Source organism: Klebsiella sp. MBT K-1, assembly GCF_002556465.1.
Taxonomy (GTDB): Bacteria; Pseudomonadota; Gammaproteobacteria; order Enterobacterales; family Enterobacteriaceae; genus Klebsiella; species Klebsiella grimontii.
Map to the genome: position 1 here is coordinate 205,471 of NZ_PDEL01000003.1, position 115,343 is coordinate 320,813.

The 115,343-nt window shown below is 57.2% G+C and carries 99 protein-coding genes, 1 tRNA gene and 1 pseudogene (1 of these 101 running past the window's edge); 51 read left to right on the forward strand and 50 right to left on the reverse strand.

Annotated features, from left to right (window positions below):
* Positions 1 to 136 precede the first annotated feature (136 nt).
* From CMQ96_RS05620 to CMQ96_RS05705, 16 genes and pseudogenes are all read right to left on the reverse strand, one after another.
* On the reverse strand, positions 137 to 1,135 hold the full coding sequence (locus CMQ96_RS05620) for a glycosyl hydrolase family 8 (protein WP_098066189.1): 999 nt from the start codon (positions 1,133 to 1,135) through the stop codon (positions 137 to 139).
* A gap of 11 nt (positions 1,136 to 1,146) precedes the next feature.
* The gene (gene bcsD / locus CMQ96_RS05625) at positions 1,147 to 1,623 is read right to left on the reverse strand and encodes a cellulose biosynthesis protein BcsD (protein ID WP_024359766.1); all 477 of its coding nucleotides are present in this window, start codon (positions 1,621 to 1,623) and stop codon (positions 1,147 to 1,149) included.
* Positions 1,623 to 5,675: a cellulose biosynthesis protein BcsC gene (locus tag CMQ96_RS05630; protein WP_098066192.1), complete on the reverse strand. Its 4,053-nt coding sequence runs from the start codon at positions 5,673 to 5,675 to the stop codon at positions 1,623 to 1,625. Before CMQ96_RS05630 ends, bcsD begins: the two co-directional genes overlap by 1 nt.
* Positions 5,672 to 8,074 (reverse strand): cellulose biosynthesis cyclic di-GMP-binding regulatory protein BcsB, encoded by a 2,403-nt coding sequence (gene bcsB / locus CMQ96_RS05635; RefSeq protein WP_098066195.1) that lies wholly within the window; start codon positions 8,072 to 8,074, stop codon positions 5,672 to 5,674. Before bcsB ends, CMQ96_RS05630 begins: the two co-directional genes overlap by 4 nt.
* On the reverse strand, positions 8,071 to 10,182 hold the full coding sequence (gene bcsA / locus CMQ96_RS05640; RefSeq protein WP_004132651.1) for a UDP-forming cellulose synthase catalytic subunit: 2,112 nt from the start codon (positions 10,180 to 10,182) through the stop codon (positions 8,071 to 8,073). The genes bcsB and bcsA overlap by 4 nt, the downstream gene beginning before the upstream one ends.
* A gap of 20 nt (positions 10,183 to 10,202) precedes the next feature.
* Positions 10,203 to 10,995, reverse strand: a pseudogene (gene bcsQ / locus CMQ96_RS05645) (cellulose biosynthesis protein BcsQ).
* A gap of 1 nt (position 10,996) precedes the next feature.
* Complete coding sequence (locus CMQ96_RS05650) at positions 10,997 to 11,554, reverse strand: cellulose biosynthesis protein BcsO (protein ID WP_098066198.1); 558 nt, start codon at positions 11,552 to 11,554, stop codon at positions 10,997 to 10,999.
* Between the two features lie 711 nt (positions 11,555 to 12,265).
* Positions 12,266 to 13,279: a dipeptide ABC transporter ATP-binding subunit DppF gene (gene dppF / locus CMQ96_RS05655; protein ID WP_024359761.1), complete on the reverse strand. Its 1,014-nt coding sequence runs from the start codon at positions 13,277 to 13,279 to the stop codon at positions 12,266 to 12,268.
* Entirely contained in the window at positions 13,276 to 14,259 is a 984-nt protein-coding gene (dppD, locus tag CMQ96_RS05660) for a dipeptide ABC transporter ATP-binding protein (protein WP_004126385.1), read from the reverse strand. Before dppD ends, dppF begins: the two co-directional genes overlap by 4 nt.
* A gap of 10 nt (positions 14,260 to 14,269) precedes the next feature.
* On the reverse strand, positions 14,270 to 15,172 hold the full coding sequence (gene dppC / locus CMQ96_RS05665; protein ID WP_004126388.1) for a dipeptide ABC transporter permease DppC: 903 nt from the start codon (positions 15,170 to 15,172) through the stop codon (positions 14,270 to 14,272).
* 9 nt (positions 15,173 to 15,181) lie between these two features.
* Positions 15,182 to 16,201: a dipeptide ABC transporter permease DppB gene (gene dppB, locus CMQ96_RS05670; protein ID WP_004126390.1), complete on the reverse strand. Its 1,020-nt coding sequence runs from the start codon at positions 16,199 to 16,201 to the stop codon at positions 15,182 to 15,184.
* Positions 16,202 to 16,308: 107 nt separating this feature from the next.
* Positions 16,309 to 17,916, reverse strand: a complete 1,608-nt coding sequence (dppA, locus tag CMQ96_RS05675) for a dipeptide ABC transporter periplasmic-binding protein DppA (RefSeq protein ID WP_024359760.1) — start codon at positions 17,914 to 17,916, stop codon at positions 16,309 to 16,311.
* Positions 17,917 to 18,806: 890 nt separating this feature from the next.
* Positions 18,807 to 18,883 (reverse strand) — tRNA-Pro (locus CMQ96_RS05685).
* An 89-nt stretch (positions 18,884 to 18,972) separates the two neighbouring features.
* Entirely contained in the window at positions 18,973 to 20,661 is a 1,689-nt protein-coding gene (eptB, locus tag CMQ96_RS05690) for a kdo(2)-lipid A phosphoethanolamine 7''-transferase (protein ID WP_004137822.1), read from the reverse strand.
* 241 nt (positions 20,662 to 20,902) lie between these two features.
* The gene (locus CMQ96_RS05695) at positions 20,903 to 22,105 is read right to left on the reverse strand and encodes an MFS transporter (RefSeq protein ID WP_004137821.1); all 1,203 of its coding nucleotides are present in this window, start codon (positions 22,103 to 22,105) and stop codon (positions 20,903 to 20,905) included.
* A 305-nt stretch (positions 22,106 to 22,410) separates the two neighbouring features.
* Positions 22,411 to 23,055, reverse strand: a complete 645-nt coding sequence (locus tag CMQ96_RS05705; protein ID WP_049089310.1) for a hypothetical protein — start codon at positions 23,053 to 23,055, stop codon at positions 22,411 to 22,413.
* A 159-nt stretch (positions 23,056 to 23,214) separates the two neighbouring features.
* Between CMQ96_RS05705 and tag the strand changes: the two genes are divergently transcribed.
* Both tag and CMQ96_RS05715 read left to right on the forward strand, forming a co-directional pair.
* The gene (gene tag, locus CMQ96_RS05710; protein ID WP_004137820.1) at positions 23,215 to 23,796 is read left to right on the forward strand and encodes a DNA-3-methyladenine glycosylase I; all 582 of its coding nucleotides are present in this window, start codon (positions 23,215 to 23,217) and stop codon (positions 23,794 to 23,796) included.
* On the forward strand, positions 23,774 to 24,220 hold the full coding sequence (locus CMQ96_RS05715) for an N-acetyltransferase (RefSeq protein ID WP_004137819.1): 447 nt from the start codon (positions 23,774 to 23,776) through the stop codon (positions 24,218 to 24,220). The genes tag and CMQ96_RS05715 overlap by 23 nt, the downstream gene beginning before the upstream one ends.
* On the opposite strand, the gene CMQ96_RS05720 is transcribed toward CMQ96_RS05715, so the two are convergent.
* The gene (locus CMQ96_RS05720) at positions 24,183 to 26,513 is read right to left on the reverse strand and encodes a molybdopterin guanine dinucleotide-containing S/N-oxide reductase (RefSeq protein ID WP_098066202.1); all 2,331 of its coding nucleotides are present in this window, start codon (positions 26,511 to 26,513) and stop codon (positions 24,183 to 24,185) included. The two genes, CMQ96_RS05715 and CMQ96_RS05720, sit on opposite strands and share 38 nt — an antisense overlap.
* Positions 26,514 to 26,680: 167 nt before the next feature.
* Here CMQ96_RS05720 and CMQ96_RS05725 point away from each other — a divergent pair, with 167 nt between their 5' ends.
* The 6 genes from CMQ96_RS05725 to ghrB all read left to right on the forward strand — a co-directional run bounded on the left by CMQ96_RS05725 (position 26,681) and on the right by ghrB (position 32,631).
* The gene (locus tag CMQ96_RS05725; protein WP_004126414.1) at positions 26,681 to 27,343 is read left to right on the forward strand and encodes an OmpA family lipoprotein; all 663 of its coding nucleotides are present in this window, start codon (positions 26,681 to 26,683) and stop codon (positions 27,341 to 27,343) included.
* Between the two features lie 93 nt (positions 27,344 to 27,436).
* Positions 27,437 to 28,453, forward strand: coding sequence for a LacI family DNA-binding transcriptional regulator (locus tag CMQ96_RS05730; protein WP_004137817.1), 1,017 nt, complete (start codon positions 27,437 to 27,439; stop codon positions 28,451 to 28,453).
* 108 nt (positions 28,454 to 28,561) lie between these two features.
* On the forward strand, positions 28,562 to 29,311 hold the full coding sequence (locus tag CMQ96_RS05735; protein WP_004137816.1) for a sugar phosphate isomerase/epimerase: 750 nt from the start codon (positions 28,562 to 28,564) through the stop codon (positions 29,309 to 29,311).
* 3 nt (positions 29,312 to 29,314) lie between these two features.
* Positions 29,315 to 30,253 (forward strand): sugar kinase, encoded by a 939-nt coding sequence (locus CMQ96_RS05740; RefSeq protein ID WP_098066205.1) that lies wholly within the window; start codon positions 29,315 to 29,317, stop codon positions 30,251 to 30,253.
* Positions 30,254 to 30,354: 101 nt separating this feature from the next.
* Positions 30,355 to 31,635, forward strand: coding sequence for an MFS transporter (locus CMQ96_RS05745; protein WP_098066208.1), 1,281 nt, complete (start codon positions 30,355 to 30,357; stop codon positions 31,633 to 31,635).
* A 24-nt stretch (positions 31,636 to 31,659) separates the two neighbouring features.
* Positions 31,660 to 32,631, forward strand: coding sequence for a glyoxylate/hydroxypyruvate reductase GhrB (ghrB, locus tag CMQ96_RS05750; RefSeq protein WP_004137815.1), 972 nt, complete (start codon positions 31,660 to 31,662; stop codon positions 32,629 to 32,631).
* A gap of 50 nt (positions 32,632 to 32,681) precedes the next feature.
* Here ghrB and CMQ96_RS05755 read toward each other — a convergent pair whose 3' ends face one another.
* Positions 32,682 to 33,392 carry a DUF3053 domain-containing protein gene (locus tag CMQ96_RS05755; protein WP_004126443.1) on the reverse strand — a complete coding sequence of 237 codons (711 nt, stop codon included), beginning with the start codon at positions 33,390 to 33,392 and terminating at the stop codon, positions 32,682 to 32,684.
* 441 nt (positions 33,393 to 33,833) lie between these two features.
* Between CMQ96_RS05755 and CMQ96_RS05760 the strand changes: the two genes are divergently transcribed.
* The 3 genes from CMQ96_RS05760 to cspA all read left to right on the forward strand — a co-directional run bounded on the left by CMQ96_RS05760 (position 33,834) and on the right by cspA (position 36,197).
* A complete protein-coding gene (locus CMQ96_RS05760) occupies positions 33,834 to 35,192 on the forward strand; it encodes an MFS transporter (RefSeq protein WP_049130421.1) in 1,359 nt (452 codons plus the stop codon).
* A gap of 236 nt (positions 35,193 to 35,428) precedes the next feature.
* Entirely contained in the window at positions 35,429 to 35,722 is a 294-nt protein-coding gene (locus CMQ96_RS05765) for an HTH-type transcriptional regulator (protein WP_004126445.1), read from the forward strand.
* A gap of 262 nt (positions 35,723 to 35,984) precedes the next feature.
* Positions 35,985 to 36,197: an RNA chaperone/antiterminator CspA gene (cspA, locus tag CMQ96_RS05770; RefSeq protein ID WP_004126446.1), complete on the forward strand. Its 213-nt coding sequence runs from the start codon at positions 35,985 to 35,987 to the stop codon at positions 36,195 to 36,197.
* A gap of 98 nt (positions 36,198 to 36,295) precedes the next feature.
* On the opposite strand, the gene CMQ96_RS05775 is transcribed toward cspA, so the two are convergent.
* The 5 genes from CMQ96_RS05775 to CMQ96_RS05795 form a co-directional block, all read right to left on the reverse strand.
* Complete coding sequence (locus tag CMQ96_RS05775) at positions 36,296 to 37,915, reverse strand: ATP-binding cassette domain-containing protein (RefSeq protein ID WP_098066211.1); 1,620 nt, start codon at positions 37,913 to 37,915, stop codon at positions 36,296 to 36,298.
* Positions 37,916 to 38,216: 301 nt separating this feature from the next.
* A complete protein-coding gene (hokA, locus tag CMQ96_RS05780; RefSeq protein WP_004137811.1) occupies positions 38,217 to 38,369 on the reverse strand; it encodes a type I toxin-antitoxin system toxin HokA in 153 nt (50 codons plus the stop codon).
* 328 nt (positions 38,370 to 38,697) lie between these two features.
* Complete coding sequence (glyS, locus tag CMQ96_RS05785; protein WP_098066214.1) at positions 38,698 to 40,767, reverse strand: glycine--tRNA ligase subunit beta; 2,070 nt, start codon at positions 40,765 to 40,767, stop codon at positions 38,698 to 38,700.
* A 9-nt stretch (positions 40,768 to 40,776) separates the two neighbouring features.
* The gene (gene glyQ / locus CMQ96_RS05790) at positions 40,777 to 41,688 is read right to left on the reverse strand and encodes a glycine--tRNA ligase subunit alpha (RefSeq protein ID WP_004126458.1); all 912 of its coding nucleotides are present in this window, start codon (positions 41,686 to 41,688) and stop codon (positions 40,777 to 40,779) included.
* 127 nt (positions 41,689 to 41,815) lie between these two features.
* Positions 41,816 to 42,121, reverse strand: coding sequence for a YsaB family lipoprotein (locus CMQ96_RS05795; protein ID WP_004137809.1), 306 nt, complete (start codon positions 42,119 to 42,121; stop codon positions 41,816 to 41,818).
* Between the two features lie 180 nt (positions 42,122 to 42,301).
* Between CMQ96_RS05795 and CMQ96_RS05800 the strand changes: the two genes are divergently transcribed.
* The gene (locus CMQ96_RS05800; RefSeq protein WP_049130418.1) at positions 42,302 to 43,297 is read left to right on the forward strand and encodes an acyltransferase; all 996 of its coding nucleotides are present in this window, start codon (positions 42,302 to 42,304) and stop codon (positions 43,295 to 43,297) included.
* Here the strand turns inward: CMQ96_RS05800 and yiaB are convergent.
* From yiaB to xylA, 3 genes are all read right to left on the reverse strand, one after another.
* Positions 43,294 to 43,674: an inner membrane protein YiaB gene (yiaB, locus tag CMQ96_RS05805; RefSeq protein WP_082237894.1), complete on the reverse strand. Its 381-nt coding sequence runs from the start codon at positions 43,672 to 43,674 to the stop codon at positions 43,294 to 43,296. The genes CMQ96_RS05800 and yiaB overlap by 4 nt on opposite strands.
* Positions 43,675 to 43,842: 168 nt before the next feature.
* Complete coding sequence (xylB, locus tag CMQ96_RS05810) at positions 43,843 to 45,297, reverse strand: xylulokinase (protein ID WP_082237895.1); 1,455 nt, start codon at positions 45,295 to 45,297, stop codon at positions 43,843 to 43,845.
* A gap of 75 nt (positions 45,298 to 45,372) precedes the next feature.
* Positions 45,373 to 46,695, reverse strand: a complete 1,323-nt coding sequence (gene xylA / locus CMQ96_RS05815) for a xylose isomerase (RefSeq protein ID WP_004137805.1) — start codon at positions 46,693 to 46,695, stop codon at positions 45,373 to 45,375.
* A 374-nt stretch (positions 46,696 to 47,069) separates the two neighbouring features.
* On the opposite strand from xylA, the gene xylF reads away from it, so the two are divergent.
* The 4 genes from xylF to xylR all read left to right on the forward strand — a co-directional run bounded on the left by xylF (position 47,070) and on the right by xylR (position 52,128).
* Positions 47,070 to 48,062 (forward strand): D-xylose ABC transporter substrate-binding protein, encoded by a 993-nt coding sequence (xylF, locus tag CMQ96_RS05820; RefSeq protein WP_098066217.1) that lies wholly within the window; start codon positions 47,070 to 47,072, stop codon positions 48,060 to 48,062.
* 64 nt (positions 48,063 to 48,126) lie between these two features.
* Positions 48,127 to 49,668, forward strand: a complete 1,542-nt coding sequence (locus CMQ96_RS05825) for a xylose ABC transporter ATP-binding protein (protein WP_049086993.1) — start codon at positions 48,127 to 48,129, stop codon at positions 49,666 to 49,668.
* On the forward strand, positions 49,646 to 50,827 hold the full coding sequence (xylH, locus tag CMQ96_RS05830) for a xylose ABC transporter permease XylH (RefSeq protein WP_004137802.1): 1,182 nt from the start codon (positions 49,646 to 49,648) through the stop codon (positions 50,825 to 50,827). The genes CMQ96_RS05825 and xylH overlap by 23 nt, the downstream gene beginning before the upstream one ends.
* A gap of 122 nt (positions 50,828 to 50,949) precedes the next feature.
* Positions 50,950 to 52,128 (forward strand): D-xylose utilization transcriptional activator XylR, encoded by a 1,179-nt coding sequence (xylR, locus tag CMQ96_RS05835; protein WP_004126484.1) that lies wholly within the window; start codon positions 50,950 to 50,952, stop codon positions 52,126 to 52,128.
* A gap of 60 nt (positions 52,129 to 52,188) precedes the next feature.
* On the opposite strand, the gene CMQ96_RS05840 is transcribed toward xylR, so the two are convergent.
* Positions 52,189 to 53,016 (reverse strand): protein bax, encoded by an 828-nt coding sequence (locus CMQ96_RS05840; RefSeq protein ID WP_071530269.1) that lies wholly within the window; start codon positions 53,014 to 53,016, stop codon positions 52,189 to 52,191.
* A gap of 315 nt (positions 53,017 to 53,331) precedes the next feature.
* Here CMQ96_RS05840 and CMQ96_RS05850 point away from each other — a divergent pair, with 315 nt between their 5' ends.
* Positions 53,332 to 55,365, forward strand: a complete 2,034-nt coding sequence (locus CMQ96_RS05850; RefSeq protein WP_098066220.1) for an alpha-amylase — start codon at positions 53,332 to 53,334, stop codon at positions 55,363 to 55,365.
* A gap of 173 nt (positions 55,366 to 55,538) precedes the next feature.
* Positions 55,539 to 56,798 carry a valine--pyruvate transaminase gene (gene avtA, locus CMQ96_RS05855; protein ID WP_004137799.1) on the forward strand — a complete coding sequence of 420 codons (1,260 nt, stop codon included), beginning with the start codon at positions 55,539 to 55,541 and terminating at the stop codon, positions 56,796 to 56,798.
* A gap of 101 nt (positions 56,799 to 56,899) precedes the next feature.
* Here avtA and CMQ96_RS05860 read toward each other — a convergent pair whose 3' ends face one another.
* Positions 56,900 to 57,388, reverse strand: a complete 489-nt coding sequence (locus tag CMQ96_RS05860) for a 4Fe-4S binding protein (protein WP_024359746.1) — start codon at positions 57,386 to 57,388, stop codon at positions 56,900 to 56,902.
* A gap of 118 nt (positions 57,389 to 57,506) precedes the next feature.
* Complete coding sequence (yiaJ, locus tag CMQ96_RS05865; protein ID WP_128804969.1) at positions 57,507 to 58,340, reverse strand: IclR family transcriptional regulator YiaJ; 834 nt, start codon at positions 58,338 to 58,340, stop codon at positions 57,507 to 57,509.
* 202 nt (positions 58,341 to 58,542) lie between these two features.
* Here yiaJ and yiaK point away from each other — a divergent pair, with 202 nt between their 5' ends.
* From yiaK to araD, 8 genes are all read left to right on the forward strand, one after another.
* The gene (gene yiaK, locus CMQ96_RS05870; RefSeq protein WP_049099782.1) at positions 58,543 to 59,541 is read left to right on the forward strand and encodes a 3-dehydro-L-gulonate 2-dehydrogenase; all 999 of its coding nucleotides are present in this window, start codon (positions 58,543 to 58,545) and stop codon (positions 59,539 to 59,541) included.
* An 11-nt stretch (positions 59,542 to 59,552) separates the two neighbouring features.
* Positions 59,553 to 60,017 carry a YhcH/YjgK/YiaL family protein gene (locus CMQ96_RS05875; protein ID WP_024359744.1) on the forward strand — a complete coding sequence of 155 codons (465 nt, stop codon included), beginning with the start codon at positions 59,553 to 59,555 and terminating at the stop codon, positions 60,015 to 60,017.
* Between the two features lie 13 nt (positions 60,018 to 60,030).
* Positions 60,031 to 60,960, forward strand: a complete 930-nt coding sequence (locus tag CMQ96_RS05880) for a DUF4862 family protein (RefSeq protein ID WP_064343316.1) — start codon at positions 60,031 to 60,033, stop codon at positions 60,958 to 60,960.
* 51 nt (positions 60,961 to 61,011) lie between these two features.
* Positions 61,012 to 62,331, forward strand: coding sequence for an MFS transporter (locus CMQ96_RS05885; protein WP_004137789.1), 1,320 nt, complete (start codon positions 61,012 to 61,014; stop codon positions 62,329 to 62,331).
* Positions 62,332 to 62,408: 77 nt separating this feature from the next.
* Entirely contained in the window at positions 62,409 to 63,914 is a 1,506-nt protein-coding gene (locus tag CMQ96_RS05890) for an FGGY-family carbohydrate kinase (protein ID WP_049099781.1), read from the forward strand.
* Positions 63,911 to 64,573, forward strand: coding sequence for a 3-keto-L-gulonate-6-phosphate decarboxylase UlaD (gene ulaD, locus CMQ96_RS05895; protein WP_024359741.1), 663 nt, complete (start codon positions 63,911 to 63,913; stop codon positions 64,571 to 64,573). The genes CMQ96_RS05890 and ulaD overlap by 4 nt, the downstream gene beginning before the upstream one ends.
* Positions 64,566 to 65,426, forward strand: coding sequence for an L-ribulose-5-phosphate 3-epimerase (locus tag CMQ96_RS05900; protein ID WP_024359740.1), 861 nt, complete (start codon positions 64,566 to 64,568; stop codon positions 65,424 to 65,426). Before ulaD ends, CMQ96_RS05900 begins: the two co-directional genes overlap by 8 nt.
* Complete coding sequence (araD, locus tag CMQ96_RS05905; RefSeq protein ID WP_004137783.1) at positions 65,420 to 66,118, forward strand: L-ribulose-5-phosphate 4-epimerase; 699 nt, start codon at positions 65,420 to 65,422, stop codon at positions 66,116 to 66,118. Before CMQ96_RS05900 ends, araD begins: the two co-directional genes overlap by 7 nt.
* Positions 66,119 to 66,224: 106 nt before the next feature.
* Here araD and CMQ96_RS05910 read toward each other — a convergent pair whose 3' ends face one another.
* Complete coding sequence (locus CMQ96_RS05910) at positions 66,225 to 67,028, reverse strand: AraC family transcriptional regulator (protein WP_024359739.1); 804 nt, start codon at positions 67,026 to 67,028, stop codon at positions 66,225 to 66,227.
* A 254-nt stretch (positions 67,029 to 67,282) separates the two neighbouring features.
* Between CMQ96_RS05910 and CMQ96_RS05915 the strand changes: the two genes are divergently transcribed.
* A complete protein-coding gene (locus CMQ96_RS05915; protein WP_049099778.1) occupies positions 67,283 to 68,683 on the forward strand; it encodes an MFS transporter in 1,401 nt (466 codons plus the stop codon).
* 10 nt (positions 68,684 to 68,693) lie between these two features.
* Positions 68,694 to 70,655 carry a glycoside hydrolase family 127 protein gene (locus CMQ96_RS05920; protein ID WP_098066223.1) on the forward strand — a complete coding sequence of 654 codons (1,962 nt, stop codon included), beginning with the start codon at positions 68,694 to 68,696 and terminating at the stop codon, positions 70,653 to 70,655.
* 107 nt (positions 70,656 to 70,762) lie between these two features.
* Here CMQ96_RS05920 and selB read toward each other — a convergent pair whose 3' ends face one another.
* From selB to CMQ96_RS05945, 5 genes are all read right to left on the reverse strand, one after another.
* On the reverse strand, positions 70,763 to 72,604 hold the full coding sequence (gene selB, locus CMQ96_RS05925; RefSeq protein ID WP_024359736.1) for a selenocysteine-specific translation elongation factor: 1,842 nt from the start codon (positions 72,602 to 72,604) through the stop codon (positions 70,763 to 70,765).
* Complete coding sequence (gene selA / locus CMQ96_RS05930; protein WP_024359735.1) at positions 72,601 to 73,989, reverse strand: L-seryl-tRNA(Sec) selenium transferase; 1,389 nt, start codon at positions 73,987 to 73,989, stop codon at positions 72,601 to 72,603. Before selA ends, selB begins: the two co-directional genes overlap by 4 nt.
* 95 nt (positions 73,990 to 74,084) lie before the next feature.
* Positions 74,085 to 74,693, reverse strand: coding sequence for a glutathione S-transferase (locus CMQ96_RS05935; protein WP_024359734.1), 609 nt, complete (start codon positions 74,691 to 74,693; stop codon positions 74,085 to 74,087).
* Between the two features lie 91 nt (positions 74,694 to 74,784).
* Positions 74,785 to 75,921, reverse strand: coding sequence for an HlyD family secretion protein (locus CMQ96_RS05940; RefSeq protein WP_024359733.1), 1,137 nt, complete (start codon positions 75,919 to 75,921; stop codon positions 74,785 to 74,787).
* 3 nt (positions 75,922 to 75,924) lie between these two features.
* Positions 75,925 to 76,296: a DUF3302 domain-containing protein gene (locus CMQ96_RS05945; protein ID WP_004137769.1), complete on the reverse strand. Its 372-nt coding sequence runs from the start codon at positions 76,294 to 76,296 to the stop codon at positions 75,925 to 75,927.
* Positions 76,297 to 76,831: 535 nt separating this feature from the next.
* Between CMQ96_RS05945 and CMQ96_RS05950 the strand changes: the two genes are divergently transcribed.
* The 3 genes from CMQ96_RS05950 (at position 76,832) to mtlR (ending at position 80,612) form a co-directional block, all read left to right on the forward strand.
* Positions 76,832 to 78,742 (forward strand): PTS mannitol transporter subunit IICBA, encoded by a 1,911-nt coding sequence (locus CMQ96_RS05950; RefSeq protein ID WP_098066226.1) that lies wholly within the window; start codon positions 76,832 to 76,834, stop codon positions 78,740 to 78,742.
* Positions 78,743 to 78,870: 128 nt separating this feature from the next.
* Positions 78,871 to 80,019, forward strand: coding sequence for a mannitol-1-phosphate 5-dehydrogenase (mtlD, locus tag CMQ96_RS05955; RefSeq protein WP_049086982.1), 1,149 nt, complete (start codon positions 78,871 to 78,873; stop codon positions 80,017 to 80,019).
* On the forward strand, positions 80,016 to 80,612 hold the full coding sequence (gene mtlR, locus CMQ96_RS05960; protein ID WP_004137764.1) for a mannitol operon repressor MtlR: 597 nt from the start codon (positions 80,016 to 80,018) through the stop codon (positions 80,610 to 80,612). Before mtlD ends, mtlR begins: the two co-directional genes overlap by 4 nt.
* On the opposite strand, the gene CMQ96_RS05965 is transcribed toward mtlR, so the two are convergent.
* Positions 80,601 to 80,825: a hypothetical protein gene (locus tag CMQ96_RS05965; protein WP_004126554.1), complete on the reverse strand. Its 225-nt coding sequence runs from the start codon at positions 80,823 to 80,825 to the stop codon at positions 80,601 to 80,603. The genes mtlR and CMQ96_RS05965 overlap by 12 nt on opposite strands.
* 274 nt (positions 80,826 to 81,099) lie before the next feature.
* Between CMQ96_RS05965 and CMQ96_RS05970 the strand changes: the two genes are divergently transcribed.
* The 5 genes from CMQ96_RS05970 (at position 81,100) to trmL (ending at position 85,986) form a co-directional block, all read left to right on the forward strand.
* Positions 81,100 to 81,462, forward strand: a complete 363-nt coding sequence (locus CMQ96_RS05970; protein ID WP_004137762.1) for a YibL family ribosome-associated protein — start codon at positions 81,100 to 81,102, stop codon at positions 81,460 to 81,462.
* A 346-nt stretch (positions 81,463 to 81,808) separates the two neighbouring features.
* Positions 81,809 to 83,464, forward strand: coding sequence for an L-lactate permease (lldP, locus tag CMQ96_RS05975; protein WP_024359730.1), 1,656 nt, complete (start codon positions 81,809 to 81,811; stop codon positions 83,462 to 83,464).
* Positions 83,461 to 84,234: a transcriptional regulator LldR gene (gene lldR / locus CMQ96_RS05980; protein WP_004137755.1), complete on the forward strand. Its 774-nt coding sequence runs from the start codon at positions 83,461 to 83,463 to the stop codon at positions 84,232 to 84,234. The genes lldP and lldR overlap by 4 nt, the downstream gene beginning before the upstream one ends.
* Positions 84,234 to 85,463, forward strand: coding sequence for an FMN-dependent L-lactate dehydrogenase LldD (gene lldD, locus CMQ96_RS05985; protein WP_024359729.1), 1,230 nt, complete (start codon positions 84,234 to 84,236; stop codon positions 85,461 to 85,463). The genes lldR and lldD overlap by 1 nt, the downstream gene beginning before the upstream one ends.
* A 49-nt stretch (positions 85,464 to 85,512) precedes the next feature.
* Positions 85,513 to 85,986, forward strand: coding sequence for a tRNA (uridine(34)/cytosine(34)/5-carboxymethylaminomethyluridine(34)-2'-O)-methyltransferase TrmL (trmL, locus tag CMQ96_RS05990; protein ID WP_004137752.1), 474 nt, complete (start codon positions 85,513 to 85,515; stop codon positions 85,984 to 85,986).
* A gap of 105 nt (positions 85,987 to 86,091) precedes the next feature.
* Here the strand turns inward: trmL and cysE are convergent, their stop codons facing one another.
* The 5 genes from cysE to CMQ96_RS06015 all read right to left on the reverse strand — a co-directional run bounded on the left by cysE (position 86,092) and on the right by CMQ96_RS06015 (position 89,331).
* Complete coding sequence (gene cysE, locus CMQ96_RS05995; protein ID WP_004106845.1) at positions 86,092 to 86,913, reverse strand: serine O-acetyltransferase; 822 nt, start codon at positions 86,911 to 86,913, stop codon at positions 86,092 to 86,094.
* An 80-nt stretch (positions 86,914 to 86,993) separates the two neighbouring features.
* Positions 86,994 to 88,010, reverse strand: a complete 1,017-nt coding sequence (gene gpsA / locus CMQ96_RS06000) for an NAD(P)H-dependent glycerol-3-phosphate dehydrogenase (RefSeq protein WP_024359728.1) — start codon at positions 88,008 to 88,010, stop codon at positions 86,994 to 86,996.
* The gene (gene secB, locus CMQ96_RS06005; protein WP_004106849.1) at positions 88,010 to 88,477 is read right to left on the reverse strand and encodes a protein-export chaperone SecB; all 468 of its coding nucleotides are present in this window, start codon (positions 88,475 to 88,477) and stop codon (positions 88,010 to 88,012) included. Before secB ends, gpsA begins: the two co-directional genes overlap by 1 nt.
* A gap of 59 nt (positions 88,478 to 88,536) precedes the next feature.
* The gene (gene grxC, locus CMQ96_RS06010) at positions 88,537 to 88,788 is read right to left on the reverse strand and encodes a glutaredoxin 3 (protein WP_004106850.1); all 252 of its coding nucleotides are present in this window, start codon (positions 88,786 to 88,788) and stop codon (positions 88,537 to 88,539) included.
* A 111-nt stretch (positions 88,789 to 88,899) separates the two neighbouring features.
* Positions 88,900 to 89,331: a rhodanese-like domain-containing protein gene (locus CMQ96_RS06015; RefSeq protein WP_004126582.1), complete on the reverse strand. Its 432-nt coding sequence runs from the start codon at positions 89,329 to 89,331 to the stop codon at positions 88,900 to 88,902.
* Between the two features lie 245 nt (positions 89,332 to 89,576).
* On the opposite strand from CMQ96_RS06015, the gene gpmM reads away from it, so the two are divergent.
* Genes gpmM through CMQ96_RS06030 form a run of 3 tightly spaced genes read left to right on the forward strand, consistent with a single transcriptional unit; the run spans position 89,577 to position 93,338 of the window.
* Complete coding sequence (gene gpmM, locus CMQ96_RS06020; RefSeq protein WP_024359727.1) at positions 89,577 to 91,121, forward strand: 2,3-bisphosphoglycerate-independent phosphoglycerate mutase; 1,545 nt, start codon at positions 89,577 to 89,579, stop codon at positions 91,119 to 91,121.
* Positions 91,122 to 91,130: 9 nt separating this feature from the next.
* Positions 91,131 to 92,402 (forward strand): murein hydrolase activator EnvC, encoded by a 1,272-nt coding sequence (gene envC / locus CMQ96_RS06025; RefSeq protein ID WP_049086978.1) that lies wholly within the window; start codon positions 91,131 to 91,133, stop codon positions 92,400 to 92,402.
* Positions 92,403 to 92,405: 3 nt separating this feature from the next.
* On the forward strand, positions 92,406 to 93,338 hold the full coding sequence (locus CMQ96_RS06030) for a divergent polysaccharide deacetylase family protein (protein ID WP_049086971.1): 933 nt from the start codon (positions 92,406 to 92,408) through the stop codon (positions 93,336 to 93,338).
* Here CMQ96_RS06030 and CMQ96_RS06035 read toward each other — a convergent pair.
* The 3 genes from CMQ96_RS06035 to kbl form a co-directional block, all read right to left on the reverse strand.
* Positions 93,335 to 94,132 carry a glycosyltransferase family 2 protein gene (locus tag CMQ96_RS06035; protein WP_004137741.1) on the reverse strand — a complete coding sequence of 266 codons (798 nt, stop codon included), beginning with the start codon at positions 94,130 to 94,132 and terminating at the stop codon, positions 93,335 to 93,337. The two genes, CMQ96_RS06030 and CMQ96_RS06035, sit on opposite strands and share 4 nt — an antisense overlap.
* Positions 94,133 to 94,292: 160 nt before the next feature.
* Positions 94,293 to 95,318, reverse strand: coding sequence for an L-threonine 3-dehydrogenase (gene tdh / locus CMQ96_RS06040; protein ID WP_004126597.1), 1,026 nt, complete (start codon positions 95,316 to 95,318; stop codon positions 94,293 to 94,295).
* Positions 95,319 to 95,327: 9 nt separating this feature from the next.
* The gene (gene kbl / locus CMQ96_RS06045; protein WP_098066229.1) at positions 95,328 to 96,521 is read right to left on the reverse strand and encodes a glycine C-acetyltransferase; all 1,194 of its coding nucleotides are present in this window, start codon (positions 96,519 to 96,521) and stop codon (positions 95,328 to 95,330) included.
* Between the two features lie 214 nt (positions 96,522 to 96,735).
* Here kbl and rfaD point away from each other — a divergent pair, with 214 nt between their 5' ends.
* From rfaD to CMQ96_RS06070, 5 genes are read left to right on the forward strand one after another with little or no spacing between them, the layout of a single operon-like run.
* Entirely contained in the window at positions 96,736 to 97,668 is a 933-nt protein-coding gene (gene rfaD, locus CMQ96_RS06050) for an ADP-glyceromanno-heptose 6-epimerase (RefSeq protein ID WP_024359722.1), read from the forward strand.
* 9 nt (positions 97,669 to 97,677) lie between these two features.
* Positions 97,678 to 98,736 (forward strand): ADP-heptose--LPS heptosyltransferase RfaF, encoded by a 1,059-nt coding sequence (rfaF, locus tag CMQ96_RS06055; protein ID WP_004137738.1) that lies wholly within the window; start codon positions 97,678 to 97,680, stop codon positions 98,734 to 98,736.
* A gap of 3 nt (positions 98,737 to 98,739) precedes the next feature.
* Complete coding sequence (gene rfaC, locus CMQ96_RS06060) at positions 98,740 to 99,711, forward strand: lipopolysaccharide heptosyltransferase RfaC (protein WP_049086967.1); 972 nt, start codon at positions 98,740 to 98,742, stop codon at positions 99,709 to 99,711.
* Positions 99,711 to 100,619 carry a hypothetical protein gene (locus tag CMQ96_RS06065; RefSeq protein ID WP_004137736.1) on the forward strand — a complete coding sequence of 303 codons (909 nt, stop codon included), beginning with the start codon at positions 99,711 to 99,713 and terminating at the stop codon, positions 100,617 to 100,619. The genes rfaC and CMQ96_RS06065 overlap by 1 nt, the downstream gene beginning before the upstream one ends.
* The gene (locus CMQ96_RS06070) at positions 100,597 to 101,763 is read left to right on the forward strand and encodes an O-antigen ligase (protein ID WP_049086966.1); all 1,167 of its coding nucleotides are present in this window, start codon (positions 100,597 to 100,599) and stop codon (positions 101,761 to 101,763) included. Before CMQ96_RS06065 ends, CMQ96_RS06070 begins: the two co-directional genes overlap by 23 nt.
* A gap of 32 nt (positions 101,764 to 101,795) precedes the next feature.
* On the opposite strand, the gene CMQ96_RS06075 is transcribed toward CMQ96_RS06070, so the two are convergent.
* Complete coding sequence (locus tag CMQ96_RS06075) at positions 101,796 to 102,878, reverse strand: glycosyltransferase family 9 protein (protein ID WP_098066231.1); 1,083 nt, start codon at positions 102,876 to 102,878, stop codon at positions 101,796 to 101,798.
* Positions 102,879 to 102,899: 21 nt separating this feature from the next.
* The gene (locus CMQ96_RS06080; RefSeq protein WP_004137733.1) at positions 102,900 to 103,862 is read right to left on the reverse strand and encodes a polysaccharide deacetylase family protein; all 963 of its coding nucleotides are present in this window, start codon (positions 103,860 to 103,862) and stop codon (positions 102,900 to 102,902) included.
* A gap of 111 nt (positions 103,863 to 103,973) precedes the next feature.
* Between CMQ96_RS06080 and rfaQ the strand changes: the two genes are divergently transcribed.
* The 7 genes from rfaQ to coaD all read left to right on the forward strand — a co-directional run bounded on the left by rfaQ (position 103,974) and on the right by coaD (position 110,906).
* The gene (gene rfaQ, locus CMQ96_RS06085) at positions 103,974 to 105,050 is read left to right on the forward strand and encodes a putative lipopolysaccharide heptosyltransferase III (RefSeq protein ID WP_004137731.1); all 1,077 of its coding nucleotides are present in this window, start codon (positions 103,974 to 103,976) and stop codon (positions 105,048 to 105,050) included.
* Positions 105,047 to 106,174 (forward strand): glycosyltransferase family 4 protein, encoded by a 1,128-nt coding sequence (locus CMQ96_RS06090; RefSeq protein ID WP_004137728.1) that lies wholly within the window; start codon positions 105,047 to 105,049, stop codon positions 106,172 to 106,174. Before rfaQ ends, CMQ96_RS06090 begins: the two co-directional genes overlap by 4 nt.
* A 2-nt stretch (positions 106,175 to 106,176) precedes the next feature.
* Positions 106,177 to 107,271, forward strand: a complete 1,095-nt coding sequence (locus CMQ96_RS06095) for a glycosyltransferase (protein WP_004137727.1) — start codon at positions 106,177 to 106,179, stop codon at positions 107,269 to 107,271.
* 29 nt (positions 107,272 to 107,300) lie between these two features.
* The gene (locus CMQ96_RS06100; RefSeq protein WP_004137725.1) at positions 107,301 to 108,290 is read left to right on the forward strand and encodes a glycosyltransferase; all 990 of its coding nucleotides are present in this window, start codon (positions 107,301 to 107,303) and stop codon (positions 108,288 to 108,290) included.
* Between the two features lie 92 nt (positions 108,291 to 108,382).
* Positions 108,383 to 109,657 carry a lipid IV(A) 3-deoxy-D-manno-octulosonic acid transferase gene (waaA, locus tag CMQ96_RS06105; protein WP_024359715.1) on the forward strand — a complete coding sequence of 425 codons (1,275 nt, stop codon included), beginning with the start codon at positions 108,383 to 108,385 and terminating at the stop codon, positions 109,655 to 109,657.
* Positions 109,657 to 110,433 carry a glycosyltransferase family 2 protein gene (locus tag CMQ96_RS06110; protein WP_004137723.1) on the forward strand — a complete coding sequence of 259 codons (777 nt, stop codon included), beginning with the start codon at positions 109,657 to 109,659 and terminating at the stop codon, positions 110,431 to 110,433. The genes waaA and CMQ96_RS06110 overlap by 1 nt, the downstream gene beginning before the upstream one ends.
* Positions 110,430 to 110,906: a pantetheine-phosphate adenylyltransferase gene (gene coaD / locus CMQ96_RS06115; protein WP_004106901.1), complete on the forward strand. Its 477-nt coding sequence runs from the start codon at positions 110,430 to 110,432 to the stop codon at positions 110,904 to 110,906. The genes CMQ96_RS06110 and coaD overlap by 4 nt, the downstream gene beginning before the upstream one ends.
* 100 nt (positions 110,907 to 111,006) lie before the next feature.
* Here coaD and mutM read toward each other — a convergent pair whose 3' ends face one another.
* The 4 genes from mutM to CMQ96_RS06130 form a co-directional block, all read right to left on the reverse strand.
* A complete protein-coding gene (gene mutM / locus CMQ96_RS06120) occupies positions 111,007 to 111,816 on the reverse strand; it encodes a bifunctional DNA-formamidopyrimidine glycosylase/DNA-(apurinic or apyrimidinic site) lyase (RefSeq protein ID WP_004137720.1) in 810 nt (269 codons plus the stop codon).
* Positions 111,817 to 111,879: 63 nt separating this feature from the next.
* Positions 111,880 to 112,986: an energy transducer TonB gene (locus tag CMQ96_RS28830; protein ID WP_255256981.1), complete on the reverse strand. Its 1,107-nt coding sequence runs from the start codon at positions 112,984 to 112,986 to the stop codon at positions 111,880 to 111,882.
* Between the two features lie 3 nt (positions 112,987 to 112,989).
* Entirely contained in the window at positions 112,990 to 114,216 is a 1,227-nt protein-coding gene (locus CMQ96_RS28835; protein ID WP_255256982.1) for a M48 family metallopeptidase, read from the reverse strand.
* A protein-coding gene (locus tag CMQ96_RS06130) for a DNA-binding protein (protein ID WP_098066234.1) crosses the window boundary here: on the reverse strand, positions 114,217 to 115,343 show its 3' portion. Its footprint extends 247 nt past the window's final position; 1,127 of the gene's 1,374 nt are visible here — the last part of the coding sequence; its start codon lies off the right edge, out of view — the gene reads right to left on this strand; its stop codon occupies positions 114,217 to 114,219.

Genomic DNA, 115,343 nt, shown 5'->3' on the forward strand with positions numbered 1-115,343 from the left:
TCTCTCTATGCCGCCGGGGTTCAAGCCCCCGCAACATTGCGCCTCACCGGGCGAACCCGGCTTGCCGATGATTCTACGGCGCTCTTCCGATTTCAGCACCCGGCCCTGGCGCGTTATTCGAGGCGCCTTCCACAGTTTACGACTGGTCTTTATTTGCCAGCCATACCAGCAGCTTCAGGCTGGCGGAATAATAGTCGTCCTGGGCACTAATCTGCGGCTCGGCCTGCGCTTCGCCAAGGGTTAAATCGCGTACCGCCAGTAGCCCGCCGGTCATAAACCACGGCGCCACTTCATCGGTATTGACGTTGATCCACGCCGGCGTTTGCAGACGCGGATAGCGCTGGAACCAGTTTTTCCATGGCGTCAGCAGGCTGCTTTTCGGGTCGTTCCAGTAAACATACAGCGGAATACGGATCGCATCGAAGCTCATCCGCGTCGGCCACTCTTTTGCCGGCTCCATCCTGCCGTCCGCTCTTAAGGCGACCCAGTCGCTGGGAAGCTGAGATGTCCCCCACGCCATTTTCCCCAGCAGCGCCTGACCATCGCTTTGCAGCTTTCGCCAGGCGGTTAAATGCGTCCGCGCGGCGAAGGCCTGCCATGCCGGAAAGATAAAGTAGGAGGGATTAAGGTTCAGATGATCGTTGAGATAGAATCCCTTCGCGCCCGGAAGCATGACCTGACGGCCGGCGAAGGTGACCACCGTGGACTTCAGTAGCGAAGCGGTTATCGCATCCGACGCGCTGCCGTAGGATTTTTCATGCCACTGCTGCTGCGCGCGCAGCAGCGCCCAGGCAATCAGGGTATCGCCATCGGTGGCATCGTTTTTATCCGCCACCGGATTAGACGCCACCGGATTATAGCGCCAGTAAAATAGCCCGTTTTCTTTGTTACGCAGCGTTTTATCGGTCCACTGCCATAGCTTGTCAAAGGCGGGGCGATCGTTATTGGCCACCGCTAATAGCATGGCAAAACCTTGCCCTTCGGTATGAGAGACGTTGCCATTGCCGGTATCAATAATGCGCCCGTCCGGCATCATAAAACGCGATTTATAGCTTTCCCACGCCGTATCGGCCCACGCGTGGGGAAGCATCATCATCGTCGTCACCACGACTGTCGCTAAAGCACGCAAGGACATAAATTCACCCTTCAGGGATGGAAGTAAAGAAACTGAACGTCAGAGACCGAAAACAGCCGCTCGCGCTGTAAAACCACATGCGCCGCGCCGCCCTGTCCCTGTAGCCAGCGGGAATAAAGCCCCTCGAGTATGGCACAAAACGCATTACACCAGCGTACGCGGCGCGCTTCATCGCGGCTCACCGGCAGCGCCTGATGGCGTAACCGCAGGCCATCATCGCTCACCTCAACGCTCACCAGTCCCCACTGAAAGCGGCTGAGCTGCGCATTAATATGGGCTTCCAGCTCACCGATCGTCTCCGACTCCGGCAGCGGATGCTCATCGGCCAGCGCCTCGCCCATTTGCCGCAGAAAGGGCTGACTCTCCAGTTCGCCCGCGTTGTTGACCATGCCATCAACCATAATCAACAGCAGATCGAACCACCCGGCAGGCGTTTGCTGCTGCTGAAACCAGGCCGTCACCAGCGCATTATTATTGTCCGTCATGATCAGCGATCTCCCAGCATGTAGCGGATATAAAGGCCGGCGGTGCTCTCGTTATAATCGCCAAAGGTGTCATAGCCCACCTGGCCGCCGAGCGTCATCTGTTTATTCACTTTGTAATCCGCACCGGCGCGCAGCGTATAGCCGATGCCGCTCTTCGACGTGGCTGAATAGTACGCCTCTTTGGCAAAACCGTTGCTCACAGCGGTCTCGAGCGTCTGCTGCCACTCGGCGTTGGTCGGGAAATAGGCGCTCTTATCCTGACTGTACGATTGATACCCCACCGAACCGCCAAGCTTCATCGTCCAGTTATCATATTTCTCCGTCAGGCTGACCGGCAGCGACACGCTAACGTAGTTCTGCGGGCTGAAGTAACCCCCTTGCCCGTAGGTGAAGTAGCTGAGGTTTTTCGAGTAATCCATGTAGCTCATACTCAACCCGGTCTGCAGCTGACGATACTCATCGTGGTATGGCCGCAGATAAACCCCGGCGTTGGCGTTAATGCTGGTGTTGCTGGCGACGTTTTGTCCCAGGTAGCTATAGCCCCCGCCGCCGACGTAGAAACCGGCGTCGCCGTCGTCATAGCTTAGCTGCAGGGTACCGCCGTTTTTAGTCACCTGTCCCCAGGTCTTGCCGGAGTAGGAATCCTTCAGCCCCACCCAGGAGAGCAGGCTATCGGTCAGCGAACGACGCTCGCCGATAAAAATCAGCGACAGGTAGTTGGTCAGCTTCGGCGACCACTTCACGCCGCCCACCACGGTATTCAGATCCTGACCCAGCGGCGTGCTGCCGATATCGACGCGATAATCGTCGCCGCTCAGCGCCAGCGCCAGCTCCACGCCGTTGGCTTTCTGCGAATCGGTTGAGCCGCTGGCCTGATCAACGTTAGGTTTCAGATTTGAAGAAGCCAGATAGCTGGCGACCTGCCCGGGTTCATATTTTCCCAGCTTCGCCAGATTCTCCATGCCGCTGCTGGTGGTGGCGTTAAAGTCTGAAGCATTCAGCGTGCCGAGACCGCTCAATGTCTCCGCCCCCGGATTGTTGGCAAAGTACGTCGTGCGCTCGGTAGGGGTCATCGCCGCAATTGCCGCCTGCTCGCTGGTGGCGGTGGAGATCATATTGGAGACCGCGTTTGATAGCGGATTCGCGCCATAGCGCCGCCAGGCGTCGCCGGTTGCCGTCCCTGCGTTCAACGTAATTGGCGTCACGGTAAAGTCGAAACGCGAATCACCGAACGGCGAGGAGGACCAGGTCAGGGGGGTTTTAATTTCGGTCAGCTTGCTGGTGCCGGATTCGCCATCGCGGCCGCGAACCTCCATACCCCCCTGCAGCCAGGTGCCGGTTTTTTCCTGTAAGGTCTCCATCATGGTGTCCACCTGGCGCAGCATTCGGGTCTGGGCGGTTTCGACCGGCAGATCGGTGCGCTGGATCCCCGGCAGCGTGCTGCCATCGCCCGTCGATACCTGAGAAACCTGCCACGGCATATATTGCCCGTAGGTGGAAGCGGTACGCGTCGCCGCCGGCGTACGCGAGACGCCGACAAACGGATTATCCGCCGCCAGCACGCCGCCCACGGTCGGCGTTTGCGTGCCATTGCTGCTCTGTAACCCCAGCAGCCTTCCGCGAGCGCTGCGCAGATAGGTCATCGCCTGCTGATGATGCCCCTGCGATTCGGCAACGCGCGCCAGCAGCAGCAAACGGTCCGGCGAATTATCCGGCCGCAGCCCGCCTGCCAGCTGCGCCGCCCGGTCGTTATCGCCCGCCGACAGCGCGACATCAATAGCTCCGCTGCGCGCGTCCTGGGTCGGCGTATCGCGGGTCATCAGGTAGTCATAGACGACCCCGGCCTCTTTATTCATTTTGCCGCTCTGATAGAGACGCGCCATGGCGAACATCAGGTCGGTATTTTGCGGGTCGCTTTGCATCGCGCCCATCAGCTTGTCATACGCCGCCGCGTAGTTGCCCTGCTCGCGCAGGTGGTCCGCTTCGTTAATCACATAGCCGTTGCGGATACTGGCCAGCTGCGTCGGCGTACTGCTCGCCTGCAGCTGCGGGTTGGTGAGCAGCCTCTGCGCTTCGTTAGTCAGGCCTGCCTGGTTAAGCACCGTCACCTGGTCTGCGTAATCCCCGGCATTGCCCGAGATACCGCCGTTAATACTGTTGCGCACCAGCGATACCGCGGTGGTCACATCGCCGCTCTGGGCCAGCAGGCGCGCCAGTTTACCCACATCCGCCGGGGCTTTTGGCGGCGTCGCGGCCATCGCCCTTAGCGTATTGGAAGCCGCGACGGTATTCCCCTGCGCCAGATAGCCCTGCGCCGTCGCCAGCTGCAGGTTGTAGTTCACCCGCTGATGTAAATCGCGCATCTGGCTGGTCTGGCTGGCGGGAGGAATTCTCGCCAGCAGCGTTTGCGCCTGCTGCCAGCCGCCGTTCTCGCTGGCGAAAAGGGCCGCGGCGTATAAGGAGTTACTGCTGGCGCCGGGACGATACGCGGCGCCCATGATCGCGTTCGCCTCGCCGTCGTTACCGGACTTTTGCAGCAGTCGGGCCAGATCGAGGCGCATCCACGCATCGTCCGGATAACGAGAAACGCCCTGGCGCAGCGTGGCGATTGCCCCGGTCACGTTTCCGCCGCTGGCCTGCTCCTGCGCCTGCCGACGCAGCGAGTCTCCGGGCGTCCCGGTGACCACGCGCGGCTGCAGTTTTTGCTGCAGGCTTTCCGGCAGCGTTCGCAGCATCGCCTGGGCTTCCGCGGTTTTATTCTGTTCACGCAAAACGTAATAGAGATTCTCCCGGGCGGGGCCATTTTGCGGCTGGTCGTTAAGCAGCGCCCGCAGCGTTTGTTCGGCCTGGGGCAGATCTTTGTTGTGCCGCAGAACGTCGGCGCGGAACAGTTTCGCCGCCGAGCCCTGGGCTCCGCTCTGCTGCGCCAGCGGCGCGGAGAGCGCCAGCGCTTGGCTAATATTGCCTTGCTTCCAGGCCTGCTGCGCCTGCGCGAGCTGGCCGTAAAACAGCGCATCGGCCGCCTGCTGGCGCCGGGTTTCAGAACTCTCGCCGCCGAGATCCGCCGCCCGGCTCAAATATTGAGAGGCCGCCTGAAAATCGCCGCTGCGCTGGGCGATATAGCCCATCCCGGCAAGCGCGTCAGCGTCCTGCGGATTGGTTTGCAGGACCTGTTCAAACTGCTGCTTCGCCGCGGCGGTATTGCCGCTGTTCAGGTCAGAGTAGCCCTGACCGCGCGCCTGGCCGCTGCGCCGTTCACGGAAGTAGTTTTGCACTTCGCTATCCTGCGGGTGGCGCTGCATCCAGGTATCGTAAAACGGTTCATCCCCCGGCTGCGGCCCCATCCACAGCAGCGCCTGGCGCAGCCCGGCATCGGCCTCTTTGCTGCCGCTGGCCATCGGCTCCAGCATAGCGATCCCTTCCCGCCGGGTCTCTTCGCGCCAGGTCAGCGCCTTACCCAGGGCTACGCGCGGCCCGTTCTCTTGCGGATGCTGAGCGACGTACTGACGCAGTTCGCTCACCGCCTGCGAATAGAGCGACTTGTCGCTGGCCATCGTCATGTAGTATTCCGCCGCCAGACCGGAAGGCGGAACGTTACCGTTAAACATACTCCGCCAGGTCGCCAGCGCGGCGGGCACGTTGCCGCTGCGCGCCTGCTGTCTTGCCAGGTTTAGCTGTCCCTGGGGGACCTGGGCCATTTTTTTGGCGCTATCCAGATCCTGCAAGCCGGGACTGTTGGGCGCCGCTTTCTCCAGCCGCGCCCGCCACTGGGCCGCGGCCTGCAGGTTGCCCCCCTGCTGCGCCCACAGCGCCATCAGGTACAGCGCCTGAGCGTTATTGGCATCCACCGATAACACTTTTTGCAGCGATTCCATCGCCAGCTCATCGTGGGATTTTTCATGCCAGTAGTTGGCCTGGGCAAACAGCGCCTGTAGCGCCGCATCGTTACCCGCCGCCTGCGCCTCGCCAAACGCGCCCAGCGTCAGCGCGCCGGACAGGCACAGCGTGGAAAATTGACGGGCCGCCTTATTATTCATTCTGCTGACTCTTTTCATTGGCTCTCTCCCGACTCCAGGCGCTTACGGGCATGACGTTTAAACATGGCGGTCAGCGCCAGTCCCAGAATCGATGTGGCGATTAACCCCAGCACCGCCAGCAGTCCGGAGTGCTGGTTGGCGTACCACACCGCCATCATGTACCACGGCATCTGGCCGCTGGGGAACGGCGTACTGACCTGGAAACTACGCACGCCGTTATCGCTGGTAATCACCGCCGTATCGCCGCGAATACCGGCATTGATGCGCGGTGAATTAAGGTCGTCTTCGAGTTTCGCCAGCTGATCGTCGCTGCTGGCCATCGCCACCACCACCACTCGCTGCGGATTCCACGGCGAGCGATAGCTGATAAACCCTCGCCAGGCGCTGCTGGAGGAGAAATAGCGATCGGCATCCACGCCGTCGGAGGCCCAGTCGCCGCTCAGCCGGCGCTGAATTTTCGCCCATAGCGCCGGTTCACGCACGCTCAGTATGTTTTCGACCGGATTATAGGGAGAGTCGGCCAGCAGGCGCTGGTTAAACGCTTTTTGGTCAAGCGCGCTCACCGCCAGCACATCGCGATCGCGCAGGAAAGGCGAATTGGCGGCGTCGTCAGGAACGCCCAGCATCACGCGGTTATTGGCCAGCGCTTTGCCGGTCGAGTTCCCCGAGCGGGCGGCCAGATTCAGCATCATCGCGACCTGGGTTTCCGAAGGCCGCTCCGGCAGCAGCAGCGTGGTTTGCGAGTAATCCGCTAGCCGGGAGAACGGGAACGACGCGCCGACAAAGTAGGAGAGATTCGGCAACAGCGAGAAGTGCCGCGTGCCGCTCAAATCGATCCACGAGTCGTCGGTAATGCGGCTCTTGATCGTGCTGTTCAGCAGCACTGAACAGGGAGCGCTATCCTTCGGCACCAGATTAAAATAGAGCGACAGCTGGTTATCGCCGTAAATCAGATACGGCGCCAGCGGGATCGTAAAACGCTCCTGACGCGCATCGCCGCCCAGGTGACGCCAGAGCTTCTCCAGCGGCCCCTGTTTGTTCATCGGCAGGTTGTTGAGGAAGGTGTTGTTGAGCGTCACGCTAAGCAGCGACTTGTCCTCGTTAATCCAGCTCTCCGACGGGAAACGATAGCCAATCTGCAACGGAATGGTTTCGCCATCCCACAGATAGAGATCCGGCGCGGCGCGGAAGGCGACGCGCAGCGGCTCATGCCACACGCCGCTGACGGTCATACTTTGATCCTGGCGGATCAGCTCGCTGATTTTTACCGGCCGATCGGTGGCGATCCAGCGCGGGGCGTCGTACGGCTTGCCGACGGGAATCGACTGCGGATCAACCTCCATACTGGCCGTCTGCAGGGCGAAATCACCGCGGGTCAGGCGCCAGGCGGCCATCCGCAGCGCGGCGTCATTCTGCCCGACGATCAGCAGCAGCTTATAGGCCGGGTTGCCGGGATTCTCAACGATCCGCAGCAGCGGCTTGTCGGTTTGCGGCAGCGTCAGGCCGCCCACCCGATCGCCGGGGTGGCCGATGATAATGCCGTGCTTCTCGGGCAGGCGATCGCGCAGCGCGTCAAAGGCGATACCGCGATAATCGGCCTGAATACCCAGCCACGACGACACCAGCGCCGCAGCGCTAAAGATGTCCGCCGTCGATTTCTCCGGATAAGCGATAGCGATATCCGCCGGCGTCATCTGCATACTGTCGAAAAATGGCCGCGGGAAGTGGCTTAAATCGTTGCTGATATTGAGCTGCTGGCTCTCCCAGCTAAAGTGCGAGGCGGGCAAAATAGTCACCCGCGAGGTGTCGTGAATATCGAGCCGGCACTGCATCGCATCGCCGTCGTTAATCTTAAAGCTCAGGTTGTTGCTGGAGACCATCAGCGCCGCCGGAATATCCAGCTGATAGTGCGAGATCTCCTCGCCGTCCGCGCCCAGCGGCAGCGTGCCGAGCGGCTGGCCGTTGAGCATTAACTGCAGCGTGGCGTTGCGGGCCGCCATCTCCGGCGAGACCTTAACCTCCAGCATCAGCTGGGCGTGGGTCACCACCTGATCGGAGGGCAGCGTAAAGCTGGCGCCGCCCTGGTTTTGTCCGCCGCTAAGGATGATGCCGTCCGGCATACCCATCTGCGTCAGGTTCAGATTACCGCCGACAATCGGCGTTAGCGGTACCGTATCAGGAATGCCGGCTGCGACCGGCGGCGGCATCGCGGGTAGCGAAGCTGGCTGATCGACGTTTGCCGGCGCGGGCTCCGTCGCGGCGGGCGAATTCGCCTCGGCCGCCGATGCGCCGTCGGCTTCCGCCCCGGATAGCGGAAAGTTAAGCTGCGGCAATGCGTCAGCGGGCGTTTCCTCGCTATGCAGCGTCGGCGCAGAGAGCATCCCGGCCAGCAGCGCAAGCGTCGTTAAGCGTTTCATAAGCTACCATCCTCCTGCGCGGGATTGGCCGCAGGCGGCTGGCGACGCTGGCTGCGGCGCGTTTTCCACGTCAGCCAGAACAGTTCAAACACGCAGCGCAAAATGGTGGCAAAAGAGCGGAACGGGTTATCCTGCGGACGCGGCGGGTTAATCCACGCATCGGCGCGAGCCAGCACCACGCGCACCAGTTCGCGGCGGCGGGAAAGCTGAATATTTTCATCAAATTGCAGGCGGATAAAGCGCTCGTCGGCGGTGATCTGGCGTACCGGAATCGAGATCGCCCCGGACTGGAGGATCAGCTCAATCTCTTCAATTTCATCCTGCAGGTGACGGTTATCCGGCGCGCTAACGCGACAGCCGCCCATTGACAGGTCCGCGGTGTGGCTGCGGGAGACAATGCCGCTGGCGTAGTGGATAAGCACCGGGATATCGACGTCAATACGAATCGTTTTTCGCACCTGACGGGTTTCGCGCGCCACCGCAATCGCGGCCAGCAGGAAGATCAGGCTGTAAATCCCCCAACCGACGTTCAGCGCGATAACGTTCGGGTCTGAGCCAAAGTAGTCATGGCCGATGGCGCGGACAATACCGAATATCACGCCCAGGCCCAGCAGACAGGCAACGACCAGGTGCGGCCTGACGACGGTAAAGTCGAAGTAGCCCACGTCCAGCAGGCCGCCTTTATCGGTCACGTTGAATTTCCCGCGTTTGGGGAAAATCATCGTCACCAGCGTCGGCAGCACCAGGTGGAACGCCAGCACGATATCGTAGATTTCCCCCCAGAAGCTGTAGCGATAGCGACCGTTCATGCGCGAGCCGACATAGATCGCGAGGAACAGATGCGGCAGCGCGTAAGAGACGATCAGGCTGGCCGAGGAGTAGATAATATTGAGGTTAAATAGCAGGTAGGCCAGCGGCGCGGTGACAAAGACCACGCGCGGCAGGGCGAACTGGTAGTACAGCATGGCGCTGAGGTAGCACAGGCGCTGCTGAAAGGTCAGCCCGCGGCCCAGCAGCGGGTTATCCAGACGGAAAATTTGCGTCATCCCGCGCGCCCAGCGGGTACGCTGAATCACGTGCACCACCAGGCGTTCGGTAGCTAAACCCGCCGCCAGAGGGATATCGAGGAATGCCGACTTCCAGCCCAGACGCTGGAACTTCAGCGCGGTATGGGCATCTTCGGTCACGGTCTCAACCGCAAAGCCGCCGATCTGCTCCAGCGCGGCGCGGCGAATGACGGCGCAGGAGCCGCAGAAGAAGGTCGCGTTCCAGTTGTCGTTCCCCTGCTGAATCGGGCCATAAAACAGCATCCCTTCGTTAGGAATATTGCGGCCAACGGAGAGGTTGCGCTCAAAGGGATCCGGCGAGTAGAAATAATGCGGCGTCTGCACCAGCGCCAGCATCGGGTCGTTGAGGAATCCGCCCACCGTCGCCTGCAGGAAGACGCGGGTTGCCACGTGGTCGCAGTCAAACACGCAGATAAGCTCGCCGTGGGTCAGCGTCATCGCGTGGTTGAGGTTGCCCGCCTTGGCGTGTTTGTTGTCGTTACGGGTGATATACCCAACCCCAACGTCGGCGGCGAAGACCGCAAATTCATTGCGCTTCCCGTCATCCAGTAAATAGATTTTTAATTTATCTTTTGGGTAATCAATGCATTGCGCAGCGAGCACGGTATCACGCACCACTTCAAGCGGTTCGTTATAGCTGGGAATATAGATATCGACCGTCGGCCACTTGCTCATATCATCCGGCAGCGGGACGATTTCACGCTTTAGCGGCCAGACCGTTTGCAGGTAGTTAAGCAGCAGCATCACCCAGATATAGACTTCCGCCAGAAACAGCCCCATCCCCAGAATCGCTTCGATGGTGGAGTTAAAATGCAGGGTCTGCGTCAGACGGAAATACATATAACGGGTCGACATCAGCAGCGATGTCACCACCATGATGACGGAAACGCTGCGATTTTTACTGAATCCCATCAGGAAAAGAATACCGATGCTCAGCAGGCCAAAAATATACTGCTTTTGGCTGTCCATCGGGGTGATCACCACCAGCACGGCAATCGGCGAAAGCACCAGTACCAGCAACCAGAAAAGCGTCTTTTTCATTCAGCAGCCCTGCAATTAAATTAAAGCCCTGACCTGCGAGGCTGGCTATGCACCTTGCCGTCACCAATATTGATACCCAACAGCGCAGAAATTTTTTTGGCAATAATTTCAATATCAAAGGCGGCTGCGGAGGATGAATTAAAGTCAAGGATCGACTTCTGGGAAGCATTCGCTTCCACCACGCTTTCATCACGATGGATGATGCCCAGCAGACGATCGCCCAGCTTTTCTTCCATCAACGCCGTGACATCGCGACTCACCTGGCGACGGTTATCGCTCTGGTTAATCACAAAATAGTGTCCGTGTTTATGGTTGAGCTCACCCCCGGTCAACCGCTGATTGTCGACGTGCGACAGCACGGACATTGAAGCGGTATCCGCCAGCAGCGGTACCAGATGCAGGTCGGCAAGCGAAGTGAGCGCCTTCAGCGCGGGCGAAGGGCCCGGCGGCAGGTCGGCGATGGTAATCAGCCCCGGATAGTTGAGTAATGCCGCCAGGCCGCGCGTCAGGAAATGCTCGTCGTGGGTCAAACGTTCATCAAAGGACTGCCGCTGGGCTTCACTCACGTCGCCGTAGGGCAAGACGAAAATATTGCTGCCGGCGCTTAATACGCACTGGCTCCAGTCATGGAGCTCCAGCGCTTTCGCGACATAGCCGCGCTCATCGCTAAGCGGGACGCCAAAATGCAGGCGCAGGGCGTTCTGCACATCAAAATCGAGGGCCAGAACTTTGCTGCCAGCGCGGGCCAGCGCCCAGGCCAGATTTGCCGCCAGGGTCGTCTTTCCTACGCCGCCTTTCGGTGAACACACGCAGATCAACGGCATGTCGCGATCCTCTCCAGGAGTGATTTCAGTGACTGATCTTTATCTTTTGCTACCGGCTCTGCGGTTTTTGTCGCAAAGAGATGGGCAAACCCTTCCGCCGTCGGCGCTATCGCCGGACGAGGCCTGGCCGGAGGGACAGGTATCGGCTGAGCAGCAGGTCGAGAAACCGTCGCCAGGGAAGCGGGTTCAGCCGCGGGCGCGCTTTCCGGCGCCGCGGGCACTACGGCCATCCTGTCCGTCACGGGAACAGGCTGCGGCGCGGAAGGCGGGATACTCAACGCTGGCGCCGGCGCAGATGGCGCAGGGACGGTTTGAACGACAGCGCGCTCCACCTGATGAAACATATCGGCAGGAACCCGCTGCGGCACAGGTAGGGAGACCGATCCCCCCATTGCCAAAGAAGACTCTTCCTCTGCGGGAATAAGTTGATTGAGAATAACCCAATCCCCTTTTTCACCGGCGGCGGCTTCTGATGAGAGGTCCTTGAATTTTAGACTGTGTGTCCGCGTCTTTTCCTTGAAGCGCTGCAAATCATCATAATGGTTCATAGATAACCTCATGATTTAAATACATCATATTTAATCTGTTTTAATTGTCATTCTACGCCGCTAAAGCATAGTTTAATTTGTTGTTTTTTGGGCATTTACCCGGCGTTACGACCGTCACAATACGCTAACTTTAGTCGCGATTTGATTATTTGGATAAGTCAGGTTGGTGTAATTCCATAGGGATAGTGCGGCTACACTAACAGCTCTTTTTCAAAATGATAGCCCCATTTTTTGGGCGGCGACGCCGTCATTCCCCCCGCAGCCTGCCAGGCTATTCGCAGAGAGTAGTTTTTTATACTGCCTTAATTTTAAAAAACGGCGTAATACACGCCAGCCGACGGCTAAAGAGAATACATTTTAATATTTTTTAAGGCGTTTAGAAATCACTCCCCGCGCTTAATTAAAATAATAAATAATGTTCCGCCGTAAAATAAATAGCTCAGGATGTTATCTAAAAACCAGGAATATAAAGCGTTGACCGAACAACAAAGAACAGTTTTGTGAAACACTCTTGCCGCTTATGCGCAACCAGAAAAGTAATAATGATGATAAAATAAAATATATTCATGGAGTTAGCTTAAATTTCAGCGATAACATTTCCTCTGGCGTACGGCAGCGTCATTGTTCGTTGTAGATTGTTCCATCGGCGCTGAATAATGGCTAAAAAAAAGCCGATGCGCAGGCTTCGGCTTTGGTTATCAGCGGTCTCAATCAGCTCAGCGGCTTCTCGCCGTTTTGATCTTCATCGACGGCAAAACAGGCCACCAGCTGGCCGCCGTAATCCTTCAGCTGCGGCTGAAGCTGGGTGCATGGGCCAAAACGGCGACGACAGCGGGCGTTAAACGCGCAGCCCGGCGGCGGATTCAGGGGGCTCGGCAGCTCGCCGGTCAGCTTGATGCGCTCGCGGCGGTCATCCGGGTTCAGGCGCGGCGTAGCCGACAGCAGCGCCTGAGTGTACGGATGCTGCGGGTTGTTGAAGATTTGATCCTTCGACCCTTTTTCCACACAGCGGCCTAAGTACATCACCATCACCTCATCCGCGATGTGCTCCACGACCGACAGATCGTGGGAGATAAAGACGTAAGAAAGCCCCAGATCCTGCTGCAGATCCATCATCAGGTTCAGCACCTGCGCGCGCACCGAAACGTCCAGCGCGGAGACCGGTTCGTCGGCGATCACCACGTCCGGGTCAAGCATCAGACCGCGGGCGATGGCGATACGCTGACGCTGGCCGCCGGAGAACATATGCGGATAGCGGTCGTAGTGTTCCGTTTTCAGGCCCACTTTGGCCATCATCGCCAGCGCTTTCTCCCGGCGCTGCTCCTTACTTAAGCTGGTGTTGATCTGCAGCGGCTCTTCCAGAATCTGCCCCACCTTTTTACGCGGGTTCAGCGAACCGTAGGGGTTCTGGAACACAATCTGGATTTTCTGCCGGCGCAGCTTCTGCGCCTGCGGATCGTGCTTAAGCAGATCCTGTCCCTGATAATAGAGCTCGCCGCCGGTAGGAATTTCAATCATCGTCAGCAGACGGCCGAGCGTCGATTTACCGCAGCCGGACTCCCCGACAACTGCCAGCGTTTTACCGCGTTCAAGGGTAAACGAGACGCCGTCCAGCGCTTTGACCAGGCGTTCCGGCGCAAATAGCCCCTTCTTCACCGGATAGTATTTCTTCAGATCGGTGGCCAGCAACAGAGGCTGTTGCGTGGTGGCCTCATGCGTACTCATAGCCCTGGCCTCCCGGCATCATCAAGTGGGTAATGACATTTTGACTGACGACCGCCGTTAAGCAGGTTCAGTTCAGGTTCTTCACTGCGGCATTTGTCCGTTGCATACGGGCAGCGCGGGTTGAGCAGGCAGCCGCTCGGACGGTCATATTTACCCGGCACCACGCCCGGCAGCGAGGCGAGGCGAGCTTTATCCTGAGCGAACTCCGGCAGCGCGCGCAGCAGCGCCTGCGTATAGGGGTGGCGCGGGGCGCGGAAGATATCCTTCGCATCGCCGGTTTCCACTACCTGGCCGGCGTACATGACGATGATTTTGTGCGCCGCTTCGGCCACCAGCGCCAGATCGTGGGTAATCAGGATCAGCGCCATATTCTCTTTCTGCTGCAGCTCCAGAAGCAGCTCGATGATCTGCGCCTGAATGGTGACATCCAGCGCCGTCGTGGGTTCATCGGCAATGAGCAGCTTTGGCCGACAGGCAATCGCCATCGCGATCATCACGCGCTGGCTCATGCCGCCGGAAAGCTGGTGCGGATAGACATCGAGACGTGAAGCCGGGTCGGGGATCCCCACCAGCGTCAGCAGGTCAATCGCCCGCTGAATACGCGTTTTCTTATTACCGCCCTGATGGACCTTGATGGCTTCCATAATCTGGTAGCCGACGGTATAGCACGGATTCAGACTGGTCATCGGGTCCTGGAAGATCATCGCCACTTCCGCGCCCACCAGCTGGCGACGCTCTTTTTCGGAAATGCGCTTCAGGTCGCGACCGTTAAACTCCAGCTTTTCCGCCATCACCCGGCCGGGATAGTCAATCAGCCCCATAATCGCCAGCGAACTGACCGATTTGCCCGAGCCGGACTCGCCGACGATACCGACCACTTCGCCCTGGTTTACGCTGTAGCTTACGCGGTCTACGGCGCGGAACGGCGTCCCTTCGTCGCCGAAGTGCACCGAGAGTTTATCTACATTTAATAACGCCATCTCGAACCTCTTACTGCTTCAGTTTGGGATCGAGCGCGTCACGCAGACCGTCACCCATCAGGTTAAATGCCAGCACCGTCAGCAGGATAGCGACACCCGGAAAGGTGACGACCCACCAGGCGCTCTGCGCGAACTGCAACACGTCGGAGAGCATCGTGCCCCACTCCGGTGTCGGCGGCTGCGCACCCATGCCAAGGAAGCCAAGAGCGGCCATATCGAGAATGGCGTTAGAGAAGCCCAGCGACGCCTGAACAATCAGCGGCGCAAGGCAGTTGGGAAGAATGTTGATGAACATCTGACGCATCGCCCCCGCGCCCGCCACCCGAGAAGCGGTCACGTAGTCGCGGTTGACTTCCACCAGCACCGCGGCGCGGGTCAGACGCACGTAGTGCGGCAGGGCGACAAAGGTTAGCGCCAGCGAGGCGTTGACGATGGATGGGCCGAAGATGGCCACCAGCACCAGCGCCAGCAGCAGGCTCGGCAGGGCCAGCATAATATCGACAACGCGCATAATGACCGAGTCAACCACGCCGCCAAAATAGCCAGCAATCAGGCCGAGCACCACGCCGAGGATCAGCGACAGCACCACCACCAGACAGCCAACCAGCAGCGACAGGCGCGCGCCGTACATCAGGCGCGACAGGATATCGCGACCGACGTCATCGGTGCCGAGCAGGTGGGTTACGCTGCCGCCTTCCTGCCAGAACGGCGGGGCCAGCAGCGCATCGCGGAACTGATCCGCCGGGTTATAGGGCGCGATGAAGTTGGCGAAGACGGCGATGATAATCATCACCGCGACGTAGGCCAGCCCCACGACGGCGCCTTTGTTGCGTTTAAAATAGTGCCAGAACTCCTGCAAAGGGGTCATTGGCACCGGTGCGGCGACAACTTTATTTTCAGTAACTTGTGACATGATGGCCCCTTACTTCTTATGCCGGATACGCGGGTTCACCACGCCGTACAACAGGTCGACCAGCAGGTTGACGAGAATAATCATCGTCGCCACCAGCAGCACCCCGCCCTGCACCACCGGATAGTCGCGGCGCTGCAGCGCATCAATCAGCCAGCGGCCAAGGCCCGGCCAGGAGAAGATGGTTTCGGTCAGGATAGCCCCCGCCAGCAGCGTACCGACCTGCAGGCCGATAACCGTGACCACCGGCAGCATCGCGTTGCGTAAAGCATGAACGACGATCACCCGCATCCGCGTCAGGCCTTTCGCGCGCGCGGTACGGATATAATCCTCGCCCAGCACTTCCAGCATCGACGAACGGGTCATACGCACGATCACCGCCAGGGGAATCGTCCCCAGCACCACGGCGGGCAGGATCATATGCATCACCGCATCGATAAAGTCGCCCGGCTCGCCCCAAATCGCGGTATCAATCAGCATAAAGCCGGTGAGCGGCAGGGTATCGTCGAGGAATACGGTATCGCTGATGCGCCCGGAGACCGGCGTCAGGTTGAGCTGCACCGATACCAGCATAATCAGCATCATGCCCCACCAGAAGATAGGCATGGAGTAGCCGGTCAGCGCGAGGCCGACGGAGGTGTGGTCGAAGATAGAGCCGCGTTTGACCGCCGCCAGCACACCCACCGGGATCCCGACGATGATGGCAAAAATCATCGCGCAGACGCCCAGCTCCATGGTGGCCTTAAAGCGCGGCACGAACTCTTCCCAGACGGGAATACGGCTTTTCAGCGAGATGCCCAAATCACCGTGCATCACGCCCCAAATATAGTTGACGTACTGCTGCCACATTGGCTTATCGAGGCCCATTTCGGCCAGCAGCTGCGCGTGACGTTCAGGGGAAATACCACGTTCGCCCGCCATAATCATCACCGGGTCGCCGGGGATCATATGAACGAAGGCGAAAGTGAGAAGGGTAATACCGATAAATGTCGGGATGACAAGTCCCAAACGTCGGAGAATGAACTGCAACATAACCCGGATTCTCTCTGGAGACGGCCCGCCTGGTGACAGGACGTCTGTATTGCTCACAAATGTCAATTCCCTCTCCCCAAGGCGGGGAGAGGGGAAACACGCTGTTATTATTCGATAGAGACGTTATCGAAGTGGTGTTTACCTAATGGATCGACCACGTAGCCTTTGACCTCTTTACGCACCGGCTCATAGACGGTGGAGTGAGCGACGATCAGCGCCGGAGCCTGATCGTGCATCACGACCTGAGCCTGTTTGTACAGCTCAATGCGTTTGTTGTGGTCATCGGTGGCGCGAGCCGGCTGAATCAGATCTTCAAACGGCTTGTAGCACCAGCGGGAGTAGTTAGAACCGTCTTTTGCCGCCGCGCAGCTGAACAGGGTGGCGAAGAAGTTATCCGGATCCCCGTTGTCGCCGGTCCAGCCCATCATGACGGTCTGGTGTTCGCCCGCTTTCGCGCGCTTCAGGTATTCACCCCACTCGTAAGTGACGATCTTGGCCTGGACGCCAACTTTAGCCCAGTCAGCCTGAATCATCTCAGCCATACGGCGCGCGTTCGGGTTATACGGACGCTGTACCGGCATTGCCCACAGGTCGATGGTGAAGCCTTTTTCCAGACCGGCTTCTTTCAGCAGCGCTTTCGCTTTCTCTGGATCGTAAGTGTAATCTTTAATGTCGTCGTTATAGCCCCACATGGTCGGCGGGATCAGGTTCTTCGCGGCCTGGCCTGCGCCCTGGTAAACGGCTTTGATAATCGCTTCTTTGTTTACCGCGTAGGTCAGCGCCTGGCGAACTTTGACATCATCCAGCGGCTTCTTCTCGGTATTGAAAGAGAGGTAGCCCACGTTCAGGCCCGGCTGCTCCAGCAGAGTGATGTTCTTGTCTTGCTTCATGCGCGCGATGTCTGCCGGGTTCGGGTACGGCATAATCTGGCATTCGTTTTTCTGCAGCTTAGCGTAGCGCACGGAAGCATCAGGGGTGATGGAGAAGACCAGGCGATCGATTTTCGGCTTGGCGCCCCAGTAGCCCGGGAAGGCTTTATAGAGAATACGGGAGTCTTTCTGGTACTGCAGCAGCTGGAACGGGCCGGTACCGATTGGGTTGAGGTCCACTTTCTCCGGCGTACCGGCTTTCAGCATGTTGTCGGCATACTCTTTTGACAGAATAGAGGCGAAGTCCATGGCGAGATCGGCAAGGAACGGCGATTCCGGACGGGTCAGCACGAACTGGACGGTATTATCGTCCACTTTCTTCACTTCGCTAATCAGGTCAGGTAACCCCATGCCTTCAAAGTATTCATAGCTGCCGCCAGACACTTTATGGTACGGGTTGTTGGTATTTTTTTGTCTGTCGAAAGAGAAGACAACGTCATCGGCGTTCAGCGTGCGAGTCGGTTTAAAATCTTTATTATCCTGCCACTTCACGTCTTTACGCAGATGGAAGGTATAGGTTTTCCCGTCTTCGCTAACTTCCCATTTCTCAGCCAGGCCCGGAATCACTTCCGTGGTGCCGGTTTTGAATTCTACCAGGCGGTTATAAATCGGCACTGAGCTGGCGTCATAGGTGGTACCAGAGGTGAAGAGCTGCGGGTTAAAGCCTTCCGGCGAACCTTCTGAACAATAAACCAGGGTCTTCGCTTGTACGCTTGCTGCAACGGTCATGGCAACCAGGCTCAGACCAAGCTTCAGCATCCCTGATTTTTTCAAGGAAATACTCATTATTCTGCTCCAAATGTGATGTTGTTTGCATATATCCGCCAGACCTTTATTTATGTTTTACCCGGTCCGGTCGGTGGTGCCCGAAGGCATTGAGAGAGATGGGGATTCCTTTCGCAAAAACGACTGAGTTGCAGTACGGATTCTCCATGAAATGCCCCTCATGCCCTACAATCTGTCAACAGAATGGGGAAACGTCAATACAGCCAACCTGGTTTTACATCCGGGGTGAGAATCGGCAGGCAAAGATTAAAAAAAGTGCAAAGCGCTATTTCCAGCAGAGAAATTTATGCTAGCGGCCAGTACGCAGAATAAACGCCTTAATATTTTCCGGCAGCCAGTGATAAGCAATTATGCCAAATGGTAAAAATTTCTTGCGATGTGACCAATATGTGAGCGATAAATAGCGTGAACGTTAAAACGCACAGCGGAAAATGCTGAAGTTATCCATAAGCTTCGCGAAAAAAGATCGGAGTATATATAAAAAAATACAATGGAAGATGTCACAAAACAGGGAATTGGCGGCAGGAAAGGGTAATGGGCGAGTTTTCTGACACTCTTAGGTAGAGCGCATTTTCCCGGAGGCGGTGCTGGGCACCTCTCCGCGCGACCGGCCCGCAGACAGCGGTGAACCCGTAGCCCGGGCAAGGCGCGTCAGGCGCCGCCCCCGGGGAGCAGAGCGCAGAGCAGCTGAATTTCCCGGAGGCGGTGCTGGGCACCTCTCCGCGCGACCGGCCCACAGACAGCGGTGAACCCGTAGCCCGGGCAAGGTGCGTCAGGCGCCGCCCCCGGGAGCAGAGCGCAGAGCAGTTGAATTTCCCGGAGGCGGTGCTGGGCACCTGTACCGGCGACAGACGCAAAAAAGCCTGCTCGTTGAGCAGGCTTTTCGAATTTGGTCGGTGATAGAGGATTCGAACCTCCGACCCCTTCGTCCCGAACGAAGTGCGCTACCAGGCTGCGCCAATCACCGAATGCGGGCGCATCTTACTGCTGCGATACACACCCGTCAATGCCTTATTATGAAAAAGTCGCTCAAGCGGCGAGAAACTCGCCACTCTGCTACTCCTTCTTCGCCGCAGCGTCAGGAACGTGGCACCAGTTGTTATATTGGTTAATCCCGCCGTCCGGCGAGGTATAGCCAAGACAGCCCATAATGGTGTCATACAGCTCGACGTGACGACGCGGTACCTTCATTGCCGCCTGCTGTTTCAGGCGCGCAAAGGAGGCTGCGTGGTCAGGCGACTCCAGATACTTATCCGACATCCACACCAGCATCGGCACGCGGAACTGCTCCGGCGGCGCCATCTTGCGCGGCGTCCCGTGCAGGTGTTCGCGCTCGTTGATGGACTCGCCGTGGTCGGCTGCATAGAAAACAATCGCCTTCTTATCCCGCAGCTGATCCAGCACGCTGACGATAAAGTGATCGACGTAGGTCACGCTGTTGTCGTACGAGTTAATCAGCTCAGCCTTCGAGCATTTATTATCGACGCCAACGCACTCCGGCTTCCATTGGGCAAAGCTGCGCGGATAGCGCTGGGTATAGTTAAAGTGCGACCCTTTGGTATGCAGAATAATCAGGTGCTTACCACTGGGATTCTTCGCCAGCCCGCGCTTCATTTCATCTACCAGCAGCATGTCGTCAACGCTCTTGCCGCGGTTACTCGGCTCAGCGCCAATCTGTTCGCGATAGGCGATGTTGTTCGCCATCGTGTTGCTGTAGAACCACATCTCGCTCTGCATGGCGTACAGGTTGCCGCTAAAGCCAAGCTGGTGGAGGACGGCAAAGACGTTCTGTTCTTTCAGCGTCCGCTGCGGGTTATCATCCGCCCCGCCCTGACGAACGAACATACAGCGCAGCGACAGCTTAGTGGCGGTATCGCAGGAGTATCCGCGGAAAGCGACCAGGTTTTTCTCCTGCGCCAGCTTAGGCGTGGTATTGCGGTTATAGCCCAGGATGCCCATATGGTCCCAGCGGGTGGTTTCGCCGATGATAAACACCACGTAAGTATCATCCAGGCCTTGCGGCGCAACGTAGGTGAATTTTTTCGCCGGATTGATCAGGGATTTATTATCGGAAGACTCATCCACCTGCGCCCACGCGTAAAGCCCCAGCGCTGAGAGCCAGTTAGACGGCAGGTAGGAGTTAGCCACCACCCCACCATAGCTTGGCAGATCGACTTCGGAACTGCGCTCGAAGTTCTTCTGGCGAACCTCCAGCAGACGAATTGGCCCCCAAACCATCAGGCCAGCCAGCAGCACGATAGTAATATTCTTCATCCGCTGGCCGGGCGTACGAATTTGACGCAGCAGCGTGAAGCGGCAGCGGTTGCTCCAGATAAGCACCAGCGGCAGCGCGCTCATCAACACCAGCCAGAGAATCAGGTGCCAGCCGATAACTTCTCTGGACAAGTCGATGTCAGTGGTCATCACCGAGGCAATAATCCCGTAGCCGATCACCACGTTCAGGAAGGTCATGTAATAGCTGGCGGCGGCGGAGAATAGTACGACGATGGTCGCGAGGATGCGCCAGACCCGGCGGCCAAACAGCGACAAAATACGCAGCAGAAAGAAGGTGACCAGAAAGGTCCCAATCAGCTCAACTGCACCTGAGAGTCCTTTCCAGATGGTAAACTCCTGAGCGTACCCTTCAAAGCGGCGGAAGAATACGGCAGCGTTCATAAACCAGCCGATGTACAGCGCCAGCCAGATACTGAGCTTCAGCTGCGTCATCGTTTTAATGTATTTCATGCAAAAAACCTGGAAAACGAAGAGATAAAACCGCCCGACTTAAGCGATATAAGTAAGCAGGTTAATAAAGTGCGTTTAGCTTGGTTATAAGAAACCTCTACAAAGCGCGATAAGTAGACCACAGCGGAAGGAAAAAGTATCAGGAGGGAATGTGATCCAACCAAACATTTACAAAACATTTGGTTGGATTGGCACTATTAGCTTAGGTAATTAATCATCGGGGCCGTGATAACGCCCGCTTTCAGGCATGAGCCTGGTGGTAAATTTCGCTTTTCGGCTGGCGAATCGTCGTCGACAACGCCAGGGAAAGAATCAGCAGCGCAAAGATGACGCAGAAGGTCACGTAGAAACCGCCGAACAGGGAAGCAATCAGCGAACCGCAGATGCTGCCGATACCGAAACCGAGATAAATCACGCCGTAGTTTTTCGCCAGGTTATTGAGGCCAAAGAACTCGCTGACCAGCGATGGGAAGACGGTAATCGTGCCGCCGAAGTTAAAGGCCACGCAGGCGATGGCGGCGAAGAAAGTCGTGGCGTTCAGCGGAGCGAACAGCAGCGCCGCCATACCGATAAGCGAAACGACCTGTCCGATGGTAATCACCCGGATGCGCGACATTTTATCCGACAGAATGCCCAGAACCAGACGGCCGCTCAGGTTAGCGATAGAAATCACCGTCACCGCGTTGGCTGCCGTCGCCACATCGAGATGCACCATCCCCTGGGCAATATCTTTCGCCACGCCAATCACGTACAGGCCGCTCATGCAGGCGGTCAGGAACATCACCGCCAGCATCCAGTACTGAGGTTTACGCATCGATTCGGCGAGGGTGAAGTCGTTTTCGACCACGCCATTGGACGCGGAGGCGGTGTGGTTCGGCGCGTCTGTCATCAGCGTCGCGCCAAAAACGATCATCACCAGCACGATTGCGCCCCAGATAATAAAAGTTTTTTCCAGACCGACCGTCGCCAGCAGATGGGAATCAATAAACTTGAAACCCAGGCTGCCGAGCCCGTAAGCACCGATAGAGAAAGCAGAAATCAACCCCTTACGTTCCGGGAACCATTTGACGCAGTTCGACAGCGTCAGCAGATAGCCGGCGCCGTCGGCCAGCCCGACCAGAAGGCCCGCGCTCAGCCACAGCATCATCAGGCTGTTTGAATGCGCGGTCAGGAAGAATCCGAGGCCCAGCAGAACGCCGGACGCCATGGTGACGCGTTTGACGCCGAAACGTTCCTGTAATTTGCCCGCCACGGATGAGGAGAGCGCCAGGCCGAGGCTTAACAGGCCGAATGAGAACGCCACCTGGCTGACCGGTTCGTCCAGCTTGGCGGAAAGCGAACTATTGAACAAACTCCATGTATAAACCGATCCCAGCGCAAATTGCGTAATGATAGTGCCAAGCAGCGTAAGCCAGCGGGTGTATTGACGGTTTGCAGCGTTCATAGCAGTTGTCCTGAATAATTAACTGCCGCCACCATAACGAAGTCCCCTTTAAGGCTGGGGAAAAAAGGCATGAACTGCCGTCACCGCGGAATGAAATGCACTAAAGGCGGAATGAATGACAGTGAAAAATATTCACGCCTTAAATATTCATTGAAAAGTGAGTACCTGCTACCGCCGGAAGATGCGTCATTACTGTAATGATGAAGTAAATTAAACGTATCAAATATGCTACATATTCAGCCTAAATAATTCGAGTTGCTTCAAGCGCAGCCAATGCATCTGCCGCTTGAAGCATGACGAATAAATTAAAAATTGGCGCTCACGCCCATTAAGTAGAGATAATTTGCCCCAGTGGGCAGATTGTCCGCCTGCGACAGCGCCGCCCAGGCGGCAAGATGAGAGTTGAGCGACATATCGGCGCCAAAAGTCACGTCCCGCCAGGCACCGTCCTGCGCGCGATTCTGCCCGCCGGCATCAGCCGTAAATCCCTGGTTATAGCTCACCTGGGCCCACGGATGTACACCCCATAGCTTCTGATAATCTACCCGCCAGCCCAGCGTATTCACGTAGCCGGTTCCGGCCGCATTACGGGTAAACGGGGGGGACGTCAGGTCGGAATGTAAACTGGCTACCGGGCCGGAGGTCACGCCGTCGACCAAGGAGAAATTCCAGCCCACGCTCATGCCGCGAGCGCTGTCCGGCGGCGATACCGCCTGGTTAAACGCCAGCCCGGAAGGATCGTCGGACGCATTTATCCGCTCCGCGAGAATATCTTCATAGCGCGGTTGGTGATCGCTGTCCCATGTATAGCGTTCCGCAGTATTACTTTTTGTATCGATAGCGATATATTCCTGTTGCCAGGCATTCGCACCGGCAACACACGACGCCCAGACGGATACGTACGCCGGGACCAGGAATACCCGGAGGCCATTGCATTTCTTTATTATCATTAATGCGACTCCAAAAAGAGCCGAAACGGCAAGGTTGCTGTGTTTTTTTATGGGGTGCCCTATCCCTGTTTTGGGGATAATAACCCTGTATTAACTATTATCTTTATCTTTCAGCCGTCAAGTTGCCCGGCTGATTTTTATGACAAAAGGGAGAGGCAGATGCAACGTTGCGGATGGGTCAGTCAGGATCCTTTATACATTGAGTACCACGATAACGAGTGGGGCGTCGCTGAAAAGAATCCCCGCAAGCTGTTTGAGATGATTTGTCTTGAGGGCCAGCAGGCCGGACTGTCGTGGATCACCGTACTGAAAAAGCGTGAAAACTACCGCAGCGCCTTTCACCAGTTTGACCCGGTTCGCGTCGCGGCAATGGACGAAGAAGATGTTGAACGTCTGGTTCTCGATGCCGGTATTATTCGCCATCGCGGGAAAATTCAGGCCATCATCGGCAACGCCCGGGCCTTTCTGGCGATGGAGGAAAATGGCGAGCCTTTCGCAGATTTCGTCTGGTCATTCGTCGATAATCATCCCCAGGTGACGACCGCCGCCGCGCTGGCGGAGATCCCGACAACCACTCCGGCTTCTGACGCGCTGTCAAAAGCGCTGAAAAAACGGGGGTTTAAGTTTGTCGGTTCAACGATCTGCTACTCCTTTATGCAGGCCTGCGGTCTGGTCAACGACCACGTCACCGGCTGTTTCTGTCGCTCAGGAGGCCAGGATGATCCGCAACTGGGACGCTAACGAAACCGGCCCGCTGCTTGAACTGTGGCTGGAGAGTACGATCCACGCCCACCCGTTTATCGCCGAAAGCTACTGGCATGACAGTCTGGCGATAGTGCGCGACGTTTACCTGCCCTCCGCCCAAACCTGGGTATGGGAGCAGGACGGCGTGCTGAAGGGCTTTATCAGCGTGATGGAGTCTCGCTTCATCGGCGCGCTGTTCGTCGCGCCGGATGCCGCCAGGCAGGGTATCGGCAGCGCGCTGATTGGCGAAGTCAAAAAACACTACGGTTGGCTAACCCTTGAGGTGTACCAGAAAAACGTTCAGGCGGTGAATTTCTACCATGCGCAAGGCTTCCGCATTGAAGACTGCGCATGGCAGGATGAAACCCAGCATCCGACCTGGATTATGCATTGGTCGGCGGATCAAATGCCGTCAGCGTAAGCTCGGGACCGGTATATTTTTCCAGCCAGGCCAGCGCCGTATTTCCGGCGCAGCCGTTGCCCAGCCGCGATGTCGGAATATCGTTGGTCAGCACGTTCACCGCACCGTTTTTGCAGATCCCCGCCTGAGGGTCAAGGTCGGGCCATGCTCCTTCATGCAGGCAGATAACCCCAGGGCGGATACCGTCGGTCACTACCGCGCCAGCCAGCACCTGACCGCGTGAATTCCATACCCGTACCAGATCGCCATCGGCGATATTGCGCGCCTGCGCATCGCGCGGATGAAGGGTTAACGGTTCACGGCCCGCCACCGCGTAGCGCTCGCGCAGCGACGTATGGTTGAGCTGGCTGTGAAGGCGGTGCGCCGGATGCGCTGACAGCACCTGAAGCTGACCTTCCTGCGCATTGCCATGCCACTCGTCCGGCTCCAGCCACATCGGATGCGGCGGGCAATCCGGATAGGCATACCCGGCGATGGTCGGCGAGTGAATCTCAATTTTACCGCTGGCGGTTTTCAACGGGTTCGCCTGCGGATCGGCCCTGAAGGCGGCAAAGCGGGCAAAGCGTGCGTTTGCGGGCTCCTCCGGCATTTCTATCAGCTGATTATCCTGCCAGAACTGGGCGAACGGCGGCAGCGTAACCTGCTGCTGCGCCCCACGCTGGGCGGCAATCTGGTAAAACGTCTCCAGCCACTGCAGATCGTTTTTACCCTCGGTGAAGCGCTCCCGCCCGCCCGCTTCCCAGCGCTCGCTGAGGTCGGCAAAAACGGCGAAATCATCGCGCGCTTCATCGCGCGGCGCGATCACCTGCTTCATCGGCACCAGGTGCTGGTTGCTGTAATCCCCGGTCATGGTCATATCGTTGCGTTCAAACGAGGTCGTCGCGGGCAGGACGATATCGGCATGGCGCGCCGCCGCGGTCCAGAAGCATTCTGAAATCACAATAAGCTCCGGTTTTTGCCAGGCGCGGATCAGCCGGTTGGTATCCTGATGGTGGGTAAAGTTGGCGCCGCCCGCCCACCAGATAAAGCGAATATCCGGGAAGCTACGCTCCATCCCGTTATGTTGATAAGCGGCGCCGGGGTTCTCCAGCGCTTCAACGATGCGCGCGACCGGAATTTTCTCTACCGCGTCGGTACCGCCCGCCACGCTACCCTGCATTGAGCCCAGCACCGCCGCACGCCGCGTAGGGTTGCCGCCGTTGGCAAAGTGATAGGAAAGGCCAAACCCCCCGCCTTCGGTGCCGATCTGGCCGAGCATGGCCGCAAGGGTCACCAGCATCCAGTGTTTTTGTTCGCCAAACTGCTGGCGCTGCATGCCCCAGCCGGACATCAGCATGGTGGTGTTTTCGTGGAAAAGTTTTGCCAGTTCGCGAATTTTATCCGCGCTGACGCCGCAGATCGCCGCCGCCCATTCCGCCGTTTTTGCCGTTCCGTCGTTCTCGCCGGTCAGATAGCGGGCGAAAACGTCATAGCCGCTGGTGCAGCGGGCCAAAAATGGGCCATCCTGCCAGCCGTTTTCGACCAGCGTATGGGCGATACCGAGCATCAGGGCGACGTCAGTGCCCATATGCGGGGCGATCCACTCCGCCGCGTCGCCAAAGAATTCCGCCGTTTCCGATCGCATCGGATCGATGCAGATCACCCGTTTCCCGCTCTGGCGCAGACGGTCGAACCACGGAATACCCTGTTCGTCGGAAGCGTTCCAGGCGATTTTTAACGTATTTAAGGGGTTAGCGCTCCACAGCACCACCACATCGCTATGTTCCAACACCATTGGCCAGCTGGTCTGCTGCTGATAAACCTCATTACCGCCAACCACGTACGGCATGATCGCCTGGGCCGCGCCGGTGGAATAATCGCCCAGATGTCCGGTATAGCCGCCCGCCAGACTCATATAGCGCTGGAGCAGGGTCGCCGCTTTGTGCAGCACGCCGTTTGAGCGCCAGCCGTAGGAGCCCGCAAAAATCGACGCCGGGCCGTAGCTTTCGCGAATTCGGCGGTGCTGGGCGTGAATCAGATCCAGCGCCCGATCCCAGCTTACCCGCACAAACTCATCCTGCCCGCGCACGCCCTGCGGGCTTTCAGGCGAGGCGAGAAACCCCTTACGCACCATCGGGTACCGTACGCGGGTTTTGCTATGCACCTGATCGCGCACGGCGCTTTGCAGCGAGTTGGCGAAAGGGGTATCAAGCGCCCCCCGCGATGAGATGACGTTCTCGCCATCGGTTTCGACCAGCATGGGCCCCCAGTGGGCTGCGGTGAGGATAGTTTTGGTGGCGGATGAGGTTGGCAATGCGGGCTCCTGGTCAGCGATAGCAGGTGTGGTGACGGCACGTTATTCAGCCGTTCAATGTTATTTACAAATTGAGATGCTCTCTGCGGAATTTTCTCCGGTTTCGCGCGTCATAATCAACCGTCACGGTCGCTGTGGCAAAGAATAAAAAGGATTAAGGAAATAAGATGAAAAAACGCGTACTCATGATTGCGGCTGTCGTTAGCGGCGCACTGGCTATTTCTGGCTGTACCACCAACCCCTACACCGGGGAGCGCGAAGCGGGTAAATCCGGGATCGGCGCGGGCATTGGGTCGTTAGTCGGCGCAGGCGTAGGGGTGCTCTCTTCTTCCAAACATGACCGCGGCAAAGGCGCGCTGATCGGCGCGGCGGCCGGCGCGGCGCTGGGCGGCGGCATTGGTTACTATATGGACGTGCAGGAAGCGAAGCTGCGCGAGAAAATGCAGGGAACCGGCGTCAGCGTGACGCGAAACGGCGACAATATCGTGCTGAACATGCCAAACAATGTGACCTTCGATAGCAGCAGCGCCAACCTGAAACCGGCGGGCGCCAATACCCTGACCGGGGTAGCGATGGTGCTAAAAGAGTATGAGAAAACCGCCGTTAACGTGGTTGGCTACACCGACAGCACCGGCAGCCAGGATCTGAATATGCGTCTTTCTCAGCAGCGCGCGGAGAGCGTCGCCAGCGCGCTTATCACCCAGGGCGTAGCGGCTAACCGCATCCGCACTACCGGCATGGGTCCGGCGAATCCGATCGCCAGCAACAGCACCGCGGAAGGTAAAGCGCAGAACCGCCGCGTCGAAATTACCCTCAGCCCGCTGCAGTAATGCCCGCTTTGCCCGGTGAGTCGCCGGGCAAAATGCTTGATATAGCGAATTTTCGCGCTAAGGTGTGTGCAGATTTCAGCAAAGGAAGCCACCATGGCGAAAGCGGCGCGAGCAACCATTAGCGATGTGGCGAAAGCCGCACAGACCGGCAAAACCAGCATTTCACGCTATCTGAACGGCGAAAAGCATCTGCTTTCCGACGATCTGTTGGGGCGGATTGAAAAAGCCATTGCCGAGCTCGACTATCGTCCCAGCCTGATGGCCCGCGGCCTGAAGCATGGCCGCACCCGGCTGATTGGCCTGATCATCGCCGATATCACCAACCCCTACTCGGTCAACGTGCTCAGCGGCATTGAAGCCGCCTGTCGCGAAAAGGGTTTCACCCTGCTGGTATGTAATACCAACAACGAGCTGGACCAGGAGCTGCACTACCTCGATCTGCTGCGCAGCTACCAGGTGGAAGGGATCGTGGTCAACGCCGTCGGGATGCGCGAGGACGGCCTGAACCGCCTGCAGCAGTCGGCGCTGCCGATGGTGCTTATCGACCGCAAGATTCCGGAATTCGCCTGCGATGTCGTCGGCCTCGATAATACTCAGGCCGCCACTACCGCCACCGAACACCTGGTGGAAAAAGGTTTCGAAGCCCTGCTGTTCCTCAGCGAACCCCTTGGCTCGGTCAATACCCGCCGCGAGCGTCTGAGCGCCTTTCGCCAGACACTACAGCGCCACAGCGGTATCATCGCGGAAAACGCCGAAGTACCGTTGAATGATGGCGCGATGCTCGATAACGTCCTGCGCCATTTCCACTCCCACCATCGCGGCATGCGCAAGGCGGTGATTTCCGCCAACGGCGCGCTGACGCTGCAGGTGGCGCGCTCGCTTAAACGCGTTGGCCTGATTTGGGGCAGCGATATCGGCCTGCTGGGCTTCGATGAACTGGAGTGGGCCGAACTGGCGGGCGTGGGGATCACCACCCTTAAACAGCCGACCTGGCAGATTGGCTTCGCCGCCGTCGAACAGGTAGTGCGCCGGATTGAAGGCAGCAACGACCCGGTCCGCGAACGGGTGTTTTCCGGCGAGCTGATCGTCAGAGGCTCCACCTCCCGCTAACGATCCTTCGTGATGGCGATCATAAATTAGACATCCTGGCCTTTGCTTTGGAACCGATACCATCTAGCGTAATAAACAACGCATCAGATTATCGTCGGGAGTATTGGAATGGCCAGAAAGATTATTGTCGTGACCGCCGCGTACGGGAATGACCATGTTAAAGCGCTGGGCGGGCAGTCCGCCGTACTGCCCTTTATCGCCGGTTCCGGCGCCGACGGCGTAGAGATCCGCCGGGAACTGTTCAGCGCGGATGAGCTGAACCGCCTGGCGGAGCTGGCCGCCGATATTGAGCGCCGCGGCCTGCTGGTTTGCTATTCCGCGCCGGAAGCCCTGTTTGCCGCAGACGGAGCGCTTAACCCCCATCTTTCCGATCTTTTACAGGAAGCGCAAACCCTTAACGCGCTGTGGCTAAAGCTCTCGCTGGGCCATTTTACCCACCACCATGGCCTGGAAACCCTGCGCGATATTTTGCGCGAGAGCGGCATGGCGCTGGTGGTGGAAAACGATCAAACCGACTGCGGCCAGCTGGCGCCGATGCAGCGCTTCAAAGCCGCCTGCCGGGTTAACCAACTGCCGATCACTCTCACCTTTGATATGGGCAACTGGCTATGGGTCGGCGACTCGCCGGAAGAGGCCGCGCGCCACCTGGCCCCGGCCGTCAGCTATATTCATGTTAAGGCGGCTGAGCCGCACCATTCGCACTTTCGCGCCGTGCCGCCGGATGAAGCCTCCGGGCGCTGGCTGGCGCTGCTCGATAACCTGCCCGCCGATGCCCCGCGCGGGATTGAATTTCCGCTGACTGGCCATGACCTGACGGCCGTGACCCGCCGCTACGTCAACCTGCTGCGCGAGGATTAAGTTATGCAAAAAGCGTTAGATGTCATCACGATAGGCGAAGCCATGGCGATGTTTGTCGCCACCGAGACCGGCGAGCTGTCTGCTGTAGAGCACTTTATGAAGCGCGTCGCGGGCGCGGAGCTGAACGTGGCGACCGGACTGGCCCGCCTCGGCCTGAGCGTCGGCTGGGTAAGCCGCGTCGGCAAGGACAGCTTTGGCCGCTTCGTCCTCAACGCGCTGGCGAAAGAGGGAATCGACGCCCGCGGCGTGAGCATCGATGACCGCTACGCTACCGGCTTTCAGCTGAAATCTAAAGTCGAAAATGGAACCGATCCCATTGTGGAGTATTTCCGCAAAGGCTCCGCCGCCAGCCATCTTTCGCCGGAGGATTTTAATGAATCATACTTCGCCGGCGCCCGGCATCTGCACTTAAGCGGCGTGGCCGCCGCGCTGTCGGAAAGCTCATACGCCCTGCTGGAGCGCGCGGCGCGCACGATGAAAGCGCAGGGAAAAACGATTTCGTTCGACCCCAACCTGCGGCCCACGCTGTGGAAAAGCGAAGCCGAGATGGTCGAGAAGCTTAACCAGCTGGCGTTTCAGGCCGACTGGGTTCTGCCGGGTTTAAAAGAGGGCATGATTCTGACCGGCCTACAAACGCCGGAAGCCATCGCCGACTTTTACCTCGGCCACGGCGTGCGTGCGGTCATCATTAAAACCGGTTCCGACGGCGCCTGGTATAAAACCGCCGACGGCGAACAGGGAGCCGTGACGGCGATAAAAGTGGATAACGTCGTCGATACCGTCGGCGCGGGCGATGGTTTCGCCGTCGGCGTGATTAGCGCCCTGCTGGAAGGAAAACCGCTGCGGCAGGCGGTGAAACGCGGAAACAAAATCGGCTCACTGGCCATTCAGGTTCAGGGCGATAGCGAAGGATTACCCACGCGCGAGGCGCTGGGCGAGTAAGTCGATTCAGCACAACGTCAGGCCGTTCTGTACCCTACCAGCAGCGCGGCGTAACGGATCTTTTCTATGATGAGCGTCACCTCACTCACAGAGGCAAACCTATGAATAGTTCAAAGAATGCAACAAAACGCTGGTGGTACATCATGCCTATCGTGTTTATCACGTATAGCCTGGCGTACCTCGACCGCGCTAACTTCAGCTTCGCTTCGGCGGCCGGAATTACTGAAGACCTGGGGATCACCAAAGGTATCTCCTCCCTGCTGGGGGCGCTGTTCTTCCTCGGCTACTTCTTCTTTCAGATCCCCGGCGCGATTTATGCCGAACGCCGCAGCGTACGTAAACTCATTTTCATCTGCCTGATCCTGTGGGGTGCCTGCGCCTCACTGACCGGGATGGTGCACAATATTCCCGCGCTGGCGGCGATCCGCTTTATCCTTGGCGTGGTCGAGGCCGCAGTCATGCCGGCGATGCTGATATACATCAGCAACTGGTTTACCAAATCCGAACGCTCGCGCGCCAATACCTTCCTGATCCTCGGCAACCCGGTGACGGTGCTGTGGATGTCGGTGGTCTCCGGCTACCTGATTCAGGCCTTCGGCTGGCGGGAGATGTTTATTATTGAAGGCGTTCCGGCGGTGATTTGGGCCTTCTGCTGGTGGGTGCTGGTAAAAGATAAACCGTCTCAGGTCAACTGGCTGGCGGAAAGCGAAAAGGCCGCATTGCAGGAGCAGCTGGAGCGCGAACAGCAGGGTATCAAACCGGTGCGCAACTACGGTGAGGCCTTCCGCTCGCGTAACGTGGTCCTGCTGTGCATGCAGTATTTCGCCTGGAGCATCGGGGTTTACGGTTTCGTGCTGTGGCTGCCGTCAATTATCCGCAGCGGCGGCGAGAATATGGGCATGGTCGAGGTCGGCTGGCTCTCATCCGTCCCCTACCTGGCGGCAACCATCGCCATGATCGTGGTCTCCTGGGCCTCCGATAAAATGCAGAACCGCAAGCTATTCGTCTGGCCGCTGCTGCTGATTGCCGCCTTCGCGTTTATTGGCTCCTGGGCCGTCGGCGCTAACCATTTCTGGGTCTCTTATACCCTGCTGGTCATTGCCGGCGCGGCGATGTACGCCCCCTACGGGCCGTTCTTCGCCATCATTCCCGAGATGCTGCCGCGTAACGTCGCCGGGGGCGCCATGGCGCTGATTAACAGCATGGGCGCGCTGGGTTCATTCTTTGGCTCATGGTTTGTCGGCTACCTGAACGGCACCACCGGCAGCCCGTCAGCCTCGTACATTTTTATGGGAGTGGCGCTTTTCGTCTCGGTATGGCTTACTTTGATTGTTAAGCCTGCTAATAATCAAAAACTTCCGCTCGGCGCACGTCACGCCTGAAACATTAACGCAACGGAGAACCGCATGAAGCCGTCAGTCATTCTCTACAAAACGCTTCCCGACGACCTGCAACAGCGTCTGGAACAACACTTTACCGTCACGCAGGTGAAAAACCTGCGTCCGGAGACCGTTTCACAGCACGCCGCCGCGTTTGCTGAGGCGGTAGGTCTGCTGGGTTCCAGCGAAAAAGTCGATACTGCGTTACTGGAGAAAATGCCCAAGCTTCGTGCAACTTCGACCATTTCCGTCGGCTACGATAATTTCGACGTCGATGCGCTGAATGCGCGTAAAGTGCTGCTGATGCACACCCCGACCGTACTGACCGAAACCGTCGCCGATACCGTTATGGCGCTGGTATTGAGCACCGCGCGTCGGGTGGTTGAAGTGGCTAACCGCGTGAAGGCCGGCGAGTGGACCAAAAGCATCGGTCCGGACTGGTTTGGCAACGATGTGCACCATAAAACCCTCGGCATCGTCGGTATGGGGCGTATCGGGATGGCGCTTGCCCAGCGCGCCCACGCGGGCTTCGGCATGCCCATTCTCTACAACGCCCGCCGCCAGCACCCGCAGGCGGAAGAGCGCTTTAACGCCCGCTACTGCGATCTCGATACCCTGCTGCAGGAAGCAGATTTTGTCTGTCTGATCCTGCCGCTGACCGAAGAGACTCATCACCTGTTCGGCAAAGCGCAGTTTGCCAAAATGAAGTCCTCCGCCATCTTTATTAACGCCGGGCGCGGCCCGGTGGTGGATGAGAAGGCGCTGATTGCGGCGCTGCAGGAAGGTGAAATTTATGCTGCCGGGCTGGACGTTTTTGAACAAGAGCCGCTGGCGAAAGACTCCCCGCTGCTGAGCATGCCGAACGTCGTCGCATTGCCGCATATTGGCTCGGCCACGCATGAGACTCGCTACAATATGGCGGCCTGCGCGGTGGATAATCTGATTGATGCCCTGAACGGCAGCGTTGAGAAGAACTGCGTGAACCCGCAGGTGAAATAAGAAAAGAAAACCCGGGCTAAGGTGAAGCCTTGCCCGGGTTGTCAGAACGGTTAACGAGTCGCGTTAACTGCCGCTGTCCACGCCTGATTAAAGGCCTGGTGCTGAGCGGCCAGCGGCCCAATCAGCGTATTATACTGACTGGCCTGCTGCGAAGTCGGGAACTGAATACCGTTCGCCACGAAGCTGACCTGAGTCTCCTGCTGCGCGATAAAATCACCCACCTGCACCAGCTGCTGGGTAAATACCTGCGCTGCCGGGATTAACGGCTGTAGTGCATTCGCCGGGGCCGTCACGACTTTATTATAGACCTGGTCGAAGACCGGCTTGAGATCGTCACCCTGTTTCAGCGCGCCGTGGGCGGCATCCGCCTGTATTTTTGCGTTCTCCAGCTGCTGGCTCAGTACGCCCAAAGCGCCGTTTGCCTGACGCAGCGGTTCGCGCTGGGTAACATAATCCTGCGGTACGCGAATCGCGTTCACGCTATCAACCACCGGACGCAAACCCGCATCCATCGCCTGGCTCACCTGCTGTGAATAACCGTAAATCACCGCGTAATCGGAAACGAAAGGCCCAAACTGTTTTTTCTGATCGGCGGTCAGCGTCGGCAGACGTTCGCCGCTACGCATTGCCGTATTTTGCAGGAAGTCGATGAACGCTTTGCGCTGATCGCCTTCTTTATCAAAACACCCACTCAGGCTAACCACCATTAACAGGGCTGCAATAGCCGCAAACCAGCGAGAGCAGGACTTTCCTGTCGCCATTTTTTTACTCCTTTCAGCCAAAAAAAGCGCAAACAGACACACACGTGTCAGACGCTGACAAGGATAGTCCAGGTCGGCCTTGCAGGATACCTTTTCCTGATAATCTTCCGCCTTTAAAACCGGGTTTTCGACGTTTTAGCGCGCGGCGGTACCCTCTGTTAAGTTCATCACAATTACCACTATCGTTCAGTGCGCAGCGGATTTATCTAATAAGCTGATTTTACTACGATTACTTTAACCTTACTCCCGAACTGCCCGTAAAGCGGACGATAATCGCACGCTTCCCTTTTCCCCCACATTGCCTGAACCGCCGTTCGATGATTTTATTAAATGAGCGATTAACGGCTCTTTGTTCGATAATCGCACAAACAACATCAACGACCGCGAGGGAGATAACAATAATCTATCTCTGTCCCCCGCACTGCCTGCCAGGAATGCCGCATGAAGAAAACAACCATCGATATTCAGGCTTTTATCAATGAACATCCCTTCACGAAATACCAGTGGATGATTCTGGCCTTATGTTTTATCACCGTCGCGATGGACGGATTCGATACCGCGATAATCGGCTTTATCGCCTCTGACCTGGTGCAGGAATGGGGCGTCGAAAAATCGGCGTTAGGCCCGGTGATGAGCGCCGCCTTAGTCGGGCTCGCGGTCGGCGCGCTGACCGCCGGACCGCTCGCCGACCGCGTTGGGCGGAAAAAAGTTCTGATTATGTCCATCGTGGTTTTCGGCGGCTTCAGCCTGCTGACCGCCTTTGCTACCAGCCTTAACCAGCTGACGCTGCTGCGTTTTCTCACCGGCCTTGGGCTGGGCGCCGCCATGCCGAACGCCGCGACGCTGATGAGCGAATATGCCCCTGAGCGGCGTAGGGCGCTGATGGTTAACCTGATGTTCGTCGGCTTTCCGATGGGCTCCTCGCTGGGCGGCTTCCTCTCCGCCTGGATGATCCCCCACTACGGCTGGCAAAGCGTACTGGTGCTTGGCGGCGTGATGCCGCTGCTGCTGGCGGTAGTGCTGATCTTTCTTCTGCCGGAATCCGCGCGCTATATGGTGGTCAAACGCCAGCCTGCCCAGCGTATCGCCGCGATTCTGCGCCGTATCGCGCCGGTTCCCGAGCAGGCTGAATTTGAGCTACGCGAAGCGGGCCAGATACAAGAGAAATCATCCATCGGCGTGATTTTCTCTCCGCGCTACGCCGTCGGCACCGTCATGCTCTGCCTGACCTACTTTATGGGCCTGCTGATCTTCTATTTGCTGACCAGCTGGCTGCCGCTGCTGATACGCGAAACCGGCGCGACGATGAGCCAGGCCTCCATTATCACCGCGCTGTTCCCGCTGGGCGGCGGTATTGGCGTGCTCATCCTCGGCGCGCTGATGGATAAGCTCAACCCAAACAAAGTGGTTGCCGTGGGCTGGCTGTTGACCGGAGTATTCGTTTGCCTGGTTGGTTTCTCAACCCATAACCTGCTGCTGATGGGAATAATGGTCTTTATCGCCGGCAGCATTATGAACGGCGCGCAATCATCAATGCCTGCGCTGGCCGCCGGTTTCTACCCCACCCAGGGACGCGCGACCGGCGTGGCCTGGATGTTAGGGATTGGCCGCTTTGGCGGTATCCTCGGCGCCTTTAGCGGCGCATTCCTGATGCAGGCCCAGCTCTCTTTCGAAACGATTTTCTCTTTGCTGGCTATCCCGGCCTTCCTGTCGGCCATCGCGCTGCTGGTCAAATATAAGCTGGGCCAGCGGCAACCCGCGGCTTCGCAAGGCGATGTGAAGAAGCTGCAAAAGGCGTAATACACCGGCCAGCGGGCGCGCGCTGGCCTTTTCCGCTTTTCTTCTTATCTGTTTACAATAATTTGCTTAACGGCTCTGTCTATTACTTTTCAGCACGTTATACCGCCTGAAACGGACGTAAAGAACCCCAGGTCATAAATAATTACCACGGTAATCATTCCTCACTTTTTTTTCCGACTATTCTTAAGAGGCTCTACACAATTCACCCTCCGCCGTATGAAAGAGAGGAGTTCTCAATGGAATATAAAGATCCTGCATTTGAACTGCTGAGCAACCTTGAACAAATTATTTTTAAAGATCAGGCCCAGGCGGCCTCGCTGACGCGTAAGCCCGCCGCAAGCATTGAATTTGACCAGCTACGCAAAGGTACCGGGCTGAAGATAGATGATTTTGCCAGCGCCATGGGCGTCAGTGTAGCAATGGTACAAGAGTGGGAATCGAGACGCGTGAAGCCCTCTCCCACAGAGCTTAAGCTGATGCGCCTGATACAGGCGAATCCGCAGCTTTCAAGACAGCTTATCGACTCATAATTTTAGCGTTTATTGGTTTCGGCTAACGGTCCTGATAAAGGACCGTTTTCATGCCAACGAAAAAAAAAGTTTGCTATCACAACGTGAACATGCGTTAATGCTCGCAGGTTTGATGTAAAGACCACAGAGCATTCGAATAGAGCAGTCCTTCAAAGGTTATCCGTTGATACCCCGGTAGTGAACTTTCCCTTTATCGCTTCAAATCTGTAGTCCAGACCGTAACGCCGAAAGGCTCATTTATTTTTTTTAAAGGTAATTCACTATGTCCGGTAAAATGACTGGTATCGTAAAATGGTTCAACGCTGACAAAGGCTTCGGCTTCATCACTCCTGACGATGGTTCTAAAGACGTGTTCGTACACTTCTCTGCTATCCAGAACGAAGGCTACAAATCTCTGGACGAAGGTCAGAAAGTTTCCTTCACCATCGAAAGCGGCGCTAAAGGCCCGGCAGCTGGCAACGTAACCAGCCTGTAAGCTTAAAAAGCTCAAAATTCTTAAGTCCCTGCCAAACGGCGGGGATTTTTTTATTTGTGCGACAAGAAACCGCCATCCCACGGATGGCGGTTTTGCATTTATCGCCGCTCAAAGCGCCATCCGTCTTCCCGCCATTCCAGACAGTGGGTCAGCTTCAGCGCCTGTAAAAAGGCGTCATCATGCGACACCACCAGCATCGCGCCGGGAAATTGCGCCAGCGCTGTTTCAATTGCCTGCGTGGACGCCAGGTCGAGATGATTGGTGGGCTCATCCAGCAGCAGTAGCTGCGTGGCTTCCCGCCGCCAGAGCACGCAGGCCAGCGCCGCCTTCAGGCGTTCTCCTCCGCTAAGGGCCGATAGCGGCAGATGGACTTTGTCCGTCCCCAGCTGTAGCTGCGCCAGTTGGCTGCGCAGCACGCCCTCTTCCAAAGGCGTATCGCCGAGATTCAGGTGCGCCATTGCGGATAATGACAGATCAAGCTGGGTCAGATGCTGGTCCAGATACGCCGCGTTTACCGATAAGCGGCAGCGTCCTGAAAGCGGCGGCTCCAGGCCCAGCAGCGTTTTAAGCAACGTCGTCTTACCGCAGCCGTTGGGACCCCGTAGCGCCACGCGCATCGGCCCATCCATGCGCCAGTCCAGCGGCGCCATAGGCGCATACGCCAGCCGCAACGCTTCCAGCTCCAGCACCTGTTTTCCCGCAGCGACCTGGCTACCGGGCAGAGTAAACATCACCGGATTGTCCTCTTCTACCCGCTCACGCGCCTGAACCACCGCATCATTTAGCGCGCTACGTTGTTCACGATGCTGGCGCTTAAGGGTTCCGGGGCGCTCTTTTGCCGCGCCTTTGTAAGCTACCCGCTCGAATGAAGCGATATTTAGCGTGTCGATAGTACGCAACGTCTGCGCGGAGCGCCGCAGACAGGCATCGTGCTCTTTGTGCATCCTTGCGCGAGTACGCCGCCGTTCAATGACAGCATGCTCCAGCGCGGCGCGAGCCGCCTGCTGCTCCAGCTCACGCTGCTGCTGATAATCCGCATAGTTGCCGCCGTAGCTACGCAAAGCTGCAGGCGTCAGCTCGAGGATGCGCGGCATCTGGGCCAGCAGCTCGCGGTCATGGCTGGCGATCAGTGCGCCACCGCGCCATTGCTCAAGCTGCTGATAGAACCACGCCCGGCCTTGTCGGTCGAGATGGTTGGTGGGTTCATCAAGCAGGAGAAAATCCGCACCGGACAAAAATGCCGCGCAGAGCTGCGCCTTCACTCTTTCGCCGCCGCTCAGCGAAGAGGCGGGCCGTGCGGGAGAAAATTCCCCTAAGCCAGCGGCCAGGAAGCCTGCATTCAAACGATCCGGAAGATCCCAAAGGCCATCAAGACGTTCGAGATCGTCAACTCGCCCTTCGCCTCGTTCAAGACGCGCCAGAGCAGAAAAAACGAATTCGAAGCTTAGCCATTCCGCCAGCGTCGTATCAGGAGTCATAGCATGCTGCTGAGCAACATAGCTTACCGAAACCATACGTTCGATATGGCCGCTCGACGGCGAGTCCAGGCCCGCCAGCAAACGCAACAGCCGGGTTTTACCGACGCCATTGCGCCCGACAAGCCCGCAGAGGGAGCCTTCCAGCGATAAATTCAGCGGACCAAAAAGCGAATCTCCCGTCGCAAACTGACAGGTGACCTGATGCAAAAGAAAAGAGGGGGATTGGGCACAATGAGCCATAAGCACTCCTGAATGAAATCAATACTTCCCCTGCTCGCCAATAGCGCGAAGCAAGGCATGAGATTCATCAGTCGTGTTTGTTCATTTGGCGCGTGCTCTCCGGTAAGACGAGGAATTCGTCGGGGCATAGGATAGCCACACACCGGTGCAAATTTCAAGCCTGTTTTTCAACATTACATAAAAGCGAAAAAAAGCCTCCTGATATCAGGAGGCAAAATATTTATTTGATGAAAAACGAAAGGGTGCATTGAAAATGCCTAACGCCGTAAGTCTGGCGGGAATCGCTCCCCGCCAGATGCTCTTACCGTTTAATTTCACAGGCTAAGAATGCCACCAGCTCGATATTCCCCTGTCTGACCTGTAATTCACACAGTGAATCACGAACCATCCAGGTGAATAATAAAATAGTGAAGCAAATCACCATTAAGCCAAACAACAGATACTTTTGCGGCATTCCTCGCCTCCGGTGTTGATTTCCAACAGGTAAGAGGCTACTCTTATGGTGTTCATGCATAGGGAAGCCTCACTTTGATTTATCATCAGGTGGGGCTTTTCTCTGTCTGTCTCCCGCTAAACGCCTGAGACAAACAGTCTCAAGCACCCGCCAGCATTCTACCGTAAATATCTGACCAGACTACGTTGGCATATTCCTAAAATATTTTTCCTGAAGCTATATATTGATCTAAAATATTACTTAGAGAATTATTAATGGTTCGCTTATTTATAGTTTACGCATAAAAAAACCTGCTCTGAGGCAGGTTTTTTTATTATTAGCGATACGCTTACTGCAACAGGGAAATATCCGCTACCTGCAGGAACAGATCGCGCAATTTGGACAATAGCGTCAAACGGTTCACGCGCACGTTCTGGTCTTCGGCGTTGACCATCACGTTCTCGAAGAATTCATCAACCGGCTCGCGCAGGGACGCCAGCTCGATCAGCGCATCCTGGTAACGCCCTTCGGCGAAGTACGGCTGCAGCTTATCGCGCAGCACGACTAAATTGCCTGCCAGTTTGATTTCAGCCGCTTCTTTCAATACGGAGGCGTGAACGATATCGTTCAGCGTAACGTCCGATTTCGCCAGAATATTGGAAACGCGCTTGTTCGCCGCCGCCAGCGCGGAGGACTCTTCGAGGGCACGGAAGTGCGAAACTGCCTTCATGCGCGCATCGAAGTCTGCCGGACGGGTCGGACGACGCGCCAGTACCGCCTGAATGGTATCGACGGTGTAGCCTTCGTCCTGATACCAGGCGCGGAAGCGTCCCAGCATGAAGTCGATAACATCATCGACTACGTTGCCGTTCGTCAGCTTATCGCCGTACAGGCGCACCGCTTCTTCGGTGAGAGTCTGCAGATCCAGATTGAGGTTCTTCTCAACAATGATGCGCAGCACGCCCAGCGCGGCGCGGCGCAGCGCGAACGGGTCTTTGTCGCCTTTAGGGTGCTGACCAATCCCGAAGATACCCGCCAGAGTATCCATCTTGTCGGCAATCGCCAGCGCGCAGGCTACCGGATTTGACGGCAGGGCGTCACCGGCAAAGCGCGGCTGATACTGCTCATTCAGGGCAACCGCCACATCTTCCGCTTCGCCATCATGGCGAGCGTAGTGCATCCCCATCACGCCCTGAGTATCGGTGAATTCGAAGACCATGTTGGTCATCAGATCGCACTTGGACAGCAGGCCCGCGCGGGTTGCGTGGTTAACGTCTGCGCCAATCTGCCCGGCGATCCAGCCGGCCAGCGCCTGAATGCGATCGGTCTTGTCGCGCAGCGTACCCAGCTGCTGCTGGAACAGCACGGTTTGCAGACGCGGCAGATTATCTTCAAGACGTTTTTTACGGTCGGTATTGAAGAAGAACTCAGCATCCGCCAGACGCGGACGCACGACTTTCTCGTTACCGGAAATAATCTGGGTCGGATCTTTCGACTCGATGTTGGCCACGAAGATAAAGTTCGGCAGCAGCTTGCCCGCGTTGTCGTAAACCGGGAAGTACTTCTGGTCGCCCTTCATGGTGTAAACCAGCGCTTCGGCAGGTACCGCAAGGAATTTCTCTTCGAACTTCGCGGTCAACACCACCGGCCATTCCACCAGGGAAGTGACTTCTTCCAGCAGGCTTTCGCTCAGATCGGCGTTGCCGCCAATTTTGCGCGCCGCTTCTTCGGCATCGGCTTTGATTTTGGCTTTACGCTCAGCGTAATCCGCAATTACTTTACCGCGCTCACGCAGGATTTCTGGGTATTGATCGGCAGAATCGATGGTGAATTCCGCTTCGCCCATAAAGCGATGACCGCGAATAATCCGGTCGGACTGTACGCCCAGAATCGTTGCCGGGATCACTTTGTCGCCCAGCAGCAGGGTCACGGTGTGAACCGGGCGCACGAAGTGCACGTCAGACGCGCCCCAGCGCATCAGTTTCGGGATCGGCAGCTTCGCCAGCGAGGTGGCGATCATGTTCGGCAGCAGCGCTTCGGTGCTCTCGCCTTTCACGTGGGCACGATACAGCAGCCATTCGCCTTTATCGGTCGCCAGACGTTCAGCCTGATCGACGGTAATACCGCAGCCGCGCGCCCAGCCTTCAGCCGCTTTGCTCGGTTTCCCTTCTGCGTCAAACGCCTGGGCAATCGCCGGGCCGCGTTTTTCGACTTCACGGTCTGCTTGCGCAGCCGCCAGATTCGCCACTTTCAGCGCCAGACGGCGCGGCGCGGCGAACCATTCAACTTTACCGTGCGCGAGGCCGGCGTTATCCAGCTCCGCGGTCACGTTCGCAGCGAAGGATTCAGCCAAGCTGCGCAGGGCTTTTGGTGGCAGCTCTTCAGTGCCGATTTCCACCAGGAAAGTTTTCTCAGACATGGCCGCCTCTTATTTATTCTTGTTGCACATCGGGAAGCCAAGGGCTTCACGGGAAGCATAGTAAGCTTCAGCCACTGCTTTGGTCAGGGTGCGAATGCGCAGAATATAGCGCTGACGCTCGGTGACGGAGATGGCTTTACGCGCGTCCAGCAGGTTAAAGCTATGGGCGGCTTTCAGAATGCGTTCGTAAGCAGGCAGCGGCAGCGGGTTTTCCAGCGCCAGCAGCTGCTGGGCTTCTTTCTCATACTGCTCGAAGCAGGAGAACAGGAAGTCCACGTCGGCGTATTCGAAGTTGTAGGTGGATTGCTCCACTTCGTTCTGATGGAACACGTCGCCGTAGGTAGTTTTACCCAGCGGGCCATCGCTCCAGACCAGATCGTAAACGCTGTCGACACCCTGGATATACATCGCCAGGCGCTCCAGACCGTAGGTGATCTCGCCGGTTACCGGCTTACACTCCAGGCCGCCAACCTGCTGGAAGTAGGTGAACTGCGTGACTTCCATACCGTTCAGCCACACTTCCCAACCCAGACCCCAGGCGCCCAGCGTCGGGTTTTCCCAGTTGTCTTCGACGAAGCGAATGTCGTGGATGGTCGGATCCATACCCAGCTCTTTCAGAGACCCAAGGTACAGCTCCTGGATATTATCCGGAGAGGGTTTTATCACCACCTGGAACTGATAGTAGTGCTGTAAACGGTTCGGGTTTTCACCGTAGCGACCATCGGTCGGACGGCGGGAAGGCTGCACGTAGGCGGTTGCCATCGGCTCTGGGCCCAATGCGCGTAAGCAGGTCATTGGGTGAGAAGTGCCTGCGCCGACTTCCATGTCCAGTGGTTGAACAATGGTGCAGCCCTGGCGAGCCCAGTAATCCTGTAAGGTCAGGATCAGGCCCTGGAAGGTCCTGGTATCAAACTTTTGCATATGATTTCGTGCTGGATACGTGTGGATTTAAAGGAAGGAGCCAGTATACCCGCTGGCTGCGAGATATACAGTATGAAACGGGATTGTTTAGGGAAAATTGCGGAAATAAGCGCCACCGCGGGCGCATTTAGCGCATGGAAAGATGCAAAAACTGCCCGTCCGGGTCAAAAGAACAGATAAAGCGTTCATTCCGCGCAGTCTTGCCCGAAAGCTCGTAGCTCCCCCGGAATTGCTCGAAATGGCTGACGTCAATCTGACGCGCGCCTGTACTGTAACGTACGGCGGCATTATCCTTGCACAACTGCGCCATATTGAGGGTCGCCTGCGGCGTTATCCGCGCTTTTTGCGCCTTCTGCGCTGGCTGAGGCGGCGGTGCGCTACAGCCCGCAAGCATGCACAGCAGCAGTCCAGAAAACGCATATTTCATCACCATTTTTTCTCGACCGCCTTGTTAGTAAATTGTTATCGTGCAGGTTACGTTAAATAACCGGCTCATTGTGCGAATTGGACCACACCTCGACAAGTCTATGACGAAAAACTCGGATTATTCCACTGCGATACAAGCGGATAAGGGCAGTCAGACCCTGTCTGAGAAGGAGAAACAGAGGTACTGATGCAGGAAAAAATACACTGGATTACCCATTTGCGCGGTATTGCCTGCCTGATGGTCGTCATGATTCATAGCACCGCCTGGTATATCACGCACCCGCACACCATCAGCCTGCTGACGTGGGATGTTGCCAATATCCTCAACTCCGCGTCTCGCGTCAGCGTGCCGCTGTTTTTCATGATTTCAGGCTATCTGTTTTTCGGCGAGCGCAGCGCTCAGCCCCGGCATTTTTTGCGCATCGCGCTGTGCATCCTCTTTTACAGCGCGCTGTCGCTGCTCTATATCACCCTGTTTACCCACATCAACGTTGAGCTATCGCTGAAGAATTTGCTGCAAAAACCGGTGTTCTATCATCTGTGGTTCTTCTTCGCTATCGTTGTCATTTACCTGCTTTCGCCGCTGGTTCAGGTCAAACCGGTGAGCGGCAAGATGCTGCTAGCGCTGATGGCGATCGTCGGGCTTTTGGCGAACCCTAATATGGTGACGGTGAAAGCGGGAGGAGTCGAGTGGCTGCCGGTCAATCTCTATATCAACGGGGATACGTTTTACTATGTGATGTACGGCGTGTTAGGGCGGGCAATCGGCATGATGAATAGTGATAAAAAATGGCTGACTGCGCTCTGCGCTGGCCTATTCATCGCGGGAGTATGGGTCATATCACGCGGCACGCTGCACGAACTGCGCTGGCGCGGCGACTTTGGCGATACCTGGTATTTATACTGCGGCCCCGCGGTTTTTGTCTGCGCGATAGCGCTTCTGACGCTGGTAAAAAATACGCTGACCAGGCGTGAGTTGCCGCTTATTGCGCTGATTGCACGCCATTCGTTAGGGATTTACGGCTTTCATGCGCTGATTATCCACGCGCTCCGCGCCAGCGGACTGGCGCTGTCCCGCTGGCCATTATTGGATATTGTCTGGATATTCAGCGCTGCGCTGCTGGGAAGTTTATTGCTCTCGATGCTGGTTCAGCGCTTTGATGTCCGCCGCTTTGTCAGTTAAGGCCGTTCTGAGGAATCTTTCTGCGCCATCTGTGCGGCCAGCGCCTTATGAGGCATCGCGGAAACGCCGTATAAGCACACAAACCAGGCCGCCACGTAGATGATCTTCTCATCCCATCCGGCGGGTACGAACCAGGCGCCGACCATCAGTAAACCGACCGACAGCAGGAGCACAAGGCGACATAGCGAAGCAAAACCATCGTCTGGCGCCTTCTCCCGCAACGTGCGTTGATGCGCTAAAATCGCGAACATGCCCATCACCAGAACGCCGAGGAAATAGCCCTTGCCGCTAAATAACGGACAGGTGCGCCAGATCCCCAGCAGATAAACCAGTGCCCCAAGGGACATCAATAGCTTAGGAATAATATTATTTTTCATGAAGCCTCCCTGGCATAAGACAGGCCCCATTGTGTACTGCCAGAACGTGATTATCCGCACTTTTCACATCTGAAACGACAAATTCGGAATATATCAATACACTCGATAACTAGATGTTTTTAAAAACATTCATTAGATGAATTCGCCCCATGAACAGGGGCGAATGTTTCAGGACATCAACGGTAAAAGCTGCTGATAAATCTGGCGGAAAGTTTCCCGACGGGGGGCGTAACGCGCAAAGCGCTCGGCATCCGGAAGATGAGCCTGTTCCAGCGGGAGCTGCGGGAGCAGATCGGAAAACGCGACATTTCGATGCAGCGCCAGCTGCGCCAGCCGCGCCGCGCCAAGCGCCGGTCCGACATCGCCGCCGGTGCGGAAATCAAGCTGCTGGCCGCTAATATCCGCCAGCATTTGCCGCCAGTAGGTGCTGCGCGCGCCGCCGCCAATCAGCGTGACGCTCTCCGGTTTGACGCCGCAGGCGTGAACCACATCCATGCCGTCCGCCAGGGCATAACCGACTCCCTCCAGCACCGCCCGCGCCAGCTCCGCCGGACCGTGTTGATGAGTCAGGCCGAAAAAGACGCCTTTCGCCTGCGGATTGTTGTGCGGCGTGCGTTCACCCGAGAGGTAAGGCAAAAACCAGACCGGATCGGCATCGTCGTTCGCCGCTTCCGCCGCCGCAATCAGCGCCGGAACCGTGCCGAGGCCGGTTAAGGTCGCCGCCCAATCGAGGCAGGAAGCCGCGCTCAGCATGACCGACATCAGATGCCAGCGCCCGGGCAACGCGTGGCAGAAGCTGTGAACGGCGCTTTCCGGTTTGCTAAGAAAGCCGTCGCTGACGGCAAAGTAGACGCCTGAGGTCCCCAGCGACAGCATCGCCTGGCCCGCATCCGCCATACCCACGCCAACCGCTCCCGCCGCGTTGTCGCCGCCGCCGGCCACCACCAATACTTCCGGCATATTCCACGCTTGCGCGACGGCCGGGCGCAGCGAGCCCGTTACTTCGCAGCCTTCGAAAAGCGCGGGCATGTTATCGCGGCTCAACCCACAGGCGGCGAGCATTTCATCGCTCCAGTCGCGGCGCGCCACGTCCATCCACATCGTTCCGGCGGCATCGGACATATCGCTGGCAAATTCGCCAGTCATACGCAAACGTAAATAATCTTTTGGCAGCAGAACCTTATCGACTTGCCTAAAAATCTCGGGCTCGTGACGTTGCACCCACAGCAGCTTCGGCGCGGTAAATCCCGGCATCATCAGATTGCCGGTGATCTGTCGTGAACGGCTGACTTTCTCTTCCAGCAGCGCGCACTCCTCGCCGCAGCGGCCATCATTCCACAAGATCGCCGGGCGCAGGACGCGCTGTTGCTTATCGAGCAGCGTCGCGCCGTGCATCTGACCCGCAATGCCTAACGCTTTAACCGCGCGCAAAGAGTGCTGCGCCCCCAGCGCTTTCATCGCGCCGTCCGTCGCCAGCCACCAGTGCTCAGGGTCTTGTTCAGACCATAAAGGGTGCGGACGCGACACGTTGAGCTTTTCGGTGTGCGAAGCCACGACCTCCCCCTGCTCGTTGAGCAGAATAGCCTTAACGCCCGAGGTGCCCAGATCAATCCCGATATACATACGGCCTCTCCTTACTGACGGGAATAAAGCATCGGTTAAACCCATGCCCGGACCCGCCGGGCATTTTCGCCATCATCAGCGATCAAAGAGGTAGCGGTTAACCACGTTTTCAAGCAGTTCCTGATGGCCGCTCTGGTGCTGCGGCGCCAGGTTATGCTGAGTGGCATACTGGGCGATGTCCGCCAGGTTCATCTGGCCTTTAAGGATCTGCTGACCCAGCTCGCCGTTCCAGCCGGCATAGCGTTTGGCAACGCGTTTATCCAGCTCGCCGCCTTCAATCATACGGGCAGCAACTTTCAGCGCCAGCGCCATGGTGTCCATCGCGCCGATGTGGCCGTAGAACAGGTCGTATTTGTCGGTGCTCTGACGACGCACTTTAGCATCAAAGTTCAGGCCGCCGGTGGTGAAGCCGCCCGCTTTAAGGATTTCGTACATCACCAGCGCGTTCTCTTCAACGCTGTTCGGGAACTGGTCGGTATCCCAGCCCAGCTGCGGGTCGCCGCGGTTAGCGTCAACGGAACCAAACAGGCCGAGGGCGATGGCGGTAGCAATTTCGTGGTGGAACGTGTGGCCAGCCAGCGTCGCATGGTTCGCTTCGATGTTCAGCTTAATCTCTTTTTCCAGGCCGAACTGTTTCAGGAAGCCGTAGACGGTAGACGCGTCGTAATCGTACTGATGCTTGGTGGGCTCCTGCGGTTTCGGTTCAATCAGCAGCGTACCCTGGAAGCCGATTTTATGTTTATGCTCAACGACCAGCTGCATAAAGCGGCCAATCTGCTCGCGTTCCTGACGCAGGTCGGTGTTCAGCAGGGTTTCATAGCCTTCGCGACCGCCCCACAGGACGTAGTTTTCACCGCCCAGTTTGTGGGTCGCATCCATCGCGGTCACCACCTGGGTCGCCGCCCAGCTGAACACTTCCGGATCCGGGTTGGTTGCCGCACCGGCGCCGTAACGCGGGTTCGTAAAGCAATTTGCCGTGCCCCACAGCAGCTTGACGCCGCTTTGCTGCTGTTTTTCCGCCAGCACATCAACCATTTGCGCGAAGTTATTGGCATACTCTTTCAGCGATGCCCCTTCAGGAGAAACGTCAACGTCGTGGAAGCAGTAGTACGGTACGTTCAGTTTGTGGAAAAACTCAAAAGCGACATCGGCTTTACGTTTCGCCATTTCCATTGCTTCACCCGGCTGCTGCCATGGGCGGTTAAAGGAGCCCACGCCGAACATATCGGCACCGTTCCAGCAGAAGGTGTGCCAGTAGCAGGCCGCAAAGCGTAAATGGTCTTCCATCCGTTTGCCCAGCACCAGCTCATCCGGGTTGTAATGACGGAAAGCCAGTGGGTTAGCGGATTTCGGGCCTTCATAACGAACGCGATCGAGCTGATCAAAATAGGTCTGCATAATGAACTCCATATTCAGGGATGCGGCGAGTAATAAGTCATAAGCCAATATAGAATTCTCTTTTTAGTTTCCTCAATTACGTTATTTCACACCGTGATTGAGAGAATCCACAAACGTGCGCCAGGTCGCAAAAATAATACGTCAGCGGCCTCATTCCGCCGCTTCCGCCACGAGAGATCAATGAAATACGGTGAGAACTAATTATTAAAGTACGATCGCGGTCATAAATTAACAAATAAACAAAATTTCATAACGGCAAAATAAGCATAGATAATTGCCAGCGCTCCTTTCCGCGTTAAAAATCTGCTACGTATCAGGCCGTTTATTTTTATCGTTCGTCTTATCCTGCACTTTACAAAAAAGGTGTTATTATTATGAAGATAAAGAACCTTTGCCTAACGCTCTGCGCTTCACTCCTCCTCACCAGCCTGTCGGGCATTGCTAAAGAAGTTAAAATTGGCATGGCGATTGACGACCTGCGTCTGGAACGCTGGCAAAAAGATCGCGATATTTTTGTCAACAAAGCTGAATCATTAGGTGCAAAAGTATTCGTCCAGTCAGCCAATGGCAACGAAGAAACGCAAATGTCGCAAATCGAAAATATGATCAACCGCGGCGTCGACGTTCTGGTGATTATTCCCTATAACGGCCAGGTGCTGAGCAATGTCATAAAAGAGGCCAAACAGGAGGGAATTAAAGTTCTCGCCTACGATCGTCTTATCAATAACGCCGACATTGATTTTTATATTTCATTTAATAATGAAAAAGTGGGTGAAATGCAGGCGCAAAGTCTGGTCGATAAAGTGCCTCAGGGTAACTATTTCTTAATGGGCGGCTCGCCGGTAGACAATAACGCCAAGCTTTTCCGCGCTGGACAAATGAAAGTCCTCAAGCCTTATGTTGATGAAGGGAAAATTAAAATCGTCGGCGATCAGTGGGTCGACGGATGGTTACCGGAAAATGCGTTGAAAATTATGGAAAACGCCCTGACCGCCAACAACAACAAAATTGATGCGGTCGTCGCCTCCAACGACGCCACCGCCGGCGGCGCCATCCAGGCATTAAGCGCCCAGGGACTCGCAGGCAAAGTCGCTATATCAGGACAGGATGCCGACCTCGCCGGCGTGAAGCGCATTATCGCCGGCACCCAAACGATGACCGTCTATAAACCTATCACCACCCTTGCCACCACCGCGGCTGAAATCGCCGTCGAACTGGGCAACGACAGGCAGCCGCAGGCCGACTCCTCGCTTAACAATGGGCTGAAAGACGTCCCGTCACGGCTGCTGACCCCCATTGAGGTCAATAAAGACAATATTGACCAGACGGTGATCAAGGACGGTTTCCACAAAAAAAGCGAGCTGTAATCTCTGACGCCCTCTTCCGGGGGCGTTGCCCCATCCTGCCGGATATCGCTTATGCGGAGCCTCTATGTCCTGGTTACTCGAAATGAAGAACATAACTAAAACCTTCGGTGCGGTGAAGGCGATTGATAATGTCAGTCTGCGGCTTAACGCCGGGGAAGTCGTCTCGCTGTGCGGAGAAAACGGCTCCGGGAAATCGACGCTCATGAAGGTACTGTGCGGAATATATCCGCACGGTAGCTATGAGGGGGAAATTATTTTTTCCGGGGAAACTTTGCAGCCGGGCCATATTCGCGATACCGAGCGCAAAGGTATCGCCATCATTCATCAGGAGCTGGCGCTGGTAAAACATCTGACCGTGCTGGAGAACATTTTTCTCGGCGCGGAGATCTCCCGCCACGGTCTGCTGGATTATGAAACCATGACTTTGCGCTGCGAGAAGCTGCTGGCCCAGGTCAATTTAGCCATATCACCCGACACCCGCGTCGGCGATTTAGGCCTTGGTCAGCAGCAGCTGGTTGAAATAGCAAAAGCGCTGAACAAGCAGGTGCGGTTGTTAATTCTCGACGAACCCACCGCCTCATTAACGGAACAAGAGACGGCAATTCTGCTGAATATTATTCGCGATTTGCAAAATCACGGTATTGCCTGCATTTACATTTCCCACAAGCTCAATGAAGTCAAAGCCATCTCCGATACCATCTGCGTGATCCGCGATGGGCAGCATATCGGCACCCGCAACGCTGACGGCATGAGCGAAGATGACATTATCACCATGATGGTCGGCCGCGAGCTTACCGCCCTCTACCCGAGCGAAGCCCACAGCTGCGGCGATGAAATCCTGCGGGTGGAGAACCTGACGGCCTGGCATCCGGTGAATCGCCACATTAAGCGCGTCAATGACGTCTCCTTCTCGCTGCGGCGCGGCGAAATTCTGGGGATTGCCGGGCTGGTCGGCGCGGGCCGAACCGAAGCGGTGCAGTGTCTGTTCGGCGTCTGGCCGGGCCGCTGGCAGGGAAAAATCTTTATTGATGGTCAACCGGTGACGATTCACACCTGCCAGCAGGCTATCGCCCAGGGCATCGCCATGGTGCCGGAAGACAGAAAGAAAGACGGCATCGTGCCGGTTATGGCGGTGGGTAAAAACATCACCCTCGCCGCGTTAAACCAGTTTACCGGTCCGCTGAGCAGCCTTGACGATGCCGGAGAGCAGCTCTGTATTCAGCAATCCATCCAGCGTTTGAAGATCAAAACCTCGTCGCCGGAGCTGGCGATCGGTCGTCTGAGCGGCGGCAATCAGCAAAAGGCGATCCTCGCCCGCTGCCTGTTGCTGAACCCGCGCATTCTGATACTCGATGAGCCGACTCGCGGCATCGATATCGGCGCCAAGTACGAAATCTACAAGTTGATTAATCAGCTGGTGCAGCAGGGGATCGCCGTCATTGTTATTTCATCCGAGCTGCCCGAAGTGCTTGGCCTAAGCGACCGTGTGTTGGTGATGCATGAGGGCAAACTGAAGGCTAATTTGATCAACCAGGGCCTGACCCAGGAACAGGTAATGGAAGCCGCACTGAGGAGCGAACGCCATGTCGAAGAACACGTCGTCTGAAATGAAACTCACCCCGCCTGCCGCCGGCGCGCTGTCAGGGCTGAAGGGGATGAACCTCCAGGTATTCGTGATGATCGCCGCTATCGTGGCCATTATGCTGTTTTTCACCTGGACCACCGAAGGCGCCTATCTGAGCGCGCGTAATATCTCCAACCTGCTGCGCCAGACCGCTATCACCGGCATTCTCGCGGTCGGCATGGTGTTTGTGATTATTTCCGCCGAAATCGATCTCTCCGTGGGCTCAATGATGGGCCTGCTCGGCGGCGCGGCGGCGATTTTTGACGTCTGGCTCGGTTGGCCGCTACCGCTGACGATTGTGGTTACCCTGGTCCTGGGTCTGCTGCTGGGTGCCTGGAACGGTTGGTGGGTTGCCTATCGTAAGGTCCCCTCGTTTATCGTGACGCTCGCCGGGATGCTGGCATTTCGCGGTATTCTGATAGGCATCACCAACGGCACCACCGTTTCTCCCACCAGTCCGGCGATGTCGCAAATCGGCCAGAGCTATCTGCCTGATGGTATTGGCTTTGGCATCGGCGTGCTGGGTATGGCGGCGTTTATTATCTGGCAGTGGCGCGGCCGTATGCGACGCCAGGCTCTGGGCCTCTCCACGCCCGCCTCCGCCTCAACCGTCGGCCGCCAGACGATCACCGCCGTTATCGTGCTGGGTGCCATCTGGCTGTTAAACGACTATCGCGGCGTCCCGACGCCGGTACTGATTCTCACCGCGCTGCTGCTGGCGGGCATGTTTATGGCCACCCGTACCGCGTTCGGGCGGCGCATCTACGCCATCGGCGGCAATCTGGAGGCCGCGCGTTTATCCGGTATCAGCGTGGAGCGCACCAAGCTGGCGGTGTTCGCCATTAACGGCCTGATGGTGGCGATCGCCGGGTTGATTCTCAGCTCGCGCCTGGGCGCCGGTTCCCCTTCCGCCGGCAACATCGCCGAACTGGACGCCATCGCCGCCTGCGTGATCGGCGGTACCAGCCTGGCCGGCGGCATCGGCAGCGTCGCGGGCGCGGTCATGGGCGCTTTCATCATGTCCGCGCTGGATAACGGCATGAGCATGATGGATGTCGCCACCTTCTGGCAGTACATCGTCAAAGGGGTCATTTTATTGCTCGCGGTGTGGATGGATTCAGCCACTAAACGTCGGAACTGAGGACAGTGAAAAAAAATGCCCGAATTATTTGCGCTACAGCCAAACTTAGGCACAAGTAACTTGAAATAATCCGGGCATTGGCCGGTATTGTATGGCCTGCAAGAGAGACCAGGAACAACACTATGTTTGAAAAGCGTCACCGTATTACGCTGTTATTCAACGCCAACAAGGCCTATGACCGTCAGGTCGTTGAGGGCGTTGGCGAATATCTCCAGGCATCGCAATTGGAATGGGATATCTTCATTGAGGAAGATTTTCGGGCGCGGATTGAAAACATTAAGGAGTGGTTAGGCGACGGCGTCATTGCTGATTATGACGATCCGGAAATAGAAAATCTGCTGATCGACGTCAATGTGCCGATTGTCGGCGTTGGCGGCTCCTTCCACCGGCCGGAATGCTATCCGCCGGTTCACTATATCGCCACCGACAACGCCGCACTGGTCGAGAGCGCCTTTCTGCACCTCAAAGAAAAAGGCATCAACCGCTTCGCCTTTTACGGCCTGCCCGCTTCCAGCTGTAAGGGCTGGGCCGCAGAGCGCGAACACGCGTTTTGCCAGCTGGTCGCCAGAGAGAAATATCGCGGCGTGGTCTATCAGGGTCTCGAGACGGCGCCCGAAAACTGGCAGCATGCGCAAAATCGCCTCGCCGACTGGCTGCAAACCCTGCCGCCGCAAACCGGCATCATCGCCGTTACCGACGCCCGCGCCCGCCACGTATTACAGGCCTGCGAGCGCCTGCATATTCCGGTACCGGAAAAGCTGTGCGTTATTGGCATAGATAACGAAGAGCTTACTCGCTACCTGTCGCGCGTGGCGCTGTCTTCCGTTGCGCAGGGCACACGCCAGATGGGCTATCAGGCGGCAAAGCTGCTGCATCGCCTGCTGGAGAATGAAGAGCTACCGCTTCAGCGCCAGCTTATCCCGCCGATGCGCGTGGTTGAGCGCCGCTCCACCGACTACCGCTCGCTCACCGATCCCTCGGTTATTCAGGCGATGCACTATATTCGTAACCACGCCTGTAAAGGGATTAAGGTAGAGCAGGTGCTGGACGCCGTAGGCATTTCCCGCTCGAATCTGGAAAAGCGCTTCAAAGAAGAAGTGGGCGAGACCATTCATACGGTGATCCACAGCGAAAAACTGGAAAAAGCCCGTAGCCTGCTGGTATCGACCACCCTTTCGATTAACGAAATCTCGCAAATGTGCGGCTATCCCTCGCTGCAGTATTTCTACTCGGTGTTTAAGAAAGAGTACGACGTGACGCCGAAGGAGTACCGCGACCGGCACAGCGAAGTGATGATGTAGCGCGCAAAGAAAAATGCCCGGGCTTACGCGCCGGGCATTAATGATGACATGCAAGAGCAATTACATGTGTGCGGCTATCAACCGCTGGTTATCCTGATACATCGCGAAGAGATAGTTGTTATAGCTTGACCCTTTGGTCGAATAGCCCTTCAGCTTATGAATCATCGTGCTGGCGGTCACTTCCTGATCGGCTTTACGCAGCTGCGCACGCGATTTACGGAACGACGAGTAGGCCGGATGCGTATTCAGATTTCTGACATAGGCCTGAACGGACTCTTCCACCGAATCAAACTGGGAGTAGCCCTTCACCGCGCCGCGGCAGTTTCCACCGCCACACTTCATACCAAACAGATTGTTGTTCACCCGCGCCAGCTTTGACGTTCCCCAGCCGCTTTCCGCCGCTGCCATGGTAGCGACCATGCTATTCGGGATAATGTCGACGCGCTCAAGCAGCGAGTTCCATGGAATATGGCGAGTATTGCCGGACCACTTCACTTTATAGCGAGAGGCGATCTCTTTCAGCCGCGTACGCTCGCTCGGCGACCAGCGCGCATCGTACTGCTTGGAAACAAGCCAGTTACGATCGGCGGTAATCACCTGATTCTGTTTCGTAATATAAGGCATTACCGTCCGGAGAAACGCTTTTTTCCTTGGTGTCCCGGAAGGGTATTTTCGCAAATCAGGAAGTGAACTGCTCTTTACACTATTGCGAGAATACTCTTGTTTACTGCTTACCTTGCTTACTTTAACGGTACTTTTCTTCTTAACGATTGGGGCTTTATGACTCGTTGTTGCTGTGTGTGTTGTTGCCAGCACACTACCTGAAAATATGCAGGTAAGTAACATGAGTATCGCGGCCCCATATCGTCGAATGGGAGTCGATATCATTAGGTCTCCTGGTCGGATGCAATCATTCCAACGCCTTGTTTTTCACAAAAAATCGATAGTTGAATCGCGAATAGTATCAAAAATACCCAGATGACGCACCCACAGAAATAGTCCAATTCCGAAAAGCTGTCATCTGAAATCGGTTTCCGCCTCCTGACAACAGTACAAAAATGCGACTACCCTCTCATTTTTTGCTCATTTTTTGAACGCGATCACTCACCCTTTTCCATCCTCCCTGGAAAAGCGCCGCTGGGATGAGTTCATGGGACTACCGGACGCGCAAACTGAACAAAAAACCGCACACAGGACTCCGGAATGAAACTCGCTGCGCTTGCGTCGCTGCTGGTGCCTGGGATGGCCTTCGCCGCCTGGACTACCGCAGATTTCCCCGCCTTTACCGAAGAAGGCACCGGCAGATTTATCAGTCAAAACGAGGTAGCAAAGGGTACGCGCCCTCTGCGGATTACGTTTGACCAACAGTGCTGGCAGCCTGCCGGCGCGATCAAGCTCAACCAGATGCTCTCTATGGCGCCTTGCCGCGATCCGGCGCCGCAGTGGCGCGTCTTCCGCGATGGCCGCTATACCCTGGAAGTCGATACCCGTTCAGGTACGCCAACCCTGATGGTCTCTCTGGAAGAGAAACAGACCTCCACCGCCGCCGCACCGCAGATCAAGCAGTGCCCGAAATGGGATGGCAAGCCGCTCACCATTGACGTCAGCAAATCCTTTGCCGAAGGCAGTCAAGTTCGCGACTTCTACAGCGGCAATATCGCGACCGTCAGCGGCGGTAAAATTACCCTCCAGCCGGCGTTTAATAGCAATGGTCTGCTGCTGCTTGAACGCGCGGATACGGAAGCCGCCGCGCCGTTCAACTGGCATAACGCCACCGTCTATTTCGTCCTGACCGATCGCTTTGTCAACGGCAACCCGGCCAACGACAATAGCTATGGTCGCCATAAAGACGGCATGCAGGAAATTGGCACCTTCCACGGCGGCGATCTCCAGGGCCTGACCAGCAAACTGGATTACCTCCAGCAGCTCGGCGTTAACGCGCTATGGATCAGTTCGCCGCTGGAACAAATCCACGGCTGGGTCGGCGGCGGTACGAAAGGCGATTTCCCGCATTACGCCTATCACGGCTATTACATCCAGGACTGGACGAAGCTGGATGCCAATATGGGGACGGAAGACGATCTGCGCCGCCTCGTCGATGAGGCCCACAAGCGTGGGATCCGCATTCTGTTCGACGTGGTGATGAACCACACCGGCTACGCGACCCTGGCCGATATGCAGGAGTTTCAGTTTGGCTCGCTGTACATCCAGGGGGATGAACTGAAAAAGACCCTCGGAGAGCGCTGGACAGACTGGAAGCCCCGCGCGGGACAAAGCTGGCACAGCTTTAACGATTACATCAACTTTAGCGATAAAGCCGGATGGGAGAAATGGTGGGGTAAAAAATGGATCCGCACCGATATCGGCGACTACGACAACCCCGGCTTTGACGACCTGACCATGTCGCTGGCCTTCCTGCCGGATCTGAAAACCGAATCCACGGAGCCATCGGGCCTGCCGAACTTCTATCGCCATAAGCCGGATACCGCGGCCAAAGCGATCCCAGGCTACACGCCGCGCGATTATCTGACCCACTGGCTGAGCCAATGGGTACGCGACTACGGCATCGACGGCTTCCGCGTCGATACCGCCAAGCACGTCGAGCAGGCGGCCTGGCTGCAGTTAAAAACTCAGGCCACCGAAGCGCTGGCGGAATGGAAGAAAGCGAACCCGGACAAAGCGCTGGATAACGCGCCGTTCTGGATGACCGGCGAAGCCTGGGGCCACGGCGTGATGCAGAGCGACTACTATCGCCACGGCTTTGACGCCATGCTGAACTTTGATTATCAGGATCAGGCGGCAAAAGCGACAAGCTGCCTGGCGAATATCGACCTGACCTGGCAACATATGGCGGATAAGCTTCATGATTTCAACGTGTTAAGCTATCTCTCCTCGCATGATACCAGCCTGTTCCGCGAAGGCGGCAGCACGGCGGCGGAACTGCTGCTGCTCGCGCCCGGCGCAGTGCAGATCTTCTACGGCGATGAATCCTCACGGCCGTTCGGCCCGACAGGTTCCGATCCGCTTCAGGGTACGCGTTCAGATATGAACTGGCAGGACGTCAGCGGCAAAGCCGCGCGCAGCGTGACCCACTGGGAGAAATTGGGCCAGTTCCGCGCCCGTCACCCGGCGATTGGTATGGGTAAACAAACCACGCTATCGATGGCGAAAGGCTACGGCTTTATTCGCGAGAACGGCGATGACAAAGTGATGGTGGTATGGGCAGGTCAGCAGTAGCTTTCTGACCCACGGCTCCCCTGGCGTCCGGGGAGCCTTTTCAGGATAAACATCCAAAAATGTTTTCTCTCACAGAATAAAAACAAAATATCTTCCTGATACCTCGATTTGCACCCTGTCTGCGCTGGCGTTATGGTTACCCACTTTCCTGGAATACCGACAGACTAATCGCGATGACATTTTCACTTTTTGGCGACAAATTTACCCGTCATTCGGGCATCACCCGCTTGATGGAAGACCTCAATGACGGCCTGCGTACGCCGGGCGCCATCATGCTGGGCGGCGGCAATCCCGCGCAGATTCCGGAAATGAATGATTACTTCCATAGCCTGCTGGCCGACATGCTGAACAGCGGCAAAGCCCTTGATGCGCTTTGTAATTATGACGGTCCGCAGGGTAAAAGCGAGCTGCTGACCCTGCTGGCACAAATGCTGCGCGACGAACTGGGATGGGAGATCGAACCACAGAATATTGCACTGACAAATGGCAGCCAGAGCGCGTTTTTCTACTTGTTTAACCTCTTCGCAGGCCGTCGTGCGGATGGAACCACCCGTAAAGTGCTGTTTCCGTTGACGCCTGAGTACATTGGCTACGCCGATTCCGGCCTCGAAGAAGATCTGTTTGTCGCCACTCGCCCGAACATTGAACTGCTGCCGGAGGGCCAGTTTAAATACCACGTGGATTTCGAACATTTGCAGGTCACGGACGAGACGGGAATGATCTGCGTTTCCCGCCCCACCAACCCAACCGGTAACGTGATCACCGACGATGAGCTGATCAAGCTGGATGCGCTGGCCAACCAGCACGGCATCCCGTTGGTGATTGATAACGCCTACGGCGTTCCGTTCCCGGGGATTATTTTCAGCGACGCCAGGCCGCTGTGGAATCCGAATATCGTGCTGTGCATGAGCCTCTCCAAGCTGGGCCTGCCGGGCAGCCGCTGCGGGATTATCATCGCTAACGAAAAAATCATCACCGCCATCAGCAATATGAACGGCATTATCAGTCTCGCCCCCGGTGGAATGGGGCCGGCCATGATGTGCGAGATGATTAAGCGCAACGATCTTCTGCGCCTGTCAGAAACGGTGATAAAGCCGTTCTATTATCAGCGCGTGCAGGAGACTATCGCCATTATTCGCCGCTATTTGCCGGAAGATCGCTGCCTGATTCATAAGCCGGAAGGGGCGATTTTCCTCTGGCTGTGGTTTAAGGATCTGCCGATTTCTACCGAGCTGCTGTACCAGCGCCTGAAAAAGCGCGGCGTTCTGATGGTGCCGGGCGACTACTTCTTCCCGGGCCTGGATAAGCCATGGCCACACACGCATCAATGCATGCGCATGAACTACGTGCCGGACCCGGAGAAAATTGAAGCGGGCGTGAGGATTCTCGCCGAAGAAGTTGAACGCGCCTGGCGTGAACAGGACCCGTCATAGGCCCGAATAAGCCAGATCTATTCCCGGCTCGCACTGCGTTTAGCCGGGCTACACGTCCCGTAGCCCGAACACGCGCGCCAGCGCCGCCTCCGGGAAACACGCTACATCGCCAGCGCCATCCGCTGGCGACGTTCAGCGGCTATTCTTTCCAGCTCCATCGGCTCCATGCAGCGCAGCGCCTGGGTCGGGCACGCCGCCACGCAGGCCGGGCCTTCGTCGCGATGGCTGCATAAATCGCACTTCAGCGCCTGTACGCCCTCCTCCACCCGCATCACGGTCATCGCGCCATAGGGGCACGCTACCATACAGCTTTTGCATCCGATGCAGCGGCGTTGATCTACGCGCCAGACCGAATTTTCTCGGCGGATTGCGCCCTCGGGGCAGACGTTGGCGCAGGGCGCATCTTCGCACTGGCGGCACAGCGTCGCCGTCGAGAGTTCATCATTTTTCACCACGCGGATCCGCGGCGCAAAGCGCGCGGCGGAGACGCCAGAACAGTCCTGGTCCTGCTGATGGGAAACCACGCAGGCGACTTCACAGGTACGGCAGCCGATGCACTTTTCCGCATCCGCGAGAATAAACCGATTCATCCTTGCTCCATTGGGGATAAAAACGCAGAGTGCCAGAAAAAACCGCTTCCGCGCCTTGATCCTGAATGGAGTCAGCGGCGTTTTCTCTCAGATGTCCGGGATTATCTGGTCATTTGCCTTAACCTTCCCGCACGGAAAAGCCCAGTTCGCGAGAAATCGCCTCTGCCGTATCGCGCAGCGGCTTGAGTAAATTTTTCTCTCCCACCTGCTTGAGGCGCGATGTTGATAGGGAGATAGAAATGGCATAAGGCACGCGCCCATGAATGTCGAAAACGGGGACAGCCAGGCACGACACGCCCAGCTCGTTCTCTTCCCTGTCCATCGCCATATTTCGCTCGCGGATCTGCGCCAGTTCATCATGCATCGCAGGCAAGCCGGTAATGGTATTGCGGGTCAGCGGCTGAATAATCTCCTGGTGTGAATTCCAGTAGCTCTCAACGTAGTCAGGATGGCCAAACGCCATATAAATCTTGCCCATTGCCGAGCAGTACAGCGGCATGTGCTGGCCAATATAGGCGCGCGTACGCAGCATACCGGTGGTCGGCTCCAGCTTATAAATCAGGATCGCGTGGTCATCTTCACGGCTGGAGAAGTTCACCGTCTCGCCGGTGGCCAGGTTAAGCGCCTCAAGATGCGGCGCCGCGACGTGGATAATATTCAGCGACGACAACGCCTTTTGGCCAACGGCGATAAATTTTGTCGTCAGACGATAGCTCCCCGCCGCCGGGGCAGGCGTCACGTACCCGCAGGACTGCAGCCCCTGTAATAAGCGATGAACGGTACTTTTGTTCAGTCCCGCCAGTTCCGACAGATGCGCCAGTGGACAGCCATTTGGATAATTACTCAGGATCTCAATTAGCATCAACCCACGAAAAAGGCTCTGACTTCCGGCAGGCCTCTCTTTATCTTGCGTGTTCTCGCTCTCTTTTGTGCCCATCGCTTCCGCTCCCATTTTTGTCGCGTTCAGATGGTAGCGCAAAGTGTGTTTCAGTTCACGATCTGAACCGAAAAAACACAACTTTATGATTTTTATGATTTTTAAAAATAACGCTGCCCGTTGATCTGACAAAAATTGATCGCTATATTTGAAATCAGATTTCGCATAGTGAAATTTAGAGATAAAAAAGCGATCAACTCTGACCAGGGAAACAGCAATGAAAGTCACGTTTGAGCAGTTAAAAGAGGCATTCAATCGGGTACTGCTGGCGCGTGGCGTCGCCGCGGAAACCGCCGATGCCTGCGCAGAAATGTTTGCCCGCACCACCGAATCCGGCGTCTATTCTCACGGCGTGAACCGCTTTCCTCGCTTCATCCAGCAGTTGGATAACGGCGACATTATTCCTGAAGCCAAACCGCAGCGGGTGACCAGCCTCGGCGCCATCGAACAGTGGGATGCTCAGCGTTCCATCGGCAACCTGACGGCGAAAAAGATGATGGATCGGGCCATTGAGCTGGCCTCCGATCACGGTATCGGCCTGGTCGCCTTACGTAATGCTAACCACTGGATGCGCGGCGGCAGCTACGGCTGGCAGGCGGCGGAAAAAGGCTACATCGGTATCTGCTGGACCAACTCCATCGCCGTTATGCCGCCGTGGGGCGCTAAAGAGTGCCGTATCGGTACCAACCCGCTGATCGTCGCCATTCCGTCGACGCCGATCACCATGGTGGATATGTCGATGTCGATGTTCTCCTACGGCATGCTGGAGGTTAACCGCCTTGCCGGCCGCGAACTGCCCGTGGACGGCGGATTCGACGATGACGGTCGTTTGACCAAAGAGCCGGGGACGATCGAGAAAAATCGCCGCATATTACCCATGGGCTACTGGAAAGGTTCCGGCCTGTCGATCGTGCTGGATATGATTGCCACCCTCCTCTCCAACGGATCGTCGGTTGCCGAAGTGACCCAGGAAAACAGCGATGAATATGGCGTTTCGCAGATCTTCATCGCTATTGAAGTGGATAAGCTGATCGACGGCGCAACCCGCGACGCCAAGCTGCAACGGATTATGGATTTCATCACCACCGCCGAGCGCGCCGATGAAAATGTGGCGGTCCGTCTTCCTGGCCATGAATTTACCCGTCTGCTGGATGAAAACCGCCGCAACGGCATTACCGTCGATGACAGCGTATGGGCCAAAATTCAGGCGCTGTAAGGAGCTCACCCATGATTTTTGGTCATATTGCTCAACCTAATCCGTGTCGTCTGCCCGCGGCCATTGAGCGGGCGCTTGAGTTCCTGCGCACGACGGATTTCCACGCGCTGGCACCCGGCGTCGTGGAAATCGACGGCCAAAACATCTTCGCGCAGGTTATCGACTTAACCACTCGCGATGCCGCTGAAAATCGTCCGGAGGTCCACCGTCGCTATCTGGATATCCAGTTTCTGGCATCGGGCGAAGAAAAAATCGGTATCGCCATTGATACCGGCAATAATCAAATCAGCGAATCTTTGTTAGAACAGCGCGATATTATTTTCTATCACGACAGCGAACATGAATCGTTCTTTGAAATGACGCCAGGCAACTATGCGATATTTTTCCCACAAGATGTTCATCGTCCTGGATGTAATAAAACTGTAGCCACGCCGATCCGCAAAATAGTCGTTAAGGTCGCTATTTCAGTTTTATAAGAAGGAGCACAAAATGAATTCGAATAATACCGGTTACATTATCGGTGCGTACCCCTGTGCACCCTCATTTCACCAAAAGAGTGAAGAGGAAGAGACGGAATTCTGGCGGCAGCTCTCCGACACCCCGGATATTCGCGGGCTGGAGCAACCCTGCCTTGAACATCTTCATCCGCTCGGCGACGAGTGGTTATTGCGCCATACCCCGGGACACTGGCAGATTGTCGTTACCGCCATCATGGAAACCATGCGCCGCCGCGGTGAAAACGGCGGCTTTGGGCTGGCGTCCAGCGACGAAACGCAGCGCAAAGCCTGCGTGGAGTACTATCGCCACCTGCAGCAGAAGATCGCTAAAATCAATGGCAATACCGCCGGAAAGGTCATTGCCCTTGAGCTTCACGCCGCCCCGCTGGCGGGCAATGCCAACGTGGCTCAGGCTACCGACGCCTTTGCCCGTTCATTAAAAGAGATTACCCGCTGGGACTGGTCCTGCGAGCTGGTGCTGGAGCACTGCGACGCGATGACCGGCAGCGCGCCGCGCAAAGGATTTTTGCCGTTAGAAAACGTGCTGGAAGCCATTGCCGATTATGACGTTAGCATTTGTATTAACTGGGCGCGTTCGGCCATTGAAGGGCGGAATACCGTGCTACCGCTCACCCATACGCAGCAGGTAAAACGGGCAGGAAAGCTCGGCGCGCTGATGTTTTCTGGCACGACGCAAACCGGCGAGTACGGCGAATGGCAGGATTTACACGCGCCGTTCGCGCCTTTCTGCCCGCAGAGCCTGATGACCACCGAACACGCTCGTGAATTATTTGCCTGCGCAGGAACCGCCCCCCTGCAATTTTCAGGCATTAAATTACTGGAAATTAATGCCAGCGCAAACGTTGATCATCGCATCGCGATATTACGCGACGGCATCTCCGCGCTAAAACAAGCACAATAATAATAATCACCTTCATCACCAGAATATTTTTAATATTACGAGACTATAAAGATGAATATAACCTCTAACTCTACAACCAAAGATATACCGCGCCAGCGCTGGTTAAGAATCATTCCGCCTATACTGATCACTTGTATTATTTCTTATATGGACCGGGTCAATATTGCCTTTGCGATGCCCGGAGGTATGGATGCCGACTTAGGTATTTCCGCCACCATGGCGGGGCTGGCGGGCGGTATTTTCTTTATCGGTTATCTATTTTTACAGGTTCCCGGCGGGAAAATTGCCGTTCACGGTAGCGGTAAGAAATTTATCGGCTGGTCGCTGGTCGCCTGGGCGGTCATCTCCGTGCTGACGGGGTTAATTACCAATCAGTACCAGCTGCTGGCCCTGCGCTTCTTACTGGGCGTGGCGGAAGGCGGTATGCTGCCGGTCGTTCTCACGATGATCAGTAACTGGTTCCCCGACGCTGAACGCGGTCGCGCCAACGCGATTGTCATTATGTTTGTGCCGATTGCCGGGATTATCACCGCCCCGCTCTCAGGCTGGATTATCACGGTTCTCGACTGGCGCTGGCTGTTTATTATCGAAGGTTTGCTCTCGCTGGTTGTTCTGGTTCTGTGGGCATACACCATCTATGACCGTCCGCAGGAAGCGCGCTGGATTTCCGAAGCAGAGAAGCGCTATCTGGTCGAGACGCTGGCCGCGGAGCAAAAAGCCATTGCCGGCACCGAGGTGAAAAACGCCTCTCTGAGCGCCGTTCTCTCCGACAAAACCATGTGGCAGCTTATCGCCCTGAACTTCTTCTACCAGACCGGCATTTACGGCTACACCCTGTGGCTACCCACCATTCTGAAAGAATTGACCCATAGCAGCATGGGGCAGGTCGGCATGCTCGCCATTCTGCCGTACGTCGGCGCCATTGCCGGGATGTTCCTGTTTTCCTCCCTTTCAGACCGAACCGGTAAACGCAAGCTGTTCGTCTGCCTGCCGCTGATTGGCTTCGCTCTGTGCATGTTCCTGTCGGTGGCGCTGAAAAACCAAATTTGGCTCTCCTATGCCGCGCTGGTCGGCTGCGGATTCTTCCTGCAATCGGCGGCTGGCGTGTTCTGGACCATCCCGGCACGTCTGTTCAGCGCGGAAATGGCGGGCGGCGCGCGCGGGGTTATCAACGCGCTTGGCAACCTCGGCGGATTTTGTGGCCCTTATGCGGTCGGGGTGCTGATCACGTTGTACAGCAAAGACGCCGGCGTCTATTGCCTGGCGATCTCCCTGGCGCTGGCCGCGCTGATGGCGCTGCTGCTGCCGGCGAAATGCGATGCCGGTGCTGCGCCGGTAAAGACGATAAATCCACATAAACGCACTGCGTAAACTCGAGCCCGGCGGCGCTGCGCCTGCCGGGCCTGCGAAATATGCCGGGTTCACCCGGTAACAATGAGATGCGAAAGATGAGCAAGAAACAGGCCTTCTGGCTGGGTATTGATTGCGGCGGCACCTATCTGAAAGCCGGTTTATATGACGCCGAAGGTCATGAACATGGCATTGTGCGGCAAGCGCTACGGACGATGTCGCCCCTGCCGGGTTACGCCGAACGCGACATGCGCCAGCTCTGGCAACACTGCGCGGCGACCATTGCCGGGCTATTACAGCAGGCAGGTGTATCCGGCGAACAGATTAAAGGCGTGGGCATCTCCGCTCAGGGTAAGGGCCTCTTTCTCCTCGATAAGCAGGATCGGCCGCTGGGTAACGCCATCCTCTCCTCCGATCGTCGGGCGCTGAAAATCGTTCAGCGCTGGCAGCGGGACCGTATTCCCGAACGGCTCTATCCCGTTACCCGCCAGACGCTATGGACCGGACATCCGGCTTCTTTGCTGCGCTGGGTAAAAGAGAATGAACCCCAGCGCTACGCGCAAATTGGCTGCGTGATGATGGGGCATGACTATCTGCGCTGGTGCTTAACCGGCGCGAAGGGCTGCGAGGAGAGCAACATCTCCGAGTCCAACCTCTACAACATGGCCATGGGCCAGTACGACCCGCGCCTGACCGAGTGGCTGGGCATCGGTGAAATCGATAGCGCGCTGCCCCCCGTTGTAGGGTCAGCCGAAATTTGCGGGGAGATCACCGCTCAGGCAGCCGCTTTAACCGGTCTGGCGGCGGGTACTCCCGTCGTTGGCGGCCTGTTTGACGTGGTCTCCACCGCCCTTTGCGCCGGGATTGAGGATGAGTCGACCCTCAATGCGGTGATGGGGACCTGGGCCGTCACCAGCGGTATCGCTCACGGCCTGCGCGACCATGAGGCCCACCCTTACGTCTATGGCCGCTACGTCAATGACGGCCAGTATATCGTTCACGAAGCCAGCCCGACCTCATCCGGCAACCTCGAATGGTTTACCGCCCAGTGGGGCGATCTCTCGTTTGATGAGATCAATCAGGCCGTCGCCAGCCTGCCGAAAGCCGGGAGCGAGCTGTTTTTTCTGCCGTTTCTCTATGGCAGCAACGCCGGGCTGGAGATGACCTGCGGCTTTTACGGCATGCAGGCGCTGCATACCCGCGCGCACCTGCTGCAGGCGGTTTATGAAGGCGTGGTATTTAGCCATATGACCCACCTCAACCGTATGCGCGAACGCTTTACAAACGTTCAAGCCCTGCGCGTCACCGGCGGCCCGGCGCACTCCGACGTCTGGATGCAGATGCTGGCGGACGTCAGCGGCTTACGCATTGAACTCCCGCAGGTGGAAGAGACCGGCTGCTTTGGCGCGGCCCTCGCCGCTCGCGTCGGCACCGGCGTATACCGCAGCTTTAGCGAAGCCCGGCGCGCCCGGCAGCACCCGGTACGCACGCTGCTACCCGATATGACCGCCCACGCGCGCTATCAGCGCAAATACCGCCACTACCTGCATTTGATTGAAGCACTACAGGGCTATCACGCCCGTATTAAGGAGCACGCATTATGAGCCGACCATTACTGCAGCTGGCGCTCGACCATACCAGCCTTCAGGCTGCGCAGCGCGATGTCGCCCTGCTACAGGATCACGTTGATATTGTGGAGGCGGGAACCATCCTCTGCTTAACCGAAGGGCTTAGCGCGGTTAAAGCCCTGCGCGCCCAGTGTCCGGAGAAGATCATCGTCGCCGACTGGAAAGTCGCCGACGCCGGTGAAACCCTGGCGCAGCAGGCCTTTGGCGCTGGCGCCAACTGGATGACTATTATCTGCGCCGCACCGCTCGCCACGGTCGAGAAAGGCCACGCCGTAGCCCAGGCCTGCGGCGGTGAAATTCAGATGGAGCTGTTCGGCAACTGGACCCTGGATGACGCCCGCGCCTGGTACCGTACTGGCGTCCATCAGGCGATTTACCATCGCGGACGCGATGCCCAGGCCAGCGGGCAGCAGTGGGGGGAGGCGGATCTGGCGCGCATGAAAGCGCTGTCCGATATTGGCCTTGAGCTGTCGATTACCGGCGGCATTACCCCAGCCGATCTACCGCTGTTCAAAGATATCAACGTCAAAGCCTTTATTGCCGGGCGCGCGCTGGCAGGCGCCGCCCATCCGGCGCGGGTTGCCGCCGAATTCCACGCGCAAATCGACGCTATCTGGGGAGAACAGCATGCGTAACCATCCGTTAGGTATTTATGAAAAAGCGCTGGCGAAGGATCTCAGCTGGCCTGAGCGGCTGGTACTGGCCAAAAGCTGCGGTTTTGATTTTGTCGAAATGTCGGTGGACGAGACCGATGAACGCCTTTCGCGCCTGGAGTGGACCCCGGCCCAGCGCGCATCGCTGGTGAGCGCGATGCTGGAAACCGGCGTCGCCATTCCCTCGATGTGCTTGTCCGCCCATCGCCGTTTCCCCTTTGGCAGCCGCGATGAAGCGGTACGCGATCGGGCGCGAGAGATTATGACCAAAGCCATCCGCCTGGCGCGCGATCTGGGGATCCGCACCATCCAGCTGGCGGGTTACGACGTCTATTACGAAGAGCATGATGAAGGCACCCGGCAGCGTTTTGCCGAAGGGCTGGCCTGGGCGGTAGAACAGGCCGCCGCCGCGCAGGTAATGCTGGCGGTGGAGATCATGGACACCGCCTTTATGAACTCCATCAGCAAATGGAAAAAGTGGGACGAGATGCTTTCGTCACCGTGGTTTACCGTCTACCCGGACGTCGGCAACCTCAGCGCCTGGGGAAACGACGTCACCGCCGAGCTGAAGCTGGGCATCGATCGTATCGCCGCCATCCACCTGAAAGATACGCTGCCCGTGACCGACGATAGCCCTGGCCAGTTTCGCGACGTGCCGTTCGGCGAAGGATGCGTCGATTTTGTCGGCATTTTTAAGACGCTGCGCGAGCTGAACTACCGCGGTTCATTTTTGATTGAGATGTGGACGGAGAAAGCCAGCGAGCCGGTGCTGGAGATTATCCAGGCCCGGCGCTGGATTGAATCACGGATGCAGGAAGGGGGATTCACATGTTAGAACAACTGAAAGCCGAGGTACTGGCGGCAAACCTGGCCCTCCCCGCACACGGCCTGGTCACCTTTACCTGGGGCAACGTCAGCGCGGTCGATGAAACGCGCAAGCTGATGGTCATTAAGCCCTCCGGCGTCGAATATGAGGTGATGACCGCCGACGATATGGTGGTCGTAGAGATGGCCAGCGGTAAAGTCGTTGAAGGCGGTAAAAAACCCTCTTCAGATACGCCAACGCATCTGGCGCTTTATCGCCGCTATCCGCAGATCGGCGGGATCGTGCATACCCACTCCCGCCACGCGACGATCTGGTCGCAGGCCGGGCTCGATCTCCCCGCCTGGGGCACCACCCACGCCGACTACTTCTATGGCGCGATCCCCTGTACCCGACGGATGACCGTTGAGGAGATTAACGGCGAGTATGAGTATCAGACCGGTGAGGTGATTATCAAAACCTTTGAACAGCGCGGCCTGGATCCGGCGCAAATCCCGGCGGTATTGGTCCATTCGCACGGCCCCTTTGCCTGGGGTAAAGACGCCGCCGACGCCGTACATAACGCCGTGGTGCTGGAGGAGTGCGCCTACATGGGCCTCTTCTCGCGCCAGCTGGCGCCACAGCTGCCGGATATGCAGTCTGAACTGCTCGATAAACACTATCTGCGTAAACACGGCGCGAACGCCTATTACGGGCAAAACTAATCCCGCGGAACTCCCCGGATTGCGGCTAACGCCTTATCCGGGCTACCGGCGGTCTGCGGTCCCGTAGCCCGGGCAGCACAGCGCCGGCGGGGAAAACCCATCAACCCTACGCCGAATTAATATGTTCCTTGCAGTAACGACGCTTCCACGCCGCCGGCGTCAGGCTGGTGTGCTTGCGGAAAATCTTGCGAAAATAGCCGACATCGTTAAACCCGCATTTCATCGCCACCTCGGTAAGCGACAGGGAATCGCTGATAAGCAGCTTTTCCGCCGCCCTTACCCGCTGACGGTGCAGCGCTTCGGTTAACGTCAGCCGGAAAGCATGGCGATAAACGCGCCCCAGATAATCCGCGTTGCAGTGCAGCTCCTGCGCCAGCGTGGATGCGGAAAGGGGCAAATGAAACCGGGTACGAATGATTTGCTGCGCTCTCCACGCCAGCGCGTTGCCGGGACTGTCGGCGGGCTGTTCGCCTGCTGCCGCCGAAATTTGCTGCAAAATCAGCAGCAGGATCAGCTCCAGCGCCACGCTACGATGAATATTTTCCTGCTCGCGTAAGAATTGACGAAACAGTGAAATAATATACTGCGGGTCATTAACGCGCATATGTTGTGGAATAGAAAGCAGCGCATCACCCTCACCCGACGTCACTTCAAAATGCAGCCAGTAGAATTTTAAATCTGACGGAAACAGTCCGATCCCCACATGTAATCGCTGCGGCCAGAGCAGCAAACTTTCCCCGGCATTCACGCTAAAAACTTTGTTGTTTTCGCGAATCGTTAATGTCCCTTTTTCCACAAAGATTATTTCCCAGGAGTGAAGCTGACGAGCCGGATGGCTGCCGACGCCGCGGGAAATAAACAACCCGCCGTTCTGCACCTTAATCGGAAGTGACATGGATAATTCAAGCATAGATATTCAACATTCCGCTTTTTTCATCATAAATAACCTCTCATTGCCATTGATTATTCACGATAAAATAGGGTTCTGCCGGATCGAAATCACATTTTTATCATCAGGTCGGAATCGTCCTCTTTTTATACTTTTTCATTCCCTTGTTGCCCCCCATATTTCGTGCAGAATAAATAACGTAATTTGCAAATAACACAATTAAAGCCCGCGCCTCAGCGGGATATTATTCCGCACATCATCTCCGGGAGTTATTTATGACTTCGGCTCCGATTACCACAAGCGATTTAGCACGGCGCGTCCAGGACGACAAACTATCCCTACGGGAAAAAATAGGCTACGGACTTGGCGACGCGGGCGGGACGGTGATTACCTGCCTGATCATGAACTTTTTGACTTTTTTCTATACCGATGTCTTCGGCCTGACGCCCGCGCTGGTCGGAACCCTGTTTCTGGCCCTGCGCGTTTTTGACGCCGTTTCCGATCCTATCATGGGCGTGCTGGCCGACCGTACCCAAAGCCGCTGGGGGCGCTTTCGTCCCTGGCAGCTGTGGATTGCCGTGCCGATCGGCGTTATCGGCGTTCTGACGTTTACCGTGCCCGATGCCAGCATGGGGGTAAAAATCGCCTGGGCGTTCGGCACCTATCTGCTGCTCTCGGTGAGCTACACCGCGATTAACGTCCCCTACTGCGCGCTGATCAACACCATGACCACGCGCCATACCGAGGTTATCTCATGTCAGGCATGGCGTTTTGTGCTGTGCGGCGTGGCGGGTTTCTTAGTCTCCGTTGGGCTGCCGTGGCTGGTGAAAGCGCTCGGCAAGGGCGATACCGCGCAGGGCTATCAGTACGGCGTCGCCGTACTCTGCGCCATCGCGGTGGCGATGTTCCTGTGCTGCTTTTTCTGGGTTCGCGAACGCGTCTCGCTGGATGTGATGGGCAAATTTACCCTGCGCGAGCACATCGCCGGCCTGCGCAATAATGACCAGCTGCTGCTGATGCTGGTGATGTCGTTCCTGCTAATCAACGTTTTTAATATCCGCGGCGGCGGCTATATGTACTTCATCACCTACGTGCTGGGCGGCTCCACCGGCTACACCTCGCTATTCTTCACCATGGTGACCTTCGCCTCGATTGCGGGCTCCGCGATCATCAATATGCTGTCGCGCCGCTTCGATACCGTCAAACTCTACTATTACACCAACCTGGCGCTGGCTGCGCTGGCCGTCGCGATGTGGTTTTTACCAACCGGGGCGGCATACCAGACCCTGTGGCTGATCGTCATCCTCGGCAACGGCATTATTCTCGGCTTCACCCTGCCGCTGCACTTTTCGCTGATGGCCTTCTCCGACGACTACGGCGAATGGAAAACCGGGGTGCGCTCTTCCGGTATGAACTTCGCCTTTAACCTGTTCTTTATCAAGCTGGCATGGGCCTCCAGCGCCGGCATTATCAGCGTCGTGTTTATCTACGTGGCTTACCAGCCGGGCGTGGAAAACCAAACGGCCTCATCCCTGGCGGGCATCTCCTCAATGGAGACCCTGCTGCCCGCCCTGTTCCATCTGCTGCTGGCCTTCACTATTCGCGCCTGCAAGCTTAACAATCCGATGATGGCGCGCATTGCCAGCGACCTGCGCACGCGTCACGTTCAGCCTTAAGGAGTCCGTCATGCCCGTTATGGAAGTCGATCTGCACAAACTGAAAATCAACGATCCGTTCCTCGGCCAGTACCAGCAGCTGGTGCGCGATGTGGTGATCCCCTACCAGTGGGATGCGCTTAACGACCGCATCGAAGAGGCGGATCCTAGCCATGCAATAGAGAACTTCCGCATCGCCGCCGGGCGACAGGAGGGCGAATTCTACGGCATGGTCTTTCAGGACAGCGACGTGGCGAAATGGCTGGAGGCGGTGGCCTGGTCGCTGTGCCAGAAGCCGGACGCCGAGCTGGAAAAAACCGCCGACGAGGTAATTGAACTGGTCGCGGCCGCCCAGTGTGAAGATGGCTATCTGAATACATATTTCACGGTCAAAGCGCCCGAAGAGCGCTGGACTAACCTCGCCGAATGCCACGAACTGTACTGCGCCGGCCACATGATTGAAGCGGGCGTCGCCTTCTTCCAGGCCACCGGCAAGCGTCGTCTGCTGGAAGTCGTCTGCCGCCTCGCTGACCACATCGATAGCGTGTTTGGCCCCGGAGAGAACCAGTTGCACGGCTACCCTGGCCATCCGGAAATCGAGCTGGCGTTAATGCGCCTGTACGACGTCACTCAGGAGCCACGCTATATCGCGCTGGTGAAGTACTTCGTTGAGGCGCGCGGCACGCAGCCGCATTTTTACGATATCGAATATGAGAAGCGCGGCAAAACCTCTTACTGGAACACCTACGGTCCGGCGTGGATGGTGATGGATAAGCCCTACAGCCAGGCGCATCAGCCGATTTCCGAACAGCCGGTCGCCATCGGCCACGCGGTGCGTTTCGTCTATCTGATGGCCGGCGTTGCCCACCTCGCCCGTTTAAGTCAGGACGAGGGTAAGCGCCAGGATTGCCTGCGCCTGTGGAAAAATATGGCCCAGCGTCAGCTGTATATCACCGGCGGCATCGGCTCGCAGAGCAGCGGGGAGGCCTTCAGCAGCGACTATGACCTGCCAAACGACACGGTCTATGCCGAAAGCTGTGCTTCCATTGGCCTGATGATGTTTGCCCGCCGGATGCTGGAGATGGAAGCCGACAGCCAATATGCCGACGTGATGGAGCGCGCGCTGTATAACACCGTGCTGGGCGGCATGGCGCTCGACGGCAAGCACTTCTTCTACGTCAATCCGCTGGAAGTGCATCCAAAATCCTTAAAATTCAACCATATTTACGATCACGTTAAGCCCGTCCGCCAGCGCTGGTTCGGCTGCGCGTGCTGCCCGCCGAATATTGCCCGCGTGCTGACCTCGCTGGGACACTATATCTACACGCCGCACGACGATGCCCTGTACATCAACCTGTATATCGGCAACAGCGCGGAGATCCCGGCGGGCAATGAGGCGCTGCGCCTGCGCATCAGCGGCAACTATCCGTGGCAGGAACAGGTGCAGATAGTCATCGATTCATTGTCGCCTGTGCATCATACCCTGGCCCTGCGCCTGCCGGACTGGTGCGATAAGCCGCAGGTGACGCTCAACGGCGCGCCGGTTACGCAGGACGTACGCAAAGGGTATCTGTACATCAGCCATCTCTGGCAGGAGGGCGACACGCTGCTGTTAACCCTGCCGATGCCGGTGCGCCGCATTTATGGTAACCCGCTGGTGCGCCACCAGGCAGGTCAGGTCGCCGTCCAGCGCGGCCCGCTGGTTTACTGCCTGGAGCAGGCGGATAACGGCGAGCAATTGCATAACCTGCAGCTGCCGCGCGACGCCCGATTTATCACTGTAGAAGGCAAAGGGATTTTTGCCCGCAAGATACTTCTCCAGGCGCCGGGCTATAAGCAAACGGCGGAAGATGCCGAGCAGCAGGCGCTGTGGCGTTACGATCGCGCGCCGTCCAGCCGCCAGCCGCACCTGCTGACCTTCATCCCGTGGTTTAGCTGGGCCAACCGCGGCGAAGGCGAGATGCGTATCTGGGTGAACGAAGCGGAAGCGTAAGTGTGAGGATTCCCCGGTGGCGCTGCGCTTACCGGGACAACAAGGTTTGTGCGTTATCGTAGCCCGGGTCAGGCGTTCACGCCGCGACCCGGGACAACCTGCTTATGCTAAAGAAACAGCGCCTTATCGCGTAGGATATGGTCATTACCGCGACGGCGGGTAAAGCCGATACGGTCGAAATACTCGAGGATCTGAATCGCCAGCTTGCGCCCGACGTTCAGCGTATCGCGGAAATCCGCCGCGCAGGTTGATCCCCTCTCCAGATCCAGCTCGCGGATCATTTTGGCAAACGCCACAATCCGATCGTTGCGATAGTAGCGATCTTTGACGATCGCGGTAATCATCCCCTGCTGCGCCGCCTGGCGTAATACCGCTCGCATTAACGACTCTTCCACGTTGGCTTCCCGCGCCAGATCGCGCACCCACCATGGCTCATCGGCAAACAGCCCGACCACCCGCTGCCAAATGGCCTGCTGCTCGTCGGTAAAGCCCGCTTTATGCTCCGGCAGATGCAGCCATCCGTGGTGGCTGTGAACAGTGCCGCTTTCGCGCATCTGCTCAATCAACAGCAGCACCAGCGCCTCATCTTCCATCGGCAGCGCAATACGCCGCAGGCGTTCGCGGCCCGGCCCGGGCTCATCGCGATGCTGGTCGTGGTAACGCGCCAGGGCGTCGAGCAGTTTCCGCTGCCAGCGCGCGGCAAGCGGGGCGCTCAGCAGACTATTGCCCGCCTGCAGGTAATCAGGACGGTTAATCAGCGCCTTCAGCCCCTCGTCGCTGAGCTGACGCGCCCAGGCGAAATCATCGAGGCGCACCGCGTCGCGCTGCAGATGAATATCCAGCGCCTGGACGTCATCGCCCTGCGCGGCGGCCAGCGCGCGCAGCCACTGTAGATACTCCGGCTTACGCTTGCCCCGGCGCGGCGGATTGAGGGTCACCACTCGCGCGCCGGCCAGCGTCAGGCGCGCGGAAATATCGCGCAGCACCAGACGGTCGTTATCCGCCAGCCGCAGCGGCGTATCGAGAACCAGCTCCGCCAGCGCGCCTTCGAGCAGCGACACGCGACCGGTAATATGGCTGGCGGCGTGGTGGATATGCAGCGGCTGCCACTGGCTAAGCGGCGTATGGCACTGGAGTTCGACAATGACCCGTTCAGAGGCTTCCGGCGGTGGTACCGCCAGCAGCCAGTCGCCGCGGTTAAGATCCTCCTTTTGCGCATCGCCGACAATATTCAGCGCGATGCGCTGACCGGCCCACGCTTTCGCCACCGGCTGATTCTGCGCGTGCAGCCCGCGCACGCGCATCGGTTTATCGACGCCGGTCAGCCACAGCGTATCGCCAACGTTAACTTCGCCGGAAAGCGCCGTCCCGGTGACCACCAGCCCCGCGCCTTTGACGGTAAACGCCCGGTCGATCGCCAGGCGAAAACGCTGATGCTGTGGGTGAGCGCGCGCGGAAAGCTGCAGGAGATGATCGCGCAGCCCGGCGATACCCAGGCCTTCCGTCGCCGCGACGGTAAACAGGGTCGCGCCGGTAAAGCCGAACTCCGCCAGCGCCGCCTCGACCTCCGCCTTCACTTCCTCAACCCGCGCCGTTTCTACGCGGTCCGCTTTGGTCAGCGCCACGGTTAACGTCGGCTTCCCCGTGAGCTGGAGGATCGCCAGGTGCTCGCGCGTCTGCGCCATCACCCCATCATCGCAGGCCACCACCAGCAGCGCGTGATCGATACCGCCGACGCCGGCCAGCATATTGGACAAAAATTTTTCGTGGCCGGGGACGTCGATAAAACCCAGCACCCGCCCGTCGGGCTGCGGCCAGTAGGCGTAGCCCAGGTCGATAGTCATCCCGCGCGCTTTCTCTTCCGGCAGGCGATCGGCGTTGATGCCGGTAATCGCCTGTAGCAGCGTGGTTTTGCCGTGGTCAACGTGTCCGGCGGTGGCAATAATCATCTCAATAACATCTCCATAAACCGGGGTTCATCCTCAAGACAGCGCAGGTCCAGCCACAGGCGGCCATCGTAGATCCTGCCAATAACCGGCACGGGCAACAGACGCCAGCGCGCCGCCAGGGCTTCCAGCCGGCTGCCGCGGCCATCGCGCGGAGTAAAGGTCAACGCCGCGCTGGGCAAGCGGTCTACCGGCAGCGAACCGCTGCCGATCTGCGACAGACATGGCTCAACCTGCAGGTCAAAATCAGCATAATGCGCAGCCAGCGCGGCCTGAATGCGCTCGCCCTGCTGGCGGATCGCCTCCGCCTGGCGGGTCAGCAGCCGCAGGGTCGGCAGTTCAGCGGCCAGCTTTTCCGGGTGCAGATAGAGGCGCAGCGTGGCCTCCAGCGCCGCGAGGGTCATTTTATCCGCCCGCAGGGCGCGCTTGAGCGGATGGCTCTGCAAACGGGCGATCAGCGCTTTCTTTCCGACAATAATTCCCGCCTGCGGGCCGCCCAGCAGCTTATCGCCGGAGAAGCTCACCAGGCTGACGCCGGCGGCAATCATCTCCTGCGGCATCGGCTCTTTCGGCAGGCCGTACTGGCTTAAATCCACCAGCGAGCCGCTACCGAGATCGGCGACCACCGGGATATTCAGTTCGCGGCCAATCTCCGCCAGCGCCGCCTCATCGACTGCTTTAGTAAAGCCCTCGATGCTGTAGTTGCTGGTGTGCACCTTCATCAGCAGGCCGGTATTGTCATTAACGGCCTGACGATAATCTTTCGCATGGGTGCGGTTCGTTGTTCCGACTTCATGCAGGACGCAGCCCGCCTGGCGCATCACGTCAGGAATACGGAACGCGCCGCCGATCTCCACCAGCTCGCCGCGCGACACCACCACCTCGCTGCCGCTGGCGGTTGCCGCCAGCATCAGCAGCACTGCTGCAGCATTGTTGTTGACGATACACGCATCCTCCGCGCCGGTGATCCGGCAAAGCAGATCGGCCAGCGCGCGGTCGCGGTGGCCGCGTCCGGCATCATCAAGATCGTATTCCAGCGTCACCGGCGCGCGCATCGCCTGGGCAACCGCCGTCACCGCCGCTTCCGCCTGAATCGCCCGGCCAAGATTGGTGTGCAGCACGGTGCCGGTCAGGTTGAACACCGGGCGCAGCGCGCTCTGTTGCGTTTGGCTCAAACGACGCGAGGTCTCCATCAGCCACGCTTCGCACCAGCCCGGCAGCGCCTGGTTCAGACGGATATATTCCCGCGCCTCGTCCAGCATCTGACGCAGCAGCGCCACCGTCTGGGAGTGACCATATTGCATCAGCAGCGGTGAAAATGCGGGGTCGCGGAGTAAACGGTCGATGGCCGGAAGCCGGGTATAAAGCGCACGAATTTCGCTAGTCATGAATGAACCTATTTTCCCCCCTCCCGCCGGGAGAGGGAGTCAACAAATGAGCGGCAATTGTAATACCTCCGCGCAAAAACTGTTACCCGTCTGGGTCAACTCACCGGCGGTTCGGTGCGCGCAAAGCTGGCGCGCTGAAAGAGGGAATCCACCAGCCGAACCAGCTTCGGTCGGGTGGCGCACCAGCCCGGCGCGACGCGGCGGAAGTTGAGATAAGCGATGGCGCAGGCGGTCGAAATGGTCGCCAGATTGACCTCCTCAGGACGTAACGTGCCGTCATTCGCATACCCTTCCAGCGCATCAAGACCGCGCGCGATTTTTTCACGCTGGCGCAGCAGTTCGCTTTCCGACTGCTGGGCCGCAGGGCGCGTTTTCTCCCGTACCAGCATTTGCGCAGCTTCCATCACGCCATCAGCCAGCGCTTCAATTTGACGCAATTTCAGCGCAGCCTTCGGCGCCGCAGGCAGCATATCCGGCGCGATGCCGAGCTGCTCCAGATATTGCGCAATAATGGGCGAGTCGTACCAGCATTCACCGTCATCGGTGACCAGCGCGGGTACTTTTCCCAGCGGATTGTACTGCGCCACGCCGTTGGTCTCGTGGTAAGGGAATTCGTTGACGAACTCGAAGGGAATCGCTTTTTCCAGCAGTATGATGGAAATTTTGCGCACAAAGGGACTGGTGTAGCTGCCGATCAGTTTCATTGCCTGCTCCTTTCGCCAACAAAGTAGTCAGTATGGCGCAGTCGCAGGCAAATAGCAGAGAGAGAAATCACCTCATGCCAGACCGACCCCGCTAATGGTCCAGATAGAGATAGTGCATCCAGCTGGTCATCCGCAGCAGCACCTTGCGCATCACTGAAACATGGGTGAAATGATCGGAGTAGACTGCCACCTGGGCGTAAATACCGTCAGGCAGGGCATCTACGGCGGCGTCGGGCTCCAGCTCAATGGTCGCCAGCACGCCGTCGGTGCCCGGCGTCACCGTCAACGCCTGCAGCGTGCCCTGCGCCTGGTACGTTCCCCCCGGCACGACGGGCAGGATGCTCACCAGCTTGCCGCGAAAGACCTGGCCCGGCAGCGCGTTGAACACCGCTTCGGCATCGTCGCCCTTCTCCAGCCTGAGCAGCGAATTTTGCCGGAACTGCGCCACAATCAGCCGTTTTTGCTGGGGGATAAAGACCATCACCGGACGCAGCGGCAGCGAGGCGGCATAGGTCCCAGGACGAATTAACACCTGGGTGATATAGCCGTCGCTGGGCGCGCGTACGGTCGTCTGATCGAGGTTATATTTCGCCTCCGCCAGCTGCGCGCGCAGGCTAACCACCTGCGACTGCTCACCGTTTATCATGCTATCGAGCTGGCTCTGGATCTGCGCCTGCTCCGCGACCGACCCTTTCACCATCGCATCCTGGGCCAGATAATTTTGCCGGGCATTATCGATATCGCTTTCCGAAAACGGATTGACCCGCGCCTGGCTTCCTTTCAGGTAGCGCTGATAATCCTTATACAGGCGATCGCGCTCCGCCGAAACGCGGGTGGTATTGGCCTGAGCCTCAGAAAGCTGGGCTTTAAGGGTATTAATACTGTGCAGCGCGGTAACAAGGTCGGCCTGTAGCCTGTCCACCCGGGCCTGATAACGCGCCGGATCGATGGTAAACAGCACCTCTCCCTTTTTAACCCGTTGATTGGCTTTATCCGTGACGCTGCTGACCACCCCGGTGACCTGCGGCGTAATAGGAATAGAAATAACCGCTTTTTGCGCGGTAAAGGTATATGGGTGGTTGTAGTTCATTAATAAGATAAGCGCGCTAACAATAAATACGCCACCCAGCGCCGCGGTGGGAACCGTCCATTTATTTACCGGGATCTTAAATATTTTAAATATCGACCAGGCAATCGCCACATAGGTCAAAATAATCAGTAGATCCATGAGTTATTTCTCCACCGAAGGAGGTTGAGCTGACAGTCGAAGACCGGTTATTTGCTGCTCGAGCGCGATAACCCGCTGGCGCAGTTCGCTGATTTCGCCCTCCTCTTCCGCCGCCTCAGACGGCGCCCCATCCCGCCCGTGCTGCATGCCCCAGCCGCGTTCAGGCCGATAAAGCGTGGCCCAGATCCATAAAAACGGCCAGATGACGTGCAGCGTAAAAAGACTCACCCAGCCTGCGACGTGAATCGCATCGGCATGCGGGTGATTACGTTTCTTCGCGATCAGGTAAGGAATATCATGGAGAATGATGATTCCATAAAAAATCACCAGAAATACAAAGATCAGAACGCCGAGCGCAAAATAATTGAGAAACATAATTTCCTCGGATTTACGCTAATTATTTTTAAGATGTGTGTCGGGCCGGATAAAAAAATGGCCGACAAACTGAGCATAATTCACCCGTTTCATTTTCGCCATTGACGACTAAAATGTTCTTGAGCAGATCGCGTTGCTGAATGACGCATCGGCAAGCGGAACGCGGCATAACCTGCGCGAGATCACACCAGGTTAAATCCGGGTGAAAATATTTTGTGATATACATCACAAACAAATAACAAAATGCCAAAGTAAATTTGTGATTTTCATCACATAAAAATGCATAACACCCCCTAAAAACCCGGTCTGTTGTTTTTTTACACACCTATTTTGTGATGAAGATCACCACAAAAGACCATCATCGCCCTATATTCATGTGATCTGTATCACATAAAAATCCATCGACTGGACAGCTTAACGATTCAGTGCCAGATTTCGCACTATCACTCAGGGCCCGGCTACCTCTGCCGCCTTATTAACAACAAGCCTCGGGCTTTCAGCCTGCCGATAGCAAAAACAGAAGAAGGGGTGTTTTATGTCATCCGATATCAAGATCAAAGTGCAAAGCTTTGGTCGTTTCCTCAGCAATATGGTGATGCCAAATATCGGCGCGTTTATCGCGTGGGGTATTATCACCGCTCTATTCATTCCGACAGGATGGTTACCGAACGAAACGCTGGCGAAGCTGGTTGGTCCGATGATCACCTATCTGCTGCCGCTGCTGATCGGTTATACCGGCGGTAAGCTGGTTGGCGGCGAGCGCGGCGGCGTAGTCGGCGCGATTACCACCATGGGCGTTATCGTCGGCGCGGATATGCCGATGTTCCTCGGCTCCATGATCGCCGGCCCGCTGGGCGGCTGGGCAATTAAAAAATTCGACGTCTGGGTAGACGGTAAGATTAAATCCGGTTTTGAGATGCTGGTGAATAACTTCTCCGCAGGCATCATCGGTATGATCCTCGCCATTCTGGCGTTCCTCGGCATTGGCCCGGCGGTTGAAGTCCTGTCGAAAATTCTGGCCGCAGGCGTTAACTTCATGGTGGCGCACGAGATGCTGCCGCTGGCGTCTATCTTTGTTGAACCGGCGAAAATCCTGTTCCTCAACAACGCCATTAACCACGGTATTTTCTCGCCGCTGGGTATTCAGCAATCCCACGAGCTGGGCAAATCCATCTTCTTCCTGATCGAAGCTAACCCGGGTCCGGGGATGGGCGTCCTGCTGGCGTATATGTTCTTCGGCCGCGGCAGCGCCAAACAGTCCGCGGGCGGTGCGGCAATCATCCACTTCCTCGGCGGTATCCACGAGATTTACTTCCCGTACGTGCTGATGAACCCGCGCCTGATTCTGGCCGTTATCCTCGGCGGGATGACCGGCGTGTTCACGCTGACCATCCTCAACGGTGGTCTGGTCTCTCCGGCTTCTCCGGGCTCCATCCTGGCCGTGCTGGCAATGACGCCGAAGGGCGCCTACTTCGCTAACATCGCCGCGATTGTCGCCGCGATGGCCGTTTCCTTCGTGGTCGCAGCGGTTCTGCTGAAAACCAGCAAAGTGAAAGAAGAAGATGATATCGAAGCCGCGACCCGTCGCATGCACGATATGAAAGCCGAATCCAAAGGCGGCGCGACTCCGCTGGCCGCTGGCGATGGCGCGAACGACCTGAGCCACGTGCGTAAAATCATCGTCGCCTGCGACGCCGGTATGGGCTCCAGCGCCATGGGCGCAGGCGTGCTGCGTAAAAAAGTGCAGGATGCCGGGCTGAGCAACATCTCCGTGACTAACTGTGCAATTAACAACCTGCCGCCGGATGTGGACCTGGTCATCACCCATCGCGATCTGACCGAGCGCGCGATGCGTCAGGTGCCGCAGGCACAGCATATTTCGCTAACCAACTTCCTCGACAGCGGCCTGTACACCAGCTTGACCGAACGTCTGGTGGCGGCGCAGCGCCATACTGACAACGAAGAGAAAGTCCGCGATAGCCTGAAAGACAGCTTCGACGCGGCTGACACCAACCTGTTCAAACTCGGCGCGGAGAACATCTTCCTCGGCCGTAAAGCGGCGACCAAAGAAGAAGCGATTCTGTTTGCCGGCGAGCAGCTGGTGAAAGGCGGCTACGTTGAGCCGGAATACGTCCAGGCGATGCTGGACCGTGAAAAGCTGACCTCCACCTATCTGGGTGAGTCCATCGCGGTACCGCACGGCACTATTGAAGCCAAAGATCGCGTCCTGAAAACCGGCATCGTCTTCTGCCAGTATCCGGAAGGCGTGCGCTTCGGCGAAGAAGAGGACGAGGTGGCTCGCCTGGTTATCGGTATCGCGGCTCGTAATAACGAGCATATTCAGGTCATTACCAGCCTGACTAACGCGCTGGACGATGAATCGGTGATTGAGCGTCTGACGAAAACCACCAGCGTTGAAGAAGTTCTGACGCTGCTGAAAGGGTAATTTGTCTCCCGGCGGTACGCCGGGAAACGCCCCCCCCCTCTCTCCTGAGTCATGGGGAGAGGGTTTGGGTGAGGGAAAAGCCTCACCCCAGCCCTCTCAGGTAAAAACATTAATTGAAGGTTAATACTATGAAAGCATTACATTTTGGCGCAGGTAATATCGGTCGTGGCTTTATCGGCAAACTGCTGGCGGACGCGGGGATACAGCTGACGTTTGCGGATGTAAATCAGGTCGTGCTTGATGCCCTGAATGCCCGTCATAGCTATCAGGTTCACGTGGTCGGCGAAAACGAGCAGGTCGATACCGTTTCCGGCGTTGACGCCGTCAGCAGCATCGGCGACGAAGTTGTAGAGCTGATTGCCAGCGTGGATCTGGTGACCACCGCCGTCGGCCCGGTCGTGCTGGAGCGCATCGCCCCGGCGATTGCCAAAGGCCTGGCTAAACGCAAGGCGCAGGGCGTTACGGCCCCGCTGAATATCATCGCCTGCGAGAATATGGTTCGCGGCACCAGCCAGCTTAAGGGCCACGTTTTTAACGCCCTGGCCGAAGAGGATAAAGCCTGGGTTGAAACCAACGTCGGCTTCGTTGATTCCGCCGTTGACCGCATCGTTCCGCCGTCCGCTTCCGCCACTCACGATCCGCTGGAAGTCACCGTGGAAACCTTCAGCGAGTGGATTGTCGACAAGACCCAGTTCAAAGGCGAGCTGCCGGACATCCCGGGTATGGAATTAACCGATAACCTGATGGCATTTGTCGAACGTAAGCTATTCACCTTAAACACCGGACATGCTATAACCGCCTACCTCGGAAAACTGGCGGGTCACCAGACGATTCGCGACGCGATTCTTGATGAGAATATTCGCGCCGTGGTCAAAGGGGCGATGGAAGAGAGCGGCGCGGTGCTGATCAAACGCTATGCCTTTGATGCGCAAAAGCACGCTGCATACATCCAGAAAATTATTGGTCGTTTTGAGAACCCGTATCTGAAAGATGACGTTGAGCGCGTTGGCCGCCAGCCGCTGCGCAAACTGAGCGCGGGGGATCGCTTAATTAAGCCGCTGCTCGGTACGCTGGAATATGGCCTGCCGCACCGGAATCTGGTGAAAGGGATCGCCGCGGCGATGCATTTCCGCAGCGAAGAGGACCCGCAGGCGCAGGAACTGGCGGCGCTGATTGCCGAGAAAGGCCCGCAGGCGGCGCTGGCGCAGATTTCGGGTCTGGACGCGGCAAGCGAAGTGGTGGCGGAGGCCGTTAACGACTACAGCGCCACCAAATGAGGCAAGACCTGGCGCGGTCCGAACCGCGCCCATTACTCATGTCAGATATGCAGGCAATAATGGAAGAAACACAGGCATTTGAAAACCGTGTGCTTGAACGTCTGAATGCTGGCAAAACCGTAAGAAGCTTCCTGATCGCCACCGTTGAACTGCTGACGGAAGCGGTCAATATTCTGGTGCTTCAGGTATTCCGTAAAGACGACTACGCGGTGAAATACGCAGTGGAGCCGTTGCTGGACGGCGACGGGCCGCTTGGCGACCTTTCTGTACGCCTGAAGCTGATTTACGGCCTTGGGGTGATTAGCCGCGCCGAATATGAAGACGCTGAACTGCTGATGGCCCTGCGCGAAGAGCTGAACCACGACGGTAATGAGTACAGCTTTACCGACGATGAGATCCTTGGGCCGTTTGGCGAACTGCACTGCGTGGCCGCTCTGCCGCCAACGCCGCTATTTGATGAGAGCGATGCGGACCTGCTGGCAATGCAAAAGCTGCGCTACCAGCAGGTCGTACGTTCAACGATGATGCTATCTCTGACCGAGCTAATTTCTAAAATCAGCTTAAAAAAAGCCTTTCAAAAATCAACGCTCTGATTCTGGCTCTTGCTGGTCGCACGTCGGCCGATAAAGCTGACGATAATACTCAAGACGCCGCAGAAATAGCGCTTCCTTATCAGCCGGAATATCCGGCGGTATATGCTGCAAACGCGGAGATTTTTTCAGATATTCCATAAAAGCCTGACTTGAAGCCATAAAATCTACGGCCTTGTCAATAATACGCGGTACGCCGTCGCCGATTTTCGCCATCACGCTCTCCTCTGCTCGGGAATGATCTTATTAAGGATTAGCCAAAAACAGGGTTTCAGATGAGGAAAACGTGCTTAATGACCGACAGGCTTCACAGAAATGAATATTCGCCAACTCTGGCTTAAAATGATTTTTATGTTCAACAAGTTATAATATGCCGCTACGGCTGTTATGACCAAAAAACGGCGACGTTTTGATAAATAACTACCCACAACCCAAGCGACAGCACATACTATAGTCTGATAATGCCCCTTTCTTAATAGATTAAGCCATCATGAAAGAAGTCGAAAAAAACGAAATTAAACGTCTGAGCGATCGCCTTGACGCCATCCGCCACCAGCAGGCCGATCTCTCCCTGGTTGAAGCCGCAGAAAAATACGCCGAACTGGAAAAAGAGAAAACCACCATTGAAGCAGAAATCATCCGCCTGCGTGAGGTTCAGGGCCAGAAGCTGAGCAAAGAAGCGCAAAAGCTGATGGACATGCCGCATCGCCGCGCCATCACCAAAAAAGAGCAGGCCGATATGGGCAAGCTCAAGAAAAGCGTGCGCGGTCTGGTTGTTGTTCACCCGATGACCGCGCTGGGCCGCGAAATGGGCCTCAAAGAGATGACCGGCTTCGCCAAAACCGCTTTCTAATCCTGTCGTCCCCGGGGGCGGCTGACGCCTTACCGGGGCTACGGGTTCACCGCCGCCTGCGGGCCGGTAGCCCGGACAGATGCGCCAGCATCGCCTCCGGGACAGGCTCTGTTTCAAACGCCATATTCCCGCTAATTGGCCCTACCAATTATTTCTTAAATCGCCCAATGGTTCACATATCCATCATTTTTCGTCACAGACATATTGCTCATCAATAACATTTGATTAACCATTCGTTGTCGTTAATCCTACAATCGCAATTTGGCTGGGCCAATTTTACAAATGATGTGACCTGCTAAGAGCGTAAGACTCAGCACGCCATCATGACGGCCCGATGGAGACCTGCATGAACCTCTGGCAACAAAATTACGATCCGGCCGGCAATATCTGGCTATCGAGTCTTATCGCATCGCTACCGATTCTGTTTTTCTTCTTTGCCCTGATTAAGCTCAAGCTGAAAGGGTACGTCGCCGCGACCTGGACCGTGGTCATTGCGCTCTCCGTCGCCCTGCTGTTCTACAAAATGCCGGTCGACCACGCGCTGGCCTCCGTCGTCTACGGCTTCTTCTACGGCCTGTGGCCAATCGCGTGGATTATTATCGCCGCGGTCTTCGTCTATAAAATCTCGGTGAAAACCGGGCAGTTCGACATTATCCGCTCATCGATTTTGTCGATTACCCCGGACCAGCGTCTGCAAATGCTGATCGTCGGTTTCTCCTTCGGCGCGTTCCTCGAAGGGGCTGCGGGTTTTGGCGCGCCGGTCGCCATTACCGCGGCGCTGCTGGTGGGTCTCGGCTTTAACCCGCTGTATGCGGCGGGTCTGTGCCTGATCGTCAACACCGCGCCGGTCGCGTTTGGCGCGATGGGCATTCCCATTCTGGTCGCCGGACAGGTGACGGGCCTCGACAGCTTCGAAATCGGCCAGATGGTTGGCCGCCAGCTGCCGTTCCTGACCATCATCGTGCTGTTCTGGATCATGGCGATTATGGACGGCTGGCGCGGCATTAAAGAGACCTGGCCCGCGGTCATGGTCGCCGGCGGCTCCTTTGCGATTGCTCAGTATCTCAGCTCAAACTTCCTCGGCCCGGAGCTGCCGGACATTATCTCTTCACTGGTATCGCTGGTCTGCCTGACGCTGTTCCTCAAACGCTGGCAGCCGGTTCGCATCTTCCGCTTCGGCGATATGGGCGCATCGCAGGTCGATATGAACCTGGCGCGCACCCGCTACACGCCGGGACAGGTGATTCGCGCCTGGTCGCCGTTCCTGTTTCTGACCGCAACCGTGACCCTGTGGAGCGTGCCGCCGTTCAAAGCGCTGTTCGCCCCGGGCGGCGCGATGTACGATTTTGTGATTAATATTTCCGTGCCATTCCTCGACAAAATGGTGGCCCGCATGCCGCCGGTGGTCAACGAAGCGACGCCTTACGCCGCGGTCTATAAGTTTGACTGGCTCTCCGCCACCGGCACCGCCATCCTGTTCGCCGCGCTGCTTTCCATCGTCTGGCTGCGCATGAAGCCGAAGGACGCGATCTCAACCTTCGGCAGCACGCTGAAAGAACTGGCGCTGCCGATTTACTCCATCGGCATGGTGCTGGCGTTCGCCTTTATTTCTAACTATTCCGGTCTCTCCTCAACGCTGGCCCTTGCGCTGGCGCATACCGGGCACGCGTTTACCTTCTTCTCGCCGTTCCTCGGCTGGCTGGGGGTATTCCTGACCGGTTCGGATACCTCGTCGAACGCGCTGTTTGCCGCGCTGCAGGCGACGGCGGCCCAGCAGATTGGCGTCTCCGATATCCTGCTGGTCGCCGCCAACACCACCGGCGGCGTGACCGGGAAAATGATCTCCCCGCAGTCTATCGCCATCGCCTGTGCGGCGGTCGGTCTGGTGGGGAAAGAATCGGACCTGTTCCGCTTTACCGTGAAACATAGTCTGATTTTCACCTGCATGGTCGGCGTGATCACTACCCTGCAGGCCTACGTCTTAACCTGGATGATCCCGTGATAGTGATGCCAAAACGCCTTGCCGACGATGTAGCCCGTCGCGTGCGGGCGCTGATTGAAGAACAAAAGCTGGAGGCGGGCATGCGATTGCCCGCCGAACGTCAGCTGGCGGCGCAGCTGGGCGTATCGCGCAATTCGCTGCGCGAAGCGCTGGCGATGTTAGTCAACGAAGGCGTGCTGCTCAGCCGTCGCGGCGGCGGCACCTTCGTGCGCTGGCAGCATGAAGCGTGGTCGGAGCAAAACATCGTCCAGCCGCTGAAGACGCTGCTCTCCGACGACCCCGATTACAGTTTTGATATCCTTGAAGCCCGTCACGCCATTGAAGCCAGTACCGCCTGGCATGCGGCGATGCGGGCAACCGATGCCGAAAAAGAGAAAATCCGCCTCTGCTTTGAAGCCACTCAAAGCGAAGACCCTGACCTGGCTTCGCAGGCCGACGTCCGCTTCCACCTGGCGATTGCCGAAGCCTCGCACAACGTAGTGCTGCTGCAAACCATGCGCGGTTTTTTCGACCTCTTACAGTCCTCAGTCAAGGAGAGCCGCCAGCGGATGTATCTCGTCCCGCCGGTATTCGCTCGCCTGACCGAACAGCACCAGGCGGTCATGGAGGCGATTATCGCCGGTGACCCGGAAGGTGCCAGACAGGCGATGATGGCCCATTTGGCCTTCGTTCACGCCACGATCAAACGTTTTGATGAAGACCAGGCCCGCCAGGCGCGAATTACCCGCCTGCCCGGTGACCATAACGAAAATACCAGGGAGAACTTGTGATGATTATTTCCGCCGCCAGCGACTACCGCGCCGCCGCACAGCGTATCCTGCCACCGTTCCTGTTCCACTATATCGACGGCGGCGCTTACGCCGAGCACACCCTGCGTCGCAACGTTGAAGACCTCTCCGACGTCGCGCTCCGCCAGCGTATTCTGCGCAATATGTCAGACCTGAGCCTGGAAACCACCTTATTCAACGAGAAGCTGGCGATGCCGACGGCGCTGGCGCCGGTTGGGCTGTGCGGAATGTACGCGCGCCGCGGTGAAGTGCAGGCGGCAGGCGCGGCGGATGAGAAAGGCATTCCATTCACCCTCTCTACCGTTTCCGTCTGCCCGATTGAAGAGGTCGCCCCGACCATTAAGCGCCCGATGTGGTTCCAGCTGTACGTCCTGCGCGACCGTGGTTTTATGCGCAATGCGCTGGAGCGGGCGAAGGCGGCGGGCTGTTCAACGCTGGTCTTTACCGTCGATATGCCGACCCCCGGCGCGCGCTATCGCGACGCTCACTCCGGGATGAGCGGCCCGAATGCGGCAATGCGCCGCTACTGGCAGGCGGTGACCCATCCGCAGTGGGCATGGGACGTCGGATTAAACGGTCGGCCGCACGATTTGGGCAATATCTCCGCCTACCTCGGCAAACCGACCGGCCTGGAAGATTACATCGGCTGGCTGGCGAATAACTTCGATCCATCGATTTCCTGGAAAGACCTTGAGTGGATCCGCGATTTCTGGGATGGCCCGATGGTGATCAAGGGGATCCTCGATCCGGAAGACGCCCGCGACGCGGTGCGCTTCGGCGCTGACGGGATCGTGGTTTCCAACCACGGCGGCCGCCAGCTTGATGGCGTGCTCTCTTCCGCCCGCGCCCTGCCCGCGATTGCCGATGCGGTTAAAGGCGACATTACCATCCTCGCCGATAGCGGCATCCGCAACGGTCTCGATGTCGTACGTATGATCGCCCTCGGCGCCGACAGCGTGCTGCTGGGCCGCGCTTATCTGTATGCGCTCGCCACCCACGGCAAGCAGGGGGTCGCCAATCTGCTGAACCTGATCGAGAAAGAGATGAAAGTGGCGATGACGCTGACCGGCGCGAAAACCATCGGCGAAATCAGCCGTGAATCTTTAGTCCAGAACGCCGATGCGCTACGGACCTTTGATACGATCGCAGCAGGAAACCCGGCAGTGACCCCTCTTCCCCAGGGAGAGGGAACCGTCCGGCAGGCGGGGTGAGGGTTGACCAAATATCTGCTATTCTGCCCCCCGCAATTAAGGGGGCAGTATGCTGAACATCGTCTTATTCGAACCAGAAATCCCGCCAAATACCGGGAATATCATCCGCCTGTGCGCTAACACCGGCTTCAATCTGCATATTATCGAACCCATGGGTTTTGCCTGGGACGACAAGCGTCTTCGCCGCGCCGGGCTGGATTACCATGAGTTCGCCGCCGTCCAGCGCCATCGTGATTACGCCGCTTTTATTGAAAGCGCAAAGCCGCAGCGTCTGTTCGCCCTGACCACCAAAGGTACCCCGGCGCATAGCGCGGTGAGCTATCAGGATGGCGATTTTCTGCTGTTTGGCCCGGAAACCCGCGGCCTGCCAGCCTGCATTCTCGATGCCCTGCCGCCAGAGCAAAAAATTCGTATTCCAATGATGCCGGACAGCCGCAGCATGAACCTGTCGAACGCGGTGTCGGTGGTGGTGTATGAAGCCTGGCGCCAGCTGGGATATCCCGGCGCGGTACTGCGCAGCTAGCCTGCGCTCTTCCCGGATGGCGGCGCGTAGCGCCTGTCCGGGCTACCAGACAGCGCTCGGTTTTGTAGCCCGGATAGATGCGCAGCATCGCCTCCGGGAAATCAATCAGATACCGTCGCCGTACTCGAAGGTATGGTGTATGCCGTTAAAGTGCTGATCCATATCCATCGCGGGCTTATCGCTCTCCGGCTTACCCACGATGCGGGCGGGAACGCCTGCGGCGGTGGTATGCGGCGGCACCGGCTGTAGCACCACCGAACCCGCGCCGATTTTTGCCCCGCGTCCGACTTCGATATTGCCGAGGATCTTCGCCCCGGCGCCAATCATCACGCCTTCGCGAATTTTCGGATGACGATCGCCGCTGGTTTTACCGGTACCGCCAAGGGTCACGGATTGCAGAATCGACACATCGTCTTCAATCACCGCCGTTTCGCCGACCACAATGCCGGTGGCGTGGTCCAGCATGATCCCGCGACCAATCTTCGCCGCCGGGTGGATATCCACCTGGAACGATACGGACACTTGATTCTGCAGGAAGATTGCCAGCGCCCGACGCCCCTGATTCCACAGCCAGTGGCCGATACGATAGGCCTGCAGCGCGTGGAACCCTTTCAGATAGAGCAGCGGCGTCGAATATTTGTCCACCGCCGGGTCGCGGGTACGCACCGCCTGAATATCGCAGGCGGCGGAGGCGATCATTTCCGGGTCGGCGGCGTAGGCCTCTTCCACCACTTCACGAATCGCGATGGCGGGCATGATCGGAGAGGCGAGCTTGTTAGCCAGCATATAGCTCAGGGCGCTGCCGAGATTTTCGTGCTTGAGTAGCGTGGCGTGGTAAAAACTGGCGAGCATTGGCTCACAGTCAGCTAAAGCCCGAGCTTCAGCTTTAATATTATTCCAGACGATATCCAGTTCTTCACACGGCATTGCTGACTCCAGACGATATAATAATGACCGGCCAGTTCTTTGCTGGCCGGGTCATTCAGGTGATCCAGGTTCCATCGCAGTTAGTTGCTACGCTCGTCCTTGCGTGCACGACCTAATAAGGTCAATGCTGCCTCGCGCGCAATTTTTCCGCAATACAATACCTGATAAATTTCCTCGGTTATTGGCATTTCGACGCCTAAACGCTGCGCGAGAACGCGAACCTCTTTGGTATTGCGGTAGCCTTCAACCACCTGGCCAATCTTCTCCTGCGCGCTTTGCACGTCCATGCCCTGACCGAGCATCATGCCGAAGCGGCGGTTACGCGACTGGTTATCGGTGCAGGTCAGTACCAGATCGCCTAAGCCCGCCATCCCCATAAAGGTCTCCGGATCGGCACCCAGCGCCTCCCCGAGGCGGGACATCTCAACCAGCCCGCGGGTAATCAGCGCGGTACGCGCGTTGGCGCCAAAGCCGATGCCGTCAGACATGCCAGCGCCGATAGCGATGACGTTTTTCACCGCGCCGCCGAGCTGCACGCCGATAAAGTCCGGGTTGATATAGACGCGGAAGCTCTTGCCGCAGTGCAGCAGGCTTTGCAAATCGTCAGCGAACTGCGGGTCCGTAGACGCCAGCGAGATCGCGGTCGGCAGGCCTGCCGCCAGCTCTTTGGCGAAGGTTGGGCCGGAAATCACCGCCAGCGGAATAGCCTCGCCCAGCGCTTCACGCGCCACGTCCTGCAGCAGGCGTCCGGTTTCGGCTTCCAGACCTTTTGTCGCCCATACCAGACGCGCGTCGGGGCGCATCAGCGGCTTAATCTGGCGCAGAACCTGCCCGAAGACGTGACTGGGCACCACCACGAGAATATCGCGGCTGGCGGCAAGCGCCGTTGCCAGGTCGCTCTCAAGGTGCAGCGTATCCGGGAATGGAACATCGGGAAGGAACGCAGCGTTGCAGCGATCGTTCTGCAGCGTCGCGATATGTTTCGGGTCATGGCCCCAGAGGACAACCTCGTGGCCATTTCTTGCCAGGGTGATGGCAAGAGCGGTGCCGTAAGAGCCGGCACCGATCACAGTCATTGCAGCGTTAAGCGCGTTCATCAGGCATCCTGATGTTGTTCAGCACCTTCGCCAGCCTGCTGCTGCAGATAGTTCATAAACAGCGCATCGAAGTTCACTGGCGCAAGGTTCAGTTGCGGGAAGGTACCGCGAGAAACCAGGCTGGTGATGCACTCGCGCGCGTAAGGGAACAGAATGTTCGGGCAGTATGCGCCGAGGCAGTGCGCCATCTGGGTACCGTCGATGCCTTCGATGGAGAAAATACCGCCCTGCTGAACTTCACACAGGAATGCGGTTTCTTCGCCCAGCGAGGCGGTTACGGTGACACGCAGCACCACTTCATACACGCCTTCAGCCAGCTGGCTGGAAGCCGTATCCAGATCAAGTTTAACTTCCGGCTGCCAATCTTTCTGGAAAACTTGCGGCGCGTTCGGCGCTTCAAAAGAGATATCTTTGGTGTAGATGCGCTGAATCTGGAAAGTCATTTCGGTGCTGTTTTGTTCTGACATAGTAAAACCCTTTCGTGTTGTCCTTAAGTACGCCCGTCCAATGGGGATGAGCGCAAAAATTAGCGCAGGAGGGGATCGAGTCCACCACGTGAATCAAGCGCATACAAGTCGTCACAGCCGCCAATGTGCTGCGCATCAATAAAAATCTGCGGAACCGTCGTCCGACCGCTGCGCTGAATCATCTCTTCACGCTTCGCAGCATCGCCATCGATAGGCAACTCGTTGAACGTCACGCCCTTGCTGTTCAGCAGCGCTTTTGCACGTACGCAGAACGGGCAGGTCGCTTTGGTATAGATATCAATATTGGCCATGACTTCACTCCTGTTTTTACCCCCGAGAGTTTCACGCCGCAGTCGCTGTTTTCCCGCTGGCGAATAGCTGCCGCAGGGGAAACCGCGCTACGCCATAAAGACGCGGGTAAATTATTTACCGCGTACCAGCGGAAGGTTCTCGCCGCTCCAGCCAGCGATGCCCTCTTTCAGTACGAAGACCTTTTCAAAGCCGGCTTTGTTCAGCGCGCTGGCGGGTTCTTGCGCCTGCATACCTGAGCCGTCTACTACTATAATGGGTTGTGCTTTGTGCTTTTCCAACTCGCCGACGTTATTTGCTTTGATATCGCTCGGCAGCAGGTTAATAGAACCCGCAATGTGGCCTTTACGGAAATCGTCACGCTGACGCAGGTCGACAACCACGGCATCTTCTTTGTTGATCAGGCGCGTCGCTTCACCACGGGTAATGACTTTAACTTTCGACATCAGCCCTTTAAAGGTGGTGAACAGCACCGCCACCAGCAGCGCGACCCACGCGATGCTCAGGACGGGGTGACGGCTGATGAATTGCATAATTTCTTGCATGGGGGGTTACAACTCCCGACTAAGTGATAAAAAAACCAGGGAAGGAGTATACCTGTGCATTGCGGCAAATACAGCCAGTGAGCGCGATGTAATGTATTTTCTGCGGCCCGTCACGAAAAAAAACCGCTCTCGCCGCAGCGATGCGCTCTGGCCGCCCTCTTTCTTTGATCTTTTACGGTGATTTGATCGATTCAGCTGTAGTAAAATTACGCAAATTTTCTGTCTTTGAGCATGAGGTTGTCGCAATGTCGGTTTCTAAAAAACCTATGGTACTGGTGATTCTGGATGGCTATGGCTACCGTGAAGACCAGCAGGATAACGCTATTTATAGCGCCAAAACCCCTGTTATGGACGCACTGTGGGCGAAACGTCCGCACACTCTGATCGATGCTTCAGGCCTGGAAGTCGGTCTGCCGGATCGTCAAATGGGCAACTCTGAAGTGGGCCACGTCAACCTCGGCGCGGGCCGCATCGTGTACCAGGATCTGACCCGCCTGGACGTTGAAATCAAAGAACGCACCTTCTTCGCCAACCCGGTACTGACCGGCGCGGTCGATAAAGCCGTCGCCGCGGGCAAAGCCGTGCATATCATGGGCCTGATGTCGCCGGGCGGCGTCCACAGCCACGAAGACCACATCATGGCGATGGTTGAACTGGCAGCCGAGCGCGGCGCGGATAAAATTTATCTGCACGCCTTCCTTGACGGCCGCGATACCCCGCCGCGCAGCGCTGAAAAAACGCTGGCGAAATTCGAAGACAAATTTGCCGCGCTGGGCAAAGGCCGCGTCGCCTCGATCATTGGCCGCTACTACGCCATGGACCGCGACAACCGTTGGGATCGCGTTGAGCAGGCTTACGATCTGATGACCCTGGCAAAAGGCGAGTTCCAGGCCGATACCGCCGTTGCGGGCCTGCAGGCCGCTTATGCGCGCGATGAGAACGATGAGTTTGTGAAAGCGACCGTTATTCGCGCCGCAGGCCAGGCCGATGCGGCGATGGAAGACGGCGATGCGCTGATTTTCATGAACTTCCGCGCCGACCGCGCCCGCGAAATTACCCGCGCCTTCGTTAACGCCGATTTCGACGGCTTCGCCCGTAAGAAAGTGGTGAATCTCGATTTCATCATGCTGACCGAATACGCCGCCGACATTAAAGTCGCCTGTGCTTATCCGCCGGCGTCTCTGACCAATACTTTCGGCGAATGGATGGCGAAGAACGACAAAACCCAGCTGCGCATCTCCGAAACCGAAAAATACGCTCACGTCACCTTCTTCTTCAACGGCGGCGTTGAAGAGCCGTTCAAAGGCGAAGAGCGCATTCTGATCAACTCGCCGAAGGTCGCGACCTACGATCTGCAGCCGGAAATGAGCTCCGCCGAGCTGACCGAAAAACTGGTTGCCGCCATCAAGGGCGGTCAGTTCGACACCATTATCTGTAACTACCCGAACGGCGATATGGTTGGTCATACCGGGGTGATGGAAGCCGCCGTTAAAGCGGTGGAAGCGCTGGATCACTGCATCGACCAGGTTAGCAAAGCCGTTGAATCCGTTGGCGGACAGCTGCTGATCACCGCAGACCACGGCAACGCCGAGCAGATGCGCGACCCGGCCACCGGTCAGGCACACACCGCGCACACCAACCTGCCGGTTCCGCTGATTTACGTTGGCGATAAAAACGTCAAAGCGGTTAACGGCGGCAAACTTTCCGACATCGCGCCGACCATGCTGACGCTGATGGGAATGGAAATCCCGCAAGAGATGACTGGCAAGCCGCTGTTCATCGTGGAATAATCCTTCCCCATGAGGGGAAAGGCGACTTATTCAACTACATGGATCGCAACGGCAGTTCGATCCGTCCTTTACGCCAGCGCGCTTAGCGCTGGCGTATTGCTGTGCGCCGCATCTGCTCACGCCGACGACCGCGACCAGCTTAAATCCATTCAGGCCGATATCGCCGCTAAACAGCGGGCGATTAAGCAGCAGCAGCAGCAGCGCGCTTCCCTGGTCGCTCAGCTTAAAGCGCAGGAGGAGGCCATCTCCGCCGCCGCGCGCAAGCTGCGTGAAACCCAGGAAACGCTGAATCAGCTAAATAAGCAGATCGATGAAATGAACGCCGCCCTTGCGAAGCTGGAGCGTCAGCGCGCCTCGCAGGAGCGTAATCTTTCCGCGCAGCTCGATGCCGCGTTTCGTCAGGGGCCGCATACCGGCATCCAGATGATCCTTAGCGGCGAAGAGGGGCAGCGTAACCAGCGCATGCAGGCCTATTTCGGCTATCTGAACCAGGCGCGCCAGGAAACCATTGCCGAGCTTAAGAAGACCCGCGAAGACGTAGCGGTGCAAAAAAGCATGCTGGAAGAGAAACAGAGCCAGCAGCAAACCCTGGTTTACGAACAGCGCGCCCAGCAGAGCAAGCTGGAGCAGGCGCGCAACGAGCGTAAAAAGACCCTCGCCAGCCTGGAATCCTCCATTCAGCAAGGTCAGCAACAGCTCAGCGAAATGCGGGCTAACGAATCGCGCCTGCGCGGTCGTATCGCCCAGGCGGCGGCGGCGGCCAAAGCGCGGGCGGATCGCGAAGCCCGCGAAGCGCAGGATGTGCGCGATCGCCAGCAGGAAGCCTCGCGTAAAGGCACCACCTACAAACCTACCGAAAGCGAACGCTCGCTGATGTCCCGCACCGGCGGGCTTGGCTCACCGCGCGGCCAGGCATTCTGGCCGGTTCGCGGCTCAATTCTCCATCGTTATGGCGAACAGCTGCAGGGTGAGCTACGTTGGAAGGGGATGGTTATCGCTGCGTCTGAAGGCACCGAGGTCAAAGCCGTTGCCGATGGTCGGGTTATTCTCGCCGACTGGCTGCAGGGCTATGGCCTGGTGGTGGTCGTTGAACACGGCAAAGGCGACATGAGTCTTTACGGCTATAACCAAAGCGCGCTGGTCAGCGTCGGCACTCAGGTCCGGGCGGGCCAGCCGATCGCTCTCGTAGGCAGCAGCGGCGGTCAGGGCCGTCCGTCGCTCTATTTCGAAATTCGCCGCCAGGGTCAGGCGGTCAATCCACAGCCGTGGTTGGGAAGATAAGTTTTGCTTCAATTTCGCAGAATCGCACTCGCGGTAACCGGTACGCTGGTTATGGCGTCGCCGGTATTTGCCGGCAAACTCTCCATTGTTATCGACGACTTTGGCTATCGTCCACAAACGGAAAATCAGGTGCTGGCGCTGCCGGCGACGATCTCCGTTGCCGTACTCCCTAATGCGCCCCACGCCCGCGAAATGGCGACCAAAGCGCATAATCTCGGCCACGAGGTGCTCATCCACCTGCCGATGGCGCCGCTCAGCAAACAGCCGCTGGAAAAAGATACCCTCCGTCCGGATATGAACAGCAGCGAGATAGAGCGCATCATCCGCGAAGCCTACGGCAAGGTCCCGTACGCCGTGGGGCTGAATAACCATATGGGCAGCGCGATGACGTCGAACCTCTTCGGCATGCAGAAGGTGATGCAGGCGCTCGAGCGCTACAATCTCTACTTCCTCGATAGCGTCACCATCGGCAATACCCAGGCCATGCGCGCGGCGCAGGGCACCGGCGTGAAGGTGATTAAGCGTAAGGTTTTCCTCGACGATACCCAAAACGAAGCGGATATCCGCTATCAGTTCAACCGCGCTATCGCTTTGGCGCGGCGCAACGGTTCCGCCATTGCTATCGGCCACCCGCACCCGACGACGGTGCGCGTGCTGCAGCAGATGGTGTATAACCTGCCGCCGGATATCACTCTGGTGCGTCCGAGCAGCCTGCTCAACGAGCCGCAGGTGGATACCTCCACGCCGAATGCCGCGCCGCCGGTTAAGCCGCCGCGCAATCCGTTCCGGGGCGTGAAGCAGTGCAAATCTAAGCGTCCGCCGGAGCCAGTCAACGCCAGCCGCTTCTTTACCATTCTGAGCGAAAGCATCGCCCAGAGTACGCTGCTGCAGTATTACCAGCTGAAGTGGCAGGGCTGGGATCAGCCAACCAACTAAATCGTCCGGGAATCCGTGTGCTTATCCGCAGCGGATTCCGCCTTGTCCTGATGGGCATACCAGGCTTTAAAGTATTTAAGAAAGCTGTAAAAGGTCGCGTAAAGCCCGGTGACCACGCCGACCTTGCCCTTTCGCCACGCTCCGCTAAACAGATACCACTTAAAGAAAGCGCCAATCGCGCTGATCGCTCCGCGTGCAAGAGACGGCCTGATCTTCTGATATTTAACCAGCCGCGTGGTGTAGCTATTGAGCTTGTTAAACACTTCATGCAGGGAGTAGAAGGTGTCGTGGCGCACGAATCCCGGTAGCCTGGCCGAGTGCGTAAAACCGACAACCTGATCGTCTACCGGACGCTCGTTGAACCGGGCGACAGAACGGTTATACAAACGAACCGGGAAATCTGGCGAGGATACCGGATAAATAGTTCGCACCTCTTCACCCAGCACGAACCAGTAGCGCGGCAGACGCCATGCGCAGGTTGGATCGGGCTCATCCCCCGCCTTCAGCGCCAGAATAGCCGCCGCCACCTCGTCATCAAGGATCTCATCGCTGTCCATACACAGCACCCAGTCGTGGCTGGCGAGGGAGGTCGCGTAGTTCATCTGCGTGCCGTGAGTGGTATAAGCATGATAGTGAACGGTGAGACCGAACTGTTGGCAAATCTGCAGCGTGGCGTCCGTGCTGCCTGAGTCGATGACGATAAATTCATCGGCCACCTTAAGCAAAGGTGGTAATACCTCCCGTAATAAGCGGGATGAATTACAGGTCAATAAGCATACAGAAAGTTTAATCATAATCTTTGTAGGGTTAAACCATGGTTAAACTGACTGTATAAACGAATAGGCGAGAAAGCGATTTAGAAAAAGTGCGGAGTGGATTAAGTATTACAAAAATGTAGGACAACTCTCAAAAAAGCGCCCGCAGGCGCTTTTTTAAAATGCAAACTAGCGGGAATTAATCCCAGCTGAGAATGACTTTGCCAGACTGACCGGAACGCATCGCGTCAAAGCCCTGCTGGAAATCATCGATACCAAAGCGGTGAGTGATGATCGGCGACAGATCGAGACCGGACTGGATGAGCGCGGCCATCTTGTACCAGGTTTCGAACATTTCGCGACCATAAATCCCTTTGATAAACAGCCCCTTGAAAATCACCTTGGTCCAGTCGATAGACATATCCGACGGCGGAATCCCCAGCATGGCGATGCGCCCGCCGTGGTTCATGGTATCGAGCATGGTGCGAAACGCCGGCGGCGCGCCGGACATCTCCAGACCCACGTCGAAACCTTCGGTCATGCCCAGTTCGGCCATCACATCGTTAAGGTTCTCTTTAGAAACGTTTACCGCCCGGGTGACGCCCATTTTGCGCGCCAGCTCCAGACGATATTCATTAACGTCGGTAATCACGACGTTGCGCGCACCAACGTGTTTCGCTACCGCGGCGGCCATCACGCCGATCGGGCCAGCGCCGGAAACCAGCACGTCCTCGCCGACGAGATCGAATGAAAGCGCGGTATGCACGGCGTTGCCAAACGGGTCGAAAATCGACGCCAGATCGTCGGAGATATTGTCCGGAATTTTAAAAGCGTTAAACGCCGGGATCACCAGATATTCGGCAAAGCAGCCCGGACGGTTGACGCCGACGCCCGTGGTATTGCGGCACAGGTGCGTACGCCCGGCGCGACAGTTACGGCAGTGGCCGCAGGTGATATGCCCTTCGCCGGAAACGCGATCGCCAAGCTTAAAGCCGCGAACCTCCTGACCGATGCCCACCACTTCGCCGACGTATTCATGGCCCACCACCATCGGCACCGGAATGGTCTTTTGCGACCACTCATCCCAGTTGTAGATGTGCACGTCGGTACCGCAAATCGCGGTCTTGCGAATTTTAATCAGCAAATCGTTATGGCCGACTTCCGGTTCCGGCACGTCGGTCATCCAGATGCCTTCTTCCGCCTTCAGTTTGGATAACGCTTTCATCTCACACCCTCAGGCAATGACGCCCAGTTGTTTACCGATGCGGGTAAAGGCTTCCACCGCACGTTCAATTTGTTCAGGGGTATGCGCCGCAGACATCTGGGTACGAATACGCGCCTGGCCTTTTGGTACCACCGGATAGAAGAATCCAGTGACGTAAATCCCTTCTTTTTGCAGCTCGCGCGCAAATTCCTGCGCCACGGTGGCCTCACCGAGCATCACCGGGATAATGGCGTGATCGGCGCCCGCGAGGATAAACCCTGCCGCGGTCATTTTTTCACGGAACAGACGGGCGTTAGACCACAGGCGATCGCGCAGTTCGCTGCCCGCTTCCACCATTTCCAGCACTTTGATGGAAGCCGCGACGATCGCCGGCGCCAGCGAGTTGGAGAACAGATACGGACGCGAGCGCTGGCGCAGCCACTCGACAACTTCTTTACGCGCGGCGGTATAGCCGCCTGACGCGCCGCCCAGCGCTTTACCCAACGTACCGGTGATAATATCGACGCGGCCCATCACGTCGCAGTACTCATGGGAACCGCGGCCGTTATCACCCACAAAACCCACGGCGTGAGAATCATCAACCATCACCAGCGCGTCGTATTTGTCCGCCAGATCGCAAACGCCCTTCAGGTTGGCGATCACCCCGTCCATTGAGAACACGCCGTCGGTGGCGATCAGCACGTGACGCGCGCCGGCGTCGCGCGCCTCTTTCAGACGGGCTTCCAGCTCCACCATATCGTTGTTGGCGTAGCGGAAGCGCTTCGCTTTACACAGGCGCACGCCGTCGATGATCGACGCGTGGTTCAGGGCATCGGAGATAATCGCATCTTCTGCGCCGAGCAGGGTTTCAAACAGGCCGCCGTTAGCATCAAAGCAGGAGGAGTAGAGAATCGCATCTTCCATACCGAGAAAATCGGCCAGCTTCTTCTCAAGCGCTTTATGGCTGTCCTGGGTCCCGCAGATAAAACGCACGGAGGCCATACCGAAGCCGTGGCTATCCATGCCGCTTTTCGCAGCGGCAATCAGTTCCGGGTGGTTCGCGAGGCCGAGATAGTTATTGGCGCAGAAGTTAATCACCTGGCTTCCGCCGACGGTGATATCCGCCTGCTGCGCCGAAGTAATAATCCGTTCTTCTTTAAACAACCCTTCCGCGCGCGCGGTATCCAGGTCATTGGTTAACTGTTTGTAGAAATCACCACGCATTGCAACTCTCCAGATTCGGCAAAATTTGGCACATATTACCTAAAGCTATACGCTGATACGAGATGATGCATTACTGCATGAATTATTTGCAGCATAAATCACGAGTCCCTCTCCACCTTATCGGCGAATGGCTGAAGCCTTTTCGATGTAGTGATATGATAGGAGTATTCATGTCCGGATTGTCTCTGGACTACCCACTTCAAAGGTTACAGTTATGATCATCGTTACCGGCGGCGCAGGCTTTATCGGCAGCAATATCGTTAAAGCGCTGAATGACCAGGGCATTACCGACATTCTGGTCGTAGATAATCTGAAAGACGGCACCAAATTCATCAATCTGGTGGATTTGAACATTGCCGACTACATGGATAAAGAAGACTTTCTGATCCAGATTATGGCGGGCGAAGAGTTCGGCGATATCGACGCTATTTTCCATGAAGGCGCCTGCTCTTCCACCACGGAGTGGGACGGCAAGTACATGATGGATAACAACTATCAGTACTCTAAAGAGGTGCTTCACTACTGCCTGGAGCGTGAAATTCCGTTCCTGTACGCCTCTTCCGCGGCGACCTACGGCGGCCGCACCAGCGACTTTATTGAATCCCGCGAATACGAGCAGCCGCTCAACGTTTACGGCTACTCCAAGTTTCTGTTTGATGAATACGTCCGTCAGATCCTGCCGGAAGCGAACTCGCAGATCGTCGGCTTCCGCTATTTCAACGTCTACGGGCCGCGCGAAGGCCATAAAGGCAGCATGGCCAGCGTCGCTTTCCATCTGAATACTCAGCTGAATAATGGCGAAAGTCCGAAATTGTTTGAAGGCAGCGATGGCTTCAAGCGCGACTTCGTCTACGTCGGCGACGTCGCGGCGGTGAACCTGTGGTTCTGGGAAAACGGCGTTTCCGGCATCTTCAACCTCGGCACCGGCCGCGCGGAGTCTTTCCAGGCCGTCGCAGACGCAACGCTGGCTTACCACAAGAAAGGCAGCATCGAGTACATTCCGTTCCCGGATAAGCTGAAAGGCCGCTATCAGGCGTTTACCCAGGCGGATCTGACAAACCTGCGCGCAGCGGGCTACGATAAACCGTTTAAGACCGTTGCCGAAGGCGTAACGGAATATATGGCCTGGCTGAACCGCGACGCGTAAGAAGCAAGCATGAAAATACTGGTGATTGGCCCGTCTTGGGTGGGCGACATGATGATGTCGCAAAGTCTTTATCGTACGCTCAGGGCGCGCTATCCCCAGGCGATCATCGACGTGATGGCGCCCGCATGGTGCCGTCCGCTGCTCTCGCGCATGCCGGAAGTCAACGAAGCAATCCCGATGCCGCTCGGTCACGGCGCGCTGGAAATCGGCGAACGGCGTAAGCTTGGGCACAGCCTGCGCGAGCGTCGCTACGACCGCGCTTACGTACTGCCTAACTCGTTTAAATCGGCCCTCGTGCCGTTCTTTGCGGGCATACCGCATCGCACCGGCTGGCTCGGCGAGATGCGCTACGGCCTGCTGAACGATGCCCGCAAGCTGGATAAAGACGCCTGGCCGCTGATGGTCGAACGCTACGTCGGTCTGGCCTACGACAAAGGCGTGATGCGCTGCGCGAAAGATCTACCGCAGCCGCTGCTCTGGCCACAGCTGCAGGTGCATGAAGGCGAAAAATCGCAGGCCTGTAGCGCGTTTAATCTCTCAACCGAGCGCCCGATCATCGGCTTCTGCCCCGGCGCTGAGTTCGGCCCGGCAAAACGCTGGCCGCACTATCACTACGCCGAGCTGGCGAAACAGCTGATCGACGAAGGCTTTCAGATCGTGCTGTTTGGCTCCGCGAAAGACCACGAAGCGGGCAATGAAATCCTCGCCGCGCTTAATACCGAACAGCAGGCATGGTGCCGCAATCTGGCCGGGGAAACCCAGCTTGAGCAGGCCGTTATTCTGATCGCCGCCTGTAAAGCGGTGGTCAGCAACGATTCCGGCCTGATGCACGTCGCCGCCGCGCTGGACCGTCCGCTGGTGGCGCTCTACGGGCCCAGCAGCCCGGACTTTACTCCCCCGCTGTCGCATAAAGCGCGCGTGATCCGCCTGATCAGCGGCTACCACAAAGTGCGTAAAGGCGATGCCGCCGAAGGCTATCATCAGAGTTTGATCGACATTACGCCGCAGCGCGTGCTGGAAGAATTAAACGACCTGTTGCTGGAAAAAACGGAACAAGAGGAAGACTAGCGGATGCGGGTACTGATCGTAAAAACCTCGTCCATGGGCGACGTGCTGCACACGCTGCCCGCGCTGAGCGACGCCGCGCTGGCCTTTCCCGGCATTCGCTTCGATTGGGTAGTTGAAGAGGGCTTCGCACAGATCCCCTCCTGGCATGAGACCGTTGACCGGGTCATCCCGGTGGCGATTCGTCGCTGGCGCAAGGCGTGGTTTTCCGCGCCGATCAAAACCGAGCGCAAGGCTTTCCGCGACGCCGTACGGGCGGAAAAGTACGACGCGATCATCGATGCCCAGGGGCTGGTGAAGAGCGCCGCGCTGGTCACCCGGCTGGCCCGCGGCGTGAAGCACGGTATGGACTGGCAAACCGCCCGCGAGCCGCTGGCGAGCCTGTTTTACAACCGTCGCCACCATATTGCTAAACAGCAGCACGCCGTTGAGCGCACCCGCGAACTGTTCGCGAAAAGCCTCGGCTACGCGAAACCGGAAACCCAGGGCGACTACGCGATCGCCCGTCATTTTTTGCGCCAGAATGACGCGTCCGCCGCGGCGTATCTGGTGTTCCTCCACGCCACGACGCGCGATGATAAGCACTGGCCGGAAGAGAACTGGCGGGCGCTTATCGCCCTGCTTGCCGACAGCGGCGTACGCATCAAACTGCCGTGGGGCGCGCCCCATGAAGAAGCGCGGGCCAGGCGCCTGGCGGAGGGGCACGATTTTGTCGACGTCCTGCCGCGGATGAGCCTGGAGCAGGTAGCTGGGGTACTGGCAGGCGCGCGCGGGGTGGTTTCCGTCGACACCGGCCTGAGCCATCTCACCGCCGCGCTCGATAAACCGAACTTCACGCTGTACGGCCCGACCGATCCGGGGCTAATTGGCGGCTACGGTAAAAATCAGTACGTGGTGCGCCCGGAAAGCGGCAGCAGCACGGGGGATATTCCCGCCTCCCGGATTCTGCAACTGTTGAAATCTCAGGAACTGGCTTAATGGGTTCATTATTTAAGCAGATCTATCGCTACACGCATCGACGCGCCTTTCGCCATAACGAAAATCTCTGGCCGTTTACCCACATCACGCGTGCGGCGAGCGGTGAAATCCGCACCCTGAAATACAAAGGGAAAACGGTGCCGCTGGTTAATCTCAGCGAACTGAAGGATAGCGCCGAGGGCGAGGTGCTGCTGACCGCCACCGGTCCCTCGACGCGCCGCATTGATTTTACGCGGCTGCCGAAAAGCGTTCCGGTGATGGGGGTGAATGGCGCCTGGCATCTCTCTGATAAAATTAAATTTTCGCTCTATACCATTGTCGATATGGAGTTTTACGATAAAAAGCCGGACGTGATTCGTTCGGTGATTAGCCAACCCGATCTCGTGCTCTTCACCACCATGCACGGTATCGCCAAAATCCTCGACCGTCACGGCGCGGAACTGCGCTGTCGTTTGGCATTAATTGAAGACGCCTGTTATAAAATTTATCAGCCCAAAGTCGCCAAAAGCGCGATACCGCAGGTCTGGAAAGGCGTTGCGGCGTTACGCTTTCACCCGCAGCGGCAGGATATTTGCTTTAGCACCGATATCCGCCAGGGAATTTTCGACGCCGGAACCGTGGTCTACTGGGCCCTGCAAATTCTGATGTGGCTGGGATTTAAAACCATTCTGATAAGTGGTCTGGATATGAGTAATTTCAACCAGCCGCGCTTCTACGAAACGGAACAGGATAAACTCCCCTCCTGGCTGGCAAATAAGGTGGATGACCTGGTCATGCCGTCCTTTTCGCACGCTGCCAACGTGCTGCAACAAAACCATATTCGGGTCGTTAACTTCTCTTTAGAAAGCGCGGTTCCGGAAACGATTTTCGCAAAGGTTTCTTTTGATGAGTACTTTAAAAATAAGTAGTTACGCCAGACAGGGCTACACCGTTTTCTTCACTTTATTTCTGTTTTTTAGCGCCGTTTTTTGCGTATCAACCCGGACAAACAACCTTCTTCATTTATCTATTTTGCTGTTTTTGCTTTCACTGCTTAACCACGATAACCGTCAGGCGCTAGCGGAAAGCATCCGCCAGCGGTGGCTGGTTTATATCCTGCTGGTGGTATTCTGCGTTTACTATGCCCTGAGCAACATTTGGGGGCAGACGCCGCAGCATATCGACTCGCCGCTGACGCACGGCGCCTATTTATTTTTTTATCTCCTGCTGCTAACTACCCTGCTGGGCGACCCCCGAACCCGACATCTGGCGCTGCTGAGCGTCGTTGCCGGGATCACGGTGCTCTCCATCTGGACGATGGCGATCGATTTCACCCTGGTCCTTAAAGAGCGCCTGGTATCACCGGGTAATCCCGGCCCGACTAACGTTATCGACCTCGCGGGTTATTGCGGTATCGGTATCCTTATTTGCGCCATGCTGCTGAAGGAGAAAGGCAGCCATCTCCTGTATGTGCCGATGGCGATCATGCTGGTGATGCTGTTTCTGACTCAAAGCCGCGGACCGATTATCGCCCTGCTGGCGGCGTTTGTTTGCACCCTGCACCTGCACGTCTTTACCCGGCGTAATGTTCTGATTGTCGCCGCGCTAGCGTTGGTTCTGGGCGCGCTTTTCTTCTTCACGCCAACGGGAGACCTGCTGCTGGCGCGCTTTGAAGAGCTGGGCACCCAAAGCGGTTTGCGCCTCAGTATCTGGCGCCATACGCTCCAGGAAGTGGCCAGCCAGCCGTGGCTGGGTCGTGGCTTTGACTACGAGCTCAACTTTACCAACTACAGCGGCGAGCATATCACCACCACCCACAGCGTCTATCTTGGCGCACTGCTGAAAGGCGGCATAATCGGCCTGGCGTTGCTGCTGGCGGTGATTGCCGGAGGGTTATGGCAGGCATGGCGTAACCAGCAGGATGGCCGCTACGGGCTGGCGATTTTTATCTATGCGCTGATTTTTATGGCTTCGCAGGGCATGTTTATCATCAGCAACCCTCGCGAAAGCTGGCCACTGTTTTGGCTACCGCTGGGCATTGCGCTCAGCGGAGGCCTGAAGGCGAAACGCTAAGAGAAGGAGAAGGGCCCGCAGCGGGCCCTTTTTTATGCCTGCTGGCGAGCGGCGATCAGGGCATCCGCCTGGGCTTTGATCACCGGCCAGACCGCGTCAATGGTCATGTCGGCGACGTTAGTCTCTTCGCAGACAATTTGTCTGGCCTTGTCATAACCCGGAGCCCAGATGGTATAGCCCGGCAATCCGGTGTCTTTGAGTTTACGTTTGTTGTAAACCGCCACCATGGGCTTGTCGAACGCGCGAGCAATATGCACGATGGCGGTATCCGCCGTAATCACCAGATCGCAGTGGCGAACAATCTCAACCGCTGAATTAATATTGCTATCAGGCAGATGCAGCGCCGTTTCCAGATTAAGCTGACGAATTTTCTCGCTATGCCCGACCATCACGACGCTGATTTTATAAGGGAGCGTATATAGGCGCTCAATCAGGGCAGAAACCTGATGACGGCAAAAGTCTTTATCCGTTGAGGCGGTAAATGGGTTGATGGCAATGCAGAGCTCGCTACCCTGTTGCTGAGCCAGCAGTGTTTTAACTCTTTCCCGCTCAAAAGCATCGCCGGGCAGATGATAGTGGTAATGAGGGTGTTCTATGCCAAATAGCCTGGCGACGGCTTTATAGCGGGCGGAAATATGGCTGCTGCTATCCAGAAAAGGGATGGAGTGATCGTAAAGTTTATATTCTTGTTTATTAAAACCGATAACGCAGCCGGGCTGCAAATCAGCCAGCAGTTTAAAACGCTCGTAGGTTTTAACATCGTCAAAATCAACGACCGCGTCAAATCCTGCCGCGCGCAACGCATTTAACGGCATCCGCGGCTGATATAAATAGACCTGCTCAAGAAAATCCGCGCCGGCAAGCATCTGCTTACAAACCGGCCCGGTCAGCACAGAAACCTTATAGCCCCGGTAGGCTAAAAGCTTTGCGCAGCCGGTTGTCACGACCATATCCCCAACTTTGTCATCCAGGCGCAATAATAAAACATGCTGAATCTTCGCGGGATTAAAGGGCTGGCGCGCGCTTTTATTTCTGTAACGATAGTTAATTAAATTAAACTTAATTTCGCGGAAGAAGGCATTTTTCTTCCGCGTAAACTGCTTCACGATACGCATACGGTACCTGGTTGTGATCTTTTATCGCTGTGTGCGTTTCTGTTGGTAATACTCCGCCAACGTCATTCCCTTCACCTGCGGCGCCAGCCAGCTGAAAAAAGACTCCAGATCGGCATATAAACGCTCGATATCCTGCTCGTTTTTAAACGTTGGACTGCCGCCGGGCATATACTCAGAAGAGTGGAGCATATATTCGACGTAGTCATTGCCCTGAGTCAACGTTTGTTCCACCACTTTTTTCATCGTCTCGACGTTGCCGCCCATCGGACGCAGCCAGTGAACGGACGGCGAGCGCACTTTACCGCGCAGGCGATCGTAACCCTGCTTCAGGCTATTCATCCACGCGGGATGCTTGTACTGAATGCTCATCGGCACTTCCAGCAGCGATGATTGCCCTTCACGGCGGATATCGTTCTCGTCGAGGAAATAGGCGTGCTGCGGGAAATGACGGTAATCGGTGCCGCCGTCGCCCTGCGGCGCGCCTTTCGCCGTTTTCCAGTTCACCCGCGGCGTAACCGAACAATCCACCAGATAGCCATACTCCATCAGCAGACGCGCGTAGCGCTCGTCAAAGGCCCAGCGTCCTGCGCGATGGCTGACCATTTTGGTCTGGAAGGTCTCCTCCAGCAGGCGGGTCATATAGTCGACTTTCGCCCGCATCGCCGCATCGCTGTACTCAATCAAGTACGGTTTATGCCGCCAGTCGTCATCGGTGAGCGGATCGGTCGGCGGACTGTTCCAGGCGTGCAGATGCATACCGATTTCCGCGGTTCCCCGGGCGATCGCATCCTTAGCGAATTCGATATAAACCGGGTCGATGGCCATTTCATAGTTGGTCAACCAGACCGGTTTGAAACCGTACTTTTCGCAAAGCTGCTGAAAACGCGGTAAATAACGCGCATTCTCGGTGGTGATGCTGTCATGTTTTTGCCAGAGGTTATCGCCCTCTGTGTCAATCGTGATGAGAAATGCGGGTTTGTGCACGAAAACGTCCTCAGGCCATACGTATCGGGTCATGGTAGAGCAAGACAACGCTTCTCTCAATCTATCTGATCCCCTAGAATCGGAACCCTGACCCTGAATGAAGAACAGAGAATGACGCCTGAAACCCGCACTTCCGGCCGCGTGAACCCGGCGCGAATCCTGGTCATCAAGCTGCGCCATCATGGCGATATGCTATTGATAACCCCGCTTATTCACGCGCTAAAACAGCAATATCCCGCCGCCAGCGTGGATGTGCTGCTTTATGAAGAAACCCGGGATATGCTCGCAGCGAATACCGATATCACCCACATTTACGGCATTGACCGGCGCTGGAAAAAACAGGGCGCCGGCCATCAGCTAAAGATGGAGTGGCGTCTGATTCGCACGCTCCGCCAGCAGCGCTACGATATGGTGCTCAATCTTGCCGATCAGTGGCCCAGCGCGATCATCACCAAACTGACCGGCGCGGCCACCCGCATCGGTTTTGACTTCCCGAAACGTCGTCATCCGGCCTGGCGTTTTTGCCATACCGCCCTCGCCTCAACCGAGCAGCATAACCAGCAGCATACCGTGCAGCAGAACCTGTCGATTCTGGCGCCGCTTGGGCTGGCTATTGATGACGCGCCGGCGAAGATGGGCTACAGCGATCAGGACTGGCGCGCCAGCCGCGCGCTGCTGCCGGAAGAATTTCAGGATAACTATATCGTCATTCAGCCGACCTCCCGCTGGTTCTTTAAGTGCTGGCGCGAAGCGCGGATGAGCGCCCTGATTAACGCGCTTTCTGACGCAGGCTACCCGGTCGTGCTGACCTCCGGCCCTGACGCCAGAGAGAAGCAGATGATCGACACCATTATGGCGGGCTGCCCCGATGCTCGCCTGCACTCCCTCGCCGGGCTGCTCACCCTGCGCCAGCTGGCCTCCGTCATCGATCATGCCCGTCTATTTATCGGCGTCGACTCGGTGCCAATGCACATGGCTGCCGCGCTGGGTACGCCGCTGGTCGCGCTTTTCGGCCCCTCCAAGCTCACCTTCTGGCGTCCCTGGCAGGCGCAGGGCGAGGTTATCTGGGCAGGCGATTTCGGCGCTATTCCCGACCCTGATGATATCGATACCGGCACGGACGAACGTTATCTCGATTTAATTCCCACCGACGCGGTTATCGCGGCGGCGAAAAAGGTACTGGCATGAGTAAATTCAGGCTGGCTCTGGTACGCCAGAAGTATCGCCCGGACGGCGGCGCGGAACGCTTTGTCTCCCGCGCGCTGGAAGCCCTCGACGACAGCGATCTTGAACTAAACGTCATCACTCGCGAGTGGCAGGGGCCGGTGAAGCCCGAGTGGAACATCCACATCTGCAATCCGCGCAAGTGGGGGCGGATCAGCCGCGAGCGTGGGTTTGCCGACGCCGCCCGCCAGCTTTGGCAGCGCGAATCATTTGACCTGGTGCAAAGCCATGAGCGCATCCCCGGCTGCGACCTGTACCGTGCCGGAGATGGCGTACACCGCCGCTGGCTGCAGCAGCGCTCGCGCATTTTGCCCGGCTGGAAAAGCCGCCTGCTGTTTGCCGACCGCTACCATCGCTATGTGATGCAGGCCGAGCGCGAAATGTACCAGGACTCGCACCTGCGCGGCGTTATCTGCAACGCGGAGATGATTAAACGCGAGATTATTGAAGACTTCGGCCTGCCGGCGGAAAAAATCCACGTCATCTATAACGCCATCGATAACCAGCGTTTTCTGCCGCCGACGGAAGAAGCCTTCGTCGCGCTGCGCGCCAAATGGAATCTGCCGATCCAGGCGACCTGCCTGATTTACGTCGGCTCCGGCTTTGAGCGCAAGGGACTGGATGCGGCGATCCGCGCCATCGCCCCGACCAATCGCTACCTGCTGGTGGTGGGCAAAGATAAAGAGCAGGGTCGTTACCAGCAGCTGGCGAAAACGCTGAACTGCGAGGAACGGGTGCGCTTTTTCGGTATGCAGTCGGAAACCCTGCCGTTCTACCAGATGGCCGATGGCCTGCTGCTGCCGACGCTGTACGATCCGTTCCCCAACGTCATTCTCGAAGCGATGGCCTGCGGCCTGCCGGTGATTACGACTACCGGCTGCGGCGGCGCGGAGTTTATCGTTCAGGGCAGCAACGGCTACGTTTGCGATGCGCTGGATATCCCGGCCCTGCAGGAGTCGGTTAACGCCCTGCCCGCTCGGGCTTTGGGTTCTGCAGAAGGCCAGCGCGCCCGCGAGCGGATCATGACCTGCACCAGCGAACGGCTCTCGGCGCAGCTGCTCTCCCTCTATCAGGATTTGGTGAAATAACGATGCGCATACTGTTTGTTATCGACGGCCTGCCCGGCGGCGGCGCGGAAAAAGTGGTGCTGACGCTGGCGGAGCATTTTCTTAGCCAGGGCGAACAGGTGTCGCTTTTTTCCCTGCGCGACATCTGCGAGTATCCGCTACCGGCGGGGCTGGATTATCAGGTCATCGCCGACCGCTGCCGCAAACCCTGGCGCAAACTCACCGAGCTATCCCGGCGCGCGCGCCAGCTTGATACGGCAATCGAGAAAGCAGAACAGCAGGGCCGTTTCGAACTGGTGCTCTCCAATCTGCATAAAACCGACCGCATCGTCTCCCGCAGCCGCCTGCTGAACGGGCGCAACGTCTGGTTCTGCCTGCACGGCGTGTTCTCGACTTCCTATCTCGGACATCGCAGCGGTTTTGACCGCTGGATGAAAAAGCAGAAGATCGGGCGCGTTTATCAGGGACGCAACGTCGTCACCGTCTCCGATGCGGTCGGTCAAGACCTGGTTGAGCAGTTCGCCATTCGCCCCGCCCAGCTGAAAACTATTTATAACCCGTTTGATATCGCCGCCCTGCGCGCCGCGGCTGAAGAACCCAGCCAGCGCCCCGACGGCGACTATATTATCCACGTCGGCCGCTTTCACCCCGGCAAACGTCACGACCGCCTGATTGAGGCCTATGCGCAAAGCGGCATCGACGCGCCACTGGTGCTGCTGGGGCAGGGCAAACCGGAACAAGAACAGCGCCTGCGCCAGCTGGCGCAGCAGCTACAGGTTGCCGATCGCGTCCTGTTTAAAGGCTTCCAGAAAAACCCGCTGCCGTGGATTAAAGGCGCGCGGATGCTGGTCCTGAGCTCCGATAGCGAAGGCTTTGGCAACGTGGTGGTGGAGGCGCTGCTGCTGGATACGCCGGTCGCCAGCACCCGCTGCCCGGGCGGCGTGACCGAGATCCTCACCGGCGAGCTGTCGCGCGGCCTGGCGGATCTCAACAGCCCGGCGCTGGCTCAGACGATGCAAAGCATTTACCATAGCCCGCCGGCCATCGACGCAGCGGCGCTGGAGAAGTTCAGCGTGGCATCGATTTGTCAGCAGTATCGTCAGCTGCGCAGCGCCTGACGCCGTTATTTAACCAGGATCAATGAGTTATGAGTCAAACGCCTTTACTAAGCATCGTAGCCGCCGTCTATAACGGCGAAAAATTCCTTGCGCAATTCTTTGAGTGCCTTGAGCAACAGCAGCTGGAAAGCTATGAACTGATCCTGGTGAACGACGGGTCGACGGACGGCAGCCTTGCGGTTATCGACCAGTGGAAAGAGCGCCTGCAAAACGTGATCGTGCTGGAGCAGGAAAACCAGGGCGTGTCGGTGGCGCGCAATACCGGCCTCGCCGCGGCGACCGGTAAGTACCTGACCTTCCCGGATATCGACGATAAGCTTTACCCGGGCATGTACCGTACGCTTCTGGAAATGGCGGAAAAGGGCAATCTTGACGTCGCCACCTGCAACGGCCGCTACGTCTACGAGACGAAAAAAGATATCCATCCCATTTTCCCGCTGGACCGGCTGCAGTCGACCGGCGTTTTGCCCGGCCACGTCTGGTTAAAGCAGGCGCTGGATTCTCGTAAGTTCCTGCACGTCACCTGGCTGAATATCTATCGCCGGGAATTTATCGCGAGCCACCGCTTCCATTTTGAGCCTGGCCTGCGTCATCAGGATATCCCCTGGACCACCGAAGTGCTGCTGGCGGCAGAACGCGTGCAGTACACCAGCGAGCAGTTCTACGATTACTATATTCACTCGGAATCGGTGTCGCATAAACCGGACAACGATGACACGCTGATGCGTTCAGCGCGCCACTACATGAAGATTCTGGAGATGCTGGACGCCATCAACCAGCGCTACCCGGATAAGGTTCGCGATATTTCCGCCTGCCGCTGGCAGATCGCCAAAGAGGGGCTGGGAATTATTCATACCTTCGATAGCATGAAAGATGAGTCAAAAAAGCATATTATCATTAAAGAGTTTTTCGACCGCGGCATCTGGCGCCTGATCTGGAAAAACGCCCGTACGTTCCGTCTACGCTGGCGTCTTGGACGCCGCTATCTGCGCATCAAGCGCTATCGCGACGCGGCTTAATACTGAATCCCTTAGTTTCCGCCAAAGAGATAGCTTTACGCGGGTTAAATGCTTAGAATTTGCCCGCAAAAACATAAATACGGATAAATCGCTTGGAATTGCTTTATACCGCCCTACTTTACCTCATTCAGCCGCTGGTGTGGCTGCGACTGCTGTTACGCAGCCGTAAGGCCCCTGCCTATCGTAAACGCTGGAAGGAACGTTATGGCTTCTGCCAGAACAAGGTAGAACCGGGTGGCATCCTGCTGCATTCCGTTTCCGTTGGCGAAACCCTGGCGGCTATCCCGCTGGTGCGCGCGCTACGCCACCGTTACCCCTATCTGCCGATCACCGTCACCACCATGACGCCAACCGGGTCTGAGCGCGCCATGTCCGCTTTTGGCAAAGACGTGCATCACGTCTATCTGCCTTACGATCTGCCCGGCGCGATGAATCGCTTCTTCAATACCGTTCAGCCAAAGCTGGTTATCGTGATGGAAACCGAGCTGTGGCCGAACATGGTCGCCACACTGCACAAGCGTAAAATCCCACTGGTGATCGCTAACGCTCGTCTGTCCGAACGTTCGGCGAAAGGCTATGCCAAACTGGGTAAATTTATGCGTCGGCTGCTGAGCCGCATTACGCTTATCGCCGCGCAGAACGAAGAAGACGCTAACCGCTTTATCGCCCTTGGCCTGAAACGCAATCAGCTGGCGGTCACCGGCAGCCTGAAGTTTGATATTTCGGTCACCCCCGAGCTGGCGGCTCGCGCCATCACCCTACGCCGCCAGTGGGCGCCGCACCGCCAGGTGTGGATTGCCACCAGCACCCACGACGGCGAAGAACAAATTATTCTTCAGGCGCATAAAAAGCTGCTCGAGCGTTTCCCCAACCTGCTGCTGATCCTCGTCCCTCGCCACCCGGAGCGCTTCGGCGACGCCCGCGAGATGGTGCAGAAAGCGGGAATGAGCTACACCCTGCGCAGTACCGGCGAAATCCCGTCGAACAGTACCCAGGTGGTGATTGGCGATACCATGGGCGAGCTGATGCTGCTGTACGGTATTGCCGACCTCGCGTTTGTCGGCGGCAGCCTGGTGGAACGCGGCGGTCATAACCCGCTGGAGCCCGCCGCTCACGCGATTCCGGTATTGATGGGCCCGCACACCTTCAACTTCAAAGATATTTGCGCCAAGCTGCAGCAGGACGACGGTCTGATTACCGTGACCGACGCCGATTCGCTGGTGACGCAGGTTTCCAACCTGCTGACCGATGAAGATTACCGTCTGTGGTACGGCCGTCACGCGGTGGAAGTCCTGCACCAAAACCAGGGCGCCCTCTCCCGTCTGCTACAGTTACTACAACCCTACCTGCCGCAGCGGAGCCACTGATGTCGCCTCGCCTCTCGGTCGTGATGATCGCCAAAAATGCGGCGGATCTGCTGCCTGATTGTCTGGCCTCGGTAAGCTGGGCCGATGAGATAGTACTGCTGGATTCCGGCAGCAGCGATAACACCGTTGAACTCGCCCGCAGCCTGGGCGTTCAGGTACATATCAACCGCGACTGGCAGGGCTACGGCATTCAGCGTCAGCGCGCCCAGGACTACGCCACCGGCGACTATGTGCTGATGATCGATACCGACGAGCGCGTTACCCCGGAGCTTGCGCAGTCCATCCGCAGCGTGCTGGCCGCGCCGAAAGCCGGGGCGATATACAGCATCGCCCGCCGCAACTATTTTCTTGGCCGCTTTATGCGCCACAGCGGCTGGTACCCCGACCGCGTGATGCGCCTGTACGAACGCGACCGTTACCGCTATAACGATAATCTGGTTCACGAATCTCTCGACGGCCAGGGCGCGCAGGTTATCGAACTCGCGGGCGATCTGCTGCATCTGACCTGCCGCGATTTTTCCGGCTTTCAGCAAAAGCAGCTGGCTTACGCCGCCGCCTGGGCGCAGGAGCGCCATCAAAGAGGGAAGAAGACCTCGCTGGCCGCTATCTTCGGCCATACGCTGGGCGCCTTTGTTAAAACGCTGCTGCTGCGCGGCGGCGTGCTGGATGGAAAGCAAGGTTGGCTGCTGGCGGTAGTCAACGCGCAATACACGTTTAATAAATACACCGAGCTGTGGGCCCTGAGCCGCGGCTACTCGGAGAAAGTATCATTATGAGCACAAAAGCGATCTATCCGGGAACCTTCGACCCTATCACCAACGGCCATATTGATATCGTCACCCGCGCGGCCAGCATGTTCGATAAAGTGCTGCTGGCTATCGCCGCCAGCCCGAGCAAAAAGCCGATGTTCACCCTCGACGAGCGCATCGCGCTGGCCACCCAGGCAACGGCGCATCTGGTTAACGTTGAGGTTATCGGCTTCAGCGATTTAATGGCTAATTTCGCCCGCGCGCAGCAGGCCAATATATTGATTCGCGGCCTGCGGGCGGTGGCGGATTTTGAATATGAGATGCAGCTGGCGCATATGAACCGTCATCTGATGCCGACGCTGGAGAGCGTGTTTCTGATGCCGTGCAAAGAGTGGTCGTTTATCTCCTCTTCGCTAGTAAAAGAAGTGGCGCGCCACCAGGGCGACGTCTCTCACTTCCTGCCCGCTAACGTTCACCAGGCGCTGCTGAAGAAGCTGTAATCCTGCGCCTTCGGGGCTCTTCCCGGAGGCGATGCTGCGCATCTGTCCGGGCTACCGGACCAAGCGCAGCGCGAGACGGGATCAACGCAACCATCGCACCTTACTTCTGGCACTGGCGGCAATAAAACGTCGCCCGCTGTGCATGCTTGCTGCCGATAACCGGCGTCCCGCAAATGCGGCACGGCTCGCCCTTGCGGCCATAAACCTGTAATTCCTGGGCGAAATAGCCCGGTTTACCGTCGCTTTGCAGGAAATCCTTCAGCGTCGTCCCGCCCTGTTCGATGGAGCGCAGCAGGACCAGCTTAATCACTTTCACCAGCTGCTCGCACTCTTCGCGCGACAGCGAGGACGCCAGACGATCGGGATGGATCCCCGCCGAAAACAGCGATTCGCTGGCGTAGATATTGCCCACCCCAACCACCAGCTTGTTATCCATCAGCCAGGGCTTAATCGCGGTTTTCTTCTTCGCGCACTTCTGCTGGAGATAATCAGCGTTGAACTCATCGCTCAGCGGCTCCGGCCCCAGATGCGCCAGCGCCGGATGGCCCTCCAGCTCTTTGGTCCACAGCCAGGCGCCAAAGCGGCGCGGATCGGTATAGCGCAGGACCTTGCCGTTACTCATCACCAGGTCTACATGATCGTGCTTCTCTGCGGGCAGCTCTTCGCTGAGGATACGCAGGCTGCCGGACATGCCGAGGTGGACGATAATCCAGCCGTCAGGCAGCTCCAGCAGCAGGTATTTGGCACGGCGGCGCACGCTGAGCACCGGAACGTCGCTCAGGCGATAGATCTCTTCGGAAACCGGCCAGCGCAGGCGTCCATTACGCACCACGGCGTGCAGGATAGTGGCGCCAACCAGGTGCGGTTCAATCCCGCGGCGGCTGGTTTCTACTTCAGGTAATTCAGGCATATTTTTCTCATATTAAAACAGCAGGCGCCGCTATTTTACCTCGTTCAGGAGGCCGCGACGCGACTAGTGCTGAAAATTCACGCCGATGGTTATCTGCCTGCCATCGGGCTGCGGTTTGAACTTCCAGCGCCAGAGCATATCGACCGCCCGCGCATCGTACTGTTCCACTTCGCTGCTTTTGCTCACCAGCACCAGCGTCGGCGCGCCGTTTTTATCAATATCAACGGTAAGCTCAGTCCGTTTATCGCCCTGCATTTGCGGCGCCTTCCACTCAACGCCGAAGAAAGACGCGTTCAACACCGCATTCTTGTCGATATCAACCGTCATACTCACCGGCGGGTCAAAGGGAACGAGCGTTTCATGGCGGTCCAGCTTTTTGCTCGCCGGCAAGATTTCCCCGGCTTTTGCGGTCTCTTCACCTTTCGCTCTTTCCCCGAGGATATCAGCATAATCCGCGTACACTTTTGCCGAAAGAATCGCATTACGCTCGCCCATGCCAACCCGCATCAGTAGCTTAGTTTTGATATTCGCTATTTTCTGCTCGGTATCCTCGGCGAGTGGCTGTAGCAACAGGGAGTAGATCATTGCGCCGATGTACAGTTCAGGATCGCGCTCGGCCCACAGGCTGCCCCACCCCATCCACACCTGCGGATCCTCCGGAGCCAGCGCCAGCAGTTGCGCCCACGTCGCCCGTTTCTCGTCAAAGGAAACATAACTCTTTCTCAGCGCCAAATCCTTCAATAACGGCGCATAGTAGGGATGCGTTTCGACCAGCGCTTCCATCGCCTCGGTCATTTCGGTAAAACCTTCTATTCTGCCTTTGGTCGTTTTTTCTCGTTTTTTGAAGTAGATAAGCTGTAAATTGCGCGCCTCTTCCGCGCTCAGTTTCTTCTGCGGAAAAAGCGCTTTCATCCGGGTGAATTGAGCGGCCATCTCTTGCGCGGCGGCTTCCATTCCAGGTTTATTATGCCGGGCCGCCAGCCGTGAGATACGCATCGCCCGTGATTCCATTTCCCGATAGTGTTCATTCGGAGACAGGCGATCGCTGATAAAGGTCACCGGCATCAGCAGGCGCTTTCCCTGCCGATTAGAGTGAAAACGCCACTGCGGCGCGTAGTGGAGCGCCGCTTTATCAAACTCGGGAACGCCGCTGCTGCACTCAACCACCACGTTTTACAGCTCGCCGCTGGCGTCTGTATCCAGCGAGAGTACCGTCGTCGCCGACTTGATATATTTATTTATCGCCGGGTAGAGCATCGGCGGCACCGTCTCTTTGCCGATCCCATATCTTTCTGGCTCAATGCTGACGTGCCCCGGAAAGTGCTCGTTAACTGTGCTGATGCCACGCACGGGGCCTTCTTTAAACACGATCGATTTCGATAAAGGCAGCACCTTGCTACCTTCGCCTTTTTCCGTTGCATACCGGTCCAATGGCAAATCGCAGGAGCGCGTCTGCATTCTGGCCTGCAGAATATGTAGGATTTGCCGGTCGTCAGACGGCATTCGCGCGATATACGCCGCTAACCGCTGCTGTAGCGCAGGCTGGCGCGGGCTATCCTTCAGGCCCTCCGCCATCAATAATCCGCTCGTAATGCTTTGCGTAAGCGCCTGAAACTGCGAATTTCGCACCCGCTCATTATCGCGGGACTGGATCAGCGCTAACGCCCAACCCAGCCAGGCGTCAGAGTTTTCCGGCGCAATGGCGATTGCCTGTCGAAAGGCTCTTTCCGCCCGCGATTTGTCCGCATCCGTTGTCAGCGTCAGGATAGCCGCGGCCAGCGTCAGATCGCCACGGTCCGGCATCCAGCTGAGATAATCCGTTATTTTGGGTAATGCTTTCGCTTCTTGTTCGCGATAGCCCAGTGCCTGCTGCCAGAGCGCATCCGCGGCGGCGGCATCTTTTTCACTCCAGCCAAGCGGCAGCTCCGCTAATGGCTTTTTCTGCGCGATAAATTGCTCGACAATCTTGTGCTGATTAAACGGTTCCCCACGCAGGATTATCTGAATAAAACGGGCATGACGGTCATAGAGAAAATCCGCCCAGGCGGGCGATGCCAGCTGATTCATACTCTGCCAACGCCGCTGGTTTTGCTCGCCAATTGGGACATTGAATAAGGTGATACCGATAACAAAAACAATCTGCGCCACGGCAGCAATCAGATAGCCTTTATTGCGCCGGGTAATCGCCACCCACATCAGGGCGGAAAAGTAGAGAGTTCCCCCTAGCCACAGGCCGTAGAGCAATAAACGCTGGGGAGCATTCAGCGCCGCCGGTAAAAGCGAAAGCTTATCCACCAACATAAAGGGTGCAGACCAGAGAAAGAGCACCATATTCGGCGCGACAAAAAGCGCAATCAAAGACAAGATGACCAGCAGGTGTTTTAACTTCGGCGTAATCATTTATGGCTTACTCCGAAGAATCGCCAGCAGCCCCATCACGGCTATCCAGACAAAAATCAGGATTAACGCCGCATTATCGTACCAGGCATGCCAGGGACCGCTCAGTTGGGTAAAATTACGCGCTAATATGGCCATCACCAGCGTGCTAATCACAGCCAGCGCGCCATGCCAAACAAATGCAGGAACTTTGCTGCGCATATTGCGCCACAGCAGCGTTAACGGCCCCGGCCCAGTTGACTGACGAGGTACCGCAGCGGCTGGCGCCACGCGAGGCTGCCGCTTTGCGGGCGCAGGCTTTGGACTAACGGTTTGTGTCCGCTTATGCTGCTTCGCCTGCTTTATCCCCTCAACAACCTGTTTTTCACGTGCGCAGACCAGGCACGGCATCCCGGCGAAATGCTGGTGTTTCTTACTACAGAGAACAATTTTTTGCGTACTGCGTAGCGCATAAGGACGCAGGATCTTCGCCCATTCATCGGCGGAAGGACGTTGGGCAGGCGAATCGCTAAAGGCGCGATCGAATAGCTTGCGTAGCCCAGCGGGCAGCAGGTGATGGGTACTGGCCGGTACCGGAGAGATATTCTTTGCGGCATTGATGCCGTAGGCGTAGCAACCGGCGGCGATGCGACCGGGTAAATCATCAGGCACTTTTGCCGCCTGCGCGCGGCCGCTATAGGGATGAATGCCGTGGTTGAGCAACTGGAAAATAATCACCGCCAGCGAGAAGCGGTCCTGAGCCTCTTCCTGTTCGCCCGGCACCTGGCCAATGCGCTGGAACTCAGGCGCCAGGTAATCCGGCGTGAACTGCCCGGCCGGGAAACGCTCGCCCTCGCCCTGGATGCTAAAGCCATCGCAGTCAAGCAGCGCGATGTACAGGCTGTCGCGATAAAAACGCAGGTTGACCGGCTTCATGTCGATAACCCGGTGCTGGCGCGCGTGTAACGCCGAGACCAGGGTGGCGAGGTTGCAGGCCAGGCTCACTTTGGCGCCAATCCCCTCCGGCAGATTCTGCGCCTTCGCCTGCCGCGACTGCAAAATATACTCCAGCTCAATAGTGCGCCGGGTATCGAGCACCGGCATAACAAAGCCAATAACCCGCTTGCGCTCGTCGAAGAGCAAATAGTCAG

Bases quoted from the DNA above. Each gene is read 5' to 3' on its own strand.
- CMQ96_RS05620 (WP_098066189.1), bottom strand. From the start codon at position 1,135: ATGTCCTTGCGTGCTTTAGCGACAGTCGTGGTGACGACGATGATGATG.
- CMQ96_RS05630 (WP_098066192.1), bottom strand. From the start codon at position 5,675: ATGAAAAGAGTCAGCAGAATGAATAATAAGGCGGCCCGTCAATTTTCC.
- bcsB (WP_098066195.1), bottom strand. From the start codon at position 8,074: ATGAAACGCTTAACGACGCTTGCGCTGCTGGCCGGGATGCTCTCTGCG.
- bcsA (WP_004132651.1), bottom strand. From the start codon at position 10,182: ATGAAAAAGACGCTTTTCTGGTTGCTGGTACTGGTGCTTTCGCCGATT.
- CMQ96_RS05650 (WP_098066198.1), bottom strand. From the start codon at position 11,554: ATGAACCATTATGATGATTTGCAGCGCTTCAAGGAAAAGACGCGGACA.
- dppF (WP_024359761.1), bottom strand. From the start codon at position 13,279: ATGAGTACGCATGAGGCCACCACGCAACAGCCTCTGTTGCTGGCCACC.
- dppD (WP_004126385.1), bottom strand. From the start codon at position 14,259: ATGGCGTTATTAAATGTAGATAAACTCTCGGTGCACTTCGGCGACGAA.
- dppC (WP_004126388.1), bottom strand. From the start codon at position 15,172: ATGTCACAAGTTACTGAAAATAAAGTTGTCGCCGCACCGGTGCCAATG.
- dppB (WP_004126390.1), bottom strand. From the start codon at position 16,201: ATGTTGCAGTTCATTCTCCGACGTTTGGGACTTGTCATCCCGACATTT.
- dppA (WP_024359760.1), bottom strand. From the start codon at position 17,916: ATGAGTATTTCCTTGAAAAAATCAGGGATGCTGAAGCTTGGTCTGAGC.
- eptB (WP_004137822.1), bottom strand. From the start codon at position 20,661: ATGAAATACATTAAAACGATGACGCAGCTGAAGCTCAGTATCTGGCTG.
- CMQ96_RS05695 (WP_004137821.1), bottom strand. From the start codon at position 22,105: ATGAACGCTGCAAACCGTCAATACACCCGCTGGCTTACGCTGCTTGGC.
- CMQ96_RS05705 (WP_049089310.1), bottom strand. From the start codon at position 23,055: ATGATAATAAAGAAATGCAATGGCCTCCGGGTATTCCTGGTCCCGGCG.
- tag (WP_004137820.1), top strand. From the start codon at position 23,215: ATGCAACGTTGCGGATGGGTCAGTCAGGATCCTTTATACATTGAGTAC.
- CMQ96_RS05715 (WP_004137819.1), top strand. From the start codon at position 23,774: ATGATCCGCAACTGGGACGCTAACGAAACCGGCCCGCTGCTTGAACTG.
- CMQ96_RS05725 (WP_004126414.1), top strand. From the start codon at position 26,681: ATGAAAAAACGCGTACTCATGATTGCGGCTGTCGTTAGCGGCGCACTG.
- CMQ96_RS05730 (WP_004137817.1), top strand. From the start codon at position 27,437: ATGGCGAAAGCGGCGCGAGCAACCATTAGCGATGTGGCGAAAGCCGCA.
- CMQ96_RS05735 (WP_004137816.1), top strand. From the start codon at position 28,562: ATGGCCAGAAAGATTATTGTCGTGACCGCCGCGTACGGGAATGACCAT.
- CMQ96_RS05740 (WP_098066205.1), top strand. From the start codon at position 29,315: ATGCAAAAAGCGTTAGATGTCATCACGATAGGCGAAGCCATGGCGATG.
- CMQ96_RS05745 (WP_098066208.1), top strand. From the start codon at position 30,355: ATGAATAGTTCAAAGAATGCAACAAAACGCTGGTGGTACATCATGCCT.
- ghrB (WP_004137815.1), top strand. From the start codon at position 31,660: ATGAAGCCGTCAGTCATTCTCTACAAAACGCTTCCCGACGACCTGCAA.
- CMQ96_RS05755 (WP_004126443.1), bottom strand. From the start codon at position 33,392: ATGGCGACAGGAAAGTCCTGCTCTCGCTGGTTTGCGGCTATTGCAGCC.
- CMQ96_RS05760 (WP_049130421.1), top strand. From the start codon at position 33,834: ATGAAGAAAACAACCATCGATATTCAGGCTTTTATCAATGAACATCCC.
- CMQ96_RS05765 (WP_004126445.1), top strand. From the start codon at position 35,429: ATGGAATATAAAGATCCTGCATTTGAACTGCTGAGCAACCTTGAACAA.
- cspA (WP_004126446.1), top strand. From the start codon at position 35,985: ATGTCCGGTAAAATGACTGGTATCGTAAAATGGTTCAACGCTGACAAA.
- CMQ96_RS05775 (WP_098066211.1), bottom strand. From the start codon at position 37,915: ATGGCTCATTGTGCCCAATCCCCCTCTTTTCTTTTGCATCAGGTCACC.
- hokA (WP_004137811.1), bottom strand. From the start codon at position 38,369: ATGCCGCAAAAGTATCTGTTGTTTGGCTTAATGGTGATTTGCTTCACT.
- glyS (WP_098066214.1), bottom strand. From the start codon at position 40,767: ATGTCTGAGAAAACTTTCCTGGTGGAAATCGGCACTGAAGAGCTGCCA.
- glyQ (WP_004126458.1), bottom strand. From the start codon at position 41,688: ATGCAAAAGTTTGATACCAGGACCTTCCAGGGCCTGATCCTGACCTTA.
- CMQ96_RS05795 (WP_004137809.1), bottom strand. From the start codon at position 42,121: ATGGTGATGAAATATGCGTTTTCTGGACTGCTGCTGTGCATGCTTGCG.
- CMQ96_RS05800 (WP_049130418.1), top strand. From the start codon at position 42,302: ATGCAGGAAAAAATACACTGGATTACCCATTTGCGCGGTATTGCCTGC.
- yiaB (WP_082237894.1), bottom strand. From the start codon at position 43,674: ATGAAAAATAATATTATTCCTAAGCTATTGATGTCCCTTGGGGCACTG.
- xylB (WP_082237895.1), bottom strand. From the start codon at position 45,297: ATGTATATCGGGATTGATCTGGGCACCTCGGGCGTTAAGGCTATTCTG.
- xylA (WP_004137805.1), bottom strand. From the start codon at position 46,695: ATGCAGACCTATTTTGATCAGCTCGATCGCGTTCGTTATGAAGGCCCG.
- xylF (WP_098066217.1), top strand. From the start codon at position 47,070: ATGAAGATAAAGAACCTTTGCCTAACGCTCTGCGCTTCACTCCTCCTC.
- CMQ96_RS05825 (WP_049086993.1), top strand. From the start codon at position 48,127: ATGTCCTGGTTACTCGAAATGAAGAACATAACTAAAACCTTCGGTGCG.
- xylH (WP_004137802.1), top strand. From the start codon at position 49,646: ATGTCGAAGAACACGTCGTCTGAAATGAAACTCACCCCGCCTGCCGCC.
- xylR (WP_004126484.1), top strand. From the start codon at position 50,950: ATGTTTGAAAAGCGTCACCGTATTACGCTGTTATTCAACGCCAACAAG.
- CMQ96_RS05840 (WP_071530269.1), bottom strand. From the start codon at position 53,016: ATGATATCGACTCCCATTCGACGATATGGGGCCGCGATACTCATGTTA.
- CMQ96_RS05850 (WP_098066220.1), top strand. From the start codon at position 53,332: ATGAAACTCGCTGCGCTTGCGTCGCTGCTGGTGCCTGGGATGGCCTTC.
- avtA (WP_004137799.1), top strand. From the start codon at position 55,539: ATGACATTTTCACTTTTTGGCGACAAATTTACCCGTCATTCGGGCATC.
- CMQ96_RS05860 (WP_024359746.1), bottom strand. From the start codon at position 57,388: ATGAATCGGTTTATTCTCGCGGATGCGGAAAAGTGCATCGGCTGCCGT.
- yiaJ (WP_128804969.1), bottom strand. From the start codon at position 58,340: ATGGGAGCGGAAGCGATGGGCACAAAAGAGAGCGAGAACACGCAAGAT.
- yiaK (WP_049099782.1), top strand. From the start codon at position 58,543: ATGAAAGTCACGTTTGAGCAGTTAAAAGAGGCATTCAATCGGGTACTG.
- CMQ96_RS05875 (WP_024359744.1), top strand. From the start codon at position 59,553: ATGATTTTTGGTCATATTGCTCAACCTAATCCGTGTCGTCTGCCCGCG.
- CMQ96_RS05880 (WP_064343316.1), top strand. From the start codon at position 60,031: ATGAATTCGAATAATACCGGTTACATTATCGGTGCGTACCCCTGTGCA.
- CMQ96_RS05885 (WP_004137789.1), top strand. From the start codon at position 61,012: ATGAATATAACCTCTAACTCTACAACCAAAGATATACCGCGCCAGCGC.
- CMQ96_RS05890 (WP_049099781.1), top strand. From the start codon at position 62,409: ATGAGCAAGAAACAGGCCTTCTGGCTGGGTATTGATTGCGGCGGCACC.
- ulaD (WP_024359741.1), top strand. From the start codon at position 63,911: ATGAGCCGACCATTACTGCAGCTGGCGCTCGACCATACCAGCCTTCAG.
- CMQ96_RS05900 (WP_024359740.1), top strand. From the start codon at position 64,566: ATGCGTAACCATCCGTTAGGTATTTATGAAAAAGCGCTGGCGAAGGAT.
- araD (WP_004137783.1), top strand. From the start codon at position 65,420: ATGTTAGAACAACTGAAAGCCGAGGTACTGGCGGCAAACCTGGCCCTC.
- CMQ96_RS05910 (WP_024359739.1), bottom strand. From the start codon at position 67,028: ATGCTTGAATTATCCATGTCACTTCCGATTAAGGTGCAGAACGGCGGG.
- CMQ96_RS05915 (WP_049099778.1), top strand. From the start codon at position 67,283: ATGACTTCGGCTCCGATTACCACAAGCGATTTAGCACGGCGCGTCCAG.
- CMQ96_RS05920 (WP_098066223.1), top strand. From the start codon at position 68,694: ATGCCCGTTATGGAAGTCGATCTGCACAAACTGAAAATCAACGATCCG.
- selB (WP_024359736.1), bottom strand. From the start codon at position 72,604: ATGATTATTGCCACCGCCGGACACGTTGACCACGGCAAAACCACGCTG.
- selA (WP_024359735.1), bottom strand. From the start codon at position 73,989: ATGACTAGCGAAATTCGTGCGCTTTATACCCGGCTTCCGGCCATCGAC.
- CMQ96_RS05935 (WP_024359734.1), bottom strand. From the start codon at position 74,693: ATGAAACTGATCGGCAGCTACACCAGTCCCTTTGTGCGCAAAATTTCC.
- CMQ96_RS05940 (WP_024359733.1), bottom strand. From the start codon at position 75,921: ATGGATCTACTGATTATTTTGACCTATGTGGCGATTGCCTGGTCGATA.
- CMQ96_RS05945 (WP_004137769.1), bottom strand. From the start codon at position 76,296: ATGTTTCTCAATTATTTTGCGCTCGGCGTTCTGATCTTTGTATTTCTG.
- CMQ96_RS05950 (WP_098066226.1), top strand. From the start codon at position 76,832: ATGTCATCCGATATCAAGATCAAAGTGCAAAGCTTTGGTCGTTTCCTC.
- mtlD (WP_049086982.1), top strand. From the start codon at position 78,871: ATGAAAGCATTACATTTTGGCGCAGGTAATATCGGTCGTGGCTTTATC.
- mtlR (WP_004137764.1), top strand. From the start codon at position 80,016: ATGAGGCAAGACCTGGCGCGGTCCGAACCGCGCCCATTACTCATGTCA.
- CMQ96_RS05965 (WP_004126554.1), bottom strand. From the start codon at position 80,825: ATGGCGAAAATCGGCGACGGCGTACCGCGTATTATTGACAAGGCCGTA.
- CMQ96_RS05970 (WP_004137762.1), top strand. From the start codon at position 81,100: ATGAAAGAAGTCGAAAAAAACGAAATTAAACGTCTGAGCGATCGCCTT.
- lldP (WP_024359730.1), top strand. From the start codon at position 81,809: ATGAACCTCTGGCAACAAAATTACGATCCGGCCGGCAATATCTGGCTA.
- lldD (WP_024359729.1), top strand. From the start codon at position 84,234: ATGATTATTTCCGCCGCCAGCGACTACCGCGCCGCCGCACAGCGTATC.
- trmL (WP_004137752.1), top strand. From the start codon at position 85,513: ATGCTGAACATCGTCTTATTCGAACCAGAAATCCCGCCAAATACCGGG.
- cysE (WP_004106845.1), bottom strand. From the start codon at position 86,913: ATGCCGTGTGAAGAACTGGATATCGTCTGGAATAATATTAAAGCTGAA.
- gpsA (WP_024359728.1), bottom strand. From the start codon at position 88,010: ATGAACGCGCTTAACGCTGCAATGACTGTGATCGGTGCCGGCTCTTAC.
- secB (WP_004106849.1), bottom strand. From the start codon at position 88,477: ATGTCAGAACAAAACAGCACCGAAATGACTTTCCAGATTCAGCGCATC.
- grxC (WP_004106850.1), bottom strand. From the start codon at position 88,788: ATGGCCAATATTGATATCTATACCAAAGCGACCTGCCCGTTCTGCGTA.
- CMQ96_RS06015 (WP_004126582.1), bottom strand. From the start codon at position 89,331: ATGCAAGAAATTATGCAATTCATCAGCCGTCACCCCGTCCTGAGCATC.
- gpmM (WP_024359727.1), top strand. From the start codon at position 89,577: ATGTCGGTTTCTAAAAAACCTATGGTACTGGTGATTCTGGATGGCTAT.
- envC (WP_049086978.1), top strand. From the start codon at position 91,131: ATGAGGGGAAAGGCGACTTATTCAACTACATGGATCGCAACGGCAGTT.
- CMQ96_RS06035 (WP_004137741.1), bottom strand. From the start codon at position 94,132: ATGATTAAACTTTCTGTATGCTTATTGACCTGTAATTCATCCCGCTTA.
- tdh (WP_004126597.1), bottom strand. From the start codon at position 95,318: ATGAAAGCGTTATCCAAACTGAAGGCGGAAGAAGGCATCTGGATGACC.
- kbl (WP_098066229.1), bottom strand. From the start codon at position 96,521: ATGCGTGGTGATTTCTACAAACAGTTAACCAATGACCTGGATACCGCG.
- rfaD (WP_024359722.1), top strand. From the start codon at position 96,736: ATGATCATCGTTACCGGCGGCGCAGGCTTTATCGGCAGCAATATCGTT.
- rfaF (WP_004137738.1), top strand. From the start codon at position 97,678: ATGAAAATACTGGTGATTGGCCCGTCTTGGGTGGGCGACATGATGATG.
- rfaC (WP_049086967.1), top strand. From the start codon at position 98,740: ATGCGGGTACTGATCGTAAAAACCTCGTCCATGGGCGACGTGCTGCAC.
- CMQ96_RS06065 (WP_004137736.1), top strand. From the start codon at position 99,711: ATGGGTTCATTATTTAAGCAGATCTATCGCTACACGCATCGACGCGCC.
- CMQ96_RS06070 (WP_049086966.1), top strand. From the start codon at position 100,597: ATGAGTACTTTAAAAATAAGTAGTTACGCCAGACAGGGCTACACCGTT.
- CMQ96_RS06075 (WP_098066231.1), bottom strand. From the start codon at position 102,878: ATGCGTATCGTGAAGCAGTTTACGCGGAAGAAAAATGCCTTCTTCCGC.
- rfaQ (WP_004137731.1), top strand. From the start codon at position 103,974: ATGACGCCTGAAACCCGCACTTCCGGCCGCGTGAACCCGGCGCGAATC.
- CMQ96_RS06090 (WP_004137728.1), top strand. From the start codon at position 105,047: ATGAGTAAATTCAGGCTGGCTCTGGTACGCCAGAAGTATCGCCCGGAC.
- CMQ96_RS06095 (WP_004137727.1), top strand. From the start codon at position 106,177: ATGCGCATACTGTTTGTTATCGACGGCCTGCCCGGCGGCGGCGCGGAA.
- CMQ96_RS06100 (WP_004137725.1), top strand. From the start codon at position 107,301: ATGAGTCAAACGCCTTTACTAAGCATCGTAGCCGCCGTCTATAACGGC.
- CMQ96_RS06110 (WP_004137723.1), top strand. From the start codon at position 109,657: ATGTCGCCTCGCCTCTCGGTCGTGATGATCGCCAAAAATGCGGCGGAT.
- coaD (WP_004106901.1), top strand. From the start codon at position 110,430: ATGAGCACAAAAGCGATCTATCCGGGAACCTTCGACCCTATCACCAAC.
- mutM (WP_004137720.1), bottom strand. From the start codon at position 111,816: ATGCCTGAATTACCTGAAGTAGAAACCAGCCGCCGCGGGATTGAACCG.
- CMQ96_RS28835 (WP_255256982.1), bottom strand. From the start codon at position 114,216: ATGATTACGCCGAAGTTAAAACACCTGCTGGTCATCTTGTCTTTGATT.